The 115343-nt window shown below is 63.0% G+C and carries 103 protein-coding genes and 2 pseudogenes (2 of these 105 only partly in view); 19 read left to right on the top strand and 86 right to left on the bottom strand.

Annotated elements, in window-relative coordinates:
* The 11 genes from CAF92_RS02210 to hisN all read right to left on the bottom strand — a co-directional run.
* A protein-coding gene (locus tag CAF92_RS02210) for an OprD family porin (protein WP_085598901.1) crosses the window boundary here: on the bottom strand, window positions 1-954 show its 5' portion. 297 nt of this gene lie to the left of the window's left edge; the window shows 954 of its 1251 coding nt (coding positions 1-954); the start codon lies at window positions 952-954; its stop codon lies off the left edge, out of view.
* 54 nt (window positions 955-1008) lie between these two features.
* Window positions 1009-2208, bottom strand: a complete 1200-nt coding sequence (locus tag CAF92_RS02205) for a benzoate/H(+) symporter BenE family transporter (protein WP_085598899.1) — start codon at window positions 2206-2208, stop codon at window positions 1009-1011.
* 131 nt (window positions 2209-2339) lie between these two features.
* Window positions 2340-3254 carry a catechol 1,2-dioxygenase gene (gene catA / locus CAF92_RS02200; RefSeq protein WP_085598897.1) on the bottom strand — a complete coding sequence of 305 codons (915 nt, stop codon included), beginning with the start codon at window positions 3252-3254 and terminating at the stop codon, window positions 2340-2342.
* Window positions 3255-3284: 30 nt separating this feature from the next.
* Window positions 3285-4634 carry an aromatic acid/H+ symport family MFS transporter gene (locus tag CAF92_RS02195; protein WP_085598894.1) on the bottom strand — a complete coding sequence of 450 codons (1350 nt, stop codon included), beginning with the start codon at window positions 4632-4634 and terminating at the stop codon, window positions 3285-3287.
* Window positions 4635-4692: 58 nt separating this feature from the next.
* On the bottom strand, window positions 4693-5454 hold the full coding sequence (locus CAF92_RS02190) for a 1,6-dihydroxycyclohexa-2,4-diene-1-carboxylate dehydrogenase (RefSeq protein ID WP_046614213.1): 762 nt from the start codon (window positions 5452-5454) through the stop codon (window positions 4693-4695).
* A gap of 145 nt (window positions 5455-5599) precedes the next feature.
* Window positions 5600-6610: a benzoate 1,2-dioxygenase electron transfer component BenC gene (gene benC, locus CAF92_RS02185; protein WP_085598891.1), complete on the bottom strand. Its 1011-nt coding sequence runs from the start codon at window positions 6608-6610 to the stop codon at window positions 5600-5602.
* Window positions 6611-6682: 72 nt separating this feature from the next.
* Window positions 6683-7168 carry a benzoate 1,2-dioxygenase small subunit gene (gene benB, locus CAF92_RS02180; protein WP_046614215.1) on the bottom strand — a complete coding sequence of 162 codons (486 nt, stop codon included), beginning with the start codon at window positions 7166-7168 and terminating at the stop codon, window positions 6683-6685.
* Window positions 7165-8523 carry a benzoate 1,2-dioxygenase large subunit gene (gene benA, locus CAF92_RS02175; protein ID WP_085598889.1) on the bottom strand — a complete coding sequence of 453 codons (1359 nt, stop codon included), beginning with the start codon at window positions 8521-8523 and terminating at the stop codon, window positions 7165-7167. The genes benB and benA overlap by 4 nt, the downstream gene beginning before the upstream one ends.
* A 159-nt stretch (window positions 8524-8682) precedes the next feature.
* The gene (locus CAF92_RS02170; protein ID WP_085598888.1) at window positions 8683-9639 is read right to left on the bottom strand and encodes an AraC family transcriptional regulator; all 957 of its coding nucleotides are present in this window, start codon (window positions 9637-9639) and stop codon (window positions 8683-8685) included.
* Between the two features lie 292 nt (window positions 9640-9931).
* Window positions 9932-10663 carry a hypothetical protein gene (locus tag CAF92_RS02165; RefSeq protein ID WP_046614385.1) on the bottom strand — a complete coding sequence of 244 codons (732 nt, stop codon included), beginning with the start codon at window positions 10661-10663 and terminating at the stop codon, window positions 9932-9934.
* A 225-nt stretch (window positions 10664-10888) separates the two neighbouring features.
* On the bottom strand, window positions 10889-11680 hold the full coding sequence (gene hisN, locus CAF92_RS02160; RefSeq protein WP_085598886.1) for a histidinol-phosphatase: 792 nt from the start codon (window positions 11678-11680) through the stop codon (window positions 10889-10891).
* 147 nt (window positions 11681-11827) lie between these two features.
* Between hisN and CAF92_RS02155 the strand changes: the two genes are divergently transcribed.
* Together CAF92_RS02155 and CAF92_RS02150 are read left to right on the top strand one after the other, a co-directional pair.
* The gene (locus tag CAF92_RS02155; RefSeq protein WP_046614219.1) at window positions 11828-12718 is read left to right on the top strand and encodes a universal stress protein; all 891 of its coding nucleotides are present in this window, start codon (window positions 11828-11830) and stop codon (window positions 12716-12718) included.
* 242 nt (window positions 12719-12960) lie between these two features.
* Window positions 12961-15090, top strand: a complete 2130-nt coding sequence (locus tag CAF92_RS02150) for a TonB-dependent siderophore receptor (protein WP_085598884.1) — start codon at window positions 12961-12963, stop codon at window positions 15088-15090.
* A 114-nt stretch (window positions 15091-15204) separates the two neighbouring features.
* Here CAF92_RS02150 and CAF92_RS02145 read toward each other — a convergent pair whose 3' ends face one another.
* The 4 genes from CAF92_RS02145 to CAF92_RS02130 all read right to left on the bottom strand — a co-directional run bounded on the left by CAF92_RS02145 (window position 15205) and on the right by CAF92_RS02130 (window position 18159).
* On the bottom strand, window positions 15205-15726 hold the full coding sequence (locus tag CAF92_RS02145) for an acyloxyacyl hydrolase (RefSeq protein ID WP_046614221.1): 522 nt from the start codon (window positions 15724-15726) through the stop codon (window positions 15205-15207).
* A gap of 196 nt (window positions 15727-15922) precedes the next feature.
* On the bottom strand, window positions 15923-16669 hold the full coding sequence (locus CAF92_RS02140; protein ID WP_085598882.1) for a phytanoyl-CoA dioxygenase family protein: 747 nt from the start codon (window positions 16667-16669) through the stop codon (window positions 15923-15925).
* Window positions 16670-16723: 54 nt separating this feature from the next.
* Window positions 16724-17167: a hypothetical protein gene (locus CAF92_RS02135; protein WP_046614223.1), complete on the bottom strand. Its 444-nt coding sequence runs from the start codon at window positions 17165-17167 to the stop codon at window positions 16724-16726.
* 125 nt (window positions 17168-17292) lie between these two features.
* A complete protein-coding gene (locus CAF92_RS02130; RefSeq protein WP_013972688.1) occupies window positions 17293-18159 on the bottom strand; it encodes a LysR substrate-binding domain-containing protein in 867 nt (288 codons plus the stop codon).
* Window positions 18160-18266: 107 nt separating this feature from the next.
* Between CAF92_RS02130 and CAF92_RS02125 the strand changes: the two genes are divergently transcribed.
* The gene (locus tag CAF92_RS02125; protein ID WP_085598880.1) at window positions 18267-19652 is read left to right on the top strand and encodes an aldehyde dehydrogenase family protein; all 1386 of its coding nucleotides are present in this window, start codon (window positions 18267-18269) and stop codon (window positions 19650-19652) included.
* Between the two features lie 151 nt (window positions 19653-19803).
* Here the strand turns inward: CAF92_RS02125 and CAF92_RS02120 are convergent, their stop codons facing one another.
* Window positions 19804-21714, bottom strand: a complete 1911-nt coding sequence (locus CAF92_RS02120; protein WP_085598878.1) for an AAA family ATPase — start codon at window positions 21712-21714, stop codon at window positions 19804-19806.
* A gap of 175 nt (window positions 21715-21889) precedes the next feature.
* Window positions 21890-22789 carry a helix-turn-helix domain-containing protein gene (locus CAF92_RS02115; protein WP_085598876.1) on the bottom strand — a complete coding sequence of 300 codons (900 nt, stop codon included), beginning with the start codon at window positions 22787-22789 and terminating at the stop codon, window positions 21890-21892.
* A gap of 184 nt (window positions 22790-22973) precedes the next feature.
* On the opposite strand from CAF92_RS02115, the gene CAF92_RS02110 reads away from it, so the two are divergent.
* The 3 genes from CAF92_RS02110 to CAF92_RS02100 all read left to right on the top strand — a co-directional run bounded on the left by CAF92_RS02110 (window position 22974) and on the right by CAF92_RS02100 (window position 26812).
* The gene (locus tag CAF92_RS02110) at window positions 22974-24332 is read left to right on the top strand and encodes a glutamine synthetase family protein (RefSeq protein WP_046614227.1); all 1359 of its coding nucleotides are present in this window, start codon (window positions 22974-22976) and stop codon (window positions 24330-24332) included.
* An 82-nt stretch (window positions 24333-24414) separates the two neighbouring features.
* Window positions 24415-25503 carry a polyamine ABC transporter substrate-binding protein gene (locus CAF92_RS02105; RefSeq protein WP_046614228.1) on the top strand — a complete coding sequence of 363 codons (1089 nt, stop codon included), beginning with the start codon at window positions 24415-24417 and terminating at the stop codon, window positions 25501-25503.
* A gap of 13 nt (window positions 25504-25516) precedes the next feature.
* Window positions 25517-26812, top strand: a complete 1296-nt coding sequence (locus CAF92_RS02100) for an FAD-binding oxidoreductase (RefSeq protein WP_046614229.1) — start codon at window positions 25517-25519, stop codon at window positions 26810-26812.
* Window positions 26813-26915: 103 nt separating this feature from the next.
* Here CAF92_RS02100 and CAF92_RS02095 read toward each other — a convergent pair whose 3' ends face one another.
* Both CAF92_RS02095 and CAF92_RS02090 read right to left on the bottom strand, forming a co-directional pair.
* A complete protein-coding gene (locus tag CAF92_RS02095; protein WP_003260255.1) occupies window positions 26916-27221 on the bottom strand; it encodes a DNA-binding transcriptional regulator in 306 nt (101 codons plus the stop codon).
* Window positions 27202-27580: pseudogene (locus CAF92_RS02090) on the bottom strand (type II toxin-antitoxin system RelE/ParE family toxin). Before CAF92_RS02090 ends, CAF92_RS02095 begins: the two are co-directional and overlap by 20 nt.
* A 211-nt stretch (window positions 27581-27791) precedes the next feature.
* Here CAF92_RS02090 and CAF92_RS02085 point away from each other — a divergent pair.
* The gene (locus CAF92_RS02085; RefSeq protein WP_046614231.1) at window positions 27792-28469 is read left to right on the top strand and encodes a DUF3313 domain-containing protein; all 678 of its coding nucleotides are present in this window, start codon (window positions 27792-27794) and stop codon (window positions 28467-28469) included.
* A 158-nt stretch (window positions 28470-28627) separates the two neighbouring features.
* Here the strand turns inward: CAF92_RS02085 and CAF92_RS02080 are convergent, their stop codons facing one another.
* Window positions 28628-30004 (bottom strand): L-serine ammonia-lyase, encoded by a 1377-nt coding sequence (locus tag CAF92_RS02080; RefSeq protein ID WP_085598874.1) that lies wholly within the window; start codon window positions 30002-30004, stop codon window positions 28628-28630.
* 146 nt (window positions 30005-30150) lie between these two features.
* Here CAF92_RS02080 and CAF92_RS02075 point away from each other — a divergent pair, with 146 nt between their 5' ends.
* Window positions 30151-31092, top strand: coding sequence for a LysR substrate-binding domain-containing protein (locus CAF92_RS02075; protein WP_046614233.1), 942 nt, complete (start codon window positions 30151-30153; stop codon window positions 31090-31092).
* 199 nt (window positions 31093-31291) lie between these two features.
* Here CAF92_RS02075 and CAF92_RS02070 read toward each other — a convergent pair whose 3' ends face one another.
* The 11 genes from CAF92_RS02070 to CAF92_RS02015 form a co-directional block, all read right to left on the bottom strand.
* Complete coding sequence (locus CAF92_RS02070) at window positions 31292-32713, bottom strand: undecaprenyl-phosphate glucose phosphotransferase (protein WP_046614234.1); 1422 nt, start codon at window positions 32711-32713, stop codon at window positions 31292-31294.
* Between the two features lie 157 nt (window positions 32714-32870).
* Window positions 32871-33623, bottom strand: coding sequence for a WecB/TagA/CpsF family glycosyltransferase (locus CAF92_RS02065; protein ID WP_085598872.1), 753 nt, complete (start codon window positions 33621-33623; stop codon window positions 32871-32873).
* Window positions 33623-34810, bottom strand: coding sequence for a glycosyltransferase family 2 protein (locus CAF92_RS02060; protein WP_085598870.1), 1188 nt, complete (start codon window positions 34808-34810; stop codon window positions 33623-33625). Before CAF92_RS02060 ends, CAF92_RS02065 begins: the two co-directional genes overlap by 1 nt.
* Window positions 34807-36009: a glycosyltransferase gene (locus CAF92_RS02055; protein WP_085598868.1), complete on the bottom strand. Its 1203-nt coding sequence runs from the start codon at window positions 36007-36009 to the stop codon at window positions 34807-34809. The genes CAF92_RS02060 and CAF92_RS02055 overlap by 4 nt, the downstream gene beginning before the upstream one ends.
* Before the next feature lie 60 nt (window positions 36010-36069).
* Window positions 36070-37074 (bottom strand): VirK/YbjX family protein, encoded by a 1005-nt coding sequence (locus tag CAF92_RS02050; protein WP_085598866.1) that lies wholly within the window; start codon window positions 37072-37074, stop codon window positions 36070-36072.
* Window positions 37075-37278: 204 nt separating this feature from the next.
* Window positions 37279-38256 carry a glycosyltransferase family 2 protein gene (locus tag CAF92_RS02045; RefSeq protein ID WP_085598863.1) on the bottom strand — a complete coding sequence of 326 codons (978 nt, stop codon included), beginning with the start codon at window positions 38254-38256 and terminating at the stop codon, window positions 37279-37281.
* A gap of 5 nt (window positions 38257-38261) precedes the next feature.
* Complete coding sequence (locus CAF92_RS02040; protein ID WP_046614240.1) at window positions 38262-38786, bottom strand: serine O-acetyltransferase; 525 nt, start codon at window positions 38784-38786, stop codon at window positions 38262-38264.
* 8 nt (window positions 38787-38794) lie between these two features.
* Complete coding sequence (locus CAF92_RS02035) at window positions 38795-39751, bottom strand: glycosyltransferase family 2 protein (RefSeq protein ID WP_046614241.1); 957 nt, start codon at window positions 39749-39751, stop codon at window positions 38795-38797.
* Window positions 39744-40361, bottom strand: a complete 618-nt coding sequence (locus CAF92_RS02030; RefSeq protein WP_046614242.1) for an acyltransferase — start codon at window positions 40359-40361, stop codon at window positions 39744-39746. The genes CAF92_RS02035 and CAF92_RS02030 overlap by 8 nt, the downstream gene beginning before the upstream one ends.
* Window positions 40362-40466: 105 nt before the next feature.
* Complete coding sequence (locus CAF92_RS02025; RefSeq protein WP_085598862.1) at window positions 40467-41933, bottom strand: FAD-dependent oxidoreductase; 1467 nt, start codon at window positions 41931-41933, stop codon at window positions 40467-40469.
* A 233-nt stretch (window positions 41934-42166) separates the two neighbouring features.
* The gene (locus tag CAF92_RS02015; RefSeq protein ID WP_085598858.1) at window positions 42167-43543 is read right to left on the bottom strand and encodes an oligosaccharide flippase family protein; all 1377 of its coding nucleotides are present in this window, start codon (window positions 43541-43543) and stop codon (window positions 42167-42169) included.
* Between the two features lie 96 nt (window positions 43544-43639).
* Here CAF92_RS02015 and CAF92_RS02010 point away from each other — a divergent pair, with 96 nt between their 5' ends.
* From CAF92_RS02010 to galE, 3 genes are all read left to right on the top strand, one after another.
* Complete coding sequence (locus CAF92_RS02010) at window positions 43640-45166, top strand: O-antigen ligase family protein (protein ID WP_085598856.1); 1527 nt, start codon at window positions 43640-43642, stop codon at window positions 45164-45166.
* A gap of 5 nt (window positions 45167-45171) precedes the next feature.
* Window positions 45172-47787, top strand: a complete 2616-nt coding sequence (locus CAF92_RS02005; protein WP_085598854.1) for a cellulase family glycosylhydrolase — start codon at window positions 45172-45174, stop codon at window positions 47785-47787.
* 79 nt (window positions 47788-47866) lie between these two features.
* A complete protein-coding gene (gene galE, locus CAF92_RS02000) occupies window positions 47867-48841 on the top strand; it encodes a UDP-glucose 4-epimerase GalE (protein ID WP_085598852.1) in 975 nt (324 codons plus the stop codon).
* Between the two features lie 139 nt (window positions 48842-48980).
* Here galE and CAF92_RS01995 read toward each other — a convergent pair whose 3' ends face one another.
* The 7 genes from CAF92_RS01995 to CAF92_RS01965 all read right to left on the bottom strand — a co-directional run bounded on the left by CAF92_RS01995 (window position 48981) and on the right by CAF92_RS01965 (window position 59976).
* Window positions 48981-50621: a fatty acid--CoA ligase gene (locus CAF92_RS01995; protein WP_085598850.1), complete on the bottom strand. Its 1641-nt coding sequence runs from the start codon at window positions 50619-50621 to the stop codon at window positions 48981-48983.
* Window positions 50622-50632: 11 nt separating this feature from the next.
* Window positions 50633-52411, bottom strand: coding sequence for an acyl-CoA dehydrogenase C-terminal domain-containing protein (locus CAF92_RS01990; protein ID WP_085598848.1), 1779 nt, complete (start codon window positions 52409-52411; stop codon window positions 50633-50635).
* Window positions 52404-54938 carry an RND family transporter gene (locus CAF92_RS01985; protein ID WP_085598846.1) on the bottom strand — a complete coding sequence of 845 codons (2535 nt, stop codon included), beginning with the start codon at window positions 54936-54938 and terminating at the stop codon, window positions 52404-52406. The genes CAF92_RS01990 and CAF92_RS01985 overlap by 8 nt, the downstream gene beginning before the upstream one ends.
* 15 nt (window positions 54939-54953) lie before the next feature.
* Complete coding sequence (locus tag CAF92_RS01980) at window positions 54954-55949, bottom strand: YCF48-related protein (RefSeq protein WP_085598844.1); 996 nt, start codon at window positions 55947-55949, stop codon at window positions 54954-54956.
* A gap of 21 nt (window positions 55950-55970) precedes the next feature.
* Window positions 55971-57329, bottom strand: a complete 1359-nt coding sequence (locus CAF92_RS01975; protein ID WP_085598842.1) for a DUF1329 domain-containing protein — start codon at window positions 57327-57329, stop codon at window positions 55971-55973.
* A gap of 38 nt (window positions 57330-57367) precedes the next feature.
* A complete protein-coding gene (locus tag CAF92_RS01970) occupies window positions 57368-59323 on the bottom strand; it encodes a DUF1302 domain-containing protein (RefSeq protein ID WP_085598840.1) in 1956 nt (651 codons plus the stop codon).
* Between the two features lie 74 nt (window positions 59324-59397).
* Window positions 59398-59976 carry an alpha/beta hydrolase gene (locus CAF92_RS01965; protein ID WP_085598838.1) on the bottom strand — a complete coding sequence of 193 codons (579 nt, stop codon included), beginning with the start codon at window positions 59974-59976 and terminating at the stop codon, window positions 59398-59400.
* 206 nt (window positions 59977-60182) lie between these two features.
* On the opposite strand from CAF92_RS01965, the gene CAF92_RS01960 reads away from it, so the two are divergent.
* Window positions 60183-61193: an AraC family transcriptional regulator gene (locus CAF92_RS01960; protein ID WP_085598836.1), complete on the top strand. Its 1011-nt coding sequence runs from the start codon at window positions 60183-60185 to the stop codon at window positions 61191-61193.
* 196 nt (window positions 61194-61389) lie between these two features.
* Here CAF92_RS01960 and CAF92_RS01955 read toward each other — a convergent pair whose 3' ends face one another.
* The 6 genes from CAF92_RS01955 to CAF92_RS01930 form a co-directional block, all read right to left on the bottom strand.
* Complete coding sequence (locus tag CAF92_RS01955) at window positions 61390-61716, bottom strand: Rieske 2Fe-2S domain-containing protein (protein WP_085598834.1); 327 nt, start codon at window positions 61714-61716, stop codon at window positions 61390-61392.
* Window positions 61713-62366: a DsbA family oxidoreductase gene (locus CAF92_RS01950; RefSeq protein ID WP_085598832.1), complete on the bottom strand. Its 654-nt coding sequence runs from the start codon at window positions 62364-62366 to the stop codon at window positions 61713-61715. The genes CAF92_RS01955 and CAF92_RS01950 overlap by 4 nt, the downstream gene beginning before the upstream one ends.
* A complete protein-coding gene (locus CAF92_RS01945) occupies window positions 62363-63679 on the bottom strand; it encodes an MFS transporter (RefSeq protein WP_085598830.1) in 1317 nt (438 codons plus the stop codon). The genes CAF92_RS01950 and CAF92_RS01945 overlap by 4 nt, the downstream gene beginning before the upstream one ends.
* A 188-nt stretch (window positions 63680-63867) precedes the next feature.
* Window positions 63868-64920: a 3-keto-5-aminohexanoate cleavage protein gene (locus CAF92_RS01940; protein ID WP_085598828.1), complete on the bottom strand. Its 1053-nt coding sequence runs from the start codon at window positions 64918-64920 to the stop codon at window positions 63868-63870.
* A 54-nt stretch (window positions 64921-64974) separates the two neighbouring features.
* Window positions 64975-65823, bottom strand: a complete 849-nt coding sequence (locus CAF92_RS01935; RefSeq protein WP_085598826.1) for a TauD/TfdA family dioxygenase — start codon at window positions 65821-65823, stop codon at window positions 64975-64977.
* Between the two features lie 13 nt (window positions 65824-65836).
* Complete coding sequence (locus CAF92_RS01930; RefSeq protein WP_085598824.1) at window positions 65837-66817, bottom strand: quinone oxidoreductase; 981 nt, start codon at window positions 66815-66817, stop codon at window positions 65837-65839.
* 229 nt (window positions 66818-67046) lie between these two features.
* Here CAF92_RS01930 and CAF92_RS27575 point away from each other — a divergent pair, with 229 nt between their 5' ends.
* Window positions 67047-67253, top strand: a complete 207-nt coding sequence (locus tag CAF92_RS27575) for a hypothetical protein (RefSeq protein ID WP_080958527.1) — start codon at window positions 67047-67049, stop codon at window positions 67251-67253.
* A 181-nt stretch (window positions 67254-67434) separates the two neighbouring features.
* On the opposite strand, the gene CAF92_RS01920 is transcribed toward CAF92_RS27575, so the two are convergent.
* Window positions 67435-67839 (bottom strand): MerR family transcriptional regulator, encoded by a 405-nt coding sequence (locus tag CAF92_RS01920; protein WP_085598822.1) that lies wholly within the window; start codon window positions 67837-67839, stop codon window positions 67435-67437.
* Window positions 67840-67950: 111 nt separating this feature from the next.
* Between CAF92_RS01920 and CAF92_RS01915 the strand changes: the two genes are divergently transcribed.
* Together CAF92_RS01915 and osmE are read left to right on the top strand one after the other, a co-directional pair.
* A complete protein-coding gene (locus tag CAF92_RS01915; RefSeq protein WP_085598820.1) occupies window positions 67951-69186 on the top strand; it encodes an NADH:flavin oxidoreductase/NADH oxidase family protein in 1236 nt (411 codons plus the stop codon).
* A gap of 81 nt (window positions 69187-69267) precedes the next feature.
* Complete coding sequence (gene osmE / locus CAF92_RS01910; protein WP_085598818.1) at window positions 69268-69624, top strand: osmotically-inducible lipoprotein OsmE; 357 nt, start codon at window positions 69268-69270, stop codon at window positions 69622-69624.
* A 1-nt stretch (window position 69625) separates the two neighbouring features.
* Here osmE and CAF92_RS01905 read toward each other — a convergent pair whose 3' ends face one another.
* The 8 genes from CAF92_RS01905 to CAF92_RS01870 form a co-directional block, all read right to left on the bottom strand.
* The gene (locus CAF92_RS01905; RefSeq protein WP_085598816.1) at window positions 69626-69985 is read right to left on the bottom strand and encodes a hypothetical protein; all 360 of its coding nucleotides are present in this window, start codon (window positions 69983-69985) and stop codon (window positions 69626-69628) included.
* 362 nt (window positions 69986-70347) lie between these two features.
* A complete protein-coding gene (locus CAF92_RS01900; RefSeq protein ID WP_085598814.1) occupies window positions 70348-70770 on the bottom strand; it encodes an anti-virulence regulator CigR family protein in 423 nt (140 codons plus the stop codon).
* Window positions 70771-71009: 239 nt separating this feature from the next.
* Window positions 71010-72197 carry an HlyD family efflux transporter periplasmic adaptor subunit gene (locus tag CAF92_RS01895; protein ID WP_085598810.1) on the bottom strand — a complete coding sequence of 396 codons (1188 nt, stop codon included), beginning with the start codon at window positions 72195-72197 and terminating at the stop codon, window positions 71010-71012.
* A complete protein-coding gene (locus CAF92_RS01890) occupies window positions 72187-74349 on the bottom strand; it encodes a type I secretion system permease/ATPase (protein WP_085598808.1) in 2163 nt (720 codons plus the stop codon). Before CAF92_RS01890 ends, CAF92_RS01895 begins: the two co-directional genes overlap by 11 nt.
* Window positions 74339-75610, bottom strand: coding sequence for a TolC family protein (locus CAF92_RS01885; RefSeq protein WP_085598806.1), 1272 nt, complete (start codon window positions 75608-75610; stop codon window positions 74339-74341). The genes CAF92_RS01890 and CAF92_RS01885 overlap by 11 nt, the downstream gene beginning before the upstream one ends.
* Window positions 75610-83262 carry an Ig-like domain-containing protein gene (locus CAF92_RS01880; protein WP_085598804.1) on the bottom strand — a complete coding sequence of 2551 codons (7653 nt, stop codon included), beginning with the start codon at window positions 83260-83262 and terminating at the stop codon, window positions 75610-75612. The genes CAF92_RS01885 and CAF92_RS01880 overlap by 1 nt, the downstream gene beginning before the upstream one ends.
* A gap of 409 nt (window positions 83263-83671) precedes the next feature.
* On the bottom strand, window positions 83672-83983 hold the full coding sequence (locus CAF92_RS01875; protein ID WP_046617246.1) for a hypothetical protein: 312 nt from the start codon (window positions 83981-83983) through the stop codon (window positions 83672-83674).
* 130 nt (window positions 83984-84113) lie between these two features.
* Window positions 84114-84446 carry a hypothetical protein gene (locus tag CAF92_RS01870; protein WP_085598802.1) on the bottom strand — a complete coding sequence of 111 codons (333 nt, stop codon included), beginning with the start codon at window positions 84444-84446 and terminating at the stop codon, window positions 84114-84116.
* Between the two features lie 569 nt (window positions 84447-85015).
* On the opposite strand from CAF92_RS01870, the gene CAF92_RS01865 reads away from it, so the two are divergent.
* Entirely contained in the window at window positions 85016-85681 is a 666-nt protein-coding gene (locus CAF92_RS01865; RefSeq protein ID WP_085598801.1) for an SOS response-associated peptidase, read from the top strand.
* A 78-nt stretch (window positions 85682-85759) separates the two neighbouring features.
* Window positions 85760-85974 (top strand): annotated as a pseudogene (locus tag CAF92_RS27570) (site-specific integrase); the annotation flags it as partial.
* Window positions 85975-86387: 413 nt separating this feature from the next.
* Here the strand turns inward: CAF92_RS27570 and CAF92_RS01850 are convergent.
* On the bottom strand, window positions 86388-87662 hold the full coding sequence (locus CAF92_RS01850; protein WP_085598797.1) for a Y-family DNA polymerase: 1275 nt from the start codon (window positions 87660-87662) through the stop codon (window positions 86388-86390).
* Entirely contained in the window at window positions 87652-88080 is a 429-nt protein-coding gene (locus tag CAF92_RS01845; RefSeq protein WP_061305543.1) for a LexA family transcriptional regulator, read from the bottom strand. Before CAF92_RS01845 ends, CAF92_RS01850 begins: the two co-directional genes overlap by 11 nt.
* A gap of 103 nt (window positions 88081-88183) precedes the next feature.
* Here CAF92_RS01845 and CAF92_RS01840 point away from each other — a divergent pair, with 103 nt between their 5' ends.
* Window positions 88184-88903: an SOS response-associated peptidase family protein gene (locus tag CAF92_RS01840; protein WP_085598795.1), complete on the top strand. Its 720-nt coding sequence runs from the start codon at window positions 88184-88186 to the stop codon at window positions 88901-88903.
* Here the strand turns inward: CAF92_RS01840 and CAF92_RS27565 are convergent.
* From CAF92_RS27565 to CAF92_RS01695, 29 genes are all read right to left on the bottom strand, one after another.
* Window positions 88866-89072, bottom strand: a complete 207-nt coding sequence (locus CAF92_RS27565; RefSeq protein ID WP_085598793.1) for a hypothetical protein — start codon at window positions 89070-89072, stop codon at window positions 88866-88868. The genes CAF92_RS01840 and CAF92_RS27565 overlap by 38 nt on opposite strands.
* 24 nt (window positions 89073-89096) lie before the next feature.
* Window positions 89097-89306, bottom strand: coding sequence for a hypothetical protein (locus tag CAF92_RS01830; RefSeq protein ID WP_019097712.1), 210 nt, complete (start codon window positions 89304-89306; stop codon window positions 89097-89099).
* Window positions 89307-89477: 171 nt separating this feature from the next.
* Entirely contained in the window at window positions 89478-89927 is a 450-nt protein-coding gene (locus CAF92_RS01825; protein ID WP_019097713.1) for a carboxymuconolactone decarboxylase family protein, read from the bottom strand.
* Window positions 89928-90069: 142 nt separating this feature from the next.
* Window positions 90070-90609, bottom strand: coding sequence for a DUF2514 family protein (locus tag CAF92_RS01820; protein WP_085598791.1), 540 nt, complete (start codon window positions 90607-90609; stop codon window positions 90070-90072).
* The gene (locus CAF92_RS01815) at window positions 90606-91052 is read right to left on the bottom strand and encodes a structural protein P5 (protein WP_046615167.1); all 447 of its coding nucleotides are present in this window, start codon (window positions 91050-91052) and stop codon (window positions 90606-90608) included. The genes CAF92_RS01820 and CAF92_RS01815 overlap by 4 nt, the downstream gene beginning before the upstream one ends.
* Window positions 91049-91267, bottom strand: a complete 219-nt coding sequence (locus CAF92_RS01810) for a hypothetical protein (protein WP_046615166.1) — start codon at window positions 91265-91267, stop codon at window positions 91049-91051. The genes CAF92_RS01815 and CAF92_RS01810 overlap by 4 nt, the downstream gene beginning before the upstream one ends.
* A 59-nt stretch (window positions 91268-91326) precedes the next feature.
* A complete protein-coding gene (locus tag CAF92_RS01805) occupies window positions 91327-91932 on the bottom strand; it encodes a tail fiber assembly protein (protein WP_256573604.1) in 606 nt (201 codons plus the stop codon).
* A complete protein-coding gene (locus CAF92_RS01800) occupies window positions 91932-92456 on the bottom strand; it encodes a hypothetical protein (RefSeq protein ID WP_085598790.1) in 525 nt (174 codons plus the stop codon). The genes CAF92_RS01805 and CAF92_RS01800 overlap by 1 nt, the downstream gene beginning before the upstream one ends.
* Window positions 92457-92465: 9 nt before the next feature.
* Window positions 92466-93197 (bottom strand): hypothetical protein, encoded by a 732-nt coding sequence (locus CAF92_RS01795; RefSeq protein WP_085598788.1) that lies wholly within the window; start codon window positions 93195-93197, stop codon window positions 92466-92468.
* Window positions 93197-93595 carry a hypothetical protein gene (locus tag CAF92_RS01790; protein ID WP_085598786.1) on the bottom strand — a complete coding sequence of 133 codons (399 nt, stop codon included), beginning with the start codon at window positions 93593-93595 and terminating at the stop codon, window positions 93197-93199. Before CAF92_RS01790 ends, CAF92_RS01795 begins: the two co-directional genes overlap by 1 nt.
* A 9-nt stretch (window positions 93596-93604) precedes the next feature.
* Complete coding sequence (locus CAF92_RS27765) at window positions 93605-99277, bottom strand: DUF1983 domain-containing protein (protein ID WP_085598784.1); 5673 nt, start codon at window positions 99275-99277, stop codon at window positions 93605-93607.
* Between the two features lie 56 nt (window positions 99278-99333).
* Window positions 99334-99930: a tail assembly protein gene (locus CAF92_RS01780; RefSeq protein ID WP_085598782.1), complete on the bottom strand. Its 597-nt coding sequence runs from the start codon at window positions 99928-99930 to the stop codon at window positions 99334-99336.
* Between the two features lie 55 nt (window positions 99931-99985).
* The gene (locus CAF92_RS01775; RefSeq protein WP_085598780.1) at window positions 99986-100330 is read right to left on the bottom strand and encodes a hypothetical protein; all 345 of its coding nucleotides are present in this window, start codon (window positions 100328-100330) and stop codon (window positions 99986-99988) included.
* Window positions 100331-101080: 750 nt separating this feature from the next.
* A complete protein-coding gene (locus CAF92_RS01765) occupies window positions 101081-101836 on the bottom strand; it encodes a C40 family peptidase (RefSeq protein WP_085598777.1) in 756 nt (251 codons plus the stop codon).
* A gap of 2 nt (window positions 101837-101838) precedes the next feature.
* Window positions 101839-102588, bottom strand: a complete 750-nt coding sequence (locus tag CAF92_RS01760) for a phage minor tail protein L (protein ID WP_085598775.1) — start codon at window positions 102586-102588, stop codon at window positions 101839-101841.
* A 9-nt stretch (window positions 102589-102597) separates the two neighbouring features.
* Window positions 102598-102936 (bottom strand): phage tail protein, encoded by a 339-nt coding sequence (locus CAF92_RS01755; RefSeq protein ID WP_085598773.1) that lies wholly within the window; start codon window positions 102934-102936, stop codon window positions 102598-102600.
* Window positions 102936-106337, bottom strand: coding sequence for a phage tail tape measure protein (locus CAF92_RS01750; protein WP_085598771.1), 3402 nt, complete (start codon window positions 106335-106337; stop codon window positions 102936-102938). The genes CAF92_RS01755 and CAF92_RS01750 overlap by 1 nt, the downstream gene beginning before the upstream one ends.
* 100 nt (window positions 106338-106437) lie before the next feature.
* Complete coding sequence (locus tag CAF92_RS26305) at window positions 106438-106818, bottom strand: hypothetical protein (protein WP_143516050.1); 381 nt, start codon at window positions 106816-106818, stop codon at window positions 106438-106440.
* A 1-nt stretch (window position 106819) separates the two neighbouring features.
* Entirely contained in the window at window positions 106820-107593 is a 774-nt protein-coding gene (locus CAF92_RS01745) for a hypothetical protein (protein WP_085598770.1), read from the bottom strand.
* A 94-nt stretch (window positions 107594-107687) separates the two neighbouring features.
* Window positions 107688-107933, bottom strand: coding sequence for a DUF1799 domain-containing protein (locus CAF92_RS01740; protein WP_085598768.1), 246 nt, complete (start codon window positions 107931-107933; stop codon window positions 107688-107690).
* 62 nt (window positions 107934-107995) lie between these two features.
* Window positions 107996-108379, bottom strand: coding sequence for a phage tail assembly chaperone (locus CAF92_RS01735; RefSeq protein ID WP_085598765.1), 384 nt, complete (start codon window positions 108377-108379; stop codon window positions 107996-107998).
* Window positions 108380-108388: 9 nt separating this feature from the next.
* The gene (locus CAF92_RS01730) at window positions 108389-109048 is read right to left on the bottom strand and encodes a phage tail protein (protein ID WP_085598763.1); all 660 of its coding nucleotides are present in this window, start codon (window positions 109046-109048) and stop codon (window positions 108389-108391) included.
* Between the two features lie 39 nt (window positions 109049-109087).
* Window positions 109088-109516, bottom strand: coding sequence for a phage tail terminator-like protein (locus tag CAF92_RS01725; protein ID WP_085598761.1), 429 nt, complete (start codon window positions 109514-109516; stop codon window positions 109088-109090).
* Window positions 109513-110187: a hypothetical protein gene (locus tag CAF92_RS01720; RefSeq protein WP_085598759.1), complete on the bottom strand. Its 675-nt coding sequence runs from the start codon at window positions 110185-110187 to the stop codon at window positions 109513-109515. The genes CAF92_RS01725 and CAF92_RS01720 overlap by 4 nt, the downstream gene beginning before the upstream one ends.
* 1 nt (window position 110188) lies before the next feature.
* The gene (locus CAF92_RS01715; RefSeq protein WP_085598757.1) at window positions 110189-110581 is read right to left on the bottom strand and encodes a hypothetical protein; all 393 of its coding nucleotides are present in this window, start codon (window positions 110579-110581) and stop codon (window positions 110189-110191) included.
* A gap of 3 nt (window positions 110582-110584) precedes the next feature.
* On the bottom strand, window positions 110585-110962 hold the full coding sequence (locus tag CAF92_RS01710; RefSeq protein ID WP_085598755.1) for a hypothetical protein: 378 nt from the start codon (window positions 110960-110962) through the stop codon (window positions 110585-110587).
* A gap of 3 nt (window positions 110963-110965) precedes the next feature.
* Entirely contained in the window at window positions 110966-111406 is a 441-nt protein-coding gene (locus CAF92_RS01705) for a hypothetical protein (RefSeq protein WP_085598753.1), read from the bottom strand.
* 47 nt (window positions 111407-111453) lie between these two features.
* The gene (locus tag CAF92_RS01700; protein WP_085598751.1) at window positions 111454-112431 is read right to left on the bottom strand and encodes a major capsid protein; all 978 of its coding nucleotides are present in this window, start codon (window positions 112429-112431) and stop codon (window positions 111454-111456) included.
* A gap of 3 nt (window positions 112432-112434) precedes the next feature.
* Window positions 112435-113208 carry a hypothetical protein gene (locus CAF92_RS01695; RefSeq protein ID WP_085598749.1) on the bottom strand — a complete coding sequence of 258 codons (774 nt, stop codon included), beginning with the start codon at window positions 113206-113208 and terminating at the stop codon, window positions 112435-112437.
* Between the two features lie 94 nt (window positions 113209-113302).
* Here CAF92_RS01695 and CAF92_RS01690 point away from each other — a divergent pair, with 94 nt between their 5' ends.
* On the top strand, window positions 113303-113773 hold the full coding sequence (locus tag CAF92_RS01690; protein WP_085598747.1) for a hypothetical protein: 471 nt from the start codon (window positions 113303-113305) through the stop codon (window positions 113771-113773).
* On the opposite strand, the gene CAF92_RS01685 is transcribed toward CAF92_RS01690, so the two are convergent.
* Together CAF92_RS01685 and CAF92_RS01680 are read right to left on the bottom strand one after the other, a co-directional pair.
* Complete coding sequence (locus tag CAF92_RS01685; protein ID WP_085598745.1) at window positions 113730-114821, bottom strand: minor capsid protein; 1092 nt, start codon at window positions 114819-114821, stop codon at window positions 113730-113732. The two genes, CAF92_RS01690 and CAF92_RS01685, sit on opposite strands and share 44 nt — an antisense overlap.
* Window positions 114748-115343: the 3' portion of a DUF4055 domain-containing protein gene (locus tag CAF92_RS01680; RefSeq protein WP_085598743.1), read on the bottom strand. 856 nt of this gene lie beyond the right edge of the window; 596 of the gene's 1452 nt are visible here — the last part of the coding sequence; its start codon lies beyond the right edge, outside the window; it ends in the stop codon at window positions 114748-114750. Before CAF92_RS01680 ends, CAF92_RS01685 begins: the two co-directional genes overlap by 74 nt.

Raw genomic sequence — 115343 nt, 5'->3', positions numbered from 1 at the left:
ATAGGTCGGCACTTCGTTACCCAGCGGCGAGATGTTGGCGAACACCCGTGGGAACGGGCTGTCGCCGTAAATGCCCTGGTAGCCGGCATGGAAGCTGTGCCCGCCATGCCGGGCAGTGAACATGGAGAAGAATGCCTGGTTGTCGATGTTGCCGAGCAACGCATCGCCATCCTCGCGCGCAGTGAAATACCCCAGGTTGGCGCTGAGCACCCAGCTGCCTACGGGCTTGCTGTGCTTGAGGCCGACAAAGCCCTGTTCATAGATGTCCTCCAACTGCCCGTACCACAGGCTGACGCTGCTCTGGTTGGCATTGAACGCATAGTCCCCGCCCAGGTAGTTGAAGGCATCGCTTTCTACCTGGCGCATCGGCACATGGCCGAGCATGGCGTTCATCTTGCCGTCACCGCCTTCATTGCGCAGGTGGGTGCTTTTCAGGTGCCCGGCCTGCACGGTCAGGCCATCCATTTCCGCCGAGCTCAGGCTTGTGCCCTGGTAGGTCGGTGGCAACAGGCGGATGTCGCTGAATGTCAGCACCGGCAGGTTGGGTTGCAGTTCGCCGACGCGCAATTCGGTTTTGGACAACCGTGCCTTGAAGGTGGGCGTCAGGCGGCTGTATTCGTCGGCGGCGCGGCCATCCCCGTGCACCGGCAGCAATCCGGTGTTGGTACGGTCGGGGCTGCTGTCGAGCTTGATACCCAGCAGGCCCAGGGCGTCAACGCCAAAGCCGACCGTACCCGGGGTGTAGCCCGACTTGAAGTCGAGGATGAAGCCCTGGGCCCACTCCTCGGCCTTGGATTGCCGATTGGCCCCGACGATGTCGGAGAAGTCGCGGCTGAAGTAGTAGTTACGGGCACTCAGGGTAGCCTTCGAATCTTCGAAGAAGCCGCCTTCGGCGGCCAGCAACGGTTGGCTGAGCAAAGTCAGGCCCAGGGCGACGCAAGGGGTGTGGTTCATTCCGAAGCTCTCTTGATCTTGTTTTTATGGGTAAAGCGTTGGAAGCACGACGGTTCATGGGGTACGGCGCAGCACCTCCCGGGCTCGTGGCTGGCGCAGCCTGAGCAACCCATGGCTCAGCAGGCCGAACAGCAGGCCCCAGAACGCTGCCGACAGGCCCAGGAAGGCCACCCCCGAAGCGGTGACCAGGAAGGTGAACAACCCGGCATCGCGCTCGGTTGGTTCCGCCAGGCTGCGGGCCAGGGCTTCGCTGATGGCACCATGCAGCGCCAGCCCGGCCAGGGCGGCGATCAGGGCAGCGGGGAATGCTGCGAACAGCGACATCAGCGTGGCCCCGGCGATCCCCAGCAGCAGGTACAGCGCACTGCCAGCCACCGCCGCGACATAGCGCCGCCGTGGGTTTTCATGGGCTTCATGGCCAGTGCACAGGCTGGCGGTGACCGCCGCCAGGTTCAGCCCGTGGCAACCGAACGGCGCCAGCGCGGCACCGGCCAGCGCGCTGGCACTGATGATCGGGCTGGCCGGCGTGGGGTAGCCGGCGTTGCGCAGCACCGCCATGCCCGGCATGAACTGCCCGGTCAGGGCCACCAGCACCATTGGCAGTGCCAGGCTGAATACCGCTGCCAGGCTGAACTGCGGGATGACCCACTGCGGCGACGCCAGCTCCAGCACCAACGCCTCGCTGCGAAACGCTCCGCTGGCGACGGTCACCGCCGTGCCCACGCACAGCACCGCCGCCACGGCGTAGCGCGGCTGCACCCGGCGCATCAGCACGTAGGTAACGAACATTGCCACGACCAGCAGCGGTTGCACCGGCAAGGCGCGGAACACCTCGATGCCGAAGCTGAACAGGATGCCGGCCTGCATGCCGGCGGCGATGGAGCCCGGCAGGCGCGCGATGATGCGGTCGAAGGCCCCGCTGATGCCTATCAGCAGCAAAACCAGGTTGGCCACCAGGTAGGCGCCAACGGCCTGTTCCAGGCCCAATTGCGGCAAGGCGGTGACCAGCAGCGCCGAGCCTGGTATCGACCAGGCGATCACCACCGGCACCCGATAGCGCAGGCTGAGCAGCGCGCCAAGCACGGCGCTGCCCATGGACACTGCCCAGACCCAGGAGGACAGTTGCCGATGGGACAGGCCGGCGGCTTCTGCGGCGTGGAAGATGATCACCAGGGGGCCTGCGTAGGAGATCATCGTGGCGATGCAGCCGGCGACGATGGCGGACAGTGAACTGTCCTTGATCAGGGTTTTCATGGCACCTCTCGCATCGGTGATGTATGGCAAGGGCTGTGTGCCCTTGATCGCCGGCAAGCCAGCTCCCACAGAGGTCACAGGTTTCAGCCCCGTGGTGATCCTGTGGGAGCTGGCTTGCCGGCGATAAGGCTTCAGGCCTCCTGCAAAGCCCGCGGCCGCCCACTGCGCTGCTCATCCGCACCGCCCTGGGCCCGCTGCAACTGGAAGTCGAACTTCAACTCGGCATGCCGCCCCGCCTCGCCCTCGACGAACACCACCTCGCCCACCAGCCCATCGCGCGTGGCATAGGCAAAGTCATCCCACAGGTACTTGTCCCCGGCCAGGTTGATCTGCGTGGTCAGGTGCCGGTGCCCAGGCGCCGAGATGAAGAAGTGCACATGCGCCGGGCGCTGGCCATGGCGGCCCAGCAGGTCCAGGCACTCCTGGGTCGGCCCCTGCGGGTCGCAGCCGTAGCCTGACGGCACGATGGAGCGCGCGCGGTAGCGCCCTTGGGCATCGGTGACTATGCGCCGGCGCAGGTTGTACTCGGACTGGCTCTGGTCGAAGAACGAATAAGTGCCACGGGTATTGGCATGCCACAGGTCGACCGTGGCCCCCGGCAGTGGCCGGCCTTGCGGGTCGAGCACCCGGCCCTCCAGGTACATCAGCGTGGCAACGCCCTCCTCGCTACCGTCGTCCATGCGCACTTCACCTTCGGCGATGGGCGCACCGGCCACGTACAGCGGGCCTTCGATGGTGCGTGGGGTGCCGCCGACCAGGCCTGCCTGCTGGTCCTTGGCATCCTGCAGCAGGTCGAGGAAGTGTTCGATGCCCAACCCCGCCACCAGCAGCCCGGCTTCACCACGGTCGCCCAGGCGGTTGAGGTAGTCGACGGCATGCCAGAACTCGTCCTCGCTGATTTCCAGGTCTTCGATCAGCCGCGCGGTGTCTTGCAGCAGGCGCTGCACAATGCGCTTCAGGCGCGGGCTGCCGGCATCGTTGCCAAAGCCCGCGGCCTCTTCGAAGAACTGCTGTACCTCGGCAGTGTGGGAAATTTTCACGGTCATGGTGGGTTACCTCATGTTGTTGTTCTGGAGTTACGCCTGCGCCGCAATGGCCTGGGCATGCCGACGGCCGCTGGCCAGGTGCACGGCCATGGCCAGCGCGGCAATTGCGCCGGGGATGGCGAAGGCGATGAAATTGAGTTGCAGGGGCAGGTTGATGCCCATCAGCGCACCACCCAGCAGCGGGCCGACGATGGCGCCGTTGCGGCCGATGCCTGAGGCCCAGCCCAGCCCGGTGGAGCGCACCGATAGCCCGTACAGTTGAGCGGCGCCTGCATACAACAAAATCTGCGTGCCGATGGTGGTGGCGCCGGCAATGAAGATCAGCAGGTACAGCACCGGCATCGGGCTGTTGACGCCCAGCAGGCTGATCGACAGCGCGGCGGCAATGAAGAACGCCACCTTGACCTTGACCAGGTTGTAGCGGTCGCCCAGCCAGCCGCCGAGGATTGCCCCGGCCATGCCACCGAAGTTCAGTGCCAGCAGGAACGACAGGCTCGAGCCCAGGCTGTAGCCGGCGTTGGCCATCAGCTTCGGCAGCCAGGAGCTGAGCGCGTAGACCATCAGCAGGCAGCAGAAGAACGCCAACCACAGCGCAAGGGTGCGAATGGCCAGGCCGTTGCGGAACAGTTCGACTACAGCGGTGAACTTGCCGGCCCTTTCGCGGGGCGAGCCCGCTCCCACAGGAGCGACCAGTACATCGTCAGGTTGCACGTCACAATCCGGGTCCAGCCGCTTGAGCAGCTTGCGGGCCTCGTCGGTACGGCCCTGGCGTACCAGGAAACCGATCGATTCAGGGAGGTAGTACAGGATCACCGGCAACAGCAGCAGTGGCACCGCTGCGGCGAAGAACATCGATTCCCAGCCGAAACGCGGCAGCATGAAGATGCCGACACCCGCCGAGAGCATGCCGCCCAGCGAGTAGCCACTGAACATGATCGCCACCAGCGTGCTGCGCAGGCGCCTGGGCGCGTACTCGTTCATCAGTGCCACGGCGTTGGGCATCAGGCCGCCACAGCCAAGGCCAGCAACGAAACGGTAGATGCCGAACTCGCTCGGGTTGCTGGCAAACCCGTTGAGGATGGTTGCCCCGGAGAACAAGGCGAAACAGATGGCGATACCCTTCTTGCGCCCGATGCGATCGGCCAGGCTGCCGAAGGCCAGGGCGCCGAACATCATGCCGAACAGTGCATAGCTGCCCAATGCACCGGCCTGCAACGGGGTCAGGCCCCACTCTTTCATGATGACCGGCAGTACCACGCCGTAGATGAACAGGTCATAGCCGTCGAAGATCAGCAGCAGGCCGCACCAGGCCATGACCATCCAGTGGAACGGGGTAAAGCGCGCGTTATCGATGATCGGGTGTACGTCAAGGGTTCGCATGGCATCTGTCGCTCTTGTTTTTGTTGTGAAAGAAAGCTCTTTGCCTTGTGGGTGTCGCTCAGCCGAGGTCGCCGCCCCCTACCGGCAAGGTCACGCCGGTGATGTACGAGGCTTCGTCGGAAGCCAGGAACAGGATCGCGCCCACCTGCTCGTCGATGCTGCCGTAGCGGTGCATCAGGCTGCTGTCGAGGGTCTGATCGACGATCTGCTGGTACCAGTGCCTTTCCTGTTCGGTCTGCTCGGCGGTGTTGCGCGGCACGCGCCGGGGTGGCGCTTCGGTGCCGCCGGGGGCGGTGGCGTTGACCCGGATGCCCCGGCCGGCGGTTTCGAAGGCCAGGCACGCAGTCAGCGCGTTGACGCCGCCCTTGGCCGCGCCATAGGGCACTCGGTTGACGCCACGGGTGGCGATGGACGAGACGTTGACGATGGCGCCGCTGCCGCGTTCGAGCATGTACGGCAGAGCGGCATGGCAGCACCACAAGGTGGGGAACAACGAACGGCGTACTTCGGCTTCGATCTGGTCCACTTCGTAGTGTTCGAAGGGCTTGGCCCAGATGGTGCCGCCGACATTGTTGACCAGGATGTCGAGGCGGCCGAATGCTTCAACCGCGCTGGCCATGACCCGGGTGCAGTCGCCGTGTTGTTCCAGGTCGGCGGTGAGGGTGAGCATGCCCTCGCCGGCCAGTTCGTGAACCAGTTCGGAGCGGTCTACCGCGACCACCTGTGCGCCTTCGGCCTTGAGCCGCCAGCACACGCCACGGCCGATGCCCTGGGCGGCACCGGTGACCATGGCGACCTTGCCTTGGAATCGGTTGTTCATATCCATCTCTCCGGTTCGCCACAGTTCCTGTGGGAGCGGGCATGCCCGCGAATGCGTCCGACCAGACAAAGTTGTTGAACCTGCTGGCCTCTTCGCGGGCACGCCCGCTCCCACAGGGTCGGCGTATTACTTGGAATAAAAGGAATCAGGCCGCCGCCGCGAACTTCTCGTAGTAGAAGTTCGCCGGGGTAATGCCCTGCTCGCGCACGTACTGGCTGACCGCCTCCACCATTGGTGGCGGGCCGCACAGGTACACATCCACATCGCCGTCGTTGAGGTGGCGCGGTTCGATGTGCTGGGTCACGTAGCCCTTGCGCGGGTACTGGCTGTCCGGGTTGGCCACGCAGGCGCTGAAGGTGAAGTTGGGGATGCGCGCCGACAGCGCCTGCAGGCGGTCGAGCTCGACCAGGTCGAAGTCGTTGGTCACGCCGTAGATCAGGTGCAGCGGGTGCTCGCTGCCCTGCTCGGCGATCTTCTCCAGCATCGCCGTGAACGGCGCCAGGCCGGTGCCACCAGCCAGCAACAGCAGTGGGCGCTGGATCGGCCGCAGGTAGAAACTGCCCAGCGGCCCGGCCAGGGTCATGCTGTCGCCGGCCTTGGCCAGGTTGGTCAGAAAGTTGCTCATCAGCCCGCCCGGCACGTTGCGGATCAGGAAGCTGACCTCGCCGTCCTTCTGCAGCGAACTGAACGAATAGGCGCGGCTCTGCTCGCTGCCCGGCACCTTGAGGTTGACATATTGCCCCGGCAGGAAGGCCAGGCGGCTGAGGGCCTCGCCCTTGATCGACAGGGCAATGGTGCTGGCCGACAGCTGGCGGACATCGCTGATGGCGGCCTCGAAACTGGCCTGCTCGGTCTTGCACAGCTGCGACGAGGCCGGGATGCGGATGACACAGTCGCTTTCGGCGCGCATCTGGCAGGTCAGTACGTAGCCTTCGGCGACTTCGTCTTCGCTCAGGGCATCTTCGATGAAGTTGTCGCCCAGGTCGTAACGCCCGGACTCGGCCTTGCACTTGCAGGTACCGCAGGCGCCATCGCGGCAGTCCAGCGGGATGTTGATGCCCTGACGGTAGGCGGCATCGGCCACGGTTTCATGACCGGTGGCCTCGATGAAGCGGGTCACCCCGTCTTCGAAATTCAGTGCGATCTGGTAGCTCATGTTGCACCTCGCGGGCGAGCCGGGCCACGGCGCGTCGCAGGACGCACCGGGCAGCGCTCGCAAAACCCTGGATCAGATGTGGTAGATGTCGATGACCTGGCGCACGTAGTCGTTCTTCAACACCACTTTCTTGGCCTTGATCAGCGGCTGCTCGCCGCGCAGGTCGAGGGTGTAGAAGCTGGTGCCGAAGTAACTGTCGGTAGTCTTGTAGCGGAAGCTCAGGGTGTGCCAGTTGAAGCGCACCAGGCAGCTGCCCTCGGCCTGCTCGACGATCTCGATGTTGCTGATGTTGTGCGAGGTACGGGTGTCGGGCACGGTCGCACTGGAGCGCTCGGTCTTGATGCGGAACACCCGATCTTCCAGGCCGCCGCGGTTGCCGTACCAGATCAGCGAGATTTCGCTTTGTGGGTCTTCGGTAAGGGTGTCGTCATCGTCCCAGCTCGGCATCCAGAAGCTGGCGTCGCTGGCGTACAGCTCCAGCCACTGGTCCCACTGGGCATCGTCCAGGTAGCGCGCTTCGCGGTAGAGGAAGTCGCGCACGGTTTCATACAGGCTCATTGCACGGCCTCCACGGGGATCAGTTGCTGTTCGTCCTTCAGCGCCTGGATCATGGTGTCCTGCCAGTACTTGTGCTGCAGCACGAACAGGCCTTCGTCCTCGGTGCGTACGCCGGACAGCAGCGGCTTGAGCTCGATTTCCCTGGCCGCTTCGTCGGCGCCTTCCACCCAGTGCGCCGCGCCGCGGGACATGTCGTTCCAGCCGGTGCCGCCGCCGTAGCCGGTCTGGCACGAGCGGAACTCTTCCAGGTCGTCCGGGGTGGCCATGCCGCTGACGTTGAAGAAGTCTTCGTACTGGCGAATGCGTTTGGCGCGGGCATCGGCGCTCTCGCCTTTCGGCGCGATGCAGTAGATGGTGATTTCGGTCTTGTTCACCGAAATCGGCCGGGCGATGCGGATCTGCGAGCTGAACTGGTCCATCAGGTACACGTTCGGGTACAGGCACAGGTTGCGCGAGTTCTCGATCATCCAGTCGGCACGGGCCTGGCCGAAGTCGGCGGCCAGCTGGTCACGGCGCTCGTAGGCCGGGCGGTCCTCGGGGTTGGCCCAGCGGGTCCACAGCAGCAGGTGGCCGTGGTCGAAGGAGTAGAAGCCACCGCCCTGCTTGGCCCAGGCGCCGGCGCTCATGGTCTTGATCTCTTCACCCGCCTCGCGCTGCTTGCGCTGGTTCTGGGTGGCGGCGTAGTTCCAGTGCACGGAACTGACATGGTAGCCGTCGGCGCCGTTCTCGGCAGTGAGCTTCCAGTTGCCTTCGTAGATGTACGAGCTGGCACCGCGCAGCACTTCCAGGCCTTCCGGCGACTGGTCGACGATCATGTCGATGATCTTGGCCGACTCGCCCAGGTGCTCGACCAGCGGCTTGACGTCGGCATTCAGGCTGCCGAACAGGAAGCCACGGTACGACTCGAAGCGCGCCACCTTGGTCAGGTCGTGGGAGCCGTCGCAGTTGAAGCTGTCGGGGTAGCCGGCGTTGCTGGGGTCTTTGACCTTGAGCAGCTTGCCGCTGTTGTTGAAGGTCCAGCCGTGGAACGGGCAGGTGTAGCTGGAGCGGTTGCCGCGCTTGTGCCGGCAGAGCATGGCGCCGCGGTGGCTGCAGGCGTTGAGGAAGGCATTGAGCTCACCTTCCTTGTTGCGCGCGATGAAGATCGGCTGGCGCCCCATGGTCAGGGTGAGGAAGTCGTTTTTCTCGGGGATCTGGCTTTCATGGGCCAGGTAGATCCAGTTGCCCTCGAAGATGTGTTTCATCTCCAGGTCGAACAGGCGTGGGTCGGTGAACATCTCGCGCTTGCAGCGGTAGATGCCCTTTTCACGGTCGTCCTCGAGCAAGGCATTGAGGTAGTCGAATCCCAGGGACATGGCCAGGGTCTCCCTTGTTATTGTTTAGACCTGGTCAGGTTAGGGATTGGTATTGGGTGGGAATATCCGGTTTGTGCGCGGTGCTATCCGTTTTGTGCAAGTTGGTGTTTCTGCGGGGCCCTGTGGGCGCGGGTTCACCCGCGAAGAGGCCGGTGCGGCTCAGCGCCGATTTCGCAAGGTTTCCGAGGGCAACTCGCCAAACTGCTGCCGATACACCTCGGAAAACCGCCCCAGGTGCATGAAGCCATAATCCATGGCCAGTTCGGTCACGCTGCGTACCGCGCAACTGGCATCAGCCAGGCAGGCGTGTACCTGCTCCAGCTTGCGCTGGCGCACATACTGCTTGGGTGTGGTCTGCAGATGCCGGTCAAACAATGCATACAAGGAGCGCAGGCTCATGCACGCCTGCTCCGCCAGCGCTTCAGCTGTCAGTTCAAGCTTCAGGTTGCGGTCGATGTGGTCGATGATCCGTTCAAGGCTTGCGCCCGGCGAACACAGGCTTTCGCGGCGGATATTGGTGCTCATCAGGGTCAGCAGCTTGCTGGCTACGATCTGGCTGTAATGGCCCTGCACCCTGGGCAGCGAATCGCTCACCTCTGCCTCCTGGCAGACCATCGCCAGCAGGTTGACGAACCCATCCAGCTCGTCCAGCCGGTAATGGTTGCGCAAGAACCGCACCCCGCCATCGGGGCGGTGCCAGCGTTGTTCGTCGCAGATCGAATCCAGTAGCCGGGTCGGCACCTTGAGGATGAACTTTTCGCAGTCCTCCGAATAAGTCAGGTCAACCGGGTCGTCGGGGTTGATCAGCAACAGCTCGCCCGGCACCAGGTGATGCTCGCGCTTGTGCCCACGCCACAGGCAGTTGCCGTTCAGCAGTACCTGCAGGTGGTAGATGGTTTCCAGTGCCGGCGAGGTAACGCGCACGCTGCCGCCGTAGCTGATGCGGCACAGGTCCAACTCAGCGAACTTGCGGTGGCTGAGGCTGGCTTGCGGATGAGTGGTGCGGGACAAGCCGATGCAATGCTGGCCTACATGCTGGTTGACATAATCAGACACAGCATAAGGATCGGCGTGATGAAACACGCTACTGCGCTCGCTCAGCAGGCGGCTTTCCATAGGCAAGGCACTCGGTATTATTGTTCTGGTTGCCGCTCCCTACCGCCCGGTGGGCTGTGGTTGCGGTCGTCACGGTCATTCTATCGAGCCGGTTGCGGTTCACGGGGGCAGGCGACAACCGGTGGATGGGCACACTTAAGCAAAAAGCCGGGGGTTGGGCAATGCGGCCTTGGGAATGGATGGGCGGATAGCGGACAGACGGGACAGGGGCCGCGTTCGTTTATCGAACGGTATTATTCTGCGCCGCGAAGAGGCCGGTACAGGTTACCCAGAATTCCCGAAACCGCTCACGTCACTGTACAGGCAGGAAGTTCATCAGCAGCAAGCTTTGCGCATAATTCAACCCAATACGCCTGTATCGCTCGTCCAGCAATTCCGCCAGCAAGTCCAGCCGTGCCACGATCTTGCCGAACTCCACGGCAAAACTCAGGTTGCTGCCCTCTTCCGATATTTCGTTGGAGAACAACAGCAGCACACCATTGGCATCCTGCCGCTGGCTCAACATCCAGGTGGCCTTCTCGATATTGCGCGCCGCGTTATTGACGAACAGCGGGTCGATGGTATCGGTCATGTAGAACTCGGTACGGCCGCCGTGCGCGGTGATCAGCATGCTGCCGATGGCGTAGATGAAGGCGCCGACCCGGTCACCACGAAATTCGGGGCTCAGGGCGTAGCTCAAGGCTGCCAGGTCGCGACGGTTGCCCAGTTGCGCCAAGGGCTGGCGTTGTTCGATGGCGATACGGATCTGCCGCTCGGCAGTGGCAGCATCCACGTAGCCGGACAGCTTCCACTGGTTGGGGTTGCGCAGGTACAGCTTGTTCATCAACAGGTACAAGCTCTGCAGGTTGTCGCGCATGGACAGCGTGGCCAGGCGATCGACGCTGGTCTGGAACAGTTCGCTGGGCTTGCCGTTGCCAAGCTGGTTGACCATGTCGCGTCCCTGCTGCTGAGTGCAGGCGCACAGGCATGCGAAGGTGCCTGCCAATAGCAGGCGGGGGAAGAATATGGGCTTGCTTGCAACCATCGGCACCGGGTCGATATTCGGCGGCCGCACCGGGGATCAGTGTGGCCTGGCCAAGCATAGAGCCCGGAAATTGGAAAAAGTGCGGTGATTGGGAAGATAGTAAGCCTGTACCGGCCTCTTCGCGGGTAAACCCGCTCCCACAGGATCACCGCAAACCCTGAAAACTGTGCAGTACCTGTGGGAGCGGGTTTACCCGCGAAGAGGCCGGCGCAGGCAACACATGAATCACATGGCGTGACGCAACATCTCCACCACCTGCGCATGCAGCGCCGGGTCACCACAGGCCACTACACACCCGCCGTTCTGCGCACTGTTGCCATCCCACGCCGTGATCACCCCGCCCGCCCCTTCGATGATCGGCATCAGCGCCTGCACGTCATAAGGCTGCAGGCTCGCCTCGACGATCACGTCGACAAACCCGCAAGCCAGCATGCAGTACGCATAGCAGTCGCCACCGTAGCGCATCAGGCGCGCCTTGCCGGCAACGGCCTCGAACGCAGCCTTGCGCGCGGCGGTATCGAACATGTCCGGCGTGGTGCACATCAGCGTGGCCGACGCCAGGTCGGCACAGGCGCGGGTCTTCAATGGCGTACCGCTACGCCAGGCGCCTTCCGGTGTGCCGACAAAGCGTTCGCCGGTAAACGGCTGGTTCATCACCCCGACCACCGGGCGCGTGCCGTCGTTCAGGGCAATCAGCGTGCCCCACAGCGGCAGGCCGGTGATGAAGGCGCGAGTACCGTCGATCGGGTCGAGCACCCAGGTCAGTGGGCTGCTGCCGATTGCCACGCCGGCCTCTTCACCGAGAATGCCATGGTCGGGGTAGCGTGCCTGGATCAGCTCGCGCATGGCGTCCTCGGCTGCCTTGTCGGCCACGGTCACCGGGTCGTAAAGGCGCCCGCCCTTGTCCTCGACGTCCAGGCTGGCGCGAAAGTATGGCTTGATCGCCACGGCAGCAGCATCGGCCAGTTGCTCGGCAAAGGCGCGGAATTCGCCGATCTGTTCAGCACTCAGGGACATGGGGCGGGCCTCGTGAAAATGATGGGGCCCGCATAATACCCGACACGCCGTGCCGCGCCAGCCTCCATCGGCCGCCCATGCGGCCCCGCGCGGTCTAGACTGAACAAGACCAGATCACCGGGGGGCTGCCACACGTGGAGGTGTGAGATGAGCCAGTTCAAGCGTCTGTTCGTCATGCTCGGCCCGCAGATGCGCCACACGCCGGCGCTGCAACGCGCTGCGGCGTTGGCGGAGTCCAGCGGTGCGTTGCTGGATATCAACGTGTTCGTCGACGATGTCGACACCTTCGGTTTGATGAGCGATAGCCGCGAGCGTGAGCGACTGCTCAGCGACAACCGCCAATGGTTGGCGGACGAAGCCGAGCAATTGGCCAACGCCGGCCTGGATGTGTCTACCGAGCTGCTGCTGACCCGCGACCCGCTGGGTAGCGTGCTGGAGCGAGTCGAACGGCTGGGTTGCGACCTGCTGATCAAGGACGTGCAGCACGAACCGGTGCTCAAGCGCCTGCTGGTAACGCCATTGGACTGGCAGTTGCTGAAGGACAGCCCGGTCGCCGTGCACCTGGTCAGTGATATCCGCCTGCCGCTGCCCCGGCAGATTGCCGCCGCAGTGGACCTGAACAGCCACGGTGCCGGCGAGCACTTGGATGAGCAGGTGATCCACTGTGCTCATGCCCTGGCCCTGCAGTGCAATGCCGAACTGCACCTGCTGCATGTGTGCGACGCGGCCAAGACTCACATTGCCGACTTCGGCGCCGGCACTGTGACCATGCCCGGCTTTGATGCCAGCGTGCGGACCGCGCAGCGGGCAGCGTTCAACCGGCTGGGCGACCACCACCAGATCCCGCTGGAACGCAGGCACTTCCTGGAAGGGGCCGCGATCAAGGCGATTGCCCAGTTCGTCGGCCACAGCCGGGCGGATGTGATCGTGATGGGCAGCCACCGGCATGACGCCATGCAGACGTTTCTGGGCGGGACCACGGCGCATGTGCTGGAGCATCCGCTGTGCAATGTGCTGGCGATCAAGGCGGTTCGCTGAGTGCTGCTTCACCTGAACTGGCCTATTCGCGGGCGCGCCCGCTCCCACAGGATCGTCACAAGCTCAGGCTTTGTGCATGACCTGTGGGAGCGGGCGTGCCCGCGAAGAATCCAGCACAAATTCCACTTGGTATCTGGTACACCAGTACCACATAAAAAGAATGCATTTGATAATGATTCGTAGTAGTTTCTCGGCGCTTGCCCACCCTGTCCTCAGCGCCCTACTCCAGGATCGTACCGTCGATGCGTCGCACGTTCGTTTCGCTTTGTGTGCTTCATGCTGTCTCCCCGCTGGCCTTTGCCGAGCCTGAACCGCTCGGCGAACCCGCCCAGATCGAACTCCAGGCCCTGAACATCACCAGCAGCGCCGACAGCGAACGTGCCGATGGCCCGGTCGATGGCTACAAGGCTACCCGCTCGGCCAGTGCCACCCGCACCGACACCGCCCTGCACGAAACCCCGCAATCGGTCAGCGTGGTGCCCAAGGATGTACTGGAAGATACCGGCGCCACGCGTCTGCAGGACGGCCTGGACTATGCCGGCGGTGTCGGCCGCGCCAACAACTTCGGCGGCCAGGGCCTGACCACTTTCACCGTACGTGGCTTCACCACCGGCGAGTTCTACCGCAACGGTTTCCCGATCAACCGCGGCTACCCCAACGCACCCGACGCCAACACCGTCGAGCGCCTGGAAGTGATCCGTGGCCCGGCCAGCAGCCTGTATGGCCGTGGCGACCCCGGCGGCACCTTCAACGTGGTCAGCAAGCAGCCGCTGCCGGAATCCAAGGTCACCCTGGGCAGCCAGTTCGATGACCAGGGCATGCACCGTGCGACCCTGGACACCACGGGGCCGCTGAACCAGGACGGCTCGCTGGCCTACCGCCTGAACCTGCTGGGCGAAGGCGGCGAAAGCTTCCGTGACGACGTGGAAAGCGAGCGCTATGACGTTGCGCCGGTGCTCAGCTGGCAGGTAAACGACAGTACGAAGATCGTCTTCGAGGGCGATTTCATGCGCAACAACCACCCGCTGGACCGTGGCCTGACCCGCTACGCCACCCAGACCGGCAGTGCCTCGCGGGACACCTATATCTGGGAAAAGGGCAGCGACAACCTGCTGCACAATGACAACAACATGGCTCAGGTGCGCTTCGAACACCTGCTCAACGACAACTGGACGCTGGGTGGAGGCTTCCAGTACCTCGATGGCTCACTCAAAGGCAATGCTGTAGAGGCCACCAGTGCCCCCGCAGATGGCCGTACCCTGCAGCGCAACTTCAATTACCGCAAGCTGGAGTGGACCGACCGCGACTGGCAGTTGAACCTCACCGGGCATTTCGATACAGGTGCGTTCAGCCATACCTTGCTGACCGGCGTCGAGTACGAGAACTACCACTACAGTTCGATCATTCGACGTTCCACCGCGCCCTACACAGTCGATATCTACAACCCGGTACTAGGCCAGCCACGGCCGGAGCTGGCAGCGGTACCAACAACCTGGGACAGCGAGAAGCTCGAGACCTGGGCGTATTTCATCCAGGACCAGGTGGCCCTGACGGAGCGCCTGAAGGCACTTGCAGGTGTACGCTTCGAGCGTTTCGAGCATGATTACGACGACAAGCGGCCCGCAAACCGCGACTTCAGCAAAGGCGAAAACGGCGTCACCCCACGCTTCGGCCTGATCTACGACCTGACCGATACGGTTGCGGTCTATGCCAACACCGCGCGCTCGTTCAAGCCCAATACAGGCACGCCAAGCGGGGGCGGAGGCTTCGACCCGGAAAAAGGCAAATCCTACGAACTGGGTGTGAAATGGGAGGCACTCGACCGCCAGTTGAGCATCGACGCGGCGATCTATCACATCGTCAAGGAGAACGTCCTGGCGCGCGACCCGAACGACTCAACCGGTACCTACAGTATTGCGGCCGGCGAAGTGCGCAGCCGTGGCCTGGACATCAACATCGCCGGCAACCTGACGCCGGAGTGGCGCGTGATCGGTGGTTATGCCTACGTGGACGCCGAAGTGACCCAGGATACGACCCTGCCCAAGGGCACGCGCCTGGCCAACATCCCGCGCAACAGCTTCAGCCTGCTGAACACCTACGAGTTCCAGGATGGCCTGGCCAAGGGGCTGGGGTTGGGGGTTGGGGTGAAGTACGTGGATGATCGGGCCGGCCAGACGGCAGCCACGACCTACACCATGGAGCGCTACAGCGTGGTCGACCTGCTGAGCTTCTACAAGGTCAACGAACACGTGCGGTTGAACCTGGACGTGAAGAACGTGTTCAACAAGGGCTATGACGAGGGCGCGTTCAACAACTACGTCTACCCGGGTGCGCCGCGGACGGTGCAGGCTGGAGTTTCGCATACCTTCTGACCGTTCCTGGGGCTGCTTTGCAGCCCATCGCGACACAAGGCCGCTCCTAAGGAAACCGCGATCTCCTGTAGGAGCGGCCTTGTGTCGCGATGGGCCGCAAAGCGGCCCCCGGTCTCAGAACCCTTTGCTGTAGAACAGCGAGTACGATTCGATGCCGTCGTTAGGCTGCTTGAGCCCCGCATTGGAGTAATGCATCGCGCGGATCCCCACCTTCTGCTCCCCCGGCAGTTTCAGGCCGAAACCGATGCGGTCTTCGAAGTTGACCGACGAGCCCAGGCGCTGGTCGCCCACATCGGTCTTGGAAAACGCCGCCAGGCCAATGCCGGCCTCGATGTACGGGGTATAGGTGAAACCGCTGAACTCGTAGGTGAACACCGGGCTGAACGACAGCGAGTGCGCACCACTGGCCTCACCGCCTTCCCAATAGGTGTAGGCCGCATCCCAGTACCCGGTCAGGTGACCGGTGCTGCTTTCCAGCCATTTCTTGTCCCAGTCGAACGACAGGCCAATACGGTAGGTCATGTCGCCTTGGCCAGTGGCGCCGACGGCGCCGGTCACCTGTGCTGCCTGAGCCAGATTCGTTCCGGCAAAGGCCAGCACTGCAGCAGCCAGCGAAGCTGCTAGACGGGTTTTCATCAATGACTTCTCCTGATGGTCTATACGGCAAGTGGGGGCTTGGGCCCCTCGAGCTTATGCGCTGACCGGATGCATCCAGACCGGTCACACGAAGTAATACTTTTCTGATTATCGACCAGATAAACAGAAAGTTGAAAGTAATTGCCACCATTGGCTAATACCCTGCGCCAGCATCTGCCATGCCGAACAGCAGTGGTCAGTCGTATTCCGCCTCTTCGTGTTCGCCCAGCAGGCGCCTTTGCCTGGGCGTGGCCTCCTCCAGCACCTGCGGGTTGAAGCGCCAGTTCAGGTACGGCGAAAATTTCTGCGCGACCATGCGCCGGCCATAGTGCACTTGCAGCATGTCGCGCTCGCGTGACTGGGTGCAGTTGGCCCCGCCGCTGTGCCAGACATCACTGCGAAACACCAGCGCGTCCCCTGCCTTGCACAGCACCGGCTGGGCTTCACGGCCCTGCCAGTGTTGCTCGCCAGCCTGCGGAGGCCGAGCCGCGCGGTGGCTGCCGGGCACAATCCAGGTCGGCCCGATGTGATGGTCGATATCGCTGAGGTACAACTGCGCAGTCAGAATCTGTGGGGGCTGGATGAAGTCGCCGCGCTCGCTCAGCCAGGCGGGCAACTGCATGGGCAGATGGTCCAGGTGCAGGGCCATGCCGGGGTAGCCCGGGTGGCTGCGCCAGGCGGTCTGGCCGATCACATGGCAGTCGGCGCCCAGCGCCGCTTCGGCCAGGGCAATCAGCGGGGGCAGGTCGAGAAAGGGCAGCCACAAAGGGTTGCGGTTGAACACGCATTTGTAGTGCTCCAGCAGCCCCTGGTAATCCCAATGGATGGGCTGCAGGTCATCGATAGCGCAGCGCAGCAAGGCGATACGCAAGGGCTCGAGCACACCGGGGAGCAACACATAGCCCCGCTCGTCCAACATCTCCAGCTGAAGATTCAGGCTCATGGGGATGCGCTCCTTTCGGGCAGGAGCACATCCGTACTCCTGCCCGTTTTTCCATCAACGCCAGTTCAGGTTCACGGTCGCGGGGGTCTTGCCATTCACGGTCACCAATTGCTGCACCGTCTCACCCTGGGCGTTGCCCGTCACTTTGTATTTGCCGGGAGGCAACTGCACATACAGCAGCGGCCCGGCATCCGTAACGCTGAGCACGGGCTGGCCCTGTGCATTCTGGATGTCGACGGTGGCACCGCTCTGGAACTTGCCTTCCGGGCCGGTGGAAAGTTCCACGTGCAGGTCGTAGCCCGGGGTCTTGCGCAGGGCGTTGGCTTCATCCTGGCCGATGCCGCCTTGCAGGTAGCGGACGCCGTTCTGCTCCTGCTGTTGCAATTGCACGGCCTGCATGTCGATGGGGGCATTGAGGTCGGCGGCGGCCGCCAAGGTCCATGGCAGTGCCAAGGCGACCAGCAGTGCCGCGCCGAGGGCATAGTGATGGTTACGCATGGTACGACCCTCCTTTCGAGGATGGCTTACCTATTATCTGATCCTTCGGACGTAACGGCGTTCGTGCAGATGCATGGTCGTCTGGATGAAATTCGCGTCATTGGTGTGAATATCGAGCTGCAACATCAGGTTGCGCGCCCTTCCTCGAGCAGTTTCACGAACATGCTCAAACTGCGCGATACCGTGCCCCGGCGCCACACCAGCCAGGTTTTCAGGTAGCGGAAATCCTCCGACATCGGCCAGGCACTGACGGTGCTGCAACCTGGCATGTTGTCGAGCATGCTGCGCGGCATCATGGCCAGTCCGGCACCGGCGCTGACGCAGGCCAGCATCCCGTGGTACGACTCCATTTCGTGGATCTTGCCCGGCACCGCCTGGTCCTGCACGAACCAGTTCTCGAAGTGGTGGCGGTACGAGCAGTTGGCGCGGAAGGCGTAGATGCTTTCACCGTTGACGTCCTGGGCGCGGGTTACCGGGGCGTGGTTGAGTGGCGCGATGACCATCATTTCTTCCTCGAACACCGGCATGCCCTCCAGCGTCGGGTGCAGCACCGGCCCGTCGACGAACGCCGCCACCAGGCGCCCGGACAGCACACCTTCGAGCATGGTCCCGGAGGGCCCGGTGGACAGGTCCAGGTCGACCTTGGGGTAGCGCTGGTTGTAGGCCGCCAGCAAGGCCGGGATGCGCACCGCCGCCGTGCTTTCCAGCGACCCCAGTGCGAAGGTGCCCTGCGGGTCTTCACCGGCCACGGTCAACCGCGCCTCGTGCACCAGGTCGAGGATGCGCCGGGTGTACTCGAGGAAGTTCCAGCCCGCGGGGGACAGGCGCAGGCGGCTCTTTTCGCGGATGAACAGCTCCACGCCCAGGTCCTCCTCCAGTTGCTTGATACGCGTGGTCAGGTTCGACGGCACCCGATGGATATGCTGCGCGGCGGCACTGATGCTGCCCTGTTCTGCCACGGCCTTGAAGATCTCCAGTTGCACCAGGTCCACAGCCTTTCTCCAAACGTGAATGTTTCGCTCATTATTATTCAGTTTTCATTAAAGCCATAGCCCACTAGTCTGGCGTCACGGTTAAACAACAACGAGAGTGTCCCGCCATGAGCGCGATCAGCAGCCTGACCCACGCCATCTCCCTCGACCCGTACAGCGGCGAGCAGATCGGCGCCTACCCGTTCGACACCGACGCCGCACTGGAAGCGGCGCTGCAACGCGCCAAGGTTGGCTACCGCCAGTGGCGCCAGGTGTCGCTGGGTCAGCGCAGCGAGTACCTGCTTGCCCTGGCCAGCACCCTCGAAACCAAGGCCGAAGCCTTCGCGCAAATGATCAGCCGCGAAATCGGCAAGCCTGTCGCCCAGGCCCGTGGTGAAGTCGGCAAGTGCGTCGGCCTGTGCCGCTGGTACGCCGAACATGGCCCGGCCATGCTCGCCGCCGAGCCGACCCAGGTCGAGAAAGCCCGCATCGAATACCGCCCGCTGGGCCCTATCCTGGCCGTGATGCCGTGGAACTTCCCGGTCTGGCAGGTATTGCGCGGCGCAGTGCCGGCGATCCTGGCCGGCAACACCTATGTACTCAAGCACGCGCCGAACGTGATGGGCAGTGCCTACCTGCTGGGCGAGCTGTTCAAGGATGCCGGCCTGCCGGAAGGCGTGTTCGAAGTGCTGAACGTGACCCCGGACGGCGTCACCCGAGCCATCAACGACCCGCGCATCGCCGCGGTGACCCTGACTGGCAGCGTGCGTGCCGGCATGGCGATTGGTGCGCAAGTCGGCGCGGCGCTGAAGAAGTGCGTGCTGGAGCTGGGCGGTTCCGACCCGTTCATCGTGCTGGCCGACGCCGACCTGGATGCCGCCGTGAAAGCAGCCGTGATCGGCCGTTACCAGAACACCGGCCAGGTCTGCGCTGCGGCCAAGCGCCTGATCGTAGAGGAAAGCATCGTTGACGAATTCACCCGCAAGTTCGTCGAGGCCACTCGCGAGCTGAAGGTCGGCAACCCGCTGGAAGAAGATACCTACATCGGCCCGATGGCCCGTTACGACCTGCGCGACGAGCTTGATGGCCAGGTCCAGGCGACCATCGCCGAAGGCGCCACCCTGCTGCTGGGCGGCCACAAGGTCGATGGCGTTGCCAACTTCTACGCGCCGACCGTGTTCGCGAACGTCACCCCGCAGATGACTGCGTTCAAGCAGGAGCTGTTCGGGCCGGTGGCGGCGATCATCAGCGCACGTGACGCGGAGCATGCGGTGGAGCTGGCCAACGATAGCGAGTTCGGCCTGGCCTCGACCATCTACACCGCCGACTACGCACTGGCCGAGCGCATGACCGCGGCGCTGGATACCGGCGGCGTGTTCATCAACGGCTACTGCGCTTCCGACCCTCGCGTGGCGTTTGGCGGGGTGAAGAAAAGCGGCTTCGGGCGTGAATTGTCGCACTTTGGCGTGCGTGAGTTCACCAATGCCCAGACTGTGTGGCTGGACCGTAACTGATCCGATGCTCAGGGGCCGCATTGCGGCCCTGTGGGAGCGGGTTTACCCGCGAATCAGGCGACACGGTGCCTGGCACCGGCTGCGCCGGTGTTCGCGGGTAAACCCGCTCCCACAAGGACTTTGAAGGGCTGAAAAAGCAGCCCGACGGGCCTCAATCGCGAACCTGGTCCTTGACCCAGTCCAGCATCCCCCCAGGCACGATCAGTTCATGCCGCGCCCGCGAACAGGCGGTATACAACCCCGCCAGCATACGCGCCCGTTCATTGCGGTTCCCCGCCACCTGCGGCACCACCATCAGCTCCGGCGACACCATCACCCGAGCGAACTCCATGTTCTTCACATCCCGTACCCGCCCCAGGAACAGCTTGGGTGCCTTGTCCCAACGGTAACGGCTCTTGGCCCTGGCAAAGTGTTCTGGCGTGTAGCCCTTGCGCAGCATGTTGGCCACGGCGACGAACGCCTTGTCATCACCCTTGTCCTGCTCCAGCGCCTGCCAGCTGGCATAGCGGAACAACATCGGGTGACGCGGCCGGGTGCCATGGCGGTACAGCTCGATGCAGTCTTCGACGAACAGTTCGAAGTCCTTGCGCGCGCTTTTCAGCAGCACGAACGGCACGCCCTGGTGGGTCAGGCGCTGGAACCAGCCAAACAGGCCCCATTCATCGTCGACGATCAGCGCCGTAGGCTGTTCCGGCACCGTTACCGCATCGAAGAAGCTGACCCGGGTGTAATGCTCGGCACTGCCGCTGAACGCTGCCTGGATCGCTGCCGGGTGGGCCTGGATCAGCGGGTTGAGCACGTTGTCCATCGCCGGCCCGGCCCGCAGTGAGTGGTCGATGTAACGCTGGCGGATGAAGCCGCCATGATGCGCGCTGAGGCCGTTGAGGTTCTGCAGTTCGTCACCCAGGGCAATGATCGACTGCGGGCTGCGGTCGAGCACGGCAAGCATCGGTGCCGACAGCTCGTGAGCCTCGTCGACGATGACATGGGTGTAGCGGCTGTCGATCACATGACCAGTCAGCGACAGCAGTTTGACCCGGTGGTAGTCGCGCACCGGCAACTGGATGTCCCGTGCCGACGGGCGAATCAGCTCCTGCCAGTACAGCCGTGCCTTTTCCAGCAACACCTCCTGGTCCAGTGGCGTGGTCCCAGGCCCTGCCCACGGCAAGTGATGCAACTGCAGCTGGGTGTCGGCACTGTGGCAGAACGTGCGTACCGCACGGATGCACAAGGCAACCACATCGCGCGCGGCGAGCGGGCCGATGTCGGGGATGGCCAGCCAACGTACCACCTGCGCATCCTGCGGGCGCCACGAAAGCTTGGTGCGATACGGGTCGCGCAGGCGCCAGCCATTGTTGGTGAGGTCGCGGTTGAGCAACTCGTCGGCCAACTGGCCAAAGGTCAGCGCGGTGTAGGCAGCGGCGTCCTTGACCCGCGCCTGCAGCGCGCGCAGCTGGCCTTCGGTCAAGGCCAGCAACAGCGTACGCTGCGGCTCGAGCAGCCTGGCGAACTGGTGAATCAGGAAGGTCTTGCCGGTGCCGGCAAAGCCCTGTACCGCCACCGACTCATCGATACCACTGAGGAATTCGCGCAGCAGGCGGTTCTGTTGGTCGCTGAGCATCAGGTCGCTGGCCAGTGACGGCAGGTACACCGGGTGCAGCGGAGTTGCCCGCTGGCGGTAGCTGTCGGCGAACTGGAAGTTCCACTGGCCCTCGGCGTCCAGCAGCTCGTCGGCCTGGTACTGCACCTCGGTCGACAGCAGTGCGATACCGTTTTCGCCCAGCATGCCCAGGCCCATGGCGAAGGCTTCGCGATCGAAGTGCTGCGCTACCTGGCCCTGGAAGCGCCCCGGCGCGGCGCCTTCGACCTCGTTGGCAATACGCACCATTTCGGCAAAGCGACGCTCCTGCGCATCCGCGGAGGCGGTGGCGGACTGGCGCGGCAGGTTCTGCACGAACAGCACTGCGGCGGCGTCGAGGACGCTGGCGGTGGTGAAGAAGTCGGTGATGGGCTCGCTGGCGAGGCGGTCGGCCTGGTCGCTGGGCAAAGGCAGGTAGAACATCGGCACCTCGGGTGGAATCAGGGCGGCACGATAGCAATTTTCGCGGTGGAATGCTGGGCTGTGTATGCCTGGGCCGGCCTCTTCGCGGGTGAACCTGCTCCCACAGGGACCTCACGATGCCTGCATTGAGGCGATCCTGTAGGAGCAGTTACACCATCAAGCTACACCACCAGACTCAGCCCCTGCCCCGCTTCAAGGTCTCACTGGGAAACTCCTTGAACAACTGCCGGTAACTCTCTGAAAATCTTCCCAAATGCCAGAACGACCAACGCATCGCCACCTCGGCCACGGTCACTTCACCGCCGCGCAGCAGATCGCGCCGTGCACCGTTCAGCCGGCGCAGGCGCAACCAGTGCACCGGTGGCATCCCGGTAAACGCCTTGAAGGCTTGTTGCAACTGACGCAGGGAAACCCCGGCAACATCCGCCAGCTCCACCAGGTTAAGCGTCTCCTCCGGGCAGTCGGCCGCCCACTCGCTCACCCGGCGCATGATCGCCCGTTCCTCGTCACGCCGGCCCAACGCCACGCCCTGCAGGCGCTGGCATGCGTTGTCGAGGATGAACAGGCAGTCCTCCAGCAGCTGCTCCGCCAGGGCCTGCCCCTGCAGCGGGCAATCCGCCTCGCCCAGGCGGGTCAGTGTCGCGCTCAGCCAACTGCCGAACAACGCATTCTGCCCACTGCCCAGCGGCACCATGAACAACCCTTCCAGGCGCTGCGGGTCAAGCCCATGACGGGCCAGGAAAGCCTGGTCGAACACGACCGCCACTTCCTGGTAGTTCTCCGGGGTGATCCAGATGTTGCGGCTCTGCTCGTTCAGCAGATACAGGCTGTTTTCGCTGCGGTCGAAGCAGAACGCCAGCGAACCGCTGGGTGCGCGGAAAAACTGCTCCACCCGGGTGTTCAGCCGCTCCTCGTACACCTCCACCCCGTCAAGCCCCAGGCAACGCAGTTCACCGCTGAAATGCCCAGGCGACATCTGCCGGTACTGCTGCTGCCAGCCAGGGGTGGCACGTACTTGTTCGGTCACGTCGGTGGTGTGGAAAGCCTGGACTTGCAGGGCATTGGCGGTTGTCACGCTCGGTCCTAGTTGCACTCTTTTGGTGCATTCATTGCCGGAGAAAGTGGATAGATCAGCCATGCGGGCTGCGACCAAGATAGTCTCCAGCGCGTCACCTGGGAAGCGGGACGCCTTCGAAACCGTTCACCGGTTTACGCTTGGCACGCTTGCTTCCACACTAAAACCCAACCAAGAGGTCTGTATGAACGCCCCCTTCGATCAGCTGTCCACCTGGCTGAAAGAACACCGGATCACCGAAGTCGAATGCGTGATCAGCGACCTGACCGGTATCGCCCGTGGCAAGATCGCCCCCACCGCCAAGTTTCTCCACGAGCGTGGCATGCGCCTGCCCGAGAGCGTGCTGCTGCAGACAGTCACCGGCGACTACGTCGACGATGACATCTACTACAACCTGCTCGATGCCGCCGACATCGACATGGTCTGCCGCCCAGACCCGAGCGCCGTGTACCAGATCCCGTGGGCGATCGAGCCGACCGCGATCGTGATCCACGACACCTTCGACAAGCAAGGCAACCCCATCGAGCTGTCGCCGCGCAACGTGCTGAAGAAAGTGCTCAAGCTGTATGCCGACAAAGGCTGGCAACCGATCGTGGCACCGGAGATGGAGTTCTACCTGACCCAGCGCTGCGAAGACCCGGACCTGCCACTGCAAGTGCCACTGGGGCGTTCCGGCCGTGCCGAAAGCGGTCGCCAGTCGTTCTCGATCGATGCCGCCAACGAGTTCGACCCGCTGTTCGAAGACGTCTACGACTGGTGCGAGATCCAGGGCCTGGACCTGGACACGCTGATCCATGAAGACGGCCCGGCGCAGATGGAGATCAACTTCCGTCACGGCGACGCCTTGGACCTGGCCGACCAGATCACCGTGTTCAAGCGCACCATGCGTGAAGCTGCGCTCAAGCACAACGTGGCCGCCACCTTCATGGCCAAACCGATCACCGACGAGCCCGGCAGTGCCATGCACCTGCACCAGAGCGTGGTCGACATCGCCACCGGCAAGCCGATCTTCGCCAATGAAGACGGCAGCATGAGCCAGCTGTTCCTGCACCACATCGGTGGTTTGCAGAAGTACATCCCCAAGCTGCTGCCGATGTTCGCGCCCAACGTCAACTCGTTCCGCCGCTTCCTGCCGGACACCTCGGCACCGGTGAACGTCGAGTGGGGCGAAGAAAACCGCACCGCCGGCCTGCGCGTGCCCACCTCCAGCCCCGAAGCGATGCGCGTGGAAAACCGCCTGCCGGGCGCCGATGCCAACCCGTACCTGGCCATCGCCGCCAGCCTGCTGTGCGGCTATCTGGGCATGGTCGAGCGCATCGAGCCCAGCGCACCGGTGCAGGGCCGCGCCTACGAGCGGCGCAACCTGCGCCTGCCGATCACCATCGAAGACGCCCTGCAGCACATGGAAGACTGCGAGACCGTGCAGCAGTACCTGGGCAAGCAGTTCGTCCAGGGTTACGTGGCGGTCAAGCGCGCCGAGCATGAGAACTACAAGCGCGTTATCAGCTCGTGGGAGCGCGAATTCCTGATGCTGAGCGTGTAATCACCTTCCAGGGCATGCACTGGACCTGTAGGAGCAGCCCCAACACACTGAACGCCAAGAACAATACCAACGAGGTGTCCCCATGCGTCATCTGCAAGCCCTGATCCCCGCCGCATTCACCCTGCTGTTCGCCACCAACACCCAGGCCACTCCCTCGGTCAGCGTGTACAACTGGACCGACTACATCGGTGACACCACCGTGGCCGACTTCCAGGCCAGCAGCGGGATCAAAGTGGTCTATGACGTGTTCGACTCCAACGAGACCCTCGAAGGCAAGCTGCTGGCCGGGCGCACCGGCTATGACGTGGTAGTGCCATCCAATCACTTCCTCGCACGCCAGGCCCAGGCCGGCGCCTTCCTGCCGCTGGACCGCAGCAAGCTACCGAACTGGCAGCACCTGGACCCCAAGCTGCTCAAGCAGCTTGAACAGAACGACCCGGGCAACCAGTACGCCGTACCCTACCTCTGGGGTACCAACGGGATCGGCTACAACATCGACAAGGTCAAGGCGGCCCTTGGCGTCGACCACATCGATTCATGGGCAGTGCTGTTCGAGCCCGAGAACCTGAAAAAGCTCAAGCAGTGCGGCGTGGCGTTCATGGACTCGCCCGACGAACTGTTCCCAGCCGTGCTCAACTACCTGGGCATGGACCCGCGCAGCGAAAAACCGGCTGACTATGCCAAGGCGGAAGCCCGCCTGCTCGAACTGCGCCCCTATATCACCTACTTCCACTCCTCCAAGTACGTTTCCGACCTGGCCAATGGCGATGTCTGCGTGGCCTTCGGCTATTCCGGCGACGTGTTCCAGGCCGCCAACCGAGCCGTGGAGGCGAAAAACGGCGTGAAAGTCGCCTACAGCATCCCCAAGGAAGGCAGCAACCTGTGGTTCGACCTGCTGGCCATCCCCAAGGACGCCAACAACCCTGAACAGGCCTTGGCGTTCATCAACTACCTGCTCGACCCCAAGGTGATCGCCAAGGTCAGCGCCACGGTCGGCTATGCCAACGCCAACCCCGACGCCCAGGCCTACATGGACGCGTCGCTGGTAAACAACCCCGAGATCTACCCTCCCCAGGATGTGCTGGACAAGCTGTACATTTCCAGCACGCCAAGCCCGAAGATCATGCGCGTCATGACCCGCTCCTGGAGCAAGATCAAGTCCAACCGCTGAGTCGAGAGCGCCCATGTCATTCACTACTCAACACACCGCTTCGTACTATGCCGCGACGGCACGCGATGCGGCACCCTACCCCAGCCTGGACGGCGAACTGAGCGCCGATGTGTGCGTGGTCGGCGGAGGGCTGACCGGGGTCAATACCGCCCTGGAACTGGCCGAACGCGGGCTCTCGGTTGTGCTGCTTGAAGGCCGGCGAATCGGCTGGGGCGCCAGCGGCCGCAACGGCGGCCAGCTGATTCGCGGCATCGGCCATGACGTCAGCGGCTTTGCCCGGCATGTCGGCCAGGACGGCGTGCAGTACCTGAAACAGGCCGGCATCGATTCGGTAGCGCTGGTGGCCAGCCGCATCGCCCGGTACGGCATTGCCTGCGACCTGCGCTGGGGCTTCTGCGAACTGGCCAACACCCCTGCCCAGTTCGCCGCCTTCAAGGACGAACAGGACGACCTGGCCGCACTCGGTTATCGCCCCGAAACCCGCCTGGTCAGTGCCGACCAGCTGCATGAAATCGTCGCCAGCGACCAGTACGCCGGCGGCCTGGTGGACATGGGCTCGGGCCACCTGCACCCGCTTGACCTGGTCCAGGGCGAAGCCCGCGCCGCCCAAGGGCTGGGCGTACGCATCTTCGAGCAGAGCCCGGTGCTGCGCATCGAGCATGGCCCCCGCGTGACCCTGCACACGGCTCGTGGCAAGGTGCGGGCAGGCAGCTTGGTGCTGGGCTGTAACGCCCACCTCGATGAACTGGAACCACGCCTGAGCGGCAAGGTGCTGCCGGCCGGCAGCTACGTGGTGGCTACCGAGCCATTGCCCGAGTCACTGGCCAACAGCCTGATCCCGCAGAACATGGCGCTGTGCGACCAGAAAGTCGGCCTGGACTACTACCGCCTGACGGCAGACCGGCGCCTGCTGTTCGGCGGCGCCTGCCATTATTCCGGCCGCGACCCCAAGGACATCGCCGCCTACATGCGGCCCAAGGTGCTGAAGGTGTTCCCGCAGCTGGCCAACGTGCGTATCGACTACCAGTGGGGCGGCATGATCGGCATCACCGCCAACCGCTTCCCTCAGGTCGGGCGCCTAAGCCAGCACCCCAACGTTTACTACGCCCAGGGCTATTCCGGGCATGGGCTTAACGTGACGCACTGGACGGCGAAACTGCTGGCCGAAAGCATCGCCCTCGGCCACAGCCAGGGGCTGGACGTGTTCAGCGCCGTGCCACACCTGACCTTCCCCGGCGGCAAGGCATTACGCTCGCCGCTGCTGGCGCTGGGGATGTTGTGGTATCGATTGCGGGAGGTGCTGGGTTGACGTGGCAGCAGGCTTGCCTGCGAATCGGAAGTTAAAAGAAAATTTTCAAAAAATTCCGTAATTCACTGTTTTTAAAGGACTTTCAAAAAATCAGACAAAGGACTCAAAGAAGAACCTGTAACCCTTTGTTTTTAATGATATTCAGCAGCTTCAAAGCCGGTCCCGATGGGCGTGTCTCGCCCTGCTCCCATTTGCGCACTGTCGATGCGCTCGTGTGCAAATGCATCGCAAAGACCGGCTGGCTGAAGTTGAGTGCCTCGCGCAAACGGCGTATGTCCAGTGCGCTGAAATCTCGCACTGGTGCAGGGCATAGCGCTTCGTAATCCCGAAGCGTGACCTTGCCGATCGCTCCGGCCTCGTGCAGAGCGACAAGGTCCTCGCGTAACGATTCAATCAGTTTGCTGCTCACAACATACCTCCATCAGCACACCCGCCTGCAACGCCCGGCAGAGCGCTAGCGGTGATAAATCCAGAAAGACTTTGCCAGCGAATCGCAGCGCCTTCTGTTCCTCCAAGGTGATATTTGCCTTGTCACTTTTGGCAAAGCCATGCAGGAAAACACATCGATTGCCAATGCGGGCGAAGGGTTCGATAACCGCCGCGCTTTCCCGCACCATGCGCTGCCACGCGTTTTTTGAACAACTCACCACCCAGGCTCGCATCGACCAGGCCCCTGCACATCTCGTCCACTGCTTTACACAGCACTTCATCGCTGAGCCTGTGAGCGGCTTGCCAACGCGCGAAATCCTTGCGCTTGAAAATTTCCATCACCGGCCCCCAACCATACCCTTTACGGGCATAGTTTTCCAAGGGTGGCAGAAACTGAAAAGCCAGCGAGGTCCCAAGACACTGTAGGAATTTGCGCGCCTGGGAACATTACCGCAGCCAATTCCCATTACAGATTGAACCAGCCCACTGGCCAACTGTCGCGCACCTGCTAGCGTTGTTCTGGCCGACCTATCATGGATGCCTTTTCATCATGAAATCATTGCCCCGCATTACCCTGTTGTGCGCCGCACTGCTTACCATTGCCGCCTGCTCCAGCAATCGCGTGGACCCGAAGGACTACTCCGGCTTCCTCAAGGATTACAGCCGGCTGCAGGAAACCAAGAGCCCGTCGGGTGACCCGGTGATGCGCTGGATCGACCCCAAGATCAACGTCAACCAGTACAGCCAGGTGTTCATCGAGCCCAGCCAGTTCTACCCCAGGCCGCAGCCGACGGCAGTCATCTCGGCGCAGACGCTGCAGGAAATCACCCGCTACTTCAACGAAGCGCTGCGCCGTGAAATGGGCAGCGTGGTACCGCTGGCCAAGGGTCCCGGCCCGGGCGTGATCGTGGTGCGCCCGGCCATTACTGCGGTGTCCACCAGCAACGAGGGCCTCAAGCCCTATGAGGTCATCCCTATCGCGCTGATTTCAGCCGGTGTGAACACCGCCATGGGCGGCCGGGACCAGGAGGTTGATGTCGGCGTGGAGGCTGCGTTCCTCGATGGTGCCAGCCAGAAAGTGCTGGCCCAGGTCGTGCGCAAGGGCACGGGGCAGGAACTGGAGAACAAGACCACGCAACTGACCCTGAACGACGTCAAGCCGGTGCTGGATGGCTGGGCCAAGGACATGCGCGCGAGCTTCCTGGAAGCGAAGCAGAAAGCCCGCTGATACCGACCGGACACGGAACCTGTGGGAGCGGCCTTGTGTCGCGAAAGGGCCGCAGAGCGGTCCCGGGATCTCAGCTCAGGCGCATGAATGGGGCTGCTTCGCAGCCCTTTCGCGACACAAGGCCGCTCCCACAAGACCGCGCTGACCGTTGCGGTGACTCAGCATTCGACGAAGGCAACGGCCAGGCCACCGCGCGAAGTCTCCTTGTAGTTGGCATGCATGTCCGCCCCGGTATCACGCATGGTGCGGATCACCCGGTCGAGCGAGATGAAGTGCTCGCCATCCCCCCGCAACGCCATCTGCACCGCGTTGATCGCTTTCACCGCAGCAATCGCGTTGCGCTCGATGCACGGCACCTGCACCAGGCCACCCACCGGGTCGCAGGTCAGCCCAAGGTTGTGTTCCAGGGCAATCTCGGCGGCATTTTCCAATTGCGGCGGCGTAGCCCCCAGCACCTGGGCCAGGCCGGCAGCGGCCATCGAACAGGCCGAGCCCACCTCGCCCTGGCAACCAACCTCGGCCCCGGAAATCGACGCGTTCTTCTTGCACAGGATGCCGACCGCCGCTGCCGCCAGCAGGAAGTCCACCACGTCTGCGTCGCACGCGCCCGGGTTGAACTTCATGTAGTAGTGCAGCACCGCCGGGATGATGCCTGCCGCACCGTTGGTAGGCGCTGTGACCATGCGCCCGCCGGCGGCGTTCTCTTCATTCACCGCCAGGGCGAACAGGTTGACCCATTCCATGGCGCTGAGGGTGGAACCGATCACGTTGGGCTTGCCCAGCTCCTGCAGGCTGCGATGCAGCCGCGCGGCGCGGCGTTTGACGTGCAACCCGCCCGGCAGGATGCCTTCGTTGCGCAGGCCATTGTCGACGCACTCACGCATGGCGCCCCAGATTCGCAGCAGGCCCTCGCGCACCTCGGCCTCTGGGCGCCATGCACATTCGTTGGCCATCATCAGCTGCGCCACGCTCAAGCCATGGGTCTTGCACAAGGCCAGCAACTGCGCAGCACTGTCGAACTCGTACGGCAGCGCCACAGCATTCGCTTCGACTGCTGGCGCATCGATCTCGGCTTGCTCGACGATAAAGCCACCGCCCACCGAATAGTAGGTCTGGCGCAACAGGCTGCCCTGCCCGTCCATGGCTTCCAGGCTCATGGCATTGGGGTGGTACGGCAAGTTCTCGTCGAGCAGCAGCATGTCGCGGCTGTACTCGAACGCCAGCGGGTGGCTGCCATCGAGCATCAGGCAGTGCTCCTGCATCACCTGGCCAATGCGCGACTCGATGGTGGCCGGGTCGATACGGTCGGGCCATTGCCCCATGAGGCCAAGCAGGCAGGCGCGATCGGTGGCGTGACCAACCCCGGTGGCCGACAGCGAGCCGTACAACCGCACCTCGACACGGCTTGCCCGGGCCAGCAGCCCCTGTTCGCGCAGGGCCTGGGCAAAGGTAGCCGCCGCCCGCATCGGGCCGACGGTGTGGGAACTGGACGGCCCGATGCCGATTTTGAAAAGGTCGAAAACACTGATAGCCATGCTAATGCCTGACCGTACCCGGGTATGAAGCCGCAGCACGGTTATCTGGAAAAATTGAGCGGTATTGCGATTTTGCGCGATACTGCCGCGCTGGCTCATGGATGACCAACGAAACTTCCTAAGCAAGGCTTTAGTGGTACTAAACGATGCGACGTCAACTCAATGGCCAGACCTTCGTCTGGCTACACGTGTTCGCCTGTGCGGCCCGGCACTTGTCTTTCACCCGCTGTGCCGAAGAGCTGCACATCACTCCGGGCGCCGTCAGCCAACAGATGCGCCAGCTGGAGGAGCGCCTGGGCTATCGGCTGTTCCTGCGCCGGGCGCGCGGCGTGGAACTGAGCGCCGAAGGGCAACGCCTGGCGCAGACAGTGACCGAAGCCTACGGCAGCATCGAAGCCGAACTGGTGCGCCTGGACGCAGGGGAAATCCGCGGCACCTTGCGCCTGCGCTCGATCCCGTCGTTCCTGGCCAAATGGCTCACGCCTCGCCTGCCGCGCTTTCAACAACGCTACCCGGACATCGAACTGCGCCTGGTGGCCGAAGACAGTGCACAAGCGTTGACCCCGGGCGATTTCGACCTGGCCATCGACCTGAACGATGGCAGCTACCCCGGCATGCTCTCGACGCCGCTGCTGGACGAGCAGATCTTCCCCGTGTGCTCCCCCACCTTGCTGCGTGGGCGCCCACCACTGCACGGGCCGGCAGACCTTGCCCACTACCCGCTGCTGCACGACATCACGGCTTGGCGCGGCAGTTCGGAATATGCCGAATGGGAGTTCTACCTGGAGGGCATAGGCGCCGCCGGCCTGGATGTACGGCGCGGGCACACCTTCAATCGCAACCACCTCACCATCGAGGCGGCGATTGCCGGCATTGGCGTGGCGATTGCCCGGCGCACGCTGCTCAACGACGAACTGGAGCGCGGGGCGCTGATCGTGCCGTTCGGGGTGCCGATCGCCAATCACAAGCGCTATGTGGTGCATTACCCGCCGGGTGGGCTGAACCAGCCGGGGGCGCGGGCGGTGCATGACTGGCTGGTGGAGGAAGCGCGGGGGTTCAGGGAGCTGCACCCGCTGAACAAGGACTAGGCCAGCCAAGAGCGCTTGCACACTTTCATGGAATTACGAGTGACTCATTGAATTGGCAGGGCCCCTGTGGGAGCGGCCTTAGCCGCGAACACCGGCACAGCCGGTGCCATGCACCGTGTTGGATTCTTCGCGGGTAAACCCGCTCCGACAGGGTGCGCAGGGTGCATACGAAATTTGCTCCTTTACCGACAGTGCTGTGTCAGTAGGCCTGCTTGCCGGTAAAGGCGCTGAGTGTGCGCACCAGAATCACGAAATCCAGCCACAACGACCAGTTGTTGATGTACTCGATGTCCGAGTCCACCCGCTGGATCATCTGCTCGATATCCCTGGTCTCGCCCCTGAAACCGCGCACCTGCGCCAGGCCGGTCATGCCAGGCTTGATATTGTGGCGGGCAAAGTAATCGACGATGTCCTGCGAATACAACGTGTCATGTTGCAACGCATGCGGCCGCGGCCCGACCAGCGACATCTCCCCGGTCAGCACATTGAACAACTGCGGCAGTTCATCCAGGCTGGTGCGGCGAATGAAGGCGCCGACCCGGGTCAGCCGCGGGTCATTTCTCTGCGCCTGCCTCACCACGCCCTCTTCCGGCTGATGGACATGCATGCTCCTGAACTTCCAGATGCGAAATGCTTCGCCAGTCCAGCCGGTGCGTTCCTGGCGGAAGAACACCGGGCCGCGGCTATCGAGCTTGATGGCCAGCGCAATGGCCAGCAACACCGGCGATGCAAGCAACAGGATCAGCGCCGCCAATACCCTGTCCTCGAGGTTCTTGAGGAACAGGCTCATGCCCGTCAGCGGCGTTTCCGACAGGGTCAGTACGGGAATGCCGGCAATTTCCCGTACGCTGTGGTTGATCAGGCGCAACGAGAAAATATCCGGCACCCAGTTCACCGCAATGCACTTGTCGAGCAACTTGAGATACACATCGTTGATGACCTCGGAACCGCCCAGCGGGGTTACCAGATACACCGTGCGGATGCCGTGGCGAGCCACGATATCGTCGAGTTCGGCAACATGCCCGAGCACCGGCATGCGCTGCTTGCCTTCGGTGCTTTCGCGCCCTGGCTCATCGGCGCTGTCGATCAGCACGCACCCCAGCACACGCTCGCCGAACCAAGGGTTGTTGCTGATTTTCTGGTACAGGAAGTTGGCCAGGTCGCCGGCGCCGATGATCAGGGCGTTGTCCAGGCGCGCATGGGCGGTGAAGCGCTTCTGCAATTCACGCACGGCAAAGTGCAGGAACAACTGGGCGATGTAGCCAATGATGAACAACTGCACGACCAGCAGCCGCGAATAGGTTTCACTCTGTTTGGCCAGGAAGGCCATGACCACCAGGAAGCAAAAGGTTACCGACCAGGCCTTGAACAGCCGGAAAGCCTTGATGGAAAGGCCGACATTGGTACGGTAGATCGCATAGTGGTCGTAGATGACTGCCAGGGCGCCCACCAGCAACAGCAGCATGATCACGTAATCAGAGGTGATGTAGCCAAACTTGTCGTAGATCAGGTACCAGGCGATACCGGTGACTGCAATCCCATCTAGGCCGGCCTGAATGGCGTTACTTACGCTGCTTCTTCTCTGCAACAAGGAACGACTGCTTCTTGGCTCTAGAACCATTTCAGACCTCATCAATTTGCGTGCAGCAAGCGCCTTCCACAAACCAGCAAGACTTGACAACGGCTCATGCAAAGCCCGTGAAGCGAAATCCTGCAGCCCCGCCCCTTTGATCTCACTGTAGCAGCCACACGCCATCAGTGTGCGCGGATTCTGCCGCTCAAACGGGGTGCCTGGCCGCCCCTCCGTCACGTCGGTACAGCAAGGTACGCAGCAGGAACAACGGGTTACCCACCACATAGCGCATGAACAAACGCTTTGGCTCGCGCAACAGCCGATATAGCCATTCCCCGCCCAACCGCCGCAACCACACGGGCGCCCGGCTGACCTTGCCACCGAGGAAGTCCAGGATCGCGCCACCGCACACGATCAGGCAAGGCGCGCCAGTGGCCGCCAGCCTTGCCGCCACAACCTCCTGCCTGGGCATGCCCATGCCCAGCACGATCAGCTCCGGTTGTAGCTTGCTGGCCAGTTGCAGATAGGTATCGACGCTGGCAAAACCATCGTGGACCGACACCGGTACCACCCCGAACCTGGTTGCGCTGCGCTGCACGGCCTGGTCGAGGTAGGGTTGCCGGGTGCCCCAGAACGCGACCCGCCGCCCACGGTAGGCGGCCAGGAGCCGAGGAATGAAGTCGGTGCCATTCATGTTGAGGCCTGGTTCAAGCCCCAACCGGCGATACAGAATCGCCATGCCGGAACCGTCGCGCAGTAGCACGTCGGCCGCCGACAACGCCTGGTGGCAGGCGCCATCGCGAACCACCAGGTTCATTGCATGGGCATTGACGAAGCCCAGCACGGTCGGAGCCTGCGGGGCGGTGAGCCTGTCCAGCAGGCGCTGCGCGGCAGTGGCATCCGCCACCACCTCGAGCTTGCCGACAAGGGTGTTCCAGCGTTTCTGCCATTCAGCCATCAGTCTTCATCCCGTTTCGAACGTACCCATTCAACCTGGCGCTTGATCAGGAACCCCAGATACAAGGGGACCTTCCTTGCGGCGTAAAACGGCGCATACAGCAGCACGGAAAACGGAATCAGCTCGCGACAGAAGCGCGCCCAGGCCAGTGCAACGGCAAGACCGAGCAATGCCAACGCGCAAAGAGCGATCCAGGCAGGTGCCGCCAGCCCGAACAGCAGGTATGCCAGCCAGGACACCAGGTTGAGCCCGAGCAGGCTCAGTACCAGCAACGCCAGGGGCGGCACCAGCAGGTCCAGGGTCATGGCCAGCAAGCTGCCGTTACGCTGGTTGACTGCGGCCAGCGCACGCCTGGGCGCATCGGCCAGCATCAGGCTCAGGTGCCCATGCTCCCAGCGGGTGCGCTGGCTACCCAGGCCTTGCCGACTGGCAGGGAACCGGCTGCTTACCACGGCCTCGGGGCAGAACACTGGCGGCTTGCCCTGCTGGCAAAGGTCCAGGCCCAGCTTCACGTCCTCCACCAGGTGCCCGTTGGCCAGGTCGATCAAGGCCAGGTCACGCCAGCCGAACGCCATGCCGGCGCCCATCAACTGGCAAGGCAGGCCCAGGCGTGCCCAACCACGCGGGCGCACCAGGTTCTTGACCCGCCAGGCGAACTCGGCAACCTGCACTGTCAGCCCGGCCCCTGCCGGTGCGTGCATCAGGTACAGCGCCTGCACCGGGCGCGCGACCTCGTGGCAGCGCCGCGCCAGGCGCTCGATTGCCCCCTCGCCCACCTGGCAGTCGGCATCCACCACGATCACCACTTCGGGCGGCTGGCTGGCCAGGTGGCGCACGCCAAAGTCCAGTGCGTAGCCCTTGCCGCGCAACCGCGCATCGCGGCGCTCCACCACTTCGGCACCCGCCTCGCGCGCCAGTTGCGCGGTGTCGTCCGTGCAGTTGTCCGCCACCACCAGCAAGCGGTCGCCAGGGCGCAACTGCGGGGCAATGCTCGCCAGCGCGGCAGCAATCGTCGAAGCCTCGTCATGGGCTGGCACCAGCACTGCCACCTGCGGACGAGCGTTGTTGCCCAACGGCTGCGCGCGCGCAGGCAGGCAGGCCATCAGCACCTGCACCAACAGCAGCAGCACCGGCAACAGGGCGATGGCCGCCAGCATGCCCAACGTCCAAGCCAATACACTCATCATGCGGATGCCTTGAAATAGCTGGCCAGCCTGGCCGCTTCGGTATCGATGTCGTGCCGTTGCAGTACACGCTGGCGTGCCGCCTCGCCCATGCGCTGCAGCGTTTCGGCAGGTTGCGCCAGGCAGTCGGCCATGGCCGCCGCCAGTTCGTCCACGGCGCCGGCAGGGAACAACCAGCCGTTCTCGGCCGGCCGCACCAGCTCTGGAATGCCTGCCACATAGGTGGTCAGAACTGGCCGGCGCAAGGCCATGGCCTCCATGATGACTACTGGCAAACCTTCGGCAAAGCTGGGCAGCACCAGCGCACGCGCCGCAAGGATTTCCTCGCGCACCTGTCCGCTGCTGATCCAGCCGGTGATGCGCACCTGCTGCTGCAAGCCATGCCGTGCAATCAACGCCTCGATCTGCCCACGCATCTCGCCGTCGCCGGCCAGCACCAGCTCGAAGGTGATCGACCGCGCAGCCAGTAGCCGGGCGGCTTCGAGCAACAGCAACTGGCCTTTCTGCTCGCACAGGCGGCCGACGCACACCAGGCGTGGTGCCGTGGGCACGCTGACCGGCGCCACCTCATGGAAACTGCGCTCGAGGCCGCAATGCACCACCTTCACCTTGGCCCAGTGGTCGTGTGCGACCCAGCGAAACAACTGGCTGCGCCCGTACGAGCTGACCGCCGCAACAAATGCGGCACGCCGCACCTTCTCGCCCATGTGCAGGAACTGCGGCTTGTCGAACTCTTCCGGCCCGTGCACGGTAAAGCTGTAGGCTGGCCCGCCCAGCACGTTGGCCAGCATCACCACCTCTGTGGAGTTGGTACCGAAATGTGCGTGCACATGGTTTGCCTGGCCTGCCTGCAACCACTGCAGTACCTGGCAGGCCTCGGCCAGGTAGACCAGATGGTAGGGCCAGGCGCGGTCGGCCCGCAGACCAAGGCGCATGGCCAGCCACAGCGCCCGGAAGAACCGGCGCGGCTGTGCGCGCAACACTTGCCAGGCCGGCGCCAGCAAACCCTTGACGCCACGCTGCAGCACATAGCGGGTCCTGGTCCGTTCGCTCGCATCCTCGGCGTCCTGCAGCTCGGCGTCCCACCCGCGCAGGGCAATACGCTGCACCTCTACCCCCTGGCGCTCCAGCGCCAGGATCTCGCGGCGGATGAAACTGTGGCTTACCTTCGGGTACTGGTTTATGAAGTAGGCAATGCGCATAGGAATCCAGATCAAGACCCGCGTAGTGAACCTTCATGCCTGCCGCGGCAGGGCCGGCCGTTACTTCAGGCTGTCGACTATCGGCGGCCGGCGACCCGCCGATGCCACCTCGTCAGATGCATCCCCCTGTTCACCTTGTAGCCCAAGGTTGTGGCCGCTGCCTGGCAACATGGCTTGCAAGCGCGCGAAAACGTCGTCGAGCAATGCCTGGCGGCGGCGGTACATTGCCCGCTTTTTCGCCGGGATGTCCTGTTCCGCCCGCCGTGCCGCAGCCAGCGAAAGGGCGAAGAAGTCGGCATGGTTCGATGCGGTAGCACCGTGTTCAAGCCAGATCGCGTCATAGTTGGCCGCCAGGTCCTGGCCCTTGTCATTGCCAAAATACGCGTGCCGATGATGGCGGCAGGCATCACTGACGGCATACAGGTGCGTCACGCCCAGGGTCCTGGCCATGCACTTCAAGGCCTCGATCAGCAGGCTGCGTGGGCGCAGCCCTTCGAAATCCTTGGTCAGGTCGCGGTAGATGGCCAGTGAGGTTTCGCTGTCGATACCCTTGTGGATACCCTGCACGGCACCGATGAACAGGCACAGTTCGCCCTGGCTGCGGCACAGGCTGAACGCCAGGGATGCCACGCGCAGGTCGCCCTGGAACAGGTTCAATACCAACTCGCCTTCGCGCTTGAACCAGATCGGCCGGTCCAGTACCAGGCGGCAGCCCGGCGAATGGCTGGACAGCTCGCACAGCGTCAGGCTTTCGTCCCGCCCCAGCAGCAACAGCGCCGGAAACTGCCCGGCCAGCACTTCGAAGTGCGAAGCCAGCACCTCGAGGCGGTGCGGGGCTTCCCAGCATTTGCTGAGGTAAGGCCACTGCACGACACCGATGCAATCCACCCCCAGCCGCTGCAAACCTTGCGCGCCCAGCGTCGCCTTCATGCGATGCAGGAACGCATTCAGCTCGGGCCATTGCCTGGCAATCTGCAGCGTCAACTTGCGCTTGTTGTTCAGCGCCCGCAACGAGTAGCCCGGTTGCAAGGTAAACACGCTTTTCACGATCATGCCGAGCATCATGGGCCTCTTTCTCATGGAACTGCACATAACTCATTGAATTAGCAGGGCCCCTGTGAGAGCGGCTATAGCCGCGAACACCGGCGCAGCCGGTGCCATGCGCCGCGTTGGATTCTTCGCGGCTGAAGCCGCTCCCACAGGGTACGCGGACTGCTTGCCAACTCAGTTCTCTGCGCGACAGCACACCGCAAAGGGCTGGGTGATCTTTCACTTGTACTCGATCAACGTCGATTTGCCGGCCGCGATGCGGTGGCGCAAGAACTTCAGTTGCCCGAGCATTTCCGGGAACTTGCCCAATACCAGGAACACCGCCTGTAGCCAGTTCTCCCGCACCGACTTGCCACCACGGCGGGCCAGGCGTACGGCCTGCAGTGGGTAGACCAACAGCAGCAGCAGGCTCCAGCCCCCCAGCAACAGCCAGGCCAGCACGATCCCCATGGGGATGACCAGCCCCCACAGCCAGGCCCGGCGCGATTCGCGCAGCCAGTGCCGCTCGGGCGGCTGACCATGCAGGTAAGCCCCTTCGGCATAGGCGTGGCCAGCGCGCAGGCTACGCCGCCACCATTGGCTGAAACGGGTCATGGCGGCGTCGTGCAGGGTCATCTCGGCGTCCAGGCGCCAGACTTTCCAACCCTTTGCCCGCAGGCGCACGCACAGTTCGGGCTCTTCTCCAGCGATCAGCTCGGGGCGAAAGCCGCCGACGGCGGCAAAGGCATCGACCCTCATCAGAGCATCGCCACCACACGCCTTGGCCTCGCCGATGGGGGTGTCCCACTCCAGATCGCACAACAGGTTGTACACCGACCGCTGGGGGAAGCGCTCGCGTCGGCGGCCACACACCACTGCAACGTCGGGATGGTCGTCGAGAAACGCTTGCGCCGCGGCCAGCCAGCCGCCATCCACCTCGCAGTCGCCATCGACGAACTGCACCAGCTGCATGGACGGCAGCCGCCGCTGCAAGGAAAAAAAGCCTTCGTTGCGGGCGCGTGCGGCAGTGAACGGGGTGCCCATGTCCAGCGCCAGTACCTCTACCCCCAGGCTGCGGGCCAAGTGCGGTGAGCCATCGGTGGAGCCCGAGTCGACGTACATGACCTTGTCCGCCCCCTGCTGCAGCGAAAGCAGGCAACGCTGCAGGCGCTGGCCTTCGTTGCGGCCAATCACCACCACACCGACCCCGCTCGCCATGGGCCTCACTCGACAGGCGCCTTGGCGGCCGGCTGCCTGGCCTTGATGATGGCCGGCACCCCCACCGCCAGCGAATTGTCCGGCACATCCACCAGTACAACGGCATTGGCCCCGATGATCACGTCGTTGCCGATACGGATGCTACCCAGCACCTTGGCCCCGGTACCGATATCGACGTTGTTGCCGAACACCGGTGCTATCGGCTCGCTGACGTTCTTCAGGCCCACCACCACCCCATTGCGAATACGGCAGTCATCGCCAAAGCGGGCATAGCCGCTGATGACGATGCCGCCAAAGTGGTCGATGACGAAGTTGCGGCCGATCACCACTTCGCACGGCAGCTCCACACCCGTGATGATCTGCACGAACTTGAACAGGACCTTGTAGATGAGCGAAAACAGCTTGCGCAGCAATGCCGGGCGCACCCCGTAGCGCCAGCGGCCGAAGCGGTACACCAGCAGTACCCAGAAGCCCTGGGCGCCCCAGTCACCGCCATGGGCACGCAGGTCGGCACGTACATTCTCGAACATGGCTACACCTACCTTGTCGGTTGGCTGGCGTAACGGGTCTTGAACAGCAGAGACCAGGTCGCCCGGCAGTGACGCCAGCAGGCCTGTATCGCGCCCCGGCCGCGTCGTTTCAACAGCGCCTTCAGAGCCAGCACCAGGTCGCCCACGGTGACCAGCAGCATGTGCAGGGCAAGCCCCGCCAGCCCGTGATGCTTGCGAAAGTAAAGCAGCTCGCTTTCGATCTGGTATGACGAGATCTGCCGGCTGGCTGCCTCCAGTTCGGCCACCGATCGGGAGCTTTCTCCCCCGATGTGCACCACCGTGGTATGCGGGTAGAACACCACCTTCCAGCCTGCCGCCTTCACCCGCTTGCAGTGGTCGACCTCCTCGTAATAAAGAAAGTAACGCGGGTCGAACAGGCCTACCTGGTCGAGCACTTCGCGGCGCACCAGGTAGAAGCAGCCAGGCAGCCAGTCGCACTCGCGTACCGAAGCGTGGTCCCAGTTCATTTCGTCGACCATCTTCAAGCCGGGGAACAAGCGCCCCAGCCCGGTACGCCCGACGAACACGTTGAGCGGTGTGGGGAAGTAGCGGCAACTGGGCTGCAGGTCACCGTCGCGACCCTCCAGGCGCACCCCCAGCACTCCGCACTCCGGGTGGGTTTCCATGTAGTCGAGGGTTTTCTGCAGGGAATCGGCAGCGACGAAAGCGTCGGTGTTCAGCAGCAAGGCGTACTTGCCCTTCAGGTGCGCCAGCAGCTGGTTGTTGGCCCGGCCAAACCCCACGTTCTGCTTGTTGCTCAGCAGCAGCGCCTGCGGGCACACCTCGGCCATGCGCTGCAGCGAGTCATCGACCGAGGCGTTGTCCACCACCAGGTAACTGGCCAGCCGTTCGCTGTCGGCCCGGCGCAGCGCGTCGAACATCGGCTGCAGCAGCCCGGCCGTGTTGAAGTTGACCACCATAACGTCCACAGGTTTGCTAGCCATGGTTGCCATCCCCGAAGAAATACTGGCGCCTTTGCGCCATCAGCAGCGGCTCCAGCTGCGGGTCATAGGCGCCATTGCGCTGCTTGATCAGGTCGATCCACGGGTAAGCTTCGCAACGTGCCTCGACCCGTTTGATCAACGCCTCGGTGGTGCAGATGAACTCTGCGGGGTTGCCACCAAACACCGTGCCCGGCGGCACGTCCTTGGTCACTACGGCACCGGCGGCCACGATGGACTCAGGGCCGATGGTCACGCGCGGCATGACGATCGCACCATGGCCGATGAAGCAATTGTCCTTTATGTCGATGAAACCGACCGAATCCAGGTGCTTGCCGAAGCGATGTTCGATCAGCAGTACCACCCCGTCATGACCGATCAGCGTGCAGTCGGACAGGCCCACACTGTTGCCGATGCGAACCAGCGAGGGGTCCAGGAACCTGCAGCCTGTATTGACATAGAAGTTGCTGCCTACCGAGTGAAAGTTGCCCCAGCGCGTCAGGTAGGCCCCCCACTCAAGCCCGGAAGGTTTGCAAAACTTCCGGTAAAACGCACTTCCTCGCCCCGTTGCGTGGACATAGTGCATCACTGCCTTGCGTATCCATCCTTTCATGCTGCCCGCCTCGCAATCAAAGCAATCTGGACTGTTCCTGAGGCGCATCCGGTCTCGTTCTTGTGGGTGCTGACCGCAGCGCACTCAACCCATGTACAACCTGCATCACGCCACGGCGTGCCTGGCCGAACTCATCCTGGCATCGAGGTGGTCGGCCAGGCGTAACGCAAACTGCAGCAGCGGCATGGTCGGGTTGGAAGCGCCACCCGTGGCAAAGATGCTGCTGCCGGCGACGTAAAGGTTCTCGGTGCCGAACACCTTGCAGTTGCTGTCGACAACACCGAATTGCGCCGACGATGCCATGCGCGTGGTCCCCATGTGGTGGGCATGCGGCGACAACTTCAGCGGTATCGAAGTGTCATGAACGAAATCGTTGAGCTTGACGAAGCCCAGGTTCATGTCAGCCCACTGCTTGGCCAATTCGCTACCAATGCACTTGATGGTGTGGCGGTCATCTGCGGTCAGTGCCCAATTGACATTGACCTTGGCCACGCCCAGTGCGTCCTTCTCATCCAGCAGCGAAATGCGGCTGTGCAGGTTGGGGAACTGCTCGATCATGGTGCTGATCACGCCGTCACCGGGGCAACTGAAGCTGGCCACGAAGGCGATCTTGCTGGCAACGCCCATGTCACAGGCCAGGTTCTCCAGAAAATGCTTGACCTCGGCAGTACGACCATAGGTTTGCACATCGGCCAGCAAGGCGGCCCGGACATTGCCTTTACCTGCCTTGTATTCTTCAACGAAGGCATCGGTGGTGTAGTACTCGCGCGGCTCAGCGGCCAGCCCCGACTTGAGGATGAAGGTGCCAAGGTCAATGTTCAGGTGCTCCATGAAGCACCCGCCGACCAGCCCGTCCTTGCTCACGACCCCGGCTGCCACCAAGGACTCACTGTTGAGCAGTTGCCGGGCATTCTCGATGGCGCCAGTGGCCAGTATGAAGTTGCTCGCCACCAGGCGCTGGCGATTGCATGCGTAATCGGACAGGACGACTGCGGCCAGATGGCCGGAAGCCTGGTCAAATTCCAGGTTCACGCAATTGCAGTTGATGAAGACATCCAGGCCTTCGGTCTGCTCGAGGGCCGTAGCGTATTTCTGCGCAAAACGGGTTGGCGGACTGAGCAGAAAGCGGTCCGGCTCGAAGTCCCCCCCATCCAGGCCACTGTTCAACGCGTGAAAATCCGACCCGGGCGGCAGGTCGACGATGTCCATCGCAGCTGGCAGGTAGCCTGCAATCTCCGAATAGGGAATAGGCCAGCCAGGCAAGTCACCAGGGGGGGGAATGGAGAAGTCCGAGGGGCTGAACGGCCGGCAACGGCCTGCCCAATGGTTGGAGGTCCCGCCCAGGTAACGCAAGCGCGCTTCCTTGGCATACAGCTCCAGGCCGGTGGATGCACAGGCGTACAAGGCTTGCGAGTTCGTCGAGAACTCACGCCCGCCGCCTTCGGCAAGCAGTACGCTCCAGCCGGCGGCGGCCAGGCGCAAGCCCAGGGTGATGCCTGCCGGGCCGGCGCCGATGATGCAGACATCATAGCTGTCGCGCAGCGCCTTCTGCTGCTGATAGTCCTTGATCATGCGTGGTCGTTCCGGAAGTAACGGGACGGCAATACCCAGCCGTTGATTACCACGAATCCGGCTTTGTCAGCGGGCTGGCTGGCAACGGTAGCCGTTGCTCCGAACAGCGCACCACCAACGCCCAGCAAGACACAACTCTGGAGAAAGCCTCTACGACCCACTTGCTCAGTACAGAAAGTAAGCTTCCCCATGATCCCGTGACCTGTATCTTAGTTTTCACCCGGCAAGCCGCGTTACAGCCAGTTGAAAAAGGCTGTCAGCAGCGCCCCGCAAAGCGCCCCGACCGCGAGCATCGGCAGCACCACCAGCTCACGGTTGAGGCTGAAGATATCCAGCTTGCAATTCACGTACACGATCAGCACCAGAGTTGGCATGGTATGCAAGGCAACCCCCCAGATCGCCCACTCCACCCCGCCGATCGCCAGCAACAGCGGCAGCAGCCCCCACAACGAAACCAGGCGAATGATGTTGTCCATGGCCTGGTACTTGGTCAGGCCCAGGGCAATCCATACCTGATGAGCCAAGGTATAGCGCAACATGAAGAACGACAGCGAAAGAATCGCCAGCATCGGGCCGGCTTCACGGTAACGGTCGTCGTACATCCAGCCGATCAGCAGCGGGCTGGCGGTCAGGAAACCGCCACAAATGAACAGCACCAGCAGGTCGACCAGCAGACGGAAGCGGTGATACAGGGCCTTCAGGCGCTCCTTGTCGTCGGCCCGGGCCGCTTCGCTGAAGGCGGGCAGCGCCACGGCCCCGAAAATTTTCATCAGTGCGGTCTGCACGGCGCCGAGGATCAGCACGGCGATCGAATACACCCCCAGTTGGGCCGCCGTCATGCTGGCGCCAAACCACAAGCGGTCGCCGTACATGGCCAGCACACCGACCATCGACGACAGCAGGATCCAGCGGCCGAACACGATCAGTTCGGTCAGCGCGCTGCGGTCCCACTGCAGACGGTTGCCTTGCCCCTCCAGGGCGGTATGGCCCAGCAGGGTCCAGGCCAGGGCCGACACCAGGCCGGCAATCACCAGCGCCCAGACCGAATGCGTCAGGTAGCCCAACACCAGCATCACTACCAGGCCGACCACCTGCGAGGCCAGGTCGACCAGCACCACGCGCTTCTGCTGGAAAGTGCGTACCGCCACATCTATCTTGGTGGACTGGAAACCCCAGATCACCGCCGACAGTCCGGTCGCCGCCAGCACCAACGGCAACACCGGTGCGGCATAGGTGGAGCCCGCCGGCCACAGCTCGGCCAGCTGGGCAATCCAGGCGCCCAGGGCCAGCAGCAACGTCAGGGCAAACAGCACGAAGCCACGGATGATCTGCACGGTCCATGCGGTATCGAGAAAATGCGGGTCGTCACCGCGATGGCTTTGGATGATGTTCTGGCGCAGACCGACATCGGACAGTAGATGCAGAAGTACCGAAACGGTGGTGGCGATGACCATCACCCCGAACATTTCCGGCAGCAGCAAACGGGCCATGATCAGGTTGCCGCCAAGGCGCATCACCTGTGACGCCACTTGCGAAACCAGGTTCCACGACCCAGCCCTCAGGGCCCGCTTGCGCAGGCTCGCGGTGGCAGACACATCAATCGACGGCATGACGTCAATCTCTGACTGATTGGCTAAAAGGTCACTATAGTTTCAATCAGCCACGATGCTAGCCGTTGCCCACCGACGCAAAGGTGCACATAGCCAATGCCTGAACATTTTCGTGCGTTGATCGTCATCCTGTTTCTGGCGAGCGTGGTCTTCCTGCTGGCGCGGCGGCCTGCCACCGACCTGGTCCCGCTGAGCGACTTCAAGCGCCGGCGCAACCTGTGGTTCCTGCTTACCCTGCTGGCCTTCTTCTCGCACAGCTTCTGGCTTTACCTGGGTGCTGGCGCCGTCATCCTGTACATCGCCGGGCGCCGCGAACATAACCCCATGGCGCTGTTCTACATGCTGCTGTTCCTGGTCCCGCCGGCTTCGGTGCAGGTGCCCGGGTTTGGCGTGGTCAATTACCTGGTCGATCTCAACCATATCCGCCTGCTGACCCTGTGCGTGCTGCTGCCGGCGGCACTGGCTCTGCGCCGACAAGGCGACAACCTGCGCTTCGGCCGCACCTGGCCCGACAGGTTGTTGGCGGCCGGCCTGCTGCTGATGAGTGTGCTGTACCTGCGCGAAACCACCCTGACCGACACCCTGCGCCAGACGCTGTATCTGTATGTCGACGTGTTCCTGCCGTATTACGTGGCCAGCCGTGGCCTGCGCCAGATCAGCGACTTCAAGGACACCCTGCTGGCCTTCGTGCTTGCCTCCTTCGTCCTGGCCCTGATCGGTGTGGCCGAGTACGTGCGCCACTGGCTGCTGTACAGCGCTCTGGTCGACGCCATGGGCGTGCCATGGAGCATGTCCGGCTACCTGAGCCGTGGCGGATCGCTGCGCGCCAGCGTCACCACCGGGCAGGCGATCGCCCTGGGCTATGTGATGAGCGTGGCCATAGGCCTGTTCCTGTTCGTTCAAGGTTACGTGCGCCGTCCCCTGCAGCGTGCGCTGGGCGCGCTGCTGCTGGCCGCCGGGCTGTTCGCACCACTGTCCCGTGGCCCGTGGATCGGCGCCGTGGTCATCGTGGTGGTGTTCATCGCCCTGGGCAAAGGTGCGGTCAGGCGCCTGGCGCTGCTCGCTGCGGCCGGCATGCTGGCCCTGCCCTTGCTGACCATCGTGCCCGGTGGCGACAAGGTACTGGACATGCTGCCGTTCATTGGCAGCCTCGAGAAAGAGAACATCACCTACCGCGAACGGCTGATGGACAACTCGTGGATCGTCATCCAGCGCAACCCGCTGTTCGGCTCGTTCGACTTCCGCAACACCCCGGAAATGCAATCGATGATCCAGGGTGAAGGCATCATCGACATCGTCAACACCTACATCAACCTGGCGCTGCGGGTCGGGCTGGTCGGGCTTGGCCTGTTCGTGGCGTTCTTCGCCACCGTACTACACGGTATCCGCAAGGCCATGCGCAGTTTCCCCGACAAGGACGACGAACAACGCCAACTCGGCCGGACATTGCTGGCGACACTGATCGGCATCCTGGTGATCATCTTCACCGTCAGCAGCATCACCTTCATCCCGGTGGTGTACTGGACTGTCGCCGGGCTGGGCGTGGCCTACATCCAGATGGTCAGCAGGCTGCACAACAGCCAGGCCATCGCGCTGGCCGACCCCGGCCTTCAACCAAGGTGACGCTCATGAGCCTGCTCCCCCTACGCAACCGGGGTTTTCAAACCCTGCTGCGGGTTTCGGCCATTGCCGGCCTGGCCTTGCTACCGCTCACCGGCTGGGCATCAGCGTGGCAAGCCAGTGTCGATGAACAGAACGGCCTGCCCACGGTGACCCGCGGCGGTGGGCCGGTGATGAAAGCCAAGTTCGACTTCTGGGCGGCCAACTGGAGCTGGACCGGTTTTGCCACGACGTTCAAGGTAGTTGGCCCCTACCACTACGTGCTGCAGGGCAAGAACAAGGAACTGGACTTCGACCTTGCGGCGGATATCCGCAAGGAGCAGGCGCAAACCTTGAGCTGGGCCTTCGACCTCGACGCCCATAGCCGCCAGGCCGGAGTAATGGGCGGCGGCATGGTGTTCCAGTTCGACCCAGCGCAAATAGCCGGAGAGATGGGCACCCCGCAGCTGCTGCCCGGCAACCGTGGCTGGTCATGGGGCAAGGCTGACCAGGGGCGGCGCATCGAAATGCGCTTCGACCCACCACTGGCCAAGGTGTATTTCGAGCGCGGCAACCCGTCCGAACTGCGTGCGTTCATCTACAGCGACCCGATCAACGCCGGTCGGCAGCAGATCAAGGCGATGTTGAACATTACCGGCGACATCGAGCTGGGGCCCACGCCCAGCGAACGCTTCGGCCTGGCCGACCCAACCGCTTGGCCCGACGACCAACTGGACTGGCGCACCTCGCCAGTAGACCTGTCATTCCTCAATGCCACGGAAAAGCCTGCCGGCAAGCACGGCTTCGTCAAGGCTGTCGGCGAGCAGCTGATGTTCGAAAACAACACCCCGGTGCGCTTCTGGGGCACCAACCTGTCCGCCTATTCGCTGTTCAAGAGCCCCGACGAAGAAATCCGCCAACAGGCCAAGCGCCTGTCGGCACTGGGTTTCAACCTGGTGCGCCTGCATCACCACGATTCGCCCTGGGTCAGCCCGAACGTGTTTGGCGACGGCACGTTGGTGCGCGATACCCAGCAGCTCAGTGCCGAATCGCTGCGCAAGCTCGACCTGTGGATCACGACGCTCAAGGACGAGGGTATCTATATCTGGCTGGACCTGCACGTGCAGCGGGCACTCACCGCCAATGACAACATCGATGATTTCAAGGAACTGGCCAAGGGCGAGGACCACATCGACCTGAAAGGTTACGCGTATGTGAACCGCAGTATCCAACAGGCGATGAAGCGCTTTGCCGAACAGTACCTGACCCATGTGAACGAATACACCGGCGTGGCCTACAAGGACGACCCGGCCATCGCCGCCATACTGCTCACCAATGAGAACGACCTCACCCAGCACTATGGTAATGCCCTGATGCCGAACAAGGACGTACCGCACCACAGCGACCGCTACATGGAAGCGGCCAAAGCTTTCGCCAAACAGTACGACCTGCCCACCGACCTCACCTGGCGCGCCTGGGAGCATGGCCCTTCGAAGCTGTTTCTCAACGACCTGGAACAGCGCTTCAACGCCGACATGATCGCCCACCTGCGCGGCCTCGGCGTGAAAGTGCCGATCGCCACCACCAGCACCTGGGGCGGCAATGGCCTGAGCGCACTGCCGGCACTGACTGCAGGCGATGTCATCGATGCCCATGCCTACGGTGCCAACGGGCAGCTGGAGAAGAACCCGTTGACCAGCGACGGCATGATCGACTGGCTCGCCGCCGCGCAGGTAGTCGGCAAACCACTGACCGTCACTGAGTGGAACGCCGAACCCTTCCCGCTGCCCGACCGCCACTCGCTGCCGCTTTACGTGGCCGGTAACGCTGCCCACCAAGGCTGGGATGCCATGCTTCAATACGCCTACAGCCAGCAGGCTTTCAACCCTGGCTGGCGCACGGCGGACAACTGGCACGCCTACAACGACCCGGCGATGATCGCCACCCTGCCCGCTGCCGCCCTGCTCTATCGCCGTGCGGACGTGAAGCCGGCCACTACCCGCTATGTGTTCGCGCCGACGCCCGCCACCCTGTACAACCAGGAGATCACCCCGCGCAATTCACCGCTGCTGCGCACGGCCATGGAAAAGGGCCAACTGCAGATCGCCCTGCCACAGACGCCGGAGTTGCCCTGGCTGAAACCCGCCGCCATCCCTGCCGGTGCGCAGGTACTGCACGACCCCGGGCAGTCACTGCTGCCAGCCGACGCCACAGAAGCGCTGAGCGACACGGGCGAGCTCAAGCGCAACTGGCAACAGGGCATCTATACCATCGACACACCGCTGACCCAGGCCGCCACCGGGTGGCTGGGAGGTCGTTCGATCAGCCTGGGCGCCATTCAGGTGCAAGCACGAACGCCGTACGCCAGCGTCGTGGTGCAAAGCCTGGACGGCAACCCCCTGGACCAGTCGCACGAACTGCTGCTGTCGCTGGGTACCCGTGCCGTGCCCAAGGGCGATTACAAGACACCCTTCAACGTCGAGCCGTTTACCGGCACCTTGCGCATCAAGGCACCTGCTGGCCTGAAGCTGTTCGCACGGGATGCGCAGGCACAGTTGAAACCGTTGCCGATGGCTTACCAGGATGGGCACTACAGCATCACGTTCGACGGCAAGTACATGTCCAACTGGCTGTTCTTGAAATAGGGCATATGGCCATCTACCCTCACCACAGACCTGTAGCTGAAAAGCGCGGCTGTACAACAGCAGAGTCCGGGAGGCATGGATGAAGTTTCTGGTTGTCGGTGGCGCAGGCTACATTGGCTCGCACATGGTCAAGCACTTGCTCGTTGCGGGCCATGAGGTGGTGGTGGCGGACCTGGTCTCGCCCGGCCCCGGCATCCAGTGGGCAAAACTGGATATCGCCGACGAACCCGCCCTGGATGTGCTGTTCGGGGTTTGCCGTTTCGATGCCGTGTTTCACTTTGCCTCGTTCATCCAGGTGGGCGAGTCGGTCAGCGTGCCAGGCAAGTATTACCAGAACAATGTCGCGGCCACCCTTTCCCTCCTGCAGGCCATGGTGAATGCCGGTATCAGGCACCTGGTGTTTTCTTCCAGCGCGGCCGTTTACGGCAACCCGCAGTACGTACCGATCGACGAAGCGCATGCCAAGGGGCCGATCAACCCGTACGGGCTGAGCAAATGGATGGTCGAGCAGATTCTCGAGGACTTCGACCGGGCTTACGGCTTGAAGTCGGTATGCCTGCGTTACTTCAACGCAGCGGGTGCAGACCCCGAAGGCCAGCTGGGAGAGCGCCATGACCCGGAAACCCACCTGATCCCGTTGATCCTGCAGGCCGCTTCGGGCCGTCGTGATGCGGTAACGGTATTTGGCCGCGACTACGACACGCCGGATGGTACCTGCATACGCGACTATGTGCATGTGGCCGACCTGGCGGCGGCTCATGCGCTGGCAGTGGATTACCTGCTGTCGGGTGGCGAGCGAACCGCGCTCAACCTGGGCAATGGGCTAGGTTTTTCGGTGCAGCAGGTGATCGATACGGCGCGGGCGGTGACCGGCCGGCAGATCCGCACCCTCGATGCCGCCCGCCGCCCCGGCGACCCGCCCCGGTTGGTGGCGGATGCTGGCAAGGCCATGCGCATGCTGGGCTGGCGGCCGGAGTTTGCCACGCTGGAATCGATTGTGCGGCACGCATGGCAGTGGGAGTTGCAGTACCCCTGGGCTCATCGCCAAAGCTGAGATCATGGGGCTCGCTACCCAGCTGAAGGAATGCGCCATACCCTGTGGGAGCGGGCGCGCCCGTGAACACCGGCGCAGCCGGTGCCATCCACCGCGTCGCCTGCTCTTACAGGTGCCAATCAGCCGGCCCTTCCAGCATTCAGAGAAATACCTGCCGGATCCGCTTCTTGTCGATCTTGCCAACGCTGGTCTTGGGGATCTCCTCCACGCAACGCAGCTGCCGCGGTATCGCCCATTTGTTCAGCTGCCCGCTGTCGACAAACGGCTGCAGGTGTCCGGCCAATCCCGCCTGGTCGAACTGCATGCCGTCGCAACAAACTACCAAGGCCAACGGTTGCTCACCCCACTGCGGGTCCGGAATACCGATCACCGCCACCGATGCGACAGCCGGATGCTGGCTGATCAGGTTTTCCAGCGCCACCGAACTGACCCACTCGCCTCCGGTCTTGATCACGTCCTTGATCCGGTCACGAATACGCACCACACCCGCCGGGTCGATGCAGGCCAGGTCGCCGGTATGCATCCAGCCCCCCAGCCACAACGCGGCACCCTGCTCCGGCTCATGCAGGTAGCCCTGGGTCAACCACGGTGCACGCACCACGATTTCACCCAGGCTTTCGCCATCGCGGGGCACATCATTGCCTTCAACATCGACGATGCGCAGGTCCACTAAAGCAATCGGCACGCCAGCATCGATACGCAGCGGCAGTTGTTGCGCCATGGGCAGTGCCAGCAGGTCGGCGCTCAGGTGGGTGATGCTGAGCAACGGGCAGCTTTCCGACATGCCGTAGCCACAATGCACGCTGATACCGCGCTCGCTGGCACGCTGCGCAAGGCCCAGGGTCAGGGCGCTGCCGCCCAGCAGCATCTTCCAGCCGCTCAGGTCGGCGCGGCGTCCTTCCTCGCTGTCGAGCATCATCTGCAGCACCGTGGGCACGCAATGGGAGAACGTCACGCCTTCGTCGCGGTACAGGCGCACCAGGCGGTTGGGCTCGTAGCGCCCGGGGTAGACCTGCTTGATGCCCAGCGCCGTAGCCACATAGGGCACGCCCCAGGCATGCACGTGGAACATCGGCGTGATGGGCATGTACACGTCGCCGCTGCGCAGCAGCGGCACCTCGCCGCACGCAGCCAGGGTGCCCTGCTCGACCAGGGTATGCAGCACCAGTTGCCGGTGGCTGAAGTACACGCCCTTGGGGTTGCCGGTGGTTCCGCTGGTGTAGAACAGCGTGGCCAGCGAGTGCTCGTCGAAATCCGCGAAGTCGAACTGCGGCTCGGCAGCCGACAGCAGCGCTTCGTACTCACCCAGCAACGGCACATCTTGCGCTGTGGGGTCGCCTTCGCCGAGGCGGATGAAACCCTCGACCGTCGGCAAATCATCGCGCAATTGCGCCATCAATGGCAGGAAGTCGTCATGCACCAGTACCAGCCGGTCATCGGCATGCTTCATGGTGTAGCGCACCTGCTCGGTGGAAAGGCGGATGTTCACCGTGTGCAGCACCGCACCCAGCATCGGCACGGCAAAGAAGCACTCCAGCGCCCGGTGGCTGTCCCAGTCGAGCAAGGCAACGGTGTCGCCAGGCTTGACCCCGGCGGCGGTCAGCACATTGGCCAGGCGCTGAATGCGTTCGAGCAGCGTGGTGTAGGTGTAGCGCAGCTTGTCGGCGTAGACGATTTCCTGGTTCGGCTGGTAGCGCACGCCCGACAGCAGCAGGCGCTTGATCAGCAGCGGATAGGCGTAGGCCTGCTCGGCCGCGGGCATGATGCGAGTGGTGATCATGTCGGCGGCCCTCACAGTTGCCCGGCCTCGAGCAGGTACAGGCAGTCGCTACCGGCCCTCACACTGGCGCTCAGCGAATGAATGCGTGGCAGCAGGCGGGCAAAGTAGAACCGCGCGGTGCCCAGCTTGCCAAGGTGGAACGGCTCGGGGGCCGCATGACACTGGCATACCACGGCCATGCGTGCCCACAGGTAGGCGTAGAAGGTGTAGCCAAACACCTGCAGGTACTCCACCGCTGCCGCGCCAAGCTCGCGCGGGTTGCTCTGGGCGCGGTCGAGCAACCAGGCGGTGAGCTCGTCGAGGTTGCGCACGGCAGCCAGCAGCGGCGCACCGAACTCGGCGCACGCCGCAGGCAGCATCTTGGCAAAGGCGGTAATTTCCTCGGACACGCTGCGATAGGCCTGGCCGCCATCGGCAAACAGTTTGCGCCCCACCAGGTCGAGGGCCTGGATGCCGTTGGTGCCCTCGTAGATCTGGGTGATGCGGCAGTCGCGGATCAACTGCTCCTGACCCCACTCGCGGATATAGCCATGACCGCCCAGCACCTGCTGGCCGTGCACGGTGGTTTCCAGCCCCATGTCGGTAAGGAAGGCCTTGGCCACCGGTGTGAGCAACGCCACCTTGGCCTCGGCCTGGGCGCGTGCGACCGGGGCCTCGCTGTACTTGGCCAGGTCCAGCTGCAGTGCCACATAGGTGGAGAATGCCCGCCCGCCTTCGTTCAGCGCTTTCATGGTCAGCAGCATGCGCCGCACGTCCGGGTGGACGATGATCGGGTCAGCGGCTTGCCCCGGCGCTTCGGCGCCGGTCGGCGCACGCCCCTGCTGGCGATCACGGGCATAGGCGATGGCACCCTGGTAGGAGCGTTCGCCCAGGGCCAGGCCCTGGATACCTACGCCCAGGCGCTCGTAGTTCATCATGGTGAACATCGCGTTGAGGCCCTTGTTCGGCTCGCCGATCAGGTAGCCGATTGCACCGTCGAAGTTCATCACACAGGTGGCCGAGGCCTTGATGCCCATCTTGTGCTCGATCGACCCGCAACTCACCGCGTTGGCCTCGCCCAGCACGCCGTCGGCGTCAACCAGCACCTTGGGCACCAGGAACAGCGAGATGCCCTTGGGCCCGGCTGGCGCATCCGGCAGCCGCGCCAGCACCAGGTGGATGATGTTCTCGGTCAGGTCCTGCTCACCGCCTGTGATGAAGATCTTGGTCCCGCTGATGCCGTAGCTGCCATCGGCAACCGGCTCGGCGCGGGTGCGAATCAGGCCCAGGTCAGTGCCAGCGTGCGGCTCGGTCAGGCACATCGAACCGGCCCAGCGCCCTTGGTACATGGGCGGCAGGTACAACGCCTTCAACGACTCACTGGCATGGTTGAGCAGCGCCAGGCAGGCCCCGGCGGTCAGCATCGGGTACAGGCCGAACGACAGGTTGGCGGCATTGAGCATTTCTTCGAGCTGGGCGCCGATCACTTTCGGCATGCCCATCCCCCCATATTCCGGGGCACCAGCCACACCCACCCAGCCATCTGCGGCGAATGCCCGGTAGGCATCGGCGAAGCCATCGGGGGTACGTACCTGGCCCGCCTCCCAGCGGCAACCCTGCTCGTCACCACTGCGGTTGAGTGGCGCCACCACCTCGGCAATCAGCCGGCCGGCCTGTTCGAGCACGGCCCGGGCAGTATCCCCATCGACCTGCTCGGCCAGCGCGGGCGTTTGCGCCCACCAGGCCGGGATGTCGAACACTTCGTTGAACAGAAAATCCATGTCGCGCAGTGGCGGAAGGTAATCAGACATGAGGCGAACACTCGGTTTCTTGGGTTTGCGGAAGCGACGTGGCCTGGGCCTCGGCAGGTGCCGGGGCGGCCTGGCCACGCAGGAGGAAATGCGACAGCGCAGGGATCAACACCAGCGCGCCGAGCATGTTCCACAGAAACATGAAGGTCAGCAGCAGGCCCATGTCGGCCTGGAACTTGATCGGCGACCACGCCCAGCCGACCACGCCGGCTGCCAGGGTGATGCCGACAAGCCCGACCACCCGGCCGGTGAAGGCCACGGCTTTCTGGTAGGCCTGGGCCAGGCTCAGCCCGGCGCGTTGGTAGTGCAGTTGCACGCTGAGCAGGTACAGCGCGTAGTCCACGCCGATGCCTACGCCCAGTGCGATCACCGGCAAGGTGGCGACCTTGACGCCAATGCCCATGGCTACCATCAACGCCTCGCACAGTACCGAGGTGAGCATCAACGGCAGGATCGCCACCAGCGTGGCGCGCCAGCTACGGAAGGTGAACAGGCAGAACAGCGTGACTGCCAGGTACACCAGCAACAGCATGCGGTGGTTGGCCTCGCTGACTACCACATTGGTGGCGGCCTCGATACCGGCGCTGCCGGCGGCCAGCAGGAACTGCTGTTCGGTGCTGCTGTTGGCCTGGGCAAAACGCTCTGCCACGGCGGCCACCTGGGCCAGGGTGTCGGCGCGATGGTCCTTTAGGTAGGCGATTACCGGCATCAGCGAGCAATCGTTGTTGAACAACTCAGGGGCGTTGACCGATGCCTGCTGGGCGGCGTAGTTGAGCACGTCCTGGTTGCGCTGCAGGCTGTTCAGGCGCGGGTTGCCTTCGTAGGTGCCGGCGGTGATCTGGCGCACGGCATTGGCCAGCGACACGGTGGTCTGCACACCCGGCAATTGCTGCAGCTCCCAGGCCAGGCGGTCGGCAAGCACCAGTGTCTGGTATTGCAGGCACCCTTCCGGAGCGGTCTTGACCATCACCGCGAAGGTATCGCTGGACAGCGCGTAGTGCTGGGTGATGTAGGCATTGTCGAGGTTATAGCGGGAGTCGGCGCGCAACTCGGGGGCACCGCTGTCGAGGTCGCCGATTTTCAGTTGCAGGCTGCCCCAGATACCGAAGGCGCCCAGGGCCAGCGCCACCAGCAGTGCGACGCTGGCCCATTTGCGTTCGGTGAAGTGGTCGAGCAGGTCCCACAGGTTGATTGGGGCTGCGTTGCAGCCCTTCGCGGGCATGCCCGCTCCCACAGGTATCGCGCCGTCCCCGTGGGAGCGGGCGTGCCCGCGAAGGCCCCAGCGCGCATCGATAGCCAGGGCTCGTTCAGCGGCCCTGCGGCCCACGCCAACATAAGACAGCGCCACCGGCATCAGCAGCAGCGAGGTGAAGATCAGCACCGCCACGCCGATGCTGGCGGTGATCGCCAGGTCCTGAATCACCGGTATGTCGATCAGCATCAGCACGGCAAAGCCCACCGCATCGGCCAGCAATGCAGTCACCCCGGCCACGAACAGGCGGCGGAAGGTATAGCGCGCTGCCACCTGACGGTGGGTGCCACGGCCGATGTCCTGAAGGATGCCGTTCATCTTCTGCGCCGCGTGGGATACGCCGATGGCAAAGATCAGGAATGGCACCAGGATCGAATACGGGTCGATGGCGTAGCCCAGCCAGGCCACGATGCCCAGCTGCCACACCACTGCGGTCAGTGAACACAGCACCACCAGCAGGGTGCTGCGCAGGCAACGGGTGTAGCAGTAGATGATCAGCAGGCTGGTCAGCACCGCCAGGGCGAAGAACGCCATCACCTGGATCAGCCCGTCGATCAGGTCGCCCATCAGCTTGGCAAAGCCGATCACATGGATGCGGTACTGGCCGCTGGCCTGGTACTGGCTGCGCAGTTGCTCGAGCTTCTGCGAGAAGGCGTGGTAGTCGAGGCCCTTGCCGGTGGCCGAATCCTGGTCGAGCAGCGGCACGACCAGCATGCTCGACTTGAAGTCCCGCGCCACCAGGCTGCCGACGATGTTGGCGCGCTCGATGTTCTGCCGCAGCTGCTCGATGTCACCCGTAGCGCCCTGGTAGCCGTCGGGCATCACCGGGCCGCCCTGGAAGCCTTCCTCGGTCACCTCGGTCCAGCGCACCGCAGGGCTCCACAGCGACTTCACCCAGGCCCGGTCCACGCCCTGGCTGAGGAACAGCTCGTCGTTGATGTGACGCAGGGTCTGCAGGTAGCCCGGGTCGAAGATGTCGCCCTGGGTGTTCTCCACTACCACCCGCACCGCATTGCCCAGGCCACGCAGTGATGGGCGGTTTTCCAGGTAGTTCTGGATGTAGGGGTGGCTCTGCGGCAGCATCTTGTCGAAGCTGGGGCGCAGCTCCAGGCGGGTCAGCGCCATGTAGCCCAGTACCAGGGTCGCCAGCAGCATGCACAGCAGGAACGGCAGGCGATGGTTAAACACCAGGCGCTCCAGGCAATTGCCCGAGCGTGGGTCGAAATCGTCGAGGTTGCGGATTACCGGCAGGGGGTCTTGGCGGGTTGCGGCCATCAGGGTCTTCTCTTGTTATGGGTGCAGCGTGGGGTTGCCGGCCTGGTTGCGCACGCCCCGCTCGCCCACCAGGACCAGGCCGTTGCCGGTATCGGTGGCGAGCGCGGTCACCGGGCCACGGGCGCTTTGCGGCACCGGGCTGAAGCTTGCGCCATCATCCCGGCTGAGCAGCAGGTCGCCAGCCTGGCTGGCCAGCCATAGCTGGCCGTCACGGTCGACACCGGCGGCGGTGAGGCTGGTGTTCACACCCGTGCTGACAGGTTGCCATTGCCGGCCGCCGTCGGTACTGCGGTAGGCATGCCCACGCAAGCCGTAGACCAGCAGTACGCCAGGCTTGCCGACAGCACCGAACAGTGTGCCGGCGTAGGGTGTCTCGACACGGCTGAAACGCTCACCGTCCTGCTTCAGCAGCAGGCCTTGCTCGCCGGTGATGTACAGCTCGTCACCCACCGCGGCCAGGCTGGTCAGGTGCAGGCCTTGGGGGTTATCGCTGTGGTCGAGCCAGGGCTGCCAGTGCTCACCGCCATCAACGGTGCGCAACAGCAGGTTGAACACGCCGACCGCATAGCCATTGCGGGCATCGCCGAACCAAACGTCGAGCAAGGCATTGTCGCTACCTGTGCCCGGCAGTTGCTCGGCCAGCGCCCGGCCATCCAGCTGCTTCTGCCAGTGCACGCCGCCATCACGGCTGTGCAGCACCACGCCATCGTGGCCAACCGCCCAGCCGAGCTCGGGCGTGGCGAAGCTCACGGCATTAAGATCGGCGCTGACCGGCACCTGGGCCTGCTGCCAGTGTGTGCCATGGTCGTCGGAGTACAGGATGTGCCCACGCGGGCCCACCGCGACCAGGCGCTGGCCAGCCAGGGTTACATCGCGCAAGGCGCTGCTGGCGACAAGGGCGCTGGGCATGGCGGGCAGGTCCAGCACATCGGTGAAGGGCGCAGCCTGGGCCGCGCCCTGCAGCGCGGCCCAGGCCAGAACTACCACGCTGCATCGTTTGAAGACAGACATTGCCACCTCTGCTCCGTGCGCTCAGCGAATGCCGCTGCCGGCCAGCGACTCGGGCGACCACTGGGTTTTCGACAGCGGGTCGATGTAGCGGATGCCGCCGTAGGCACCGACTACGCCATTGAGGTTGTAGGTGCCGCCGATCAGGTCGTAGATCATGAAGGGCGTGGCGTCCGGGGTCTGTTTGTCGTAGCTCTGGGTGAGGAAGGCGAACGAGCCGCGGTACAACTGGCCACGGGCGTCGTACTGGTCCGAGGCCAGAGCGATCCAGCTGTCTTCATCGAGGTAGAAGCGGCGCTTGTGGTAGATATGGCGCGCACCGTCCTTGAGCTTGCCTTCCACCACCCACACCCGGTGCTTCTCCCAACGCACGAACTGCGGCGCCAGGTGGTTGGGGGTGATCACCTGCTTGACGTCGGTGTTGTAGGTCAGCTGATAGGTGTTGTACGGCACGTACATTTCCTGCTTGCCGACCAGGGTCCAGTCGTAGCGGTCCAGCGCACCGTTGAAAACGAACACATCATCGTAGGTGCCCGAACCCGAGGTGCCCGGGTTGGGCGTGTCGTAGGCCAGGTTCGGCGCCAGCTTGACCCGGCGCTGACCCGGCAGGTACTGCCAGGCGCTGCGTGGTTGCACCAGCGGGTTGGCGGCGTCGCGCAGCATCATTGCTTCGCCGGCACGGCGTGCGGGCCCGGTGTACACCAGCTTCATCTGGTAGTAGGTGTCCTTGGCACCGATCGGCTTGGCCATGTCTTCGTATATCGGGTAGCTGATATTGGCCTTGCCGGTGGTCGACAGCGATGGTTTGCCAGCAGCGTCGACGTTCCACGAGTCGTACTTGGCAGTCATGCTCACGCCCTGATAGCGCAGCAGGAAGTTCCACATGGCCTCGGCGCCGTTCTGCGGAATGGGGAACGGGATGCCCGGCAGCACGTTGTCTACCGCAGTGCCGCCCTCCTTGCTGTTGGCGCCGGTGGCGTTCTTGCGGGTGTTGTCGAGCACCGCTTGCGGCAGCGCCACGCTACGGTGGGTCGGGTACACATCGACGCGGTAGCTGGGGTAGCGCTTGAGCAGCTCCAGGGTGGTGGCGGTCAACTGGCCCTTGTACTGCTCGGCGTTCTTGCCATCGATGACCAGCAGCGGCTTGTCGCTGGCGAACGGGTCGGGGCGCATGCTGGCGCCGCTCTGGTAGCTGGCTGGCGGCGTCAGCAGGCCGCCCTGGTAGGCCGGGATCGAGCCATCGGCGTTGCCGGCCTTCTCCGCGCCGATGACGGTCAGGCTGGTGCCCAGGCGCGCCGCCTGATCAGTGGAAACAGCGGCCTGTGCAGCGTTCAGGGCGGCCAGTGACAGGCACGAGGCCAGCAGGGTACGTACGAAATTCATGATGGTTGTCTTCCTGTGCAGGCTGTAGGAAACATGACTCAGAAGGTCGTCTTGACGGTCAGGTACAGGGCGCCACGGTCCTCGGTGTTGGCACCACCGCCGGAGAAGGAGGCGTAGCCGCCGCCGTAGCAGGTGTAATCCTGTTCGCCGTCCAGGGCGTTGGGGGTGCTGCCGTCGGTCTGGCCGTCCTTGCAGGCCTTGGTCTCACCGAAACTGTCGACGTACTTGAGGTCGACGAAGTACTGGTTGTAGATCGCGGCGCTCACGCCCACCGCATAGTTGCCAGTGTTCTCGGCGCCACCGCCCTGCACCGGCGACACGCCGTCGAGGCCGACGTTGACCGATAGCGGCATGCTCAGGTCCATGCCTGGCAGCACCTGGTACCAGGTAGGGGTGAAGTTGACGGCGATGCCCCAGTTGTCGCGGGTGGCCTTGTCGATACCGCGGTAGCTGCTCTTGCCCTTGTACAAGGCCTCGTTGTGGCTATCGAGCTTGAGCAGGTTGCTGTAGAACAGCTCGCCGAGCAGGGTTGCCGAATCGAACAGCGGCGTATCGCCAATGGTCATCAGGCCGTTCAAGGTCCAGTGCAGGGTGTCGCCGGTGGCGCTCAGGCCGTCGCCATCCTTGGGTACGTCGTAGATCACCCCGCTGCTGGGCAGGCGTGCCGGTAGCAGGCCGAAGCCACCACCCAGGCCACCCTGGCCGGGGGCGCTGACGATTGCCGGGATGCTCGCCAGCGGCATGTTGTGGCGAATGTTCAGGTCGCTGCCGACACTGATGCCGCCCACATCCTTGGACAGGCTCAGGCCATAGATGTCGATGTCATCGGAGTAGGCGAACTGGTAGGTAGTGCTTTGCAGCGAGTTGTACAGGTTGCCGACTGCACCTTGGCGGCTGCCCGGCGGGTTGCCGAACGGGCCGTTGGCGACGGTCATGCCGCGTGCGTCGAGCCAGGCCTGTGGGAGGATCTCGGAGGTCTTGCGGTAGTAGAAACCGAGGGTGCCGCCCAGCCACTCGGGCGACCACTTGGCCATGATGCCCCAGTCGCCGCTCTTGCCGGGGTTCAGGTCATGGCCACGGCGGATGGTGGTCAGCGCACCGCGCACCGGGATCAGCCCCGGGGAGCCGGTGTGGCCGAGCAGGAAGCTTTGGGCGCCCTCGCCTACCACGTCCGAGCCGCCATAGTAGGTACCGGCTTCGGGCAGGCGGGCGGCGTCCCAGTCGAAGAAGTACTGGGCGCCCAGGGTCAGTTCGGAGTTGACCAGGAACGAGGTCGACAGCTGGTTGCGCGGTACGAACAGCTCCTTGGCCTCGGTGCCCGGCGAGGCAGCCAGCTTGGCCAGGTCGAGGCCCGACTGGCCATAGCTTAGCGAGTGCACCGGGTTGAGCAGGGTTTCACCCCAGAACAGGTTGTGCTGGCCCAGCTTGGCGCTGACCTGCGAGGCCTCGCCGACTTCACGGCTGAAGAACACGAAGGCATCCAGCACTTCACCGGACGGGCCGCTGTAGTAACGCTGGGCGTAGTTGCTCAGGTGCGGGCTGCCCAGCGGCACACCGGTGCCGGGCAGGCCATTGAGGCTGGGGTTGATGCCGGACTGGTCACCGTTGCCGTTGACGAACGGGTTGCTATTGGAGCCGGTGTTGTCATAGGCCTTGTCGTACCAGCTGGCGGTGCTGACGCGCAACCCGGTGTTGCCCTGGTAGACCACGTCCAGTTCGGTCAGCAGGTCGACCCTGTTGGTGATGTTGGTGCCGGCCTTGCGGAAGTTGTAGTCACCGTCGTTGCTGTTGGGCGTACCTAGCATGCGCTTGTCGGCGCTTTCGGTGCGTACGCCGTAGTTGTACTTGACGGTGTTGTCGAAGCGCACGGCCCAGTTTTCATTACCGGTATCGACTTCGAACGCCTGGGCGGCGGGCAGCGTGAGCAGCCCGATGGCGCAGGCGAGCAGGCAGCGCTGTGGTTTCACAGCACGGTGAATGCGGTGTTCTGGCATTACGATGGCTCCACGTATTGTTATTGTTCTTTTCGCCGCCCGTCTTTTGCGAGCGTGGCTGGGGCGTCCATGCGCTATTGCAGGTTGGGCTGGTCCAGTCGCAGGATGAAGGCCTCGGCCTGCGGCCAGGGGCCGAAGCCGGAGGCCGGGTTGAGGTGGCCGACGGCCCCCAGTGCGACCAGTTCACTACCCCAGCCTTGGGCCAGGGTGCTGGCTGCGGCAAAGCTGGCCAGGTGGTCGTTGCTACTGGCCGCGACAATGCTGGGGAACGGCAACGGCTGCTGTGGCAATGGCGACCAGCCGTGCTCGACCAGGCTGGCCGGGCTTGGGTAGTGGGCCGGCCATGGCGCGTTCAGGTCGGGCGGTGCCACCAGCAATGCACCCTTGATCGGCCGCCGGTAGCGCGCCGCCCAGTGGGCGACCATCAACACGCCAGCGCTGTGCGCCACCAGGATCACCTCACCATCGATCTGGCCCAGTTCGCGCTGGATCGCCTCGACCCGGGCCGTGCAGCTCAGGCCGTCGACTTGCAGCGGCGGGACGCTGCGTACCTTGGCCAGGCGGCCTGCGAGCAGGGTCTGCCAGTGTTCGGCGACATGGTCGCGCAGGCCGGGGACGATCAGCACGGTGGCGGTGGTTTGCAGTTTTTCCACGGTGAACCTCGAGTGCGGTGTAGCTCTTGAGGTTCACAGTAAACAGCCCACCCACCGGGTGCTTCACATTGGGCGTCAGGGGCTTTTCATTTGATGACAATGGCCATGACGGGGCTTTGCTTTTCAATTCATGACACGCAGGCTATAAGACACAAAACGCATGTCGGCATACCCAACAACAAGAAACCGCATGGAAAACAAAAAAAATGCCTGCCCTAGTCCGTGCCGCCAGCTTGACCAACTACCTTGAGGTGTCTCGCCACCTGGGCCTCAATCCCCAAGCGCTGTTGGCACAGGTTGGCCTAAGCGCCGCGTTGCTCGAAGCCCCCAACAGGCGTATTCCGGTTGCCAGCGTCATCGCCTTGCTGGAAGCCTCCGCCAACGCCAGCCGCTGCGAAAGCTTCGGCCTGCGCATGGCCGAATTGCGGCAACTGTCGGACTTCGGCGAAATCAGCTTGCTGCTCAGCCACCAACGCACCCTGCGTGATGCACTGCAGGTGATCGTGCAATACCGTCACCTGCTCAATGACGCACTGGCCATTCATATCGAGGAAGCCGGCAAGACCGTGGTCATTCGCGAGGAAGTGATCAACGAACGCGCGCCCTGCAGCCGCCAGGCCACCGAGCTGGCAATCGGCGTGATGATGCGCCTGTGCGCGGCGCTGCTGGGTGCGCATTGGCACCCGATCAGCGCCAACTTCACCCACGCGCCTCCTGCCGACCTGGCCACCCACCGGCGCATTTTCGGCTGCACGTTGGTGTTCGGCAGCGAGTTCAACGGTATCGTCTGCCCGGCCGCCGACCTCGACACCGCCAGCCCGCAGGCCAACGAGGCCATGGCGCGCCTGGCGCAACGCTATCTGGACAGCCTGCCAGCGGGCGGCACGCCGTCCCTGGAGCTGGAGTTGCGCAAGACCATCTACCTGCTGCTGCCCATGGGCCGTGCCACCATCGAGCAGGTGGCACAGACCCAGGGCATGAACGTGCGCACCCTGCAGCGTCGCCTGGAAGAAAGCGGGTTGACCTTCAAGGACCTGATCAACAGCGTGCGCCGTGACCTGGTGATGCGCTACCTGGAGAACCCCGGCTATTCGCTGGGGCGTATCGCCGACATGCTGGGTTATTCGATGCCAAGTTCGTTCACCCGCTGGTTCATCGCCCAGTTCGGCATGCCGCCGGCCAGTTGGCGGGCACAGCGGGATGATCAAGGGCTTTAGCTTGAACCTGATACGGCCGCTCCTACAATCGACCGCGTCAAGCAGTCAGGCAAGGCCCCAGTGCATCAACGCCAGCACCAAAAGCACAAGAAACACGCTCTCCCCCACCATCAACGCCAGGGTCGACAGCGCCGACACGCCGATTACGGTGAGAGGGTGCGAATACGCTGATGGGTAGCGCCAAGTGCCAGTGTATTCATTGTCCCGCTTCCTCACCGTCAAATACGATGTAGACCTGACCGCCCTGCTGCTCGACCGGGTAGCTGGTAACCTTCAAAGCCCTGGAATTGACCAGGTAGCCGCTGGCCAGGTCAAAGCGCAGGCCATGCGCGCAGCACTGGATGACACGGCCTTCCAGCCGGCCGCCGCACAACGACGCGCCCTGGTGCGGGCAGCTGTCTTCGATGGCATAGAGCGAGTCGGCAACGTTGAACAGCGCCACGCTGCGCCCTTCGCAGGCCAACAGCACACGGCCGCCACGTTCCGGCACCTGATGGGGGGCCAATGCAATACGTCGGGTCACGCCCTCTCGACCTCTTGCAGCGCTTCGGTCATGGCCGCATACAGCACCTCGGCAGGCTGTGCACCCGCGATGAGCGGCCCATGATTGAAACGAAAACGCGGCACGGCACTGCCAGCGCGCCCGGCCCCATCGAGGAACGGGCTGCCGTCCTCACGCAGGCAGTCGATGACCTGCGCGGTATCCAGCCCGCAACATTGGGCGATGTCGAGCAAGGTGCGGCTATCCCCCAGGTCGCGCCCCTGGTGGAAATAGGCGATGAACAGACGTGCCAGCAAGGCTTCCAGTTGCGCTGCTTCCAGCAACTGAGCAGCCCGTTGCAGCAGCCGATGGGCATTGCCGGTGTTGGGCATGCGGCGAATACGCGAGAAGTCGATGTCCTCGCCTACCACACGGGCAGCGGCGCGCACCTGGGCCTGGCGCTCGCGTACCGCCTCCTCGCTGCCCAGGCGTTGCAGATAGAAGGCATGAAACGGCACGCCACCGGCTGGCAAGCCAGGCAACAACTGCACACCTCGCCATTGCAGTTGTACCTGCACTTGCGGCTGTTCGCGCTGCAACAGCAACAGGGCGGCCTGCAGGTGCCGCTGGCCAATCAGGCACCACGGGCAGACGAAATCGAAGAACACTTCGACGGACAACAGCTGTTTCACGGTTTCAACTCCCGGGGTGGGTCGGCAGTGTCGTGTGCCGGTGCATGCAGACGGTCCATGTCGCGGTGGTAATGACGTTTGGCGAGGAAAAACACCGCCGCAGCGCCGATGCTCATCAGCGGCACCAGCTGGAAGGCGGCATGCAGGCCGACCAGGTCGGAAACGCGCCCGGTGATCAGCGGCCCGGTCGCCAGGCCCAACAGGTTGTTGGCCAGGGTCAGGGTGGCAAACGCGGTGCCGTGCACCGAGGCGTGGGTGAGGTTGGCGACCATGGCACTGGACGGGCCGTTGGTGCCGGCGGCGATCATCATGCCCAGGCAGATCAGCACCAGTTGGGCAGTTCCGGCTGGCAGCGCGAAAGCGAGGGACAACAGCGCGCAACTGCCCAGGCAGTAGGCGATGGCCAGGCTGATCTTGCGGTCCGGGCGCTGCCGCCCGAGGCGGTCACAGAGCATGGCGCAGAGGATCATGCCGATGCCGCTGCACAGCACGATGACTGCGGCAATCGCCCCGGCGCGGTCGGTGCCCATGGCGTAATAGCGGTTCAGGTAGCTGGGCATCCATACCATCACGGTGCCGCCAACGAACAGCTGCAGCCCGCTGCCGACGTAGGCCGCGATGACCGAGCGGCTGCTGTACAGGGTGCGCAACGGGCGGCCGGCCTTGCCTTGCGACTGCTGCGTGCATCGAGGCGCAATACGCGCCTCCTTGACGATCAGCGGGTACAGCATCGCCAGCACCAGGCCGAACAGCGCCATGCCGGCGAATGCCCAGCGCCAGCCCAGGTGCTGGGCCAGTACACCGCCCAGGGCCATGCCCAGCACCGAGCCGAACATGCCACCGGCCATGAACGCGCCGGCCAGGGTCGAGCGCATGTCGCGGGGGAACACGGCGACCACCACGGCGATGCCGACGCTGCCGTAGGCAGCTTCGCCTACCCCGACCAGAAACCGCGCGATGAACATTTGCGGGTAGTTTTCCGCCAGGGCGCAGCCGAGGGTGGCCAGGCTCCACAGAACCGCCATCAGCACCAGGCTGCGCACCCGGCCGAAGCGGTCGGCCAGCAGCGACAGCGGGAAGGTCAGCAGGCCGACCATCAGCGCGACGATACCGCTGAGCAGGCCGAGCTGGCTGTCGCTCAATGCCCATTCGCCCTTGAGCAGCGGGAACACCGCGTTGAGCACCTGGCGCGACATGTAGTCGGAGATCAACAGGCCAAAGGTCAGGGCGAAGACCACCCAGGCATAGCGCCGGGGGACGCTGTGGGCGGTGTCGGTGCCGGAATCTTCGGCACTGGCGAGATAGGTGGCCATGTTGCCTCCTTGGGTGCGGGGCGTGAGGTTGTTCTTGTTGTTATGGGTTACAGCCAACATTCATGTTGCTTTTGCGGGCCTCTTCGCGGGCTCGCCCGCTCCCACAGGGACAGCGTCGACCTTTGGGCCAGTGCCGCACCTGTGGGAGCGGGCATGCCCGCGAAGAGGCCGGGCCTGCCGTACCAGCATCAGCCGCGCTGCGGCACGCCCTTCACGCCCGGCTGGCGATTCGGCGCCATGCCGTTGGCCTTGAGGGTCTGCTCGATGCTGTCGTACTGCTGCCCGATGCGGTAAATGGCGCGTGCTTCCTTGCCGCTGGCAATCTCGCGGCCCAGCTCATGGGCCACACGCACGGTCTGCTGGATCTGCTGCACCGAGGTAAAGCGCTTGCCATGCTGGTCGATGATGGTGTCTTCGTTGCCGCAGCGTGGGTGCAGGCCCATGGCCAGGGCCATGGTGTTGAACGGCAGCACGTTCTTCAGCAACGATTCGGCGGTCAGGGTGCAACCGTCCGGCGCGCGGTGGATGAAGTTGAAGAAGTTGAACGGGTTGGGGCCGTCGAAGCCGCCGCCAATGCCGATCCAGGTCAGGTTCAGCGGGCCCATGTAGTCACCACGGCGGACGATGCGCTCGAGCGTCTCCAGGGCATGCATGCCGGTCAGCTGGAAATGCGGCTGGATGTTGCTGGCCTGCAGGCGGCGCAGGTGCTCGCGGACCCAGGCCGGGCCGGCCGGCACGGTCATCTCGCTGTACGCGGCATGAATCGCCGGGCTGGCCAGCGAGGTGCCTTCCAGGTACTCGGGGTACAGCAACTCCATGATGTTCATCTGCGTGGTGTTGATGGCCACGGTCACCTGGTCGGGGCGCGGCGTCAGCTCGGCGAGCATGTGCCTGGTGTCGTCCGACAGCCACTTGGCCGCCTCGCCTTCGCCTTCCGGAGCAAAGGAAATCGACCCGCCAACCTGGATGATCATGTCCGGCACCGCTTCGCGCACCCCGGCGATCAGCTCGTTGAACTTGGAAAGGCGCTTGGAGCCCTTGCCATCCAGTTCGCGCACGTGCAGGTGCAATACCGTGGCACCGGCATCAAAGCAGTCGACGGCCTTCTGCACCTGCTCATCCATGGTCAGGGGAATGTCTTCAGGGAAGTCTTCGGGCATCCACTCCGGGCCATAGGGAGCAACGGTGATCACCACCTTTTCCATGTTTTCCGGGTGCAACGAATCGTCGAAGAATTGCATGCTGTAGTCCTCGCTATTGTTATTGTGCGGTTGCCGCCAGCGATGGCGACGAACTCAGAACGTGGTGCTGCCCTTGATCCCGGCGCGTTCCATCTTGCGGTGGCACGGCGGGTAGTCCATGACGGCGTAATGCTGTGTGCTGCGGTTGTCCCAGATCGCCACGCTGTTGGGCTTCCAGCGCCAGCGCACCTGGTACTCCGGCAGGTAGGCCTGGCTTATCAGGTAACGCAGCAGGTCGCTGGCACCGGGGTTGGCGTCCTGCCCGAAGCGCACCCGCTGCGGGGTGTGGTAGTTGCTGAAATGGGTGGTGAAAGCGTTGACGAACAGCACCTGCTCACCGGTTTCCGGGTGGGTGCGCACCACCGGGTGCTCGGCATCAGGGAACTGCGCCTTCAGCGCCAGGCGTTTTTCCAGCGGCATGGCGGCGCCAAAGCTGGCCTCGATGCTGTGACGGGCGCGCAGGCCTTCGATCTTGGCCTTCACATCGCCTGGCAGGTTTTCATAGGCCAGCACCATGTTCGCCCACATCGTGTCGCCGCCCACGGGCGGGCATTCGATGCAGCGCAGCACACAGCCCATCGGCGGTGCCTCGCGCCAGGTGGCGTCGGTGTGCCAGGCATTTTCATAGCGGTCGTTGGGCTGGTCGGGGCGCTTGTAGATCTGTACCAGGCCCGGATGCTCCGGGTCGCTGCCGGCCACCGGGTGGTCCTCCAGGTCACCGAAGCGGCGGGCGAAAGCCACGTGTTCGGCGCGGCTGAAGTGCTGGTCGCGCAGGAACAGCACACGGTGCCGGAGCAACTGCGCGCGAAGCTGGGCGAACAGGTCGTCGTCGTGGATCGCGTCGGCCAGGTTGACCCCACTTACTTCGGCACCGATCGCGCAGGTCAGTTGTTCGATGTGCATGCTGTTGCCCTCTTCAGATGACGAAGATCGACGAGCCGGTGGTCTTGCGCGCTTCCAGGTCACGGTGTGCCTGGACGGCATCCTGCAGTGCGTAATGCTGGTTGATCTCGATACGGATGCGCCCGCTGCCAACGTGATCGAACAGCTCGCCGGCCAGGTCGGCCTTCTCCGCCGGGTCGGCGATGAAGTCGGCCAGCGCCGGGCGGGTGAGCTGCAGCGAACCCTTGATCGCCAGCAACTGCGGGTCGAACGGCGGGATGGTGCCCGACGCCGTACCGACGCAGACCATCAGGCCGCGGCGCTTGAGCGCATCGAGCGAGCCCATGAAGGTGTTCTTGCCAACGCTGTCGAACACCACGTTCACCCCTACCCCATCGGTCAGTTCACGCACGCGCGTGGCAACGTCCTCGGCGCTGTAGTTGATTACGTGGTTGCAGCCATGGGCGCGAGCCACTTCGGCCTTGGCCTCGGTGGACACCGTGCCGATCACGTTCAGCCCCAGCAACTGCGCCCACTGCGCGACGATCAGGCCGACCCCGCCAGCGGCAGCATGCAGCAGCACGCTGTCGCCGGGTTTGAAGTCATGGAGCCGACGCAGCAGGTAGGCGGAGGTCAGGCCGCGCATGGTCATGGCGGCGGCGGTTTCGAAAGCGATGGTATCCGGCAGCTTGATCAGCGCGGCCGCGGGGATCAGGCGCTCGGTGCAGTAAGCGCCCAGGGTGTTGAGGAAGCCGGTATAGGTGACCCGGTCACCGACCGCCACCTGGGTCACGCCCTCGCCCAGCGCCTCGACCACGCCGGCCGCTTCCACGCCAATGCCGTTGGGCAACGGGATCGGGTAGGTGCCGTTGCGGAAATAGGTATCGGCATAGTTCAGGCCCACCGCCACCTGGCGCAAGCGCACCTGCCCCGGGCCTGGCTCGCCGACCTCGGCGTCCTCGTAGCGCAGCACCTCGGGGCCACCGGTCTGATGGAAACGTACGACTTTGGACATGCTTGTCTCTCCAATCATCGATCTGGACGCATGGCGTCAGTTCTGTGTGACTGGACTGTATGCCCTTGGTGTGTGGGGCGCTTCGCATCGGACGACAGCGGGTTTTCATTTGATGACAGTACAGCTGTCGACCTGCCGATCACGAAAACCGAGTTTTATTCATGAGTCTCCTTGATGGTTATCCATGGTCAGACTAATACTTAAATCTCTGCCTGGGGAGGCACGAAAAATGCAACCAAGATTCGTTATCGTTCCCGCTGTACCGATCGAAAAGGAATCGTTCCGCGTGGGTAGCCGCTATTACGCCGCTACCGTTTGTGGGGGTTTCGACATTTACGATAACCAAGCGAAGGAGCGGCTCAAGCCCAGTTATCCAAGCAGGACGGATGCACTGGTGCAGTGCGAACAGATGAACAAACGCGGTGATGCAGGCTGATCGCGGGCGCGCTGTCTTACCCAGAATCCAGACGCCTGCGCGATCCCTGTAGGAGCGGCCTTGTGTCGCGATGGGCTGCGCAGCAGCCCCCGGGTCTTGCGTTGATGCACAGATTGCCGGGGCCGCTACGCAGCCCATCGCGACACAAGGCCGCTCCTACAGGGGGGCACGTGTTCGTGGGCTAGCCCTGCTGCCAACCGGCAATCAGGCGCTGGGCATTCTCCTCGCAATCCATCCCTTGCGGCTTGTCTTCCATGCCCGCAATTACCGCCAGCAACTGCGCGCGGCTGTGCGCCAACCGCTGCTGCATCACTTCGATCTCCGCCACCTTGCGCTTGAGGCTGCCTAGCAACAGATCATGCCCACCCGCCGCAGCCCCTGAGGCGTCGGTGAGTTTGCGCATTTCTTCCAGGCTGAACCCGGCCTGCTGGCCGCAGGTGATGATCTCCAGCGCCCGCACCACCTGCTCCGGGTAATCCCGGTAACCATTGCCCAGGCGCCGGGCAGCAATCAGTCCGCTGGCTTCGTAAAAGCGGATACGCGATGCACTAAGCCCCGTGCGTCGCGCCAGTTCACCAATTTTCATTGCGGCAGTATTCCCCTCTTGACCTTAAAGCTGACTTTAACCTTAGCCTTCTCCCGAACCTAGCCCACGCGCGCAAATACCGATGCGTGGCAACCCTTTCCGGAGATCGCCATGACGCCGTTCCAGCCCCTGCACCTGCCCAATGGCAGTGTCATCCCCAACCGCATCGCCAAGGCGGCGATGGAGGAAAATCTGGCCAACCCGGACCAGACCCCTTCCAACCAGTTGCTGCGCCTTTACCAGGCTTGGGCCGAGGGCGGTGCCGGGCTGTTGCTGACCGGTAACGTGATGGTCGACCCCGGCGCCATGACCGGTCCAGGAGGCGTGGTGCTCGATGCCAGCCAGCCACTGCAACGTTTTCGCGACTGGGCGCGCATCGGCCGCGCCCAAGGCGCGCAGTTCTGGATGCAGATCAACCACCCGGGGCGGCAGATGCAGGCCAACCTTGGCCAGCCCACTGTGGCGCCTTCGGCCATTGCCCTGGACATGGGCGGTTTGTCCAAGCTGTTCCCCCTGCCTAAGGCACTGGACGAAGCCGAGATTGGCGCGTTGATCCAGCGCTTCGCCCGCACTGCGGCGCTGGCTGAAGAAGCTGGTTTCAGTGGCGTACAGATCCACGCTGCCCACGGTTACCTGCTGAGCCAGTTTCTTTCGCCACTGAGCAACCAGCGCCAGGATCGCTGGGGTGGCAGCCTGGAAAATCGCGCGCGGTTGCTGCTGGAGGTGGTCAAGGCCGTGCGTGAGGTGGTTTCGCCCGGTTTCGCCGTGGCAGTGAAACTGAATTCGGCGGATTTCCAGCGCGGCGGTTTCGAACCGGCGGATGCGCGCCAGGTAGTGCTGTGGCTGAATGAATTGCCGGTGGACCTGGTGGAGCTGTCGGGCGGTAGCTATGAGGCACCGGCAATGCAGGGTAATGCCCGCGATGGGCGCACCCTGGCTCGGGAGGCCTACTTCCTGGAGTTTGCCAGAGGAATCGCCGCCATCGCGAAGATGCCGGTGATGGTCACCGGCGGTATCCGGCGGTTGCCGGTGGTCGAGCAGGTGCTGGCCAGCGGTGTGGCCATGGCGGGGATTGCCACGGCGTTGGCAGTCGAGCCTGCCCTGCCCCGGCGCTGGCAGAACGGCGAGCCGACGGCAACCGCCGAACTGCAGCCCATTCGCTGGAAGCGCAAGGCCTTTGCCGCACTGGCCTACATGGCCCTGGTGAAATTGCAGATGCGCCGCCTGGCGGCCGGAAGCCGGCCCAAGGCGCATGCGTCGCCCTTGCGCGCCTTGTTGCTTGAGCAAGGCTGCACGTTACTGCGGGTGCGGCAGTACAGGCGTATGATGAAAAGCCGAGCGGACTGATGGTGTGATCGCAAAGCCAGGGGTCGCACATTCGCGCTGGGAGCACCTGCCTTCATCGGCGTCCTCTACCGGAGCACGGCCATGAACAAACCATTTCACGCGCTGGTCCTTGCACTGGCAGCGCTTTCTGCCTGCTCGTCCAACTCCGCGCTGTACCACGACCAGCCGCTGGTGGCGAAAGTCGCCAACGGCATGAGCCGAGACCAGGTCATGCAGGTCGGCGGCAAGCCTGATGCCGAGACCGAACGCACCGTGGTACCCGGCACCTGTTTCGACTACATGCTGACCAAGGCCGACAACCGCCACCCCTATAGCGTCAGTTTCGATGGCACCGGCAAAGTGGACAATACCGCTTTCATGACCTGCGCCGAGTGGAGCAATGCCCAGCGCAGGGCCCGCCTGCCGAGCATGGGCGGCTCCAGCGGCTCGGGTTACTGAGTCAGTCCAGGCATTCCCTGGCAGCCTGGCGCAATTTGTCACCAGACAGGAAGCTGCCCTTGTAGAAAGTCGCGCGGCTGCCCTCGCGGGAGTCGACTACGTCCAGCACATCATCGGATGCCACGGCGCTGGGGGCCGTCAACCGGTAGCCGTGGGCAATCGATTTCTGCGTGGCCTGGGGCGCCAGCGCTTGCCACTTGGGTAATACGCAGGCGGCGTAGTGCTGGGGCGATTTGTGGGTCAGTTTGCTGGCAGTGGGTTTGCCAGGGGTCGCGCAGCCGGCAAGGCCGGTGATCATTACAGCGGACAGAAAGAGACGAAACGTAGACATTTGCAATTGGCCATCAAGGATACGCTGCATTCTAACGGGGGTTTGTATTGGCTTACCAATCAACCAAAGTCTCGCTGCACGGGCCGCAACTGATATTTCTGCCAGTCGCCTGGGTGAGTGAAGGCTGGAAAGTGCATCTGCCAATAGGGTCGCAGCTTTTTCCGTATTACAGGTGCACCACTGGCCAAACCGCAAACGGAAGGCACGCGCTCCAGCGGCTTGCTGGCAACGGACGGGGGCTATCGAGAACACTGTGGGAGCGGGTTCACCCGCGAACACCGGCGCAGCCGATGCCAGCCTCCGCGTCGCCTGCCGGGGGGCTGCTTTGCAGCCCATCGCGACACAAGGCCGCTCCTACAATTGACGGCGCCCGCCGACACCTGCGCCTGACGTCAATCCAGCGCGCCGTTGAGCACCTCGTAGATGATCCCCGTAGCGACTGCCACCAGGATCAGGTCCGCCCCCGCCTGCATCCATTCATAGCCATCGTAATGAGGGAGCTGCCCCAGCAGCCTGCCATCGAGCTTCTTGGCGATACCCGGCGGCAGTGGTTTGCCACGGGCCAGGTTCTTCTGAATGCCAGGGGGCAGCGCCGGCCCAGGGCTCCAGTAGCCACGGTGCCCGTCAATAATGCCAAGCACATCGCCACGGTTTATCGACGGGCCACCATACGAACCGCCGTGGCCTTGACCATGCTGGCCCTTGTCCTTCCCATGGCCCTGCCCTTTACCATTACCCGGGTCGGCATAAGTGAGCACTGGCCCTGATGCCAGCGCAATGGCGGTAGCGACAACTGCCAATCGACGCATTGTCATAGCTGTTTCCTTACACCAGAGACGTCCCAGCACTGTAGACCAAAACCCGGTTCAGGGTGAAAGTCCCCAAACGCGGGTCAGGGCTTGGCACTGCGATAGAGCATGATGGCTGCCACATCAAGGGTCAGCACCGCTATGGCGAAGAGAACCATGAAGTACAGATCTTCCGGAAACATGGCCGTACCCCCAAATAGACAGGTTTGCTGGGATGCTGCAATTCCCGTTCCTGATGCCCCGGCTCAGTAGAGACGGGCCTTGATCAGCGGGCGCAGCAAGTAATTGAGCACGCTGCGCTTGCCACTGAGAATATCCACTTCGGCAACCATGCCGGGGATGATCGGCAGCACCTCCTCACCGCGCTTGAGCTGGCTGCCGTCAGTGCGGATCAGCACCTGGTAGTACGACTCCTTGCCGTGAGGCGTGTCCTCCTCGATGGTGTCGGCGCTGATCTGCTCCAGGGTGCCCTTGAGGTCGCCATAGATGCTGAAGTCATAGGCGGTAATCTTCACCTTGGCCGGCATGCCCGGCACCAGGAAGGCCACGTCGCGCGGCTTGATCCTGGCTTCTACCAGCAGGCGGTCCTCTACCGGAATCACTTCCATGATCGCCTCGCCGGGCTGGATCACCCCGCCACGGGTATTGATCAACACGGTGTTGACCCGCCCACGCACCGGCGAAACGATCCCGGTGCGGCGCAGCTGGTCCTGGCGCTGCTGGACAATCGGCTCCAGGGCACTGAGGTCGGCCTTGCGCTGTGAGCGCTCGGTGTAGGCGTCCTGGAAGTAGCTGCTCTTCAGCTCGGTCAGCTTGCCGTTGAGGGTAGCGATGTCCTGGCTCAGCCGCAGCGCCTCCATCTGGCTCACCGCACGCTTGGCTACCAGCGGGCGGACCAGGTCGAGCTGGCTCTGGGCCAGGCTGATCTGCCGCTGGATTGCCTGGCTACCTTCGAGCAGTTTGTCCCGCCGCGACTTGAACAACTCGCGCTCGGAACGCGCCAGCGGCCCTTGCGGGTCGATGTCTGGCGGGAACTCGATGGCCGCCTTGCCCAGTACCTCGGCGTCCAGCCGGGCAATGGCCGCCCGCAGCACGCCGGCCTGGTTGGCCGACTCCTGGAAATTGGTCAGAAAGCGTGTCTCGTCCAGGCGCAGAAGCGGCTGGCCAACCTCCACCAGGTCGCCCTCCTGCACCAGCAGGCGGTCGAGAATGCCCCCTTCCAGGCTCTGGATCTTCTGGATGCGGCTGAACGGCACCACACGCCCGTCGCCGCGCGTCACTTCATCGAGCTCGGCCCAGGCGGCCCAGGCGACGAACAGCAGGACGCTGCCGAGCAGGGTCCAGAGCAGCGGGCGATACACCGGGTGAGTGGTTGCCAGCAAGGGGTCGGCCAGTTGCCGACGCAACACTACAGAACTATTTTCAGCTGCCATGGCCGGCTCCTTCGGCGACCTGTGGCGCCTGCACCTGGTTGCCCAGCACTACCTGGTTCAGCGGGCCGTCCATGATCACCTGGCCGTTGCGCAGCACCACTGCACGGTCCACCAGGGCCAAGACGCTTTTCTTGTGGGTGGTGATGATCAAGGTTCGCCGGCCCAGCCATTTCTGCAGGTAGTCGATGACCTGTTTCTCGCTGTTCTGGTCGAAGGCTGCGGTCGGCTCGTCGAGCAGCAGGATAGGCGGGTCCTGCAGCAGTACCCGGGCCAACCCCACCGCCTGGCGCTGGCCGCCGGAGAGGCTGGCGTTGCCCTGGATCGGCATGTCCAGCCCCAGCGGGTGGGAGCGTACGAAAGTACCCAGCCCCACGCCATCGAGGGCCTCCAGCAATTCCTCGTCGCCCAGCGCGGCATTCGCCAGGTTGAGGTTTTCCCGCAGGCTGCCGTGGAACAGCGCCACATCCTGCGGCAAGTAACCGATACCACGCTGGCGGTCGGCCGGGTCGAGCTGGCTCAAAGCGATGTCGTCCAGCAGCAGCCGGCCGGATTGCGCGTCGAGCAGGCCACTGAGCAGCCGCAGCAGGGTCGACTTGCCGGCGCCGTTGCCGCCGAGCAGCGCCACCCGCTCGCCGGCCTGGATGTTCAACGCATGCACATCGACCACCGGTGGGCTGTCGCCATGGGCCAGGCGCAGCGCCTCCAGGCGGTAATGCCCGTGCAGCCGGTCGCGGTGCACGAAGCGCTTGCCGGCGGGCCGCTCCTGCTCGGCGGACATCAGCTGGTCGAGGCCCTCCAGGGCCACCTTGGTATGTTGCCAACGGCCAAGGATGGCGGCAGCCTGGGACAGCGGAGCGATGGCCCGCGAGGCCAGGATTGAACAGGCCACCAGGGCGCCGACGGTCATCGCGCCGTCGCTAATCCGGTAGACGCCGAACACCACCACCCCGACGTAGCACAACTGCTGGACGATGCTCGCCGAATAGCTGAGGGTCGAGGCCAGGGCGTGGGTCTTCATTGCGGTACCGGCCAGTTCCCCGGTGAGCATCTCCCACTGCTGGCGGCAGCGGCCCTCGGCACGCGCGGCCTTGACCGTCTCAAGGTGTTCGAAGGCTTCCAGCAGCACGCTGTTCTTCATCGCACCCTCGCGCAGGTTCTGCCGTGACAGGTGCCCCAGCAGGCGCTGGGTCAGCAGCCCCGGCAGCAGCATCAACACACAGGCCACCAGCGGCACCCAGACCACATGGCCACCGATCACGGCAATGATCAACAGGAAGATCGCCACGAACGGCAGGTCGCTGATCAGTGCGGCGCTGGAGGAAGTGAAGAACTCGCGGACCGACTCGAACTCACGCACCTGGGTACTGAACGCTCCCATCGACGCCGGCTTGGCGGCGATCCGGGTGCTGAGCACGCGCCCGAACAGCAGGCTCGACAACTGCAGGTCCAGGCGCTTGCCAAGTACGTTCAGCAGGTGCCCGCGAAGAATCCGCAGTACCCCGTCGACGATGATCGCCAGGGCCACGCCGCTGGCAAGTATCCATAGGGTATCGAAAGCCGCGTTGGGCACCACACGGTCGTAAACCTGCATGGCGAACAGCGCCGAGGCGACAGCCAGGACGTTGGCCACCAGGGCGGCCGCCGTGACTTCGGCATAGGAGCGCCAGAGCCGCTTGAGCGGCCCGAAGAACCAGTGCTCCGGCAGGCCGCTGGCGTAGTCGCCCACCCGCCCATCGGGGCGGTAGCGGCACTTGGCGAACACCGCCGAGCCGCTGTAAAGCGCCTCCAGAGCAGGCAGCGTCATGCACTCGCGGCCGCCGTCGCTGTGCGGTACCAGTACCTCATACTGCTCACCCTCTACGCCAACCAGCAGCAGGCTGCGGCCATCGCCGAGCAACAGCAGGGCCGGCAGCAGGTAGGCATCCATTTGCCGCAACGGCAGCTCCGCGACCCTGGCGGTGATGTCGGCGCGGCGCAGGGCGCGGGAGACCAGGCGCAGCGGCAGGCGTCCGTGCTCCAGCGCAAGGCCGTCGACCAGCTCGGCATCGCCCAGCGGCCGGCCCAGTTGTCGGCACAGCAGCAGCAGGCCCTGGCGCAGCGGGTCGTCGTGGTTCAGGCTCACAACATTGTCCGGGGATTGTTCAACTTCCATGATTCAACCGGTTCTCCAGTAGTGCCCCCAACAGCCCGACCTGCGCGGCCGCCCGGTACTCGATGCGCTTGCGCTCGATATGCAGATTGATCAATTGCCGCTCGGCCTCGAAGCGCTCGCGCTGCACATTGAGCAAGTCGATCACATCGCGCCGGCCAACCTCGAATTGCTCGCGGTACAGCTCGCCAACCTGCTCCGACTCCGTCACCTGCTGGCTCAGCGACTGTTCCCGCCAGCGCAACGTGTCACCGTTGTCGAACAGCGTCTGCAGCTGCCGGCGGATGTCGCGCTGCATCGCATCGGCCGTCCATCGCGCCGACTCCAGTCGCTGTTGCGCAGCAGTCGGCCGACGGAAGTTGGAAAGCCCCTGGAAGGTGTCCATGCGAAAGCGCAGCGACATCACCGAGTCGCTTTCCGGGCGACCGCCGATCTCCCGGCGCAACGCGGAGGCCTCCAGGTTCAACTGCGGCAGCAACGAAGCCTTGGCCTCGCGGACTTGCGCCTCGGCAACATTGGCGTCCTCCAACGCCTTGCGCTGCAACGGCGACTCGCGGATCACCCGCGTCATGTCGCTGGCAGCCAGGTAGCGCTGCAGCGACATCGGCTCGGGCTCCACCAGCTCGGAGGGGTCCTGGCCAACCAGGATCGCGTACTGGTTGCGCGCGTCCTGCAGGTTGCCCTTCTCCAGCGACAGCTGTTCCTGGGCACGCGCCAGTTCGAGGTTGGCGCGGTCCAGTTCGCTGCGGTCGGCGTAACCGTCGTTACCGCGTGCCTGGGTCATCTCGCGGATGCCGTCCAGCCGCTGGATGTGCTGGCGTACCGTCTCCACCCGGCGTTCCGAGGCAAGCACGTCGAGGTAGGTTTCGACTATATCCAGCGCCGCATCGTCGCGCGCCACCAGCACCGCCTCGGACAGCTTGCGCTGGGTGGCGCTGGCGCTGTCGACCTTGCTCGTCACCCGTCCCCAGTCATACAGCATCTGCGATACGGTGACGTCGTAGACGACCTCGCCGACGTCGAACTCCTGCGGCCCCCCGGACATGGTGACAGAGGGGTAATAGCCGCCCTTGGCGATCTCAACCTCGGTGCCCGCCCGGTCCGCCTCGGCCATCGCCGAACGCACCTGCGGGTGGATCGCCAACCCTGCCCGCACCGCCTGGTCGAGCGGGATGGCCGGGGCGGACAACGGCAGCCCGAGGCACAGAAGCCACAGGGCTCCCGCGCCACGGCGCCTCCCCTTGAGCACGGACAAGCCGCGCATCAGACCACGACCTGTACCGTGTTGTCCTCGATCAGCAGGGTACTGCTGCCAAAGTTGTAGACATCGTAGGTAATGCCGTTGAGCTGCTGCGTGGTCCCGGTGTTCACGGCACCCACCACGTTGAGGGTGTCGTTGCTCTCGCCGGTAATCTGCAGCACGTTGTTGGCATCGGTGATGGCGTCGACCTCCGCTGCGGTCAGGGTCAGCACGCTCCCCGAGTCGCCCTTGCCGAGATCGATACGCTCGATGTTGGAGAGCGTGCCGACGCCGACGGCGTTGTAGTCGAGGTCGATGCCGTCGGCCAGGACCAACGTGTCGAAGCCGGCGCCGCCGTCGATGCTGACGAAGTTGGTCGCGGTGATCTGGATGGCATCGTTGCCGTTGCCCGCCACCACGTGATCACCGGTCCCCACGTTGAAGATCAGGTCGTTGCCATCACCTCCATTGATGTGTTCCGAACTGCCGCTCGCCCCGGACATGACATCGTCCCCCGAGGTGCCGTTGACGTCGATCTGGCCGATATTCAGCGACAGCCCGTTGGGGGTCAGGGTGATGCCGTAGGCCGAGCTGTCGTTGCCATTGGTATCGGTGGCGACGATGTTGAACGAGATCTGCGAACCGAGGTTGAGGATATCGGTGATGTTCAGCCCCAGCTGGGTGAGGACGGTCGGGCTCAGCAGGTTCAGCGAGAAGTTGCCCGAGCTGTCCGCCTGGATCGGCAGCAGCTCGACGTTCAGCGCCGGGGTGATGACACGGATCACCACGCTGGAGTCCGGCTCGGTGGTACCGCTGAAACCGAACCGCGGGTTCAGCGGGTTGAGGCTGACATCGACACCGAAGTTACCGATGGTGACTGGCTGCTCGATGCTGCTGCCGACACCGATGGTTGCCACATTGCTCGGGTTGCCGGCCGGATCCTCGCCGGTGACCGAGACCTGGGCATTGAGCAACTGGTCCAGGGTAAGGTCGATGTCCAGGTCGGTGAGCAGGTTCAGCGAAGCCAGCCCGCTGTTGTCGGCAGTCACCGTGGCGGTGGCAGTGACGCCGCCGATGTCCACTTCGACCGTCAGTTCGGTTCCCGGATCGGTCGAGATGGTCAGGATGCTGCCCACCAGCGACAGCACCGGGGTCGCAGGCGGGATGGTGTCGACGGTGAACGGCACCGCGGTCGAGGCAGTACCGCCATTGATGTCCGCAGTGACGGTAGAAGCGCCCTCCGGGAACGGCCCCATGCCACTACCAGGGGGAATGGTCACGGTGACGCTGCCGGCCAGGATATCGCCAGCTGTGATGGTGTGCGTTGTCTGGGTCTCGTAGCCGTTCTGCCCGGCGAAGGCGACGGTGATAACCTGGCCTACCTGCATGGTCGGGCGGATCGTCACGTCGACCTGGATGCCATCGCTGATCTCGGCAGCGTTGATCCAGGTATCGGCTGCCTCCGGCACGCTGATGGTCGGCGGTGCCAGGTCCGGCGCGTTGATCGTCGCCGGGCCGCTGAGGTTGCCGGCAGCGTCGGCGGTGACCCCGCTGATCAACTCGCCGGTGATCAGGGGTGGTGCCAACGGCAGGCTGAAGTTGCCGCTGCCGTCGACATTCACCGTGATCGGGTTGGCGGTATCGCCGTCGATCACGAGGCGCACCTGGCTGTTCGGCTCGGCGGTACCGGTCAGCAGCGCACCGTCGGCACTGATGCTCAGCAGCGGCGCCGACGGCGCCACCGTGTCGACCGTGGTACTGGCCGGGCCACTGGTATTGCCGGCGGCGTCCTCGGCCACTGCGGTGACCACGGTGCCATTGGCCAGCGGCGTGGCCGGGGTGAAGCTCCAGTCGCCACTGCCGTCGGCGGTCGTCTCGCCGATCGGGTTGCCGCTACCGTCGGTGAGGATGACGGTGGCGCCAGGCTCAGCGGTACCCGTGAGCACTACACCATTGCTCGGCTCGATAGTCGGTGCGGTCGGGGCGATGGCATCGACGGTGGCGCTGGTCGGCCCGCTGGTATTGCCGGCAGCGTCCTGGGCGACGGCATTGATGACTGTGCCGTTGGCCAGCGGTGTACCAGGCGTGAACGACCAGTTGCCACTGCCATCGGCCGTGGTCTGGCCGATTGGGTTGCCGCTGCCATCGGTGAGGATCACCCTGGCGCCGGCTTCAGCGGTACCACTGATCTCGGTACCGTTGCTCGGCTCGATCGTCGGCTGGCCAGGGGCTACCGCATCCACCGTGGTGCTGACTTGTGGGGTGCTGGTGTTGCCAGCGGCGTCCAGGGCCACGGCATTGATGACCGTGCCATTGACCAGCGGCGTACCGGGCGTGAACGACCAGTTGCCGCTGCCGTCGGCAGTCGTCTGGCCGATCGGGTTGCCGCTGCCGTCGGTGAGGATCACCCTGGCCCCGGCCTCAGCGGTACCACTGATCACCACCCCGTTGCTCGGGTTGATGACCGGTGCGGCCGGCGCGACGGCGTCAACGGTGGCGCTGGTCGGCCCGCTGGTGTTGCCGGACGGGTCCTGGGCCACGGCGTTGATCACCGTGCCGTTGCCCAGCGCAGGCGAAGGCGTGAAGGCCCAGTTGCCACTGCCATCGGCGGTCGTCTGGCCGATCGGGTTGCCGCTACCGTCGGTAAGGATTACCTCGGCTCCGGCTTCGGCGGTACCACTGATCACCACCCCATTGCTCGGGTTGATGATCGGTGCGGCCGGCGCGATGGCGTCAACGGTGACGCTGGCCGGCCCGCTGGTATTGCCGGCCGGGTCCTGGGCGACGGCATTGATGACTGTGCCGTTGGCCAGCGGTGTACCAGGCGTGAACGACCAGTTGCCGCTGCCATCGGCGGTAGTCTGCCCTATCGGGTTGCCGACGCCGTCGGTGAGGATGACAGTTGCGCCGGCTTCGGCAGTACCACTGATTTCCGTGCCATTGCTCGGCTCGACCACCGGCGCGGCCGGTGCCACGCCGTCCACGGTAATGACCGCTGGCGCACTATCGATCCCTCCGGGGTTGCGCGCCACCGCGTTGACCACGGTGCCATCGGGCAGCGGTACGCCAGGTGTGAACGACCAGTTACCGCTGCCGTCGGCGGTGACCTGGCCGATCGGGTTGCCGTTGCCATCGGTGAGGATAATGGTGTTACCGGCATCAGCGGTACCGCTGATCACCGAGCCGTTACTCGGATCGACCTGCGGAATCGACGGCAGCGACGAGTCCACCGTGGTGCTACCTGGAGCACCAGTATTGCCGGCGGCATCGGTCGCCGTGGCGTTGACCACGGTGCCATCGGGCAGTTGTGTGCCTGGTGTGAATGTCCAGTTGCCGCTACCGTCAGTGGTGGCCTCGCCAATCGGATCACCATTGCCATCGGTGAGGGTCACGGTGCTGTTCGGTTCGGCAGTACCGTTGATCACGGCGCCGTTGCTCGGGTTCACCACTGGCGCGGCGGGTGCGATCGAATCCACCGTGGTGCTGCCCTGCGGGCCGGTGTTGCCGGCCGGGTCCTGGGCCACGGCATTGACCACCGTGCCGTTGGCCAGCGGTGTACCGGGAGTGAAGCTCCAGTCGCCGTTGCCGTCGGCGGTGGTTTCGCCGATGGGGTTGCCGCTGCCATCGGTCAGGATGACGGTGCTGCCCGGCTCTGCGGTGCCACTGATTTCGCTGCCGTTGCTTGGTTCGACCACTGGTGCGGCCGGGGCTACCGAGTCCACGGTGGTGGCGGCCTGCGGACCGGTGTTGCCGGTCGGGTCGGTTGCCGTGGCGATGATTACGGTACCGTTGGCCAGCGGTGTACCGGGGGTGAAACTCCAGTTGCCACTGCCGTCGGCGGTGACTTGGGCGATCGGGTTGCCGCCGAGGTCAGTCAGGGTGACGGTGGCGCCCGCTTCGGCAGTACCGCTGATGGTCACGCCGTTGGTTGGATTGATTACCGGAGCAGCCGGCGCACTGGAGTCGACGGTGACCGTCGCTGCCGGGCTGGTGTTGCCAGCCGGGTCGCTCGCCGTGGCATTGACTACGGTGCCATTGGGCAGCGGCGTGGCTGGGGTGAATGTCCAGTTGCCGCTGCCGTCGGCGGTGACTTCACCAATCGGATTACCGCTGCCGTCGGTGAGGGTCACTGTGCTGTTCGGCTCGGCGGTGCCGCTAAGACTGCTGCCGTTGCTGAGATTGATGGTAGGTACGCCCGGGGCCACGCCGTCCACGGTGGTGCTGGTCGGCCCGCTGGTATTGCCGGCCGGGTCGGTCGCCGTGGCGTTTATCACGGTTCCGTCGGCCAGCGGCGTACCGGGAGTGAAGCTCCAGTCGCCGCTGCCGTCGGCAGTGGTCTGGCCGATCGGGTTGCCGCTGCCATCGGTCAGGGTGATGGTGCTGCCAGGCTCGGCGGTACCGCTGATTTCGCTGCCGTTGCTCAGTTCGACCACTGGTGCGGCCGGGGCTACCGAGTCCACCGTGGTGGCGGCCTGCGGACCGGTGTTGCCGGTCGGGTCGGTTGCCGTGGCGATGATTACAGTACCGTTGGCCAACGGTGTACCGGGAGCGAAACTCCAGTTGCCGCTGCCATCGGCGGTGACCTGGCCGATCGGGTTGCCGCCGGCATCGGTCAGGGTGACGGTGCTGCCGGGTTCGGCGGTACCGCTGATCGTGGTGCCATTGGTTGCATTGATTGCCGGTGCAGCCGGCGCGCTGGAATCGACGGTGACCGTCGCTGCCGGACTGGTGTTGCCGGCCGGGTCGCTCGCCGTGGCATTGACCACGGTGCCATTGGGCAGCGGCGTGGCTGGGGTGAATGTCCAGTTGCCGCTGCCGTCGGCGGTCACCTCGCCAATGGGGTTACCGCTGCCGTCGGTGAGGGTCACGGTGCTGTTCGGCTCGGCGGTGCCGCTGAGGCTGCTGCCGTTGCTGAGGTCGATGGTGGGCACGCCCGGGGCCACGCCATCCACGGTGGTGCTGCCCTGCCCGCTGGTATTGCCGGCCGGGTCGGTCGCCGTGGCATTGACCACGGTGCCATCCGGTAACGGTGTGCCTGGCGTGAACGACCAGTTGCCGCTACCGTCGGCGGTGGTCTGGCCGATCGGGTTGCCGCTGCCGTCGGTCAGGGTAATGGTGCTGCCAGGCTCGGCGGTACCGCTGATTTCGCTGCCGTTGCTTGGTTCGACCACTGGTGCGGCCGGGGCTACCGAGTCCACTGTGGTGGTCGATGGAGCGCTGGTATTGCCGGTCACGTCGGTCGCGGTGGCGATGATTACGGTACCGTTGGCCAGCGGTGTACCAGGAGCGAAACTCCAGTTGCCGCTGCCATCGGCGGTGACCTGGCCGATCGGGTTGCCGCCGGCATCGGTCAGGGTGACGGTGCTGCCGGGTTCGGCGGTACCGCTGATCGTGGTGCCATTGGTTGCATTGATTGCCGGTGCAGCCGGCGCGCTGGAATCGACGGTGACCGTCGCTGCCGGACTGGTGTTGCCGGCCGGGTCGCTCGCCGTGGCATTGACCACGGTGCCATTGGGCAGCGGCGTGGCTGGGGTGAATGTCCAGTTGCCGCTGCCGTCGGCGGTCACCTCGCCAATGGGGTTACCGCTGCCGTCGGTGAGGGTCACGGTGCTGTTCGGCTCGGCGGTGCCGCTGAGGCTGCTGCCGTTGCTGAGGTCGATGGTGGGCACGCCCGGGGCCACGCCATCCACGGTGGTGCTGCCCTGCCCGCTGGTATTGCCGGCCGGGTCGGTCGCCGTGGCATTGACCACGGTGCCATCCGGTAACGGTGTGCCTGGCGTGAACGACCAGTTGCCGCTACCGTCGGCGGTGGTCTGGCCGATCGGGTTGCCGCTGCCGTCGGTCAGGGTAATGGTGCTGCCAGGCTCGGCGGTACCGCTGATTTCGCTGCCGTTGCTTGGTTCGACCACTGGTGCGGCCGGGGCTACCGAGTCCACTGTGGTGGTCGATGGAGCGCTGGTATTGCCGGTCGCGTCGGTCGCGGTGGCGTTCACCACGGTGCCGTTGGGTAACGGGCTGCCCGGTGTGAAACTCCAGTTGCCACTACCGTCGGCGGTGACCTGGCCGATCGGGTTGCCGCCGGCATCGGTCAGGGTGACGGTGCTGCCCGGTTCGGCGGTACCACTGATCGTGGTGCCATTGCTAGGGTTGACCACTGGTGCAGCCGGGGCCTGCGCATCCACAGTCGTGCTCGTCGGAGCGCTGGTGTTGCCCGCTGCATCCTGGGCCACCACGTTGATCACGGTACCGTCAGGCAACGGTGTGGTGGGTGTGTAGCTCCAGTTGCCACTGCCATCGGCTGTCACCTGGCCGATCGGGTTACCGCTGCCATCAGTGAGGGTTACGGTGCTGTTCGGCTCGGCGGTGCCGCTGAGGGTGCTGCCGTCGCTCAGATTGATGGTGGGAGCGCCCGGCGCCACGCCATCCACGGTGGTGCTGCCCTGCGCGCTGGTATTGCCAGCCGCATCCTGGGCCACCGCGTTGACCACGGTACCATCGGGCAGCGGTGTCGCGGGGGTGTAGCTCCAGTTGCCGTTGCCATCGGCCGTCACCTGGCCGATCGGGTTACCGCTGCCATCAGTGAGGGTCACGGTGCTGTTCGGCTCGGCGGTACCGCTGAGTTCGGAACCATTGCTCGGGTTGATCACGGGTGCCGCTGGCGCCACGCCGTCGACGATGATGCTGGCGGGCGGGCCGCTGTTACCGGCGGCATCCACTACCACTGCTTTGACCACGGTGCCATCGGGCAGTGGGCTATCGGGTGTGTACGACCAGTTGCCGTTGCCGTCGGCTGTAGTCTGGCCGATGGGGTTGCCGTCGCCGTCGGTGAGCACCACGGTGCTGCCAGGCGCGGCCGTGCCGCTTAGGCTGGAGCCGTTGCTCGGGTTGATCTGGGGCGCATCGGGGAAGTCAGGGGCCTGCACGGTCGCGGGCGGGCTGCTGTTGCCGGCAGGATCGGTCACCACCACGGTAACCGTTTCGCCGTTGGTCAGTGGCGGATTCAGCGGGATCTGGAATTTGCCATCGGGGCCGACCACCACGCTGATGTCGGTTTGCCCGTCGCCGTTGCTGTCGATGCCCACGGTGGCGCCCGGCTCGGCCGTACCGCTGATGCTGCTGCCATCCGGGGCAATCTGCAGTCCGCTGGCCGGCGCTGGGGCCGTGGTGTCAGGCGGCACACTGCCGTCACTGCCACCACCACCACCACCACCACCACCGCCACCGTTGCTGTTGGCGATAGCGACGCCGCCGCCAATGATCGCGGCACCAGCCAAAAGTGCACCACCGGGGCTGAGCCCGGCAATGGTACCGTCGTTGCCAGTGAGCGACTCGAACCCGGCCAGCGTGTCCTGGGGCACATAACCCGCCACCAGCGGCCCATCGGCAGCGACGGGTGGCAGGTCGACGGCAAGCAGTTTGTCCCGGTCTACCAGGTACAACTGGCTTACAGGCTGCCCCTCGACATAGAAGTTGGCAATGCGCAGGCTTTCGCCAGACTTCAGTTGCACGATCAGATCGGCCCCACTTTTCGTGTAGCCCGCCACACTTTCCGGAGCGATATCCAGAACAATGTTACTGCTCTGAGTAAGCGTCAGGATTCCATTGTCGGGGATTGCTATGGGGGCGGCAGAAGTAACACTTTGGGTGAGGGGGGACACCTTGGCCTGAATCGACATACCTGACAGTCCTTTTGTCAACAGCACGACCGGGCGATCGCACGCGTATATCCAGAAATAGCACGCCCCACATAAAATTCCAGAGGGTTTAAAATATTTCAGGAAGGTCTGTTGCGATGCGCCTCACCACCAAGGCTTGCAACAACCGACTTGAACTAATACTTTTGAATTAGCCCCTTACTCACTGCAGAATGGCGTAAGTAAAAGTTGGTCATAAGAGGAAGGTATTAGTTGAAAAGTAGCTGCGCCAACATCTTGATAAATGCGAAAAAATCGTATTTATTCCAAGCTCTGACGAAAGGTTAAACTTTAGCCTGGGCATGTAAGCCCGCCAACAAGGCGGCTTATCGAGCAACATGAGACATGTCGGCCGCTCAGTCTGGCCTTGAGCGACTCGTTCAGCGGTTTCCTAGTTGAACTTGAGCTTGGCTACCTTGCTCAGTGCCCAGCCACTGAACACGTAGAACGCATCCAGGTAGAAGCGGCCTTCGTAGTTGGGTAGCGGTTCACGATTCAACAACAGCTCGGGCATGTCGGGCGACGGGGGAAACAGCGCATAAAAGCCGTTGGGCAACACCGCCAGCGCGATGAGCAGCAGGTAGGTCACGGTCCGCAGCATGGTGCCGCGGTTATCGGATTGCTCGGCCCATTTCAGGCCGAACCAGGCGATCAGGCCGGCAACCGGCAACACCCAGAAATGCGTCGGCATTCCAATGAACATTTCAGCGACTACGCTTCTTGCTTCCAACCTGGTTTTCTCCATTCAAATGAGCGGATTATTGCGGCTGGGGTCGGCAAATGCAAAAAGCCCGCTCTCGAGGGCGGGCTTTTTGTTCTCGAGGGTCAGTTGATCATGCTTTTGAACACATCAGCGCGGCGTCCAGCAGCCTGCCATGGTCGTACCAGGCATCACGTTGATACGCCGCGAACTGGCGCTGGGTACCCGTGCCCCGCACCTCGACCAGGCCACCCGCCTTGTCGGGGTCGGTGCTATCGACGAACAGCCTGACCGCGTTATCGCCATCGACCTGATAGGTTTTCACATTTCCTTGAAGTTCGCCTTTTACGCATCCCAGGTACGCCGGCGTACTTCTTTCCGTGGCCCCGGCCGCATAGCCATGGCCCGCACGCACATCGGGGTCATGTGCACAGCCCGCCATGAACAGTGTGGCGAAGGTGGACATCAGTATTGCACCTGCTACCGACCTTGAAGTCTTCACGCGACACGCTCCTGCCGCCCCATCGAGTAACTTGGGAAAGTGTTGCCAAGCCGCATGCACCTTTTTCGTTTTTGTCAGCCCATGTTACTGCTCGACGTCAGCCAGGCCATATGATTGTTTGCTATATCGGTTTCAAGGCGGCTTTCACCACGAAGATACTTTCGCCGTATGGCCATGAACCCGCCAGCGCGCGAACAATACCCGCCCCAAAGCGGATTTTCGTTGCGTTGTTGCCCCGATTACGGGGAAGACTGAGCCCACAATCGGGGGTCAGGCAATGGCCTTCAGGAACACCAGTGTCGCCACAAGATCCAGGAGCAGTACGGCAACCACAACGAAGACCATGTAATAGCGGTCATCCTGAGTCATTTTTGCGTTCTCCGAATGATCAATGCCTCAGGGTCAAAGCAATTGCTGTTCCAAAAACGTGACGCATCCGATCAGGGTCGTTTCTTCCATGCCCGGCGCCTCAGCAGCCATGTGCCTGAAGCACCATGCCCTGGCCTATGCTCAAGGTTTCGGAGGAAGCGAATATGTGCGGAAGGCTCAGCCAGTACCGTGGCATCCACGACTTCGTTGAAACCCTGAGCCTGCCAGAGGCCTGGCGGAACAACGTCGGCGACCAGCCACTTGGCCGGTACAACATCGCGCCGACCACGCCGGTGGCGGTACTGCGGACAGATGACACAGGCCCACGAGCGGACCTGGTGAGGTGGGGATGGCGACCACACTGGGCGAACGACCGCGCTGCGCCGATCAACGCGCGGGTCGAGAAGGTGGCCCATGGCCCATTCTTTCGGGCGATCTGGCCATACCGAGCCATCACCCCCATCGACGGCTGGTACGAATGGGTTGATGAAGGTGGGCCGAAGAAGCAGCCGTACTACATCCGCCGCCAGGATGGGGGCCCTGCACTTTGCGCCTCGATCGGCCAGTTCACCGGTACCGAGCACGACGGGTTCGTCATCATTACCGCCGACGCCCAGGGCGGAATGGTCGACGTTCACGACCGCCGGCCGGTCGTGTTGTCACCAGAACTGGCGTACGAATGGATCGCTGTAGCAATGCCGAGCGAGCACGCGGAACAACTGGTGCTCAACCTGGGTGAGCCGGCCGAAGCCTTCGAGTGGTACCGAGTGGATATCGCCGTGGGGAATGTGCGTAACCAGGGCGCCGAGCTGATAAACCCGCTTCGGTGAACGCAGGCAAATCTTTTCCGCACGTTGACAACCACCGAAGGCTGTTGATGGCGCCCTGCCCTCAACGGCCCGGTGATCAGATACCGCCCCCATATAACTGCCGTCGCACCTATGCGACAATATGCTCAATGTCTGGTCTCAACCCCGCATTTATCGCCCATCAGCTCGGGCATAGCGTGCAGATGCTCTTATCGACTCATGCGCGCTGGATTGACTCGTCCAACGACTGGCAGGTGATGGAAAAGCTCCTGACTGGTCCGAAATTGGTCCGACGCTGCGAAGAAGTCACGTAAGTTATTGATAGGTAAGCCTCTTGATCTCCACCGCTAACATCACCATGCGATTTCTTAGGGGTGTTCGGCGGTGATAAAGGGTTGATTTTGCTGGACTAAATGCCCCTCCAGTACCCTTCGATACCCCATCATTGGTATCAGAATTGGTATCGCACTCGGATGGCTATCGCTTCACTCAGCGCCTCGTCGCCCCCCCAGATCGACGCGCAGCGGGCCGCATGGTTGGTCATGCTCGAGCGCCCACAATCTCGCCGACTCGGCGAACTCCAGCATGTCAGCCAACTGGTCTGCGTCAACGTTACACCGCCGGTGGGCAGATACCGCCAATTCCGTAAGCACCGTGGCCCGGCCATCAGGATCTGCTATCAGTGCGTGCTGGTCATTGAGTTCGGCCAACCAGGCCGATGGCAAGCTCAACATTTAACCGTCCACAGCTGATCGATACGCGTTGTGTAGGATTGGCTCATCATCTCCCTCCTCATCCCCCAGTCCGGTGTCGCCGGCACGCTGCCGGCTCGCATCGTCCCCCTCCCCCAGCGCTCATTGATGTTATCCATCACCTGCATCAGCCGGTCACATGCCACCGATTGCTTGAGCGCGAACAAATCCTCTGAAAACTCACCTGGTTGCCGCAGGTCCATCAGCAGCACCTCGGCCTTGCTGTAGCGGAACCCAGGCCTGAAGATCCTCCCGACCGCATCGGTGGCCAGTCGAGTCATCAGCAGCGTGTCGCAGGTTGGGTAAGGAAGCTCCACCAGCGCACCCTGGGCGTGATGCGCCTCCTCCGGATTGAACATGCCTGTGCGGATGCTGACCCGCATGCGCTTGCACACTGACCCTTGAGCCCGCAGTTTCTCCGCAGCGCGGCCAACATAAGTGGCTACGGCCTGTTTGATCGGCGCCAGCTCGGTCAACCGCTTTCCGAACATCCGACTGCAGCAGATCTCCTGCTTCGGCGGTTCGGCCTCGTCAAGTTCAAGGCATGGTGTGCCAGCGAGCTCTCGGGCCGTCTTTTCAACCACAACGCTGAACTTCTGGCGAAGTGTCCAGGCGTCAGCTTTGGCCAGGTCCATGGCTGTGCAGATGCCCATCGCTTCAAGGTGAGCGGTCATACGCCGACCAATGCCCCATACTTCCTTCACCTCGGTATTGCGCAACACCCAATCGCGCTTGAACGGATCGGTGATGTCGACGACGCCACCTGTCTGCGCCAGCAGGCGCTTGGCGGTGTGATTGGCCAGTTTCGCAAGCGTCTTGGTTCCGGCGATCCCGACACCCACAGGAATCCCCGTGCACTGGAAGATCCTCGAGCGCAGCTTTCGTCCGAACTGGGTCAGGTTTTCCTGAATGCCGGAAAGGTCAGCGAAACACTCGTCGATGCTGTAGACCTCTGTTGCCGGCACCATCGATTCGATCAGCGTCATGACACGCTCGCTCATATCGCCATAGAGCGCATAGTTACTGCTGAAGGCCATGATGCCGTGTCGGCGCAGCTTTTCCTTCGCTTGGAAAAACGGCTCGCCCATCTTTACAAATGGCTTAGCGTCGTAGGATCTGGCAATCACGCAGCCGTCGTTGTTGCTCAACACGACGATTGGGGTCATGGCCAGGTCCGGCCGAAACACACGCTCGCAACTAGCGTAGAACGAGTTGCAATCAATCAGCGCAAACACCTGGTCACTGCGCATGGTCACGAACGCTGTAACGCACAACGCCCCATATCACGAGCTCGTCGCCTTCCATAATGTATCGCGGCGGATATGCCGGGTTTTCGGACTTCAAGATGACCACGCCATCGCGCCGGTGCAGGCGCTTGCAAACCGGCTCACTGTTAACCGCGGCAATCACTACATCGCCGTGTTCAGCCTCGCGGCCGCGATCGACGATGACGATATCACCGGAGTAGATCCCTGCCCCTTGCATGCTGTCGCCTTCGACTTTCACTAGATACACATGGGGCGCGCGGAGGTCGAATAACTCATCAAGGGAAATATGGCCTTCCAGGTGGTCCGCAGCAGGCGACGGGAATCCGGCCGGCACGCGAAACGAATACAGCGGAAGCGGTTCGGTACCGCCGGTTGGCGTACCCAAGAAAGTGATGGTCATAGTGGAAGGTCCGAAGCAAACTGTATGCATATACAGTAAATCCGGCATCAGCTGCTCGGTCAATCCTGGGCGATGAAAATTCTGACGGGCGAGAGGGGGAATTATGTGCGGACGGTACTCGATCTATGAGTCGATGGATCACTACCTGCGACAGCTATCGCTCGATCTGGTCGTAATCAATGGTTACGACCATGAACCGATCAGTCGCTTCAATGTGGCACCTTCTAGCCGCGTCGAGGTCATCCGCAGAGTAGACGAGGGGTTGAGCGTGGATAGGGTCAAGTGGGGATGGTCGCCTTTCTGGGCGAAGGGGAAACGCCCGGACCCGATCAATGCTCGGGCCGAGACGGTGGTGATGGGAAAATTCTTCAAGGCTCTGTGGCCGAACGGAAGGGCTTTGGCGCCGGCAAATGGCTGGTTCGAATGGGTTCCAGATCCAGCAGACCCGAAGCGAAAGCAGCCGTACTACATCACGAGCACCGATGGCGGACCTCTATTTTTTGCCGCACTCGCAGAAGTACATCAGGGTCTGGAGCCAGATGAGCGGGATGGATTTGTTGTCATCACAGCTGCTGCTGATCAAGGCCTGGTCGACATCCACGACAGAAAACCCCTGGTGCTCTCGCCTGAAACCGCTAAGGAATGGCTGGATCCAGCCACATCAGGCGAACGCTTGAAAGCCATTGTCGAGGTTGGATGCCGGCCGGCACAAGACTTCCGATGGTTTCCAGTTGGCAAGGCCGTGGGGAATGTTAAGAACCAAGGCCATGAGCTGATTGAGCCGGTCAGTGAACAGAACCGCCAGGGCGACCTAGAGCTCTAAGCTGGTAGTCGGTTACCGCCTGGAACTGCGATTCGGCAATTAGCCGCAGACGCTCCACCTCTTTCGCCGGCTCACCCGAAGCCTGGGCCTCGTGATAACGCTTCATAGCGTCCACGGCGTTGGTGTACATGGGATGGTCAGGGTAAAGGATCGGCGGCTTACACTTCATCGGGGTTCCATCCTAAGAAGGCCATCACTGAATGGTAGCCGGTGCCCGACCTGCTTGGATTAACTGGTAATCGATAACCGCTTGGTATAGCGAATCCGCCAATAGGCGTAGGCGCTCGACCTCTTCAGGCGGCGCGCCACCTGTTTCCGCATCACGATGGGCCCGGACCGCTTCCAGAGCTTTCAGTAGCAAGGGCTCACCAGCGAGCGCCATCCCTTCCAGCGTTCTTTTCACGGATTAATCCTTTGGTGGAAGTCAGTGCATTATAGGCCGCTTCGCCCCAGTGCCCGCTATTCAGTGGATCGAGGCGATGCGGCTACAATTGACCCTGACTTCACACCCCGATAAGGCGGAAAACCGAGCTCCACCTTGGCGACTTCCTTAGCAGGGTTAGGCGGTTGACAGCTACGCCTTCGCGGCAGGCTTGAGTCTGAACGTAACCCCCATCCTGTTGAAAGCGTTCATTGCAGCAATCGTGGCAGTCAAATCTACCAAGTCTCGCTCGTTGAAGACCGCGGAGGCGGCAGCGTAGGCCTCGTCCGAAACATGGGTTTCTCCCACATTGGTCACCTCTTCTGCCCACTTCAATGCAGCGCGCTCTAGATCAGAGAATAAGTGTTCCGCCTCATGCCAAACCGCGACTAGCAGCACCTTGTCAACTGACATGCGGCCTTTGATCAAGTCGCGAGAGTGAAGATCGATGCAGAACGCGCAACCATTGATCTGTGATACTCGAAGGAAGACCAGATGTATCAACTCCGGAGGTAGATTCGTTCCGGTGGTTACATAGTGGTGTAACCCGGTCAGCGCTTTTGCTGCACCGGGAGACTTTTCAAACCAATTCATACGAGTCATACATACTCCATAAGCGCTTTCGTAAACACAGACGCATTTTATTGCGTACGCGGCTCGGCTCATGGGTCCAATCCGCTGTAATTTCTGGGTTCCAATAGGTGGCTAGGGCGCTTTTCTGCCTCCCTGCTTCCCTGCTTCCTTGCTATGGAGAGAACTTTCCAAAACCGTCGATCACCGCCTCGCATGCCAGGCCGGCTATTCGGCTTCGCTCAAGCGCCGTCGCGAGGTCTCCCGCCATTCGGTCAGCTTCTTCAAGCAATCCCCCGAGCACCACGACGGCAGAGGTTCCTGCTTGGCGCTGCTGGGCAGCGATGGTGTCGCAGGTGGCTCGGTGACCGGCCCGCAGTCGGGCGATCTCACCGCGCAGCCCACCAGCAGCAGACTCAGCAGCATCGGCGCGGTCTTGGGCCAGTTCCAATTTATTACGCGCACTCTCACCCTCCTCGTCCGCCACGGCTTGGCGGCGCTGTTCTTCGGTTCTGGCCTGGGCAGCGGCGCGCCGGTCACGCTCGGCCACCTCAAGGCGGTAGTCGGCCAAGACCTTCTCGGACCGCGCAGTTTCCGCGCGCGCATCAGCCGCAGCCCCGTCAGCAACCACTACTCGGTACTGCTGGCTGCCGGCGACCAGTACCAAGGCGAGCAGCCACCAGCACCAGGCAGGTACCGCACCGAGCCGAATCACGCCAGCGCCCTCCGCACACCCTCGTCAATCACCTGATCCGGGTACGGGTTGCCGCCGTTCTCGTGCACGATGATGCCGAGCACCATGCCGCGCAGCGTGGCCGGGTCCTTGATGTTGATCGGGTCGGTGGGTCGCACACCGATGCGCTTGGCCACTGCTGCAGCGTAAGCCTGGGTGTCGTTCTCGCTGCTCGGCGCCCAGCGGCTGATGGTTTCCAGCACGGTATCTATTCCCTTCTCGCCCACTCCAGGCAGGCCGTCTTTGCCGCGGTAGTTGATAACCAGCTTGCCGAGGGCGCGGATGCCGTTCTCGGCCTGGTCGAACCTGGCGAAGCGCGGCTTGGCCACGCCCTCCTCTATGCCCAGCTGGCCTTGCCAGGCGTTCCGTGGGTTGAAATCGATGTTGCCGGGGTTATTGTTGCGTACACCGCGGGGAGTAGTCATTCAGTGACCTCCTGTACTGGTTGACCTGCAGCTTCCTCCACGGAGACGGTAACCTGAGCCTTGTAGCGCTTGAGCACCTGGGCAGTGCGGACGATCGCAGCTGGCTGCTCCTCCAGCAGTTTGCGGGCCGCGGCATCCGCTTCCTGTTCCGTGGCGTACTCGATCTGGTGGATCGGATCGAAGTTGTTACTGTTGTTGATGACGATGAACGGCATGGGTTTTCTCCGGGCAAAAAAATACCGCCGGGCGGCGGTGAGTTGGGTGTCTATGCGAGTCAGGCCGGTGGTGCTGGCCAGTCGATTGTGGTGGCGTAGCCGGGTTGCTCAGGCAGCCGGCTGAGCGTCAGGCGGTAGCGCTTCCAGGCTTTCAGGGCCTCGGCTTCGGCCGGGGTCGCGTCGTCCAGCTCAACGGCATCCTGCAAAGGCGCAATGGCCGCATCGGCCGCCGCCCGGCGCTGGGCAATCTCGGCGGCAGCGGTCGCCCGCAGCTGCTCATTGGCCGCCTGGGCCTTATGCTCGGCGGTCACCAGCTGACCCCAGTCGATCGCAGCAAAGCCCTGTGCCGGCGCCGACTGTTGGGCGGATGGGATCGGCAGCGCGACCAGACCATCAGCCGGCGACACAATGTCACGCGGAAAACGCGCCTCCTGGCTGGCATCGATCGGAATGGGCAGCTGCAGCAACAGCACCAGCTGGCCATCCACGCGCTCGACGGGCGCAATCACCCAAGGGCAACCGGTCGCCTCGGCCGGCAATGTGGCGCCATCCGGCAGCGCGGAAAAGTCCAGGGTCAGACCGTTGATGGTCAGGCTGTCGCCTTGCTTGTAGATCGTCAGCGAGGCCGGGGCGATCGGCAGCACTGGGCTTAACTGGATACGCATTAGAACCACCTGCCAATGGCAATGTATTGATACTGAACGTCGGACGCTGTAGCGAAGCGATAGGACCAGGAATCGGCATAAACCAGGGTGGTGGTTGCACTCCACCAGATGCCGTTGTAAGCCTGCTCACCAATCGCGGCTTGGTTACCACTCGCCCCGATCGACCCCAGCGCCGTGGCGAGGATGCGCGGCGCTGTAGCAAAAGCCACCGGCATGGTGGCCCGGCCGGCGGCGGCGCTGTTCAAGGCCTGTTTCGGCACCGTAATAACGCCCCAACACACCTGGGTGCCGTCAGCCAGGCGGATAAATTCGCCGTTGGCGTTGGAGCCGCGCTGCAGCAGCGCGCCTGTGGGCACACCGCCAGCCTGGCTGACGGCGCCGAGAATGTTGCCCTTCTGAAACCCCGTGGCAATCCAGCTGTACAGTTCGTCAAAGTTGGCGATGGCTTTGAGCCAGGCGCTGCGACGGTCGTCACCGCCAACGCCATTCGGCGCCGACCCAAGGTTAATAACTTGCTTGGCCATGTTGTGCCCTTAATTGTAGTACCGCGACTCTGGAAACTTGCAAACGGCCACGCCCAATGTCGTACCGGCGGTGCCGTCGTAATACCAATCACCGCCGGACGTCATGACCTGGCAATAGATGTTCATATTGGGTTGCCCATTCGCCAGAATATTCATTCCGGCAAACTGCGCCTTTTGCGCAAACCAATTTACGCCACGATCAATGGCCGAAATACAGATAAAGTCGTCGGCTTCTATGGTCACGTTGGGTGTAAAAATAAACTGGGTGGCACCAAAATAGGTTTGCTCCCATGCAGTAGCGAACTTACCGTATCGCACCGGCTTATCCTTGGTGGAAAAGACTATCTGACCACTCGCGTCCCGAATATTCATACCGTAGCCCGAAGTCTCAGCAGTATCGGAAAACTTGCAGGCCACATACTCAATCAGAAAATTCTGCAGTGTATTGCCGCCGGATGCCGCCGAGTTTAGGGCAAAGCCTGTCCAAGCCCCCGGCCCGCCCTTGATGGTGGCGGTAAGGCCAAGGTTCGGGTGCAGGCCGCTGACATGGCGAATAAACACCTGCGGCGGCTCCTGGGTACGAATCGGCTTGATAAACACCGCCTCCCCATAGCCACCCTGATCGGTGTAGCGAGACGTAATGTTCAGGGTTCCCCTTTCCGAAAACACCAACACTTTACGCTCACTGCTAATGGTGACCGATCCATAGTTGTTCTTAGCAGAAAAACCATAACTGCTCATTAAATGGCCCTCACCGCTTCAACCACACACTCGACAGTGTGCTCCACCCATTTATCGCGGTAGTTACTCCCCACGTTGGTCGGCTGTCGGTAATTGACATAGGTGTAAATCCCTATAAGGGTGCCTCCTAGGTTTTTGTACGTCGGCAAATAACCCCAGTTGTCGGGGTAGCCTGGCTGGGCATAACCTGCATAAGCCCGTGGTGTAATCATTACAAAGCAAGTGGCGGGGTCATAGCCGGGCACATCCATGAGGATATAATCGCGCCTGACCCCATCCCCATACGTGCGCGGCCGCCCGGGCAATATCATGGATGCCATTTTCTGCAGGGTGAAATCACCCATGCCGAACACTTCAACACCATTCGAGTTAGATACTCGGATGCCATATTGCGCCATGCATACTCCTTAGCTGAGGCGGCCAATCGCGGTCCGCTCAACACCGTTGGCGTCGTAGACATAGAAGCCACCGTTATTCAGCAGCGTTGAACCGGATGCGTCCTGCCCGCGCAAGATGAACGTACCCGCCTTGAAGTTGATTTCCAGCAGCGGCAGACCCTGGGCGTTCAAGGCTTCTGACCTGATCGTCAGGCCGGCCACCAACTCCTGCACGAATGCCTTGCTGATCAGCGCGGTATTCATCACCACCTGGCCGTTTTCCATCACGAATCCAGGCACCACGTTGCCGTCTACGCCGTCGATAAAGGCCACCCGTTGCGCCATCATCAAGATTTCGCTCACCTCGCCATTGCTACCCTGGACGATGCCGGTTTGTACCAGTCGGCCATTGGCGTTGGTTTGCGTCTTCCACGATGAAATGGCCGATACCCGGCCATCAACGCCGGCAACCGTTTCGCTCATGAACTGCACGGCGGCGCTCACATCACCCACCTGGGACTGCACCGCATCGAGGCGCTTGGCTGTCGCAATGCCTTCCTCAATCCGTACCGATTGCTCCGACCAGACGCCGACCAGGCTGCCCGTAGCGCCGGCCAGGCCGGACGCATCACCCTCCATTTCCGGGTTCACCTGGACATACAGCCCATCCAGGCGACTGGCCTGCGCGGTGATTGCCGTGCCCTGCTGCTTCACAACCGTGTCCATCTGGCTGATCGCAGTAGCCTGAGCGGTTACCGCCCGGGCGCTAGGCCCAGCGACAAACGGTGACGGGGTGTTGCTCTCTCCGACCCGCTTTTCGACCATGATCGAGTCCACCACCATCGAGGCGTTTGGCGCTGCATGCCGGTTCGGGTAGATCAGTAGACCGACCTTGCCGCTTTCCGTGATGGTGATTGGGAACGTGATGCGCGTACGCTCGGTGGTATACGGCTGGGTCGCCGATCGAGAGGTCACTCCGTTGTACAGGTTGACCATCATTGAGCCGGCCGTGCCGCCTTTCACATACATCGACACAAGGTAAACACCAGGTTCAACCCGGATGTTGAAGGCCGCCGGATTGTTGGTCGGAGCTAGCACGATGTACGAAAACAGGCTGTCGGTGTCTGCCTCCAGGGAGTAGCCGAACCCGGAGTCAGCCTCGGGCACCGCCACCCCAGTCTTGGTCAACAACGCGCCCCCAGTGACTGGCAACGCGGCCGAAGTCAGCCAGCTGTAGGCACTGTCGAGCAGATTGGCGCCGTTCCCCCCAATTCCTCCCACACTGCTTTGCAGTTGCGTCAGAGCCTGGCCCTGGCTGGTCAGCGTGTTGCCTTGCTGGGTGACACTCGCGCCGAGGGTGCTGATGGCATCCGCGTTCGCTGTATCGGCAGCGGTGACGCGGCGCGCGACGATGTTGCACCACAGCGATCGACCTGTGCCGTCCGCCGGTTCAGTACGGGTTAAAAACCGCGCCGATACGGCTCCCGCCGGCGCAGTAATGCGCCCGGCGTGAGACTTGAATCCTGTCGCCGCAGCCACTACCGAGAATGCGTTGAAATAGCCCAGGTTGGTCCCGGCCTTGTCAAAGAACTGCATCTGCAGCCGGGCAGTTTGGCCAGCGGTCATGTAGCCCGGCCAGATATCTGCCGACAGGTCGAACTGCTCGCCGCCAGCAGTCACTACGTTTGCTGCCGCCCCGCAGAAGCTGTTCGTATAGAACGACACGCCTTTTCCGGCGGAGGGATGCGCCGAGACGTTGGTTATCCGGGCATCACCGGTCCAAGGGTCAGTCAGGCCATCCTCGAAACTGCCACGCAGGATCAGGTTGTCAGGTTGCTGGCCGATGGACGCCTTGATTTGAGTAATCGAGGTGCCTTGAGAGGTCAGCGTATTGCCTTGGTTGGTGACTGCAGTTTGCAACGTCTGCAGCGCAGAGGCATCAGCCTTGGCCGCCATTTGAGCAAGTGCGCTGGCCGCAGCAGCCGCTGCATCGGCGGCCACCTTGTCGGTAACCGCCACCCAGGCGGCCCCGGTCCAGCGCTTCGGCGTGTTTGCCGCCCCCGTGGTATCGATCCACAGATTCTGCGCCAGGCGCTTGTCCGTTGCCGGCTCGGTGCTACTGTAGATCACCTCCCCTTTGCCGCCTGCCTTGTCGGATGCCGCCTGGGCAGCCTGCTGCGCAGCCGTCACGTTTCCGTTTGTGGTCTGCAAGCTGCTGCTTACGCCCATGATGGCCGAAGCGTTCGCCTCATCACCACTGATCCGGGCGGTGCGCTCCTCCACAACGGAGGCCACGGACGCCGAGGGCGCGATCTGGCCCACAGCGATCCAGTCGATTTCGAACACATCACCAGCCGACGCGCTAAGCCACAGGTAAAACCTGGTGACCGTGCTGTCCGACCAGTCGGACCCGCCGGCAGTCAGCTGCGACATGTCCCACTCCAGCACCATGCTCTGACCGACCGCCAGGCCTGGGTCCGGGATGACTTTCCGGTACGACGTGCTCGAGGCGTGGTTTGCTGTCACGTAGGTGATCTGCCCGTTCCAGCCGGTACCGGCTCGGCGAGTGATCCTGCAGCGAACGCGGTCATGATCGCGGCCGTTGATCGACACAACCGGGCTGTTGAGGTAGGCGCTGATGTCAGTGTTGGTGACGATCAGACGCCCATTCTCCACTACCAGGCTGCAGCGGGTACCCGACCAGGCTTCAACGGTCGAAGCAAAGCCGTAGTTCAGGGCGGTATCGAACCCACCAGACTCGGCCCGGATCGTTGCAATCTGCGAAGCCAGGGCCGAGTCCGCGTTGGTTCGCGCCGTGATCTCGTTGCTGATTGCCGACGAATTGGCCGCGCTGCTGGCCGCAACGGTGTCAATCCGTTGCCCCAGAGCCGTGTCGGCATTGGTGCGCGCGGTGATCTCCGTCTGAATGGCTGCAGCATTATCGCCCGTCGAGGCAGTGAGAGTGTCAATGCGCTGGCCCAAGGCGGCATCCGCCGATTGGCGAGTCTGCGCCTCGCTGGTGATTGCGGTACCGCGCGCCTGGGCCTCGGCCAACAGGCCTTGAGCACGCGCCGCCGCCTCGGCGTCGATCGCCTGGGTGCGCGCCGTCGCTTCGGCTGCAACTCTCTGCGCCACAGAACCGTCGAGCGTTGGCGGGCCCGAGATCAGTTCGATCTCTTCCCGCAGCTCCGGATACAGAGCGCCATTGGTGATCTTGTCCTTGAAGTACTCCTCGTATTCCGATTGGTCGCTGCTGGATTGGCCGTTCACCCCGACACCAGTTGGATACCATGGACCGACATTCCCGCTCCGATCCACCAAGCGCGCCCAGTAGAAGAAGGAAACGCCCGCGGCAAGACCGTGGATTTCGTGCTCAGCCTGCGGATAGGCGAAGTCGCCGAGTTTGGTGGCGTCGTTGCGACTGGTCGTCGCGCTCTGCCAGATCTCCGTCCGCTCGGTGTCTTCGGCGCCAGCCGGAAAGCCCCAACTCAGACGAGTCCCGTATACCAGTGGTGTCGTGGTGAGGAATGCAATCGCGGGGGGAAGCCCCTCCTTTCCCTTCAGTTGCGTCAGCGTGGAGTCGCGCCAAATCGAGGTAATGTCGAACGAGCTGACTGCACGCACACGGGCAAGGTAAGCGCCCGCGTAAATCCCTACCACATCGACCGAAGTCGCACCGGTGCGCTGAATTCGAGCCCAGTTACCATTGTCCTTCCGCCATTCGACGTCATAAGCAATTGCGCCCTGTACTGCCGGCCAGGCGATCGTCATGGTGTTGACGCCGATACCCTGGTCAACAGCATAGGCCGACGTCAGCGTCACGCTGGCCGGCGGCTGCACGGTTGTCACCGGGATGATGCTGATCGGGCGCTCATCCAGCTTGGCACCAGTGTCGATAACCGCAAACTTGCTCGGATTGAACTCGAGGGCGGTGATCTCGTACTCGCCTTCCTGGGTGCGCGTCGTTTTCAGGACGCGGAACAGCTGGACCGCCAGGTCCTCATAGTCGATCGCCCATTGCAACTCGGGTTCTGGCTGCACACTGTATGCGGTAGTGACCGTCACGGAGCGGCCAGAAACGGACTGCACGGTACGAGCCTGGGCGGTGCCGTTTGGCAGGTTCAGGATCAGGCGGTCACCGGCCTTGATAGGTGTGTCACGGTCCAGCGTCACGACCCGGCCAGCGGCCGCCGTAATCCGGCCACCGTTCGGCCGGCCTGCTACCAGCTCATCAGCCACAGGGATGACAAAACCAGGTAGCGGGATGCGGCCTTCCATGCCGGTCTTGAAGGTGACGGTGCGATCCTGACTGTTGCTCAGCAGCGCCCACTTACCGCGGCGCTGGGCCTCGGAGGCGCGGGTGCAGCCAATCGCCGAGATTTCCACCGGTCTATCTCGGTACCGGCGCTGAAGCGCCAGGTCAGTCACGGGGATGACGTCGGTGTCGTAGTTGTTGGCCGGGTTGTCGTAGCTGACCAAGGCCCGGCTGTAATGCGTGTTGCGCTCGGCGCCGCCGTACACAAACTCACCGTCGATGACGTTGGCCCGGGTGAACACGTAGTCGATGTCCTGCGCACGCGGCATGTCAGCCTGCATGAACAGCGAGCCGTGGGCCCAGTACACCATGCCACGGTAGATGGCAGACAAGTCGCGCAGCAGGGTCCAGGCCTCGGCGCGGCCCTGCAGGTTCAGGTCGCACAGGTAACGGGGCTCCTGCCCACCCTGCCCGTTCGGCACCAGTTGGTCACAGTACTGGGCGATGCGGTACATCTCCCACTTGTCGACCATCCAGGACTTGATGCGCTTGCCCAAGCCGAAACGGTCCTCCACGCAGATGCCATAGGTGGCGAACGCCGGGTTGTTGGTCCACGCCTGCTTGAAGGTGCCATCCCACACGTCGGTGTAGGTGCGGGTCACCGGATCGTAGTTGGTCGGCACGGGCCAGCGCTTAGCCTTGCACTTCACGGTCACGGCCGGGATGTTCTGGAACTGTTGCGCGTCGAACTCGATGTAGAGCAAAGCCGTGTTTGGGTAGCGCAGTTTCTCGTCGATGATCTCGGTGTAGCCAGCGATGGTCATCGTATCGGCCACAGTGCCGCTGTTGGCATTCGGGGTGATTCGACGCACACGCATCATCCACCCGGACGTTGCCGCCGGCAAATTCACCCGCACCGAGCGCTGGTACCCGTTTGTAGTTTTGCCGTCAACCGCCCCCAGATGAGCCTCGACGTACGCGCCGCCATCGGTGGCAATGTCGATGGCGTACTCGATGCGGTAGCCATTGGTGTTGCCGCTGCTGTCCTGCTGGGCTAGGCGCGGCCAGGACATACGCACACGCACGGCCGACAGTTGGATGTTGCTCAGCGCACGGGTGAATGGGTTGTCGCTGCGCAGTTCGACGTTGACGGTGGTCTCGCTCTCTACCGACGGAATACCCTGGATGTAGTCCTGCTCGACGGAGCCAGGGCGCCACTCCCACTTCACACCCGGGAAGTTCACGTTGCCGCTGGCGTCCATGATTGGCGTGTTGTCGAGGTAGATATCACGATCGGTCGGCGCACCGTCGAACTCACCTTCTCCCACGGCCAGTAGGATTTTGCCAATGTTCGTCGACTGCAGGCTGTCAGGGGCCTCGACGGGGGTCTTCGGTTTGCTCCCGCCACCCTTGCCGCCGGTGATGTCCAGGTGATCTGTCGGGCCCATGCTTTCCTCCGGGCAACAAAAAACCGCCCGGAGGCGGTTTGTACGCTGAATAGGCCCTAGGCCTTGTCCTGTGCCTCGATGGAGGCCGAAATGATCGCCCCGCCCCACCGGCGCTCGCCGATGCAGATCGGGACTGGGTTGCCGCTGGCGGTGGTGTTTTTGGCTGAGCCGAATCCATACGACGGCAAGTTTTCAGGGGCGGCGCTCTGTGACAGGCCTTTGGCCTGCGGGCTGAGCATCTGGATGACGCCGCCCAAGGCGAGTGATGCGCCGAGAGACTGCCCCCACCCTTGCATCCCAGGAACGAAAAAAGACGCAACGAAGATTACGGTACCAATGATCGTCTGAAGAAGACCTCCGCGCTTGCTCCCGCCAATCACGGGAACAATGCGAATCTCTTTGGTGCCACGGCGCCCCAGGTCATCGGCGCCTACGTTTTTTCGGTTGCGGAAGACGGCAAAGCGGATCCCTAAGGTATCAAGCCGCCTGATTTCCTCCACAAATCCGGGAAGAGTTACGCGTAGCGCTTTGAAAGCCTCCCACCCCTCTCCACTATCCAGCTGGCGGCGATGCGCGCGGCCAAATTTCTGGGCCAGCGAGCCGGAAAGCTTGATCGTCGTCATCTGCGCGTAATGCGCTACCGTTGCGGCCATACTTTCCTCCAGGCAATAAAAAACCGCCCGAAGGCGGTTGATAGGTGACACTACGTCAAAGACAGGATTTCACCGCGCCCTCTATCGCGGAGCGTCCAACACCGGGCATCCACGGAACACGTTGATAAAATACAACCGAGCTCCCCGCGTCCGTCCTCGATACTTCAAGTAGTTCGTCTGTCAGGTTCATCGCAGCTATGACAAGACGGTAGCCATTCTGAGTTTCTGACATGGTCGCTTCAGATCGAGCATCCTGCCATTGGGGGAATACACATAGCGCGTACTCCTTGGGTGATTTCTTGGTAACGGCTTTAGTTGTAGGAGAATTGCCTTTAAGGTCACTTGGCGACACGCACCCCGCCAGCAACGCCAGCCCTATCGCACCGATCAGAATTCGCATGTAATCCCTCCTTTTTGATGCGGGCAATCTACCACCATCAACAGGAAGCGCCAAAACCCTGGCTAGCGCATCCCAAAGGAATATCGGATGGCTATCACCGAAATTGGCTGCATGGCCCGTGCTCACCGCAAGTTCTTCGACCTGCTTGTGGCGAACATGTGTTCGTCGGACGCTTATCAAGTACCCGCTATGGGGTAGTGTTCAATACGGCACTCATGGGGATGGCCATCGCCTTTACACGTCCCATCCAGATATCGGTAGTTGATGTGAATCAACTGGCCTTTTTTGGGCCACTGCCTGCGTGGAAGCGTGCTTTGGTAATCAGCAGTTTCCGGTACGAATGTGATAGTCGCCCCCTTTCCCGGGCATTCTGCCGTGGTCGATGCATGGCTTACCTTCACGACCTGGGCCTGTAGCTTTGGATAGGGAAGCTTCAACACATCAGTGATCTGTAGCTCCATACGGCAAATTTGCCACGTCGATGCTTGTACTGGCTGGCACATTACGAAGAAGGGAAAGGCAAATAGGGCGTAGCGAGTTGCACGGTAGTCCATTATTGGCCCTGCCTTGAATATTGAGATCCAAGGCATTATCAGTCGTGGACTAACCGAATCATAGGGCGATCCTGTCTCGCGCGCATCAGCCAAGTCGATGCGCGCCCAAGCCATGCAAGATGACTTCAGCGAACGCATACGGTTGATACGCCCTTGTGGCATGCTGCATCTCACTCTCTGCTGCTGCCAAGCCGCTTCATTTTGCGTCCTTATGACGCAACACAAGGCGCATCCGGTCGAGCCAGGGCCCGCCGAACACGATGATTTCCGATGGCCGCCCCAGCAAGTGGTGCAGCATGAACGGCCCTGGCCCGAAAAACCGAGCCGCTTCCTCGGGCAGTCGCGCGTCACCACCCAGGAAGATACCTGCGTGGTTTGGGTGCGCGGTTCGCCCCACGGCCATGACGATCATGTCGCCTCGCTGCGGCTGGCTGACCTGGTAGAACCCGGCGGCCTCATAAGCCTGCTCGTAAAGGCTTGGGCCGTCTGCCTGCTCCCACCATCCCTCCTCTCGGGCATAGACCGGAAACTCAAGGCCCCACTCCCGCTTGTACCAGTCGGCACAGACCTGCCAGCAGTCCCATGCGCCGTGCACGAACGGCCGCCCCAGCAGCGGCGTGTGTCCGGTCGGGGTGATGCTCCGCAGATCACCCTCCGGCCACGACAGGATGTACCAAGGCAGGCCGGTGGCCTCGCACATGGCCAGGTCGCGCGGTGACGGCCTGCTGGCAGCGTCAGGGTGTGAGTGCACGATGCCGATCACCTCGCCCTGGTCTTCAGCTTCAGCATACTGCTCAGGCGAAATCCGGAACTCTTCAACAGGGTCGACGGCGGCGTTCTCACACGGCATATACCTGTGGGAGCGGCCAACAGCGATGATCAGCCCGCAGCACTCGCGCGGGTACTCCGCCGCAGCGTGCGCCTGCACGGCGGCGAGGATGTGTTTTCGCATGGTCAGCTCCGTGCAATGAGGGAAACGGCCGGGAAGCCACCGAAGGGGAGCTGGTTACCCTGACCGTGGCGGACTGTGCACCCTGAGTCCAGGCAGCCATTGCACTGATCCTTGGCCGGGTCATCCGTGGGGTTACCGTCGAGGTCGTAGTAGGGGCCTGTGTAGCCGCAGTTCGGGCCACGGTAGCCAGCGGTCATTGCCCAGTGGCAAAGCTGGGTCATCTGCCGGCCGATCGTCTCGCCGCCAACATCGCCTGGGCTGGCCAGTTCCCAAGCCACTGTGGTGCCGTTCTCAGACACCTTCTGGTCGATATACCAGACCTCGATGGCTTCCTCTGTCGGGTCGGCCTCCGGGTTGCCTGCCGGGAAATTCACCGCATCCAGATAACGCGCCATCGTGTGGCGCATGGTCAGCTTGAACTCGAGCAGGTTGTCGAAGGCCAGGCACAGGGCTGTGATCCGCCCGTTGACGTTGCCCACGGCCAGCGTGGGCCGCACAGCGGTACCGTCCGAGTTTGCCTCGATACCATCGATCTGCATCGGCCAGGCGCCGTACTCGTTGCCCTGCCACCAGATGGACTTGGCCGGCAGCTGGTCGGCGTTAGCGCCAGCGTCAGCCAGTTCCTCTGCCGTGTGTGGTATCGCATGCCCGTGAAACCGCAGAACGTCAGCACCAAAGTCCATACCATCGAGCTCGAACAGCAGTACCTCGTTGCCAGGTTCAAGGGTCTGAATGTCCTTGATCAGCGACATACTCGCTCCCTATGGGTGGAAAGCCCGCTCGAAGGTGGCGGAGACTTTGAATCGACCGCCCCCCACCGGCGTGGGCTTGGGATCGGCGCAGGTGAACAACCCCAAATCGCCGAGCGGCGTAGACCACAGAAAGGCCTTCGCGCCGCCATGCCGGTCGAAGAACTCCATGACCTTACGGACCTGGGCCTTCGTGCCGGTTACGGTGATCGGGTAGCTGTCCTCCTTGTTGTTGGGTCCATCGCCCACCACCTGACGGTACCCGCCGCCAAACCTGGACTCACGGACCCGGTAGGTGATGTCTGGTGTTTCGCCGCGATGCGTCGACCAACTGAACGTCTCGATGGCCATCAGCGCCCTCCTTTAGTGTTCCGGTAGCTCACTCCGCCGGGTCGCCAAGAATCTGCAACCGCCTTCTCGGCAGCCAGCTGCATCTGCTTCTGCATGTTTTGCTGAAGCAGCGACTGGTCGAGCTCCATGCCTTCGTCACTTCGATCCGCGACGGCTACGTTGACCGGTGCCGACACACTGATCATCGTGCCCGAAGTGTTCGTGGTAGCGAGTGTTGAAGCAGGCCCAGCGCCGAGCGGGGTGATGGTGCCGCCCTGCTCCCCCATCATCAGATAGGTCTTACCACCCTGGTTCAGCAGTTCTGGCCCAAGCTCATTGACTTGGTAGAGCGAATTAGCTGCTACCGGACCGCCACCAGCGCGCTGGCCGGAGACGAAGTTGTCCATGATCTCCGGGCTGTACCCGGCCTGGGTTGCTCCTGCGGACGTCGTTCCGCCACCGAACCACGCAGAGGCAGCCGTAGCACCCCAGCCAGCCAAACTGCTGAGCAAGCCAGAAGCTGCGCGCTGTGTCTCGATTCTCACCATGTCCGCCAGAATCGACTTGGTGAAGTCAGCGAACGAGAACTTGCCGGTCATGGCGAAGTTCACGACAGCATCTTCCATTGAGCTGAAGGCGTTGCTGAACAGGGTTTTCGTCTGCCCGGCGACATCACGCGCTTGCTCTAGGTAGTTCTGGAAAGCCGACGACGCCCCCTTGCGCCAATCCCCCTGCGCAGCGCTCATCTGGTCGTAGTTGGCGATGGTGGTTTCCTGCAGGTCCTTTTCGGTCTTGCTCAGGGCCGCCAACTTCTGGTTGTACTCATCGAGGCTCATGCCGCGGGAGCCGTCGCCATATTGGTTGGCCAGGTCCAGACGCTGCTGGTTCATACGATCGGTGATGCCGTTCTGCTGATCCTGCAAACTGCGCTGACGGTCGCCCAGCCCAAGGCCATCGGCGGCGCGCTGCCCCTGCAACCTCAGCGCCTGGACCTGCTGATCGAGGGCGTCGGTGTAGGTCTGCACCGCCCTGGCCTGCTTGGCCAGCCGGCCCTGCTCATTGGTCGCCAGCACCGAAAGCTCAGTGTCGGCGTCCTTCTGCGCCTTGACCATGGCAGCGCGGGCATCCGCGATTTTCTGGTCAAGCTGGATTCGCTGCTGGGCGCTGGTACTGCTGCGCCCCTTGGCCTCCTCCAGTGCCGTGATCTCGGCCTCGTAGGCGTTCGTGACCTCGGCCTTCTGCTGCTCGATGATTGCGGCCCGCTGGGCGGCGTACGACTCCTGCGAGATCAGGCCGGTCTTCTGCGCCGCATCCAACTCCTTCTGGTGGTTCTTGTACTCGGCTAGGATGGCGCTCAGCGCGTTTTTCTGGTCGTTGAACCCGGAGAGATCGACCGATGTGGTGCGCCCGGCTGAATCCTTGAATTGCTTGGCGATGTCGGTCTGAACCCGAGCAATGTTCTCGGGCTTGAGCCGCTCATCATTCGGGTTGACCTCGCGGATCGCATCAAGAGACTTGTTGTACTCCTTGAGAGCGTCCGCGCGCTTCTCGGCGTTGGTCCTTGCGGACTTCTCCAGAGCGTCGATCTTGCCGATGGCCACGATAGCCGCCTGCCGCCGCTGGCTATCCAGTTCCCGGGCCTTGGCAATCGCCTGCTGCGTGTCTCGCTGCTGAATGAGAGCCTTGAGCTCAAGGTTGGCATCCGTCAGCTTTTGCTTAGCTGCGGTGTCGTCAGGATCGCCGTTCACCGCGCTCTGCGCCGCAGCCGCGCGTTGTTGCGTCTCTACGATGCGACTCGCGATATCCTGGTCTCGGCCAATGTTCTTGACCGAATCTACGGTTGCAGCAACCTCGCCACGCAGGGCTTTCCAGCCGCGCTCCCAGATCGATAGGTTCTCTGTAACTTCTTTGCTGCGGTTCTTGATGGTATCGACGTAGGTATCGGTGAGCAGCTTTGCAGCCCCGATAGTGTCGCCTTGCTCCTTCAAGGCAACGATCTGCGAGTAGGTCGCAGCGGTCAGGAAGTTGTACTGCTCGTTGAGGTCCTTGGCGGCAGCCACTGGATCCTTGCCGATCTTCACGAACTCGGCCACGGTCTCCTCGACCGCTGTACCGGTCGCCGAGCGCCACTCCAGTGCGGCTTCGGTGATTTCGACGAAGCTCTCGGAGGCGATCTTCCCGCTACCGGCCAGCTGGGTGAGCACCTCAGCCGCCGCGCCGGTGGTGCCTACCGTAGCCGCGACTTGGTGCGCCATGCCCGACATCTGATCCGCCGTTGTGCCGGCGGCATTACCGGTCTTGATCAGCTCCTTCTGGAAGCCCACCGCCTCCTCGCTGCCCGAGTAGTAGGCGTGCCCGAGCACGCCCACTGCTGCAGCCGCGACGGTGAACGGGTTCACCAGGCCCATGACATAGCCGCCGAGGGCCTGAACGGCCGGGCCAACTCCGCCAAACATGTCCTTGAGCTGGCCGCCCTGCTGCAACAACACCGTGAGCGGCGCCTGGCCGCCCTGCAGGGACACCACGATGTCGGTGAATTGCGCTGGGACGCCGCGCAGTGCGGCAGCAGTGGCCTTGGCTGTCATCCCGGTCTTGTTCAGCGCGGTATCGGCGCCGCCAAGGGCCGTGCGCGCCTGATCGATCTTCGCTTGGTACTCGCCAAAAGTCTCAGCGTCGAGTGCGCCACTGGTGCGGAAGCCCTTCAGCTTCTGCTCCATCTGGTCCAGCCGGCCCATTGCCGCGACGGTCGGGTCGATCTTGCCCAGCAGATCTTCAAGCGCCTGGCCTTCTTCCCGATGCGCGCCGGTGGCCTTCTTCGCCGCCTCCGCCTGGCGCTCTTCCGTGGCGATGAGGGCCTGGGCCCGGCTGTTGATGGACGCTTGACGACTGGCACTGTCCGACAGCACTGCGTTCGCTTTGGCGGTTACCTCGGCGCTCTGCTCAGTCGCCCTGTTCAGCGACTGCACATACTGACTGGCCTCCAGCGAGGCCTTGGCCACGGCCAGAATCCTGGCTTGCTGCTCGTCGGCGGATTCAGCGGCGCGCCGGCCGGCCTGGGCACCGGCATCAGTGGCGGTGGTGAGCGCCTCCTGCACCTTGCCCGCCTGCGCGGCTTCGGCCCGGAAAGCTCCCATGTTCGCCGCGGCGCTGCTGAATGCCGTGGATGCGCTGGTAACGGCGCGCCCCACGGTGGCCATCTGCTGCGCCAACTCTGTCTGCTTGGCGTTGAGCGCCTGCAGCTCCTGCACGATCTGCCGGGTATCACCCTGCAGGCTGTCCAGGGCAGTCTCCCAGGCGCGACCGGTTCGCCCAGCCGACTCCTCGCTACGCTTGCCGGCGTCCGTCAGCTGATCGAGGTTGTCCTTGGCTTCGACGGCATCACCGGAGTCGATCTGAAGACCAAGTGAGGCAATGGTAGTCATACTTTTCTCCGGGCATAAAAAACCCGCCTAGGCGGGTTTGGTAGCACAACAGCTTTCAGCTGGCGGCGAGAATGGATTACCAGCTGGTAACTGGTAAGAGTTATGGATTGATTTCTAGCCGGTCGAGCATTCCCACCAAACGATTCGCCTCTGCTAACTGCAGTGCGAGTTTTTTGGCGGAAATGGAAATATCCAAGTCATAGTCGCAATTGTTGCGAAATCTCTTAAACCTACTCAATGACTCAGCGATAGATTTACCTTTAACCCCTTGGACGGCAATTGCGGAAATCAAACTCTCATGACTACCAGCATTGTCAACTTTTACGAGGTTAGCTCCATTATCCTCCAGCAAACGTTTTGCTTTGTGATAAAGAGCATAATAGGCCCTGCTACCGGCATTCCTTGCCGTCATCTCACACGTCTCGCTGGACGAAGCAAGGTCAGCAGCAGACCGTAGAAAATCAGAATGCTCGACTGGCATTTCAAACATCCTCCCACGGTACTACACCGACACTCAAATGCTGAGAGAGGCTGTCCGAAAAATCTGCTGCCAAACGATCTGAGATAAGCATATTAAGATCAACTAAACGCTCAACCTCAGCATTGACAGCAAACTCAAAGGTAATCCCGAACTTGTTTGCTATAACATTGTACTTGGAAAGATGGACCCCTTCGCAAACCATCACTTTCGAGAGATGAGTAATTCTTTCAGCAACGCTAATTTCGCCCAGCTCATTTTCGAGCATATAGTGCGCTGCATTTTTGACGAAGCTAAAATTTGAAACTACAAGATTTTCTGCAAACTCCGGATCGTACTCTTGAAGATCATCCAAAATCTTTTTAGAGCTTAAAAAAAATCCTGATTGCGTGCACAGTTCAGCAACCGCAGCTAAAACGTCTCTACTATCTTTCGGATATCCAAATTCCAGCATCTCCGCCACACCGTCGGCCTTGCCAAGAAATGGAGTCAAGGAGGCGCGTACTGCATGCCAGTTCCAGTCTTTCCCCAACTTCCCTACGTAGATATTGAGAAATTTTGAAATTTCAGCCTCATCTCCGCGAATCCCCCATAGAGCCGCAGAATTCAGTAGGTAATGCCCATAATTTTCAGGCTGCCCTTTTATACTTTCCAGCTCTCGCTCAAGTTGTTTCCAACTGAACAGATTGAATGGATCTCCTTGCTTTATCGCCATAGACATCGCTTCGATTTTGTCTGCGATTTGCTTGGATTTTGATGCTGCTGTAGCGCCGGCCATGGCGTTCTCAATTGACGATTTTATGCGAATATAGCACAAAGCCGATTTGGGTAGAGCTGGATAGATATCCATTCGTAGCAGAGTCTACTTAGCATCAACCTTCGGAGATGACCGTCAGCGCTTCGACCTCCATGACGCGGAGATCGGGAAAAATGTCGGTGAGTTCGCGGTGCTTGATGCCGAGCATTGCGGCCGTTGCGGGAATGGCGGTGTAGTCCAGGCCCGTATACCCGCCAGGACCAACCCGCCACTGCGTGCCCATGGCATCGAACAGGCGGAAGGCTGGCCATGCATCTGGCCAGACCTCTACCTCCTCCTCCTCGATATCATCAAGGGTCAACCCCAGCGCGGCCAGTTGCTCAGCGGACGGCCCGCGCTCGTAGCAAGCCCGGGCCGCCGCCTTCAGTTTCCCAAGCGGGCCGGACTGTAGGCGGCTTGGTAGGCGTCGATTACTGCCTTCGGTGCGCCGGTGCAGGTGCGCACTAGGTCGGCGATGGCCTCGGCGCTGAACTCGTCCTCCAAGTCCCAGCCTGTGACGATGTCGCCCAGCTGCTCGGCCTGCAGGGCGATTTCACCGGTGGTGACCTCCTCCCAAGTCGCCCCGTCCTTCTGGGCCTTTTCCGCCCAGGCATCGCGAGCCTTGTTCCAGCGGTCGAACATTGCGGACAGGGCCACGCGGTCCATGTAGCGGAACTGGAATTTCACCGGTGCGGGCTCGGCGCCAATGCGCGGAACTTGCACCACAGCAGCGAAAGTGGGGTTCTGTGCGATCTTGATCTTCGCCATGAGGGCTCCTTACGCGCCAGCTAGGTAACGAAGCGAGCGAGCCGACAGGCCAACGCTGATGGTGCGGGTCATCACGTTGTTCCGCTCCATTGTGGGATCTGGAGTGATGCTGACGTAGCCTGGATACAGGATATGGTCACCGTTGCGCAGCTTCAGACGAATCACCGTGAGCTCTTTCGAAGAGTCGTAGCCTTCAACGGCCTCAACGTAAGCCGCAGAGGGCTGGTCCTCGACCACAATAGACAGGGTTGTCGGGTTGCGGTTGGTTGGGAACTGTTTGTCATCGTCGTCTTCTAGGTACCCGACAGTAGCGTACTGTTGCTCGCCCCCGGCCGAGTTGAAAGACGTTACCTTGGAAATCTGCACCCAGTCGGACACGGGCAGCACGGACCCAATACCCGCACCAGCGGTAAAGCGCTCGACATCGCTGGTGTCAAGGCCGGCCAGGGAGAACGCGTCAGCAGCAAAAGCGGATGCCTTAACGGCACGGTCATTGATCAGCGCCCAGCCGGAGTTGACCAGCAGAACGTCGCCGTTCTGGATGGTGTGACCGGCAGCAGTCGCCACCGGAGGCTTCGCATTGGTCAGCGCGGTGAATGGGACGGCAGCGCCGATGACGCGTGCAATCTCCAGCACTGCGCCGTTTGGCAGCGGGAAGCGTGCGGCCATGGTTTGTTTCCTCTTGATAGCCCGCCGGGCGGCGGTTGGTTATGCCCCAGCGGGCGGTTGGTCCGCGACACCGCGGTAGGTGAAGCTGGCCGGCACCGTATAGGTCGCCGACTCGGTGATGGCTGGGCCCTGGTCAATTGGTTCGGTGACCAGGCCCTCGAAGCCGTTACGGCTGATTTCCGAATCCACCCGGAAGAGACTCGAAAGCTCTCCTACCAGGGTCTCGGCGATTGCCAGAGGCTGGCCCGCCGGGCAAACGATGCTGACCTGGTAGACCCCGGTGTACTCGTAGGCCTCGCCACCCAGGTAGCGACAGGTGGTGCCCGCCGGCAGCTGGAAAGCCTGCAGGTAGGTTTCACCTGGTTGAGCTTCGAAGGCCTGCTCGAAGTTCGCGACCCGGATCGGGCGCGCTGTGGCCCAGGCCATCAGCTTGATCTCGATAGCCTGCCGGGCCCTTGCTTGGCTCATACGCTGTTGTTCCTAATGGCTTCGTCGACGATGCGTTGGAAATTGGCCAGGGTCACCCTGACCATGCCGGCCGGGGCCTGCGTAGAATGTCCGTACTCGAGCGGAATGGCGTATGGCAGGTTGTTCACGATATAGGCGGTCTGGCCGATGGTCAGCGCCTGGACCTGGGCCATGAGCTCAGCGATGGTTGCGCTGCCCGACGGATCAATCCGGTCGAGCGCCTCGGTCGCAGGAGAGTCAATGGAGAACTGCCAGTTGCCCCGGAACCGACCGCCAACGTAACCCTGACCCGCAACCAGGCCGTTCACAGCGAAGTTCTGCTCACGCTCGGTCTTGGTCAGGTGCTTGGCGTACTTCACGCCCTTGCGCAGCCTACCGGCCTTGGTGAAGTTGTCCCGATTGAGGTTGATCAGGGTGTTGCGCACCGCGACCTTGAAGTCGTAGTCGTCGGCGGCCCTAGTCGCCTTTGCCCGATGGGCCACGTTGGCCGCCCACAGTTCCGGGTTACCGACCGGCGACATGCGGATCACGCTGCTGCCGATCTCGATCACGATTTCGCGAAAGGTAGCATCCAGGGCTTGCTCCGCCTGCTCAGCGAACGCCCGTATGGCTTCAGCGAAGCCGCCCTGCTGACCGCCGTATCGCTGGGCCATGTGTGAGCCGCGCGCCATGTCACTTCCTCAGCTGAATAGTCCAGGTAGCCTGAGCCGGGTCCTCGGAAACGTTGAGCACGCGGTACCCGCTCACCTGGTCGCCGATCTTGGGCGCCGCCGGGGCATCGGTGACAGCGCCGGCCTGCCCCTCGAAAATCTCGTTCTGGAGCACCAGCAGCTTCACGTCCTCGGTTTGGATGCGGGTCCCGTCGATCTCCTTGGCCAGATAGCTGCCGAACACGCCGCGCCCGGTGTAATGGATGGTCGAGGCAGGGACGGTGCCTCCGATCTCGGGGTCATATCCGCCCTTTACGATACGGCTCCCTGCAACGGGCTTCACCGCATCGGCCAGGCCATCTGGATCGTCGAACGCTTCCGCCAGCTCGGCCTGTAGTTCTTCGCGCATGCCCATGGGTCAGATCCTCTTGAGCATCACGGTGCCAGTGCGCCTGATCCACGGGGCGATAAGGTCAAGGGCGAAGTTCTCGCCAGCAGAGCGATCGACAGATCCCGCGACGTAGGTCTTGCTGGTCGAAGTGCCAGCCTGGGCCGACACCGTCTTGCTCTGCACCTCGCGCTGGGTGTCCTTGTAGAGCTTGCCGGCCGCCGCCAGCTTGGCCACTTGCGCGCCGGCAGTAACGATGGCATTCGGCACCGGGTCTGGCACCGGGCGTTTGATCTTGGCCGTGAGCCAGGCATTTGCCATGGAAACGGCGAGGACCGCATCACCGTCGCCTGCCCAGCCCTGCCCGAGCGCCTGGTCGACGTCAGCAACGGTGATGAGGTCGGTCATGGCTTATTCCTTCGACGGGATGAGGGCCTGCAGCTCGGGCTTGTTGAGGGCTGGGTCGAAGGTGATGCCCTGGGCCGTCAGCCAGGCCTTCAACTGCGGGACCTTCATCTTGTGCGGGTCGGTCTCATCGTCGCTGCCACCCTCGTCCTCGATCGCCTTGTCGATCTCCGCTTGGCTGCTGACCGAGGCAAAGCCATTCGGCGGGTAGGCCGACGCTTTGTAGCCCCGCTCCAGCCACTGGGCGATAGTCGGGCCGTCCAGGCGCAGACCTTCCTCGATCTCGCTCACACTGATGCCCTGGCGCTGGTACGCCTCACCGATGTGCGGAGCATCGCCCTGCACGGACACCGAGGTCGCGCCGTCGATCACGCCGAAGAATTGGTCCAGGCGGCGATAGCAGGTGCCGCGCTCGCTGCCCGGGGTGTTGGTGTAGATGACTTTCATGCTGATCTCCTGCGCAGGACGCCAGGCCGGCGCCCCGCATCATGGGGTCAAGGGGTGGCGGTGCCGCTGATGACGGCGGCGAACGGAACCTGTTTGCGGTCGAAAACGCGCTTCCAGTTCGCTGCGGCGGCGTACTGGGCCGCGGTCGGGCTGAGGTTGCGGTTCTCGCTGCCCTGCCAGCTGAAGCCGGCCGGCTGTAGGATGAAGGTCTTGCGCTCCCACAGGACCTCAGCGCCGCCACCGTTACCGCCGCCGGGTTTGCGCTCCAGCTCGACGGGCTTGGTCGGATCGCCTTCGCCATAGCCGAAAGCACCCTGGCCAAAGAACAGCGACAGGTACTGGCCCGGCGCGTAAGTCAGGGCGTCGTCCATGAACACCGGCTTGCCCAGGTAGGTCGCCAGGATGATCTTGCCCTGCGAGTCGCGCAGATACTCGATCATGTCCTGCTTCACCATCTGGTTCATGACGACCGAGTGCACGCCGATGGCGGCGAACATGTCGGCGGCGTCGCCGGCGGTGAAGGCGGCGTCCTGGAAGGCATTAGCGCTGATCGAGGCGCCCGAGTCCTTGACCATGTCGCCGCCGTTCTGGGCGATGTTGGCCGCGATGATGCCGCGGCCGGCGCCCATCAGGTAACGCTGCCACTGGCGGGTCCAGTAGGTGCCGAAGCGGTTGCGGATGTGCTGCATCGGCTCGGAGTTGGCGAGCTCGGCTGCCAAGTCGGAGACACCGTAACCTTTGTTGAGGTAAAGGGTGCGGGCACGCATGCTGCCCTGCTCGGCTTTGCCGACAGCGCCTTGATCGTCAGGATCATCGTTGGAAATGTTCGGCGCCTCGTCGGCGTCGAGATCCTGCCAGTAGCTGATCTCGGAGGTACCCTGGCCGTTCTTGGCGATGTCGTCTAGGGTAGCCGAGCGGGTGATGATGCCCGACTCGAAGACGGCGGTCTTCTCTGGAGAGTTCACCGGCTCCAGGGTGCCGTAGTAGTCGGAAACGAAGATGTCCGACAGTTGGGTAGATGCCATGGGTTAGGTCCCTCGAGTGGCTTGGAGTTTTTTGTACGCATCGGGGTTGTCACGGGCGATCGCAGCGCGCTCCGCCTCGGTGTACTCGCCCCATTTCTTCGTGGCCTTGCCACCGTTGTCGCCGGTCTGCCCGGCACCCTGAGCCCTTGGCCACAGGTGGGTAGCGGTTTCGCGCAGCGATTCCGCCCATTCGAGGGGAGACAGCGGGGTCTTGCCGTCCTTCCCGTACACGACTTCGCCAGCACGGTCGGTGGCAATGGGCTCGCCGTCTTCGCTCAATTTGAAGGTGCCGCGGGCGCGGAGGATGATGTCCTCAGCAGCCTCAGGCAGCGCGCCGGCCTTGATGGCGGCAGCGCGGATGGAGTCAGCCAGCACCTTGTCGCTGTACTTGGCGGCGAAGGCTTCGGCCTTGTCGGCACGCTCATTGGCGGCCTTGACCTGCTTGTCCAGGTCGGTGCGCAGGCGCTCGGTGCGGCGACTGATGACCTCGTCCAGCTTGCCCTCGGCGATCAGTTTGGTTTCTTCGTCCTGGCCGGCCCTGGCCAGCAGGCCCTTCACCGCTTCGATATCCAGGCCGTCGAACTGACCTTTCAGTTTGTCCAGCTCGGCCTTGATGGTCTTGTTGGAGCCGATCAGCTCGTTGTTTTTGGACTTGAGGCCCGAGACCTCGCCGTCCAGGAATTTCTGCACCTCGCCGCCCAGCGCGGCCTTGAGCGCGGCGGTTTGGGTCTCGTCGAGGGTGAGGCCGTGGGCGGCCGGGTCGAAGTCAAAAGGCATGTGGCTATCCCCTGGGGATTGGATGGGCCCGCCTTGCGGGCATAAAAAAACCCGCTATAAACGGGTTTTCATTCACTTGGATAAGGGTCGAATCATGCCGCGCTTGGACACGCGACTTGAGAGCGAGGGTGCTGAATTCCTCGTACTTGGGCACCTGCTTATTAACCGTATAGCGGCTTACAAGACGTATACGAACATGCCCGGCTACGACTTGGTGGCTACCAACGCCGAAAACCACACATCCGCAAGGATCCAAATCAAAAGTCGTTGGAGAACTGGAGCAAGCGGCTTTCCGATCAAGAATTTCGACTGCGACTTCGTGGTGGCTGCTTTTCTGAATCGGGGCTCAAAAGATCAGGTGAAAGAGGTTTTGGCTCCAGAGTTCTACGTTTTTCCTGTGGCCGTAATCAAAGCACTTCCCCGATCACGGGACTGGGGCAAGGTCTCCGTGCGTGGTTTGCTAGGCGTTAGTGAGTACAAGGAAGCTTGGCACCTTATTCGGGATTTTCTCAGCCAGCCAATCACAATCCAGCCCGCTCAAACGCCAGCGGCTCTAATTCCTTGAGCCGGTCGAGCGTCAGCGGTTTGAAGTTCTTGTCCAGTTGCAAGGCGGCGAAGCGCTCGCTAGTGAGGCCGCCGTCGCGGAACAGCTTCCCGCGCACCGGTCCCAGCGCGGCGTCTTGGAAGGCCGCTGGCTGCGTGTTGAGCCACTGGTAGTAGCTGAGGCCTGCCGATACCTGCTCGCCGCCATCCGCGCCCACGGCCGCCCTCGTGGCACCTTGCCCGAACAGCGTCGACAACCTGGTGATCGGCGTGATGGTGGTCCGGCAGTGAATGTGGAACGGCGGCACCGGCCCTTTTCCCATCTCGTACTCGCGGCCATCCAGGCTCCTGCACTGCACGCTGGTCTTCCGGTCCAGGGTGGCGACGATCCGATAGCCAGGCACCGCCTCGGCATTCGCCTTCAGCGTTTCCATGCGGGCCGTGGTGGCCACATGCTGGACTGCGGTCTGAACGACTGCCCGGGCGCTTCGGTTGGTGATCGCCAGCACGCCATCGGTGAAGTTCTGTGCTGCGGTCCCGCGCACGGCCCGGGTGATCTCCGCGTTAGTCTGGCCCTGCACGACGCCCATCCGGATGGCGTTGGTGACCCTGTCCGCCTCGGTACGCGTCCACCCGCTCAGGAAGGGCTTGAGCAGCTTGCCGCCATCCACACCGGCCACCTGCAGGGGCTGCGTGTTGATCGCCGCCCGGATAAGGGAGTCCGCTGGCATGACCGCATCGATCAGCAGCGCCTTCGCCAGGCTGCGGCCTTCGAATGCAGCTTCGTACTGCGCAATATCAACCAGGTCCGACTGCATCCGGTCGCTGAAGGCCTTGTAGATTTCCAGCAGCTTGCCGCCCACCCGGCCAAGAAACTCCTCAAGCCGGCTGCGGCTGTAGGTGGTCAGTTCCTTACGGGTGAGCTGGTCGCGGACATGGGCATCGGCCCGGCGCAGGTAGGTCTCGAACTTCTTGACCTCGCCAGCCTTGAGCCGCTCAAGCAGCACCGAGTGGCGGCTGACCTGCTCCAGCAGCTTCTCGTCCGCCGTTTGCTCCGGTTTCGTCGCCATCGTCTTTGTCCAGGTTGACGCCGCCCGCGCCGTGCTCGTCGCCGATCAGTTCGGCCTCTTCGTCGTAGGGGTGCTCTGGAAGCTTTCCAGTGGTCAGATACTGCCAGTAGGTCTCGGCGCTGATGGTGCCGGCCATGACGCTCTTCTGCAGCTCGGCCAATACCTGGGCATCCACTACCGGCATCACAAACTCCGGCTTGACCTTGAACGCGACTTCGTCCGGGTTGTAGCCCGTCCACTCTGCTGCGTATCGCAGGGCCTGCTCGATGCCGGCCGCCGCGGTGATGACAATGCTGTGCAGTGTCGCATGCTGGTCGTTTTGACGAGTCTTGCGGGCCTCGCCCGACTCCGTGCCGGAGACGTCCATGACCTTTGCGCCAGCCTCAAGGGCTGCGTTCTTCTGGTCTTCCATCGCGGTGCGGACGGCCTGGATGCCAGCGCCTTGGAACTCCAGATAGCCGCATTGGCCGTTCGGCCCGAGATCCCAGGCCGCTGAAGGCCCTGTCACGCTGAGCTCCACGC

Origin of the sequence: Pseudomonas sp. B10(2017) (assembly GCF_002113295.1) — a bacterium.
GTDB classification, from domain to species: domain Bacteria; phylum Pseudomonadota; class Gammaproteobacteria; order Pseudomonadales; family Pseudomonadaceae; genus Aquipseudomonas; species Aquipseudomonas pudica.
Note: the sequence above shows the minus strand (reverse complement) of the source record. Positions and strands in the feature narration are given on the sequence as shown.

Bases quoted from the DNA above. Each gene is read 5' to 3' on its own strand.
- CAF92_RS01985 (WP_085598846.1), bottom strand. From the start codon at position 54,938: ATGGCCGCAACCCGCCAAGACCCCCTGCCGGTAATCCGCAACCTCGAC.
- CAF92_RS01720 (WP_085598759.1), bottom strand. From the start codon at position 110,187: ATGGCGCGCGGCTCACACATGGCCCAGCGATACGGCGGTCAGCAGGGC.
- CAF92_RS01810 (WP_046615166.1), bottom strand. From the start codon at position 91,267: ATGCCGTTCATCGTCATCAACAACAGTAACAACTTCGATCCGATCCAC.
- CAF92_RS01760 (WP_085598775.1), bottom strand. From the start codon at position 102,588: ATGTCGCTGATCAAGGACATTCAGACCCTTGAACCTGGCAACGAGGTA.
- CAF92_RS01840 (WP_085598795.1), top strand. From the start codon at position 88,184: ATGTGCGGACGGTACTCGATCTATGAGTCGATGGATCACTACCTGCGA.
- CAF92_RS02060 (WP_085598870.1), bottom strand. From the start codon at position 34,810: ATGATGAGTGTATTGGCTTGGACGTTGGGCATGCTGGCGGCCATCGCC.
- CAF92_RS01700 (WP_085598751.1), bottom strand. From the start codon at position 112,431: ATGGCATCTACCCAACTGTCGGACATCTTCGTTTCCGACTACTACGGC.
- CAF92_RS02085 (WP_046614231.1), top strand. From the start codon at position 27,792: ATGAAATCATTGCCCCGCATTACCCTGTTGTGCGCCGCACTGCTTACC.
- CAF92_RS01795 (WP_085598788.1), bottom strand. From the start codon at position 93,197: ATGAGCAGTTATGGTTTTTCTGCTAAGAACAACTATGGATCGGTCACC.
- CAF92_RS01730 (WP_085598763.1), bottom strand. From the start codon at position 109,048: ATGGCCGCACGCTTCCCGCTGCCAAACGGCGCAGTGCTGGAGATTGCA.
- CAF92_RS01915 (WP_085598820.1), top strand. From the start codon at position 67,951: ATGACGCCGTTCCAGCCCCTGCACCTGCCCAATGGCAGTGTCATCCCC.
- CAF92_RS01695 (WP_085598749.1), bottom strand. From the start codon at position 113,208: ATGCCTTTTGACTTCGACCCGGCCGCCCACGGCCTCACCCTCGACGAG.
- osmE (WP_085598818.1), top strand. From the start codon at position 69,268: ATGAACAAACCATTTCACGCGCTGGTCCTTGCACTGGCAGCGCTTTCT.
- CAF92_RS02195 (WP_085598894.1), bottom strand. From the start codon at position 4,634: ATGCGAACCCTTGACGTACACCCGATCATCGATAACGCGCGCTTTACC.
- CAF92_RS01870 (WP_085598802.1), bottom strand. From the start codon at position 84,446: ATGTCCACCTTCGCCACACTGTTCATGGCGGGCTGTGCACATGACCCC.
- CAF92_RS01890 (WP_085598808.1), bottom strand. From the start codon at position 74,349: ATGGAAGTTGAACAATCCCCGGACAATGTTGTGAGCCTGAACCACGAC.
- CAF92_RS01975 (WP_085598842.1), bottom strand. From the start codon at position 57,329: ATGAATTTCGTACGTACCCTGCTGGCCTCGTGCCTGTCACTGGCCGCC.
- CAF92_RS01905 (WP_085598816.1), bottom strand. From the start codon at position 69,985: ATGCAGCGTATCCTTGATGGCCAATTGCAAATGTCTACGTTTCGTCTC.
- CAF92_RS02120 (WP_085598878.1), bottom strand. From the start codon at position 21,714: ATGTTCTACCTGCCTTTGCCCAGCGACCAGGCCGACCGCCTCGCCAGC.
- CAF92_RS01920 (WP_085598822.1), bottom strand. From the start codon at position 67,839: ATGAAAATTGGTGAACTGGCGCGACGCACGGGGCTTAGTGCATCGCGT.
- CAF92_RS02075 (WP_046614233.1), top strand. From the start codon at position 30,151: ATGCGACGTCAACTCAATGGCCAGACCTTCGTCTGGCTACACGTGTTC.
- CAF92_RS01885 (WP_085598806.1), bottom strand. From the start codon at position 75,610: ATGCGCGGCTTGTCCGTGCTCAAGGGGAGGCGCCGTGGCGCGGGAGCC.
- CAF92_RS01825 (WP_019097713.1), bottom strand. From the start codon at position 89,927: ATGACTCGTATGAATTGGTTTGAAAAGTCTCCCGGTGCAGCAAAAGCG.
- CAF92_RS02155 (WP_046614219.1), top strand. From the start codon at position 11,828: ATGAGCCAGTTCAAGCGTCTGTTCGTCATGCTCGGCCCGCAGATGCGC.
- CAF92_RS27565 (WP_085598793.1), bottom strand. From the start codon at position 89,072: ATGAAGTGTAAGCCGCCGATCCTTTACCCTGACCATCCCATGTACACC.
- CAF92_RS01850 (WP_085598797.1), bottom strand. From the start codon at position 87,662: ATGCGCAGTGACCAGGTGTTTGCGCTGATTGATTGCAACTCGTTCTAC.
- CAF92_RS01875 (WP_046617246.1), bottom strand. From the start codon at position 83,983: ATGTTCATTGGAATGCCGACGCATTTCTGGGTGTTGCCGGTTGCCGGC.
- CAF92_RS02125 (WP_085598880.1), top strand. From the start codon at position 18,267: ATGAGCGCGATCAGCAGCCTGACCCACGCCATCTCCCTCGACCCGTAC.
- CAF92_RS01980 (WP_085598844.1), bottom strand. From the start codon at position 55,949: ATGTCTGTCTTCAAACGATGCAGCGTGGTAGTTCTGGCCTGGGCCGCG.
- CAF92_RS01745 (WP_085598770.1), bottom strand. From the start codon at position 107,593: ATGGCCGGCGCTACAGCAGCATCAAAATCCAAGCAAATCGCAGACAAA.
- CAF92_RS01690 (WP_085598747.1), top strand. From the start codon at position 113,303: ATGCCGCGCTTGGACACGCGACTTGAGAGCGAGGGTGCTGAATTCCTC.
- CAF92_RS01765 (WP_085598777.1), bottom strand. From the start codon at position 101,836: ATGCGAAAACACATCCTCGCCGCCGTGCAGGCGCACGCTGCGGCGGAG.
- hisN (WP_085598886.1), bottom strand. From the start codon at position 11,680: ATGTCCCTGAGTGCTGAACAGATCGGCGAATTCCGCGCCTTTGCCGAG.
- CAF92_RS02100 (WP_046614229.1), top strand. From the start codon at position 25,517: ATGTCATTCACTACTCAACACACCGCTTCGTACTATGCCGCGACGGCA.
- CAF92_RS01780 (WP_085598782.1), bottom strand. From the start codon at position 99,930: ATGGCCGCAACGGTAGCGCATTACGCGCAGATGACGACGATCAAGCTT.
- CAF92_RS01865 (WP_085598801.1), top strand. From the start codon at position 85,016: ATGTGCGGAAGGCTCAGCCAGTACCGTGGCATCCACGACTTCGTTGAA.
- CAF92_RS01995 (WP_085598850.1), bottom strand. From the start codon at position 50,621: ATGATCACCACTCGCATCATGCCCGCGGCCGAGCAGGCCTACGCCTAT.
- CAF92_RS27575 (WP_080958527.1), top strand. From the start codon at position 67,047: ATGCAACCAAGATTCGTTATCGTTCCCGCTGTACCGATCGAAAAGGAA.
- CAF92_RS01800 (WP_085598790.1), bottom strand. From the start codon at position 92,456: ATGGCCAAGCAAGTTATTAACCTTGGGTCGGCGCCGAATGGCGTTGGC.
- CAF92_RS02015 (WP_085598858.1), bottom strand. From the start codon at position 43,543: ATGCCGTCGATTGATGTGTCTGCCACCGCGAGCCTGCGCAAGCGGGCC.
- CAF92_RS01940 (WP_085598828.1), bottom strand. From the start codon at position 64,920: ATGCAATTCTTCGACGATTCGTTGCACCCGGAAAACATGGAAAAGGTG.
- CAF92_RS02165 (WP_046614385.1), bottom strand. From the start codon at position 10,663: ATGGTTGCAAGCAAGCCCATATTCTTCCCCCGCCTGCTATTGGCAGGC.
- CAF92_RS01895 (WP_085598810.1), bottom strand. From the start codon at position 72,197: ATGGCAGCTGAAAATAGTTCTGTAGTGTTGCGTCGGCAACTGGCCGAC.
- CAF92_RS02030 (WP_046614242.1), bottom strand. From the start codon at position 40,361: ATGAAAGGATGGATACGCAAGGCAGTGATGCACTATGTCCACGCAACG.
- CAF92_RS01710 (WP_085598755.1), bottom strand. From the start codon at position 110,962: ATGACCGACCTCATCACCGTTGCTGACGTCGACCAGGCGCTCGGGCAG.
- CAF92_RS01775 (WP_085598780.1), bottom strand. From the start codon at position 100,330: ATGCGAATTCTGATCGGTGCGATAGGGCTGGCGTTGCTGGCGGGGTGC.
- CAF92_RS01705 (WP_085598753.1), bottom strand. From the start codon at position 111,406: ATGAAAGTCATCTACACCAACACCCCGGGCAGCGAGCGCGGCACCTGC.
- CAF92_RS01990 (WP_085598848.1), bottom strand. From the start codon at position 52,411: ATGTCTGATTACCTTCCGCCACTGCGCGACATGGATTTTCTGTTCAAC.
- CAF92_RS02025 (WP_085598862.1), bottom strand. From the start codon at position 41,933: ATGATCAAGGACTATCAGCAGCAGAAGGCGCTGCGCGACAGCTATGAT.
- CAF92_RS01815 (WP_046615167.1), bottom strand. From the start codon at position 91,052: ATGACTACTCCCCGCGGTGTACGCAACAATAACCCCGGCAACATCGAT.
- CAF92_RS01805 (WP_256573604.1), bottom strand. From the start codon at position 91,932: ATGCGTATCCAGTTAAGCCCAGTGCTGCCGATCGCCCCGGCCTCGCTG.
- CAF92_RS01880 (WP_085598804.1), bottom strand. From the start codon at position 83,262: ATGTCGATTCAGGCCAAGGTGTCCCCCCTCACCCAAAGTGTTACTTCT.
- CAF92_RS02050 (WP_085598866.1), bottom strand. From the start codon at position 37,074: ATGATGCTCGGCATGATCGTGAAAAGCGTGTTTACCTTGCAACCGGGC.
- CAF92_RS02150 (WP_085598884.1), top strand. From the start codon at position 12,961: ATGCGTCGCACGTTCGTTTCGCTTTGTGTGCTTCATGCTGTCTCCCCG.
- catA (WP_085598897.1), bottom strand. From the start codon at position 3,254: ATGACCGTGAAAATTTCCCACACTGCCGAGGTACAGCAGTTCTTCGAA.
- CAF92_RS01930 (WP_085598824.1), bottom strand. From the start codon at position 66,817: ATGTCCAAAGTCGTACGTTTCCATCAGACCGGTGGCCCCGAGGTGCTG.
- galE (WP_085598852.1), top strand. From the start codon at position 47,867: ATGAAGTTTCTGGTTGTCGGTGGCGCAGGCTACATTGGCTCGCACATG.
- benB (WP_046614215.1), bottom strand. From the start codon at position 7,168: ATGAGCCTGTATGAAACCGTGCGCGACTTCCTCTACCGCGAAGCGCGC.
- CAF92_RS02055 (WP_085598868.1), bottom strand. From the start codon at position 36,009: ATGCGCATTGCCTACTTCATAAACCAGTACCCGAAGGTAAGCCACAGT.
- CAF92_RS02070 (WP_046614234.1), bottom strand. From the start codon at position 32,713: ATGGTTCTAGAGCCAAGAAGCAGTCGTTCCTTGTTGCAGAGAAGAAGC.
- CAF92_RS01960 (WP_085598836.1), top strand. From the start codon at position 60,183: ATGCCTGCCCTAGTCCGTGCCGCCAGCTTGACCAACTACCTTGAGGTG.
- CAF92_RS02170 (WP_085598888.1), bottom strand. From the start codon at position 9,639: ATGGAAAGCCGCCTGCTGAGCGAGCGCAGTAGCGTGTTTCATCACGCC.
- CAF92_RS02040 (WP_046614240.1), bottom strand. From the start codon at position 38,786: ATGTTCGAGAATGTACGTGCCGACCTGCGTGCCCATGGCGGTGACTGG.
- CAF92_RS01750 (WP_085598771.1), bottom strand. From the start codon at position 106,337: ATGACTACCATTGCCTCACTTGGTCTTCAGATCGACTCCGGTGATGCC.
- CAF92_RS02010 (WP_085598856.1), top strand. From the start codon at position 43,640: ATGCCTGAACATTTTCGTGCGTTGATCGTCATCCTGTTTCTGGCGAGC.
- CAF92_RS01900 (WP_085598814.1), bottom strand. From the start codon at position 70,770: ATGACAATGCGTCGATTGGCAGTTGTCGCTACCGCCATTGCGCTGGCA.
- CAF92_RS26305 (WP_143516050.1), bottom strand. From the start codon at position 106,818: ATGCCAGTCGAGCATTCTGATTTTCTACGGTCTGCTGCTGACCTTGCT.
- CAF92_RS02105 (WP_046614228.1), top strand. From the start codon at position 24,415: ATGCGTCATCTGCAAGCCCTGATCCCCGCCGCATTCACCCTGCTGTTC.
- CAF92_RS02205 (WP_085598899.1), bottom strand. From the start codon at position 2,208: ATGAAAACCCTGATCAAGGACAGTTCACTGTCCGCCATCGTCGCCGGC.
- CAF92_RS01755 (WP_085598773.1), bottom strand. From the start codon at position 102,936: ATGGCCATCGAGACGTTCAGTTGGTCGACGCATCGCGGCGAAACACCA.
- CAF92_RS01845 (WP_061305543.1), bottom strand. From the start codon at position 88,080: ATGACCATCACTTTCTTGGGTACGCCAACCGGCGGTACCGAACCGCTT.
- CAF92_RS02080 (WP_085598874.1), bottom strand. From the start codon at position 30,004: ATGGCTATCAGTGTTTTCGACCTTTTCAAAATCGGCATCGGGCCGTCC.
- benC (WP_085598891.1), bottom strand. From the start codon at position 6,610: ATGAGCTACCAGATCGCACTGAATTTCGAAGACGGGGTGACCCGCTTC.
- CAF92_RS01715 (WP_085598757.1), bottom strand. From the start codon at position 110,581: ATGGGCATGCGCGAAGAACTACAGGCCGAGCTGGCGGAAGCGTTCGAC.
- CAF92_RS01790 (WP_085598786.1), bottom strand. From the start codon at position 93,595: ATGGCGCAATATGGCATCCGAGTATCTAACTCGAATGGTGTTGAAGTG.
- CAF92_RS02110 (WP_046614227.1), top strand. From the start codon at position 22,974: ATGAACGCCCCCTTCGATCAGCTGTCCACCTGGCTGAAAGAACACCGG.
- CAF92_RS02065 (WP_085598872.1), bottom strand. From the start codon at position 33,623: ATGGCTGAATGGCAGAAACGCTGGAACACCCTTGTCGGCAAGCTCGAG.
- CAF92_RS02190 (WP_046614213.1), bottom strand. From the start codon at position 5,454: ATGAACAACCGATTCCAAGGCAAGGTCGCCATGGTCACCGGTGCCGCC.
- CAF92_RS02035 (WP_046614241.1), bottom strand. From the start codon at position 39,751: ATGGCTAGCAAACCTGTGGACGTTATGGTGGTCAACTTCAACACGGCC.
- CAF92_RS02140 (WP_085598882.1), bottom strand. From the start codon at position 16,669: ATGAGCCTGAATCTTCAGCTGGAGATGTTGGACGAGCGGGGCTATGTG.
- CAF92_RS02045 (WP_085598863.1), bottom strand. From the start codon at position 38,256: ATGGCGAGCGGGGTCGGTGTGGTGGTGATTGGCCGCAACGAAGGCCAG.
- CAF92_RS01735 (WP_085598765.1), bottom strand. From the start codon at position 108,379: ATGGCGAAGATCAAGATCGCACAGAACCCCACTTTCGCTGCTGTGGTG.
- CAF92_RS02145 (WP_046614221.1), bottom strand. From the start codon at position 15,726: ATGAAAACCCGTCTAGCAGCTTCGCTGGCTGCTGCAGTGCTGGCCTTT.
- CAF92_RS01685 (WP_085598745.1), bottom strand. From the start codon at position 114,821: ATGGCGACGAAACCGGAGCAAACGGCGGACGAGAAGCTGCTGGAGCAG.
- CAF92_RS01970 (WP_085598840.1), bottom strand. From the start codon at position 59,323: ATGCCAGAACACCGCATTCACCGTGCTGTGAAACCACAGCGCTGCCTG.
- CAF92_RS01935 (WP_085598826.1), bottom strand. From the start codon at position 65,823: ATGCACATCGAACAACTGACCTGCGCGATCGGTGCCGAAGTAAGTGGG.
- CAF92_RS01725 (WP_085598761.1), bottom strand. From the start codon at position 109,516: ATGAGCCAAGCAAGGGCCCGGCAGGCTATCGAGATCAAGCTGATGGCC.
- CAF92_RS27765 (WP_085598784.1), bottom strand. From the start codon at position 99,277: ATGGGCCCGACAGATCACCTGGACATCACCGGCGGCAAGGGTGGCGGG.
- CAF92_RS01945 (WP_085598830.1), bottom strand. From the start codon at position 63,679: ATGGCCACCTATCTCGCCAGTGCCGAAGATTCCGGCACCGACACCGCC.
- CAF92_RS02005 (WP_085598854.1), top strand. From the start codon at position 45,172: ATGAGCCTGCTCCCCCTACGCAACCGGGGTTTTCAAACCCTGCTGCGG.
- benA (WP_085598889.1), bottom strand. From the start codon at position 8,523: ATGTCCCTGGGATTCGACTACCTCAATGCCTTGCTCGAGGACGACCGT.
- CAF92_RS02135 (WP_046614223.1), bottom strand. From the start codon at position 17,167: ATGCGTAACCATCACTATGCCCTCGGCGCGGCACTGCTGGTCGCCTTG.